The 109,815-nt window shown below is 71.2% G+C and carries 129 protein-coding genes, 1 pseudogene and 1 riboswitch (2 of these 131 running past the window's edge); of the genes and pseudogenes, 99 read left to right on the top strand and 31 right to left on the bottom strand.

Features of this window, described 5'->3' with window-relative positions; all coding sequences use genetic code 11:
* Window positions 1-847: the start of a trypsin-like serine peptidase gene (locus OG589_RS15320; protein ID WP_405149638.1), read on the bottom strand. The gene continues 1,133 nt to the left of window position 1, outside the view; the window shows 847 of its 1,980 coding nt (coding positions 1-847); it begins with the start codon at window positions 845-847; its stop codon lies beyond the left edge, outside the window.
* A gap of 180 nt (window positions 848-1,027) precedes the next feature.
* Between OG589_RS15320 and OG589_RS15315 the strand changes: the two genes are divergently transcribed.
* The 3 genes from OG589_RS15315 (at window position 1,028) to OG589_RS15305 (ending at window position 4,287) form a co-directional block, all read left to right on the top strand.
* On the top strand, window positions 1,028-2,689 hold the full coding sequence (locus tag OG589_RS15315; protein ID WP_405145096.1) for an IS1182 family transposase: 1,662 nt from the start codon (window positions 1,028-1,030) through the stop codon (window positions 2,687-2,689).
* A gap of 80 nt (window positions 2,690-2,769) precedes the next feature.
* Window positions 2,770-3,702: a Ppx/GppA family phosphatase gene (locus OG589_RS15310; RefSeq protein ID WP_405149637.1), complete on the top strand. Its 933-nt coding sequence runs from the start codon at window positions 2,770-2,772 to the stop codon at window positions 3,700-3,702.
* Window positions 3,703-3,858: 156 nt separating this feature from the next.
* Window positions 3,859-4,287, top strand: coding sequence for a hypothetical protein (locus OG589_RS15305; protein WP_405149636.1), 429 nt, complete (start codon window positions 3,859-3,861; stop codon window positions 4,285-4,287).
* 67 nt (window positions 4,288-4,354) lie between these two features.
* On the opposite strand, the gene OG589_RS15300 is transcribed toward OG589_RS15305, so the two are convergent.
* From OG589_RS15300 to OG589_RS15280, 5 genes are all read right to left on the bottom strand, one after another.
* On the bottom strand, window positions 4,355-5,665 hold the full coding sequence (locus OG589_RS15300; RefSeq protein WP_405149635.1) for an AAA family ATPase: 1,311 nt from the start codon (window positions 5,663-5,665) through the stop codon (window positions 4,355-4,357).
* A gap of 55 nt (window positions 5,666-5,720) precedes the next feature.
* Window positions 5,721-7,187: a hypothetical protein gene (locus tag OG589_RS15295; protein ID WP_405149634.1), complete on the bottom strand. Its 1,467-nt coding sequence runs from the start codon at window positions 7,185-7,187 to the stop codon at window positions 5,721-5,723.
* 40 nt (window positions 7,188-7,227) lie between these two features.
* Window positions 7,228-8,337 (bottom strand): hypothetical protein, encoded by a 1,110-nt coding sequence (locus OG589_RS15290; protein WP_405149632.1) that lies wholly within the window; start codon window positions 8,335-8,337, stop codon window positions 7,228-7,230.
* Between the two features lies 1 nt (window position 8,338).
* A complete protein-coding gene (locus OG589_RS15285) occupies window positions 8,339-9,133 on the bottom strand; it encodes a hypothetical protein (RefSeq protein WP_405149630.1) in 795 nt (264 codons plus the stop codon).
* A gap of 77 nt (window positions 9,134-9,210) precedes the next feature.
* Window positions 9,211-10,410, bottom strand: a complete 1,200-nt coding sequence (locus OG589_RS15280; protein WP_405149629.1) for an ROK family protein — start codon at window positions 10,408-10,410, stop codon at window positions 9,211-9,213.
* Between the two features lie 176 nt (window positions 10,411-10,586).
* On the opposite strand from OG589_RS15280, the gene OG589_RS15275 reads away from it, so the two are divergent.
* The 9 genes from OG589_RS15275 (at window position 10,587) to OG589_RS15235 (ending at window position 22,717) form a co-directional block, all read left to right on the top strand.
* A complete protein-coding gene (locus tag OG589_RS15275) occupies window positions 10,587-11,966 on the top strand; it encodes a glycoside hydrolase family 36 protein (RefSeq protein ID WP_405149627.1) in 1,380 nt (459 codons plus the stop codon).
* Window positions 11,963-12,913, top strand: a complete 951-nt coding sequence (locus tag OG589_RS15270; protein ID WP_405149625.1) for a carbohydrate ABC transporter permease — start codon at window positions 11,963-11,965, stop codon at window positions 12,911-12,913. Before OG589_RS15275 ends, OG589_RS15270 begins: the two co-directional genes overlap by 4 nt.
* Before the next feature lie 11 nt (window positions 12,914-12,924).
* Window positions 12,925-13,734 (top strand): carbohydrate ABC transporter permease, encoded by an 810-nt coding sequence (locus OG589_RS15265; RefSeq protein WP_405149623.1) that lies wholly within the window; start codon window positions 12,925-12,927, stop codon window positions 13,732-13,734.
* Window positions 13,735-13,809: 75 nt separating this feature from the next.
* Window positions 13,810-15,138 (top strand): ABC transporter substrate-binding protein, encoded by a 1,329-nt coding sequence (locus OG589_RS15260; protein WP_405149622.1) that lies wholly within the window; start codon window positions 13,810-13,812, stop codon window positions 15,136-15,138.
* A gap of 160 nt (window positions 15,139-15,298) precedes the next feature.
* Window positions 15,299-16,870, top strand: coding sequence for an alkaline phosphatase D family protein (locus OG589_RS15255; protein WP_405149620.1), 1,572 nt, complete (start codon window positions 15,299-15,301; stop codon window positions 16,868-16,870).
* A gap of 15 nt (window positions 16,871-16,885) precedes the next feature.
* Window positions 16,886-18,895, top strand: coding sequence for an NPCBM/NEW2 domain-containing protein (locus OG589_RS15250; protein WP_405149619.1), 2,010 nt, complete (start codon window positions 16,886-16,888; stop codon window positions 18,893-18,895).
* Window positions 18,896-18,901: 6 nt separating this feature from the next.
* Window positions 18,902-20,527, top strand: a complete 1,626-nt coding sequence (locus tag OG589_RS15245) for a beta-N-acetylhexosaminidase (RefSeq protein ID WP_405149618.1) — start codon at window positions 18,902-18,904, stop codon at window positions 20,525-20,527.
* Window positions 20,524-21,291, top strand: coding sequence for a tyrosine-protein phosphatase (locus OG589_RS15240; RefSeq protein WP_405149617.1), 768 nt, complete (start codon window positions 20,524-20,526; stop codon window positions 21,289-21,291). The genes OG589_RS15245 and OG589_RS15240 overlap by 4 nt, the downstream gene beginning before the upstream one ends.
* A 49-nt stretch (window positions 21,292-21,340) precedes the next feature.
* On the top strand, window positions 21,341-22,717 hold the full coding sequence (locus OG589_RS15235) for a hypothetical protein (RefSeq protein WP_405149615.1): 1,377 nt from the start codon (window positions 21,341-21,343) through the stop codon (window positions 22,715-22,717).
* A gap of 45 nt (window positions 22,718-22,762) precedes the next feature.
* On the opposite strand, the gene OG589_RS15230 is transcribed toward OG589_RS15235, so the two are convergent.
* Window positions 22,763-24,460 carry a protein kinase domain-containing protein gene (locus OG589_RS15230; RefSeq protein ID WP_405149613.1) on the bottom strand — a complete coding sequence of 566 codons (1,698 nt, stop codon included), beginning with the start codon at window positions 24,458-24,460 and terminating at the stop codon, window positions 22,763-22,765.
* A gap of 165 nt (window positions 24,461-24,625) precedes the next feature.
* On the opposite strand from OG589_RS15230, the gene OG589_RS15225 reads away from it, so the two are divergent.
* Complete coding sequence (locus OG589_RS15225; protein ID WP_405149612.1) at window positions 24,626-25,237, top strand: TetR family transcriptional regulator; 612 nt, start codon at window positions 24,626-24,628, stop codon at window positions 25,235-25,237.
* Between the two features lie 54 nt (window positions 25,238-25,291).
* Window positions 25,292-26,281 carry an ABC transporter substrate-binding protein gene (locus OG589_RS15220; protein ID WP_405149610.1) on the top strand — a complete coding sequence of 330 codons (990 nt, stop codon included), beginning with the start codon at window positions 25,292-25,294 and terminating at the stop codon, window positions 26,279-26,281.
* Between the two features lie 56 nt (window positions 26,282-26,337).
* Here OG589_RS15220 and mctP read toward each other — a convergent pair whose 3' ends face one another.
* The 3 genes from mctP to OG589_RS15205 form a co-directional block, all read right to left on the bottom strand.
* Window positions 26,338-27,945: a monocarboxylate uptake permease MctP gene (gene mctP / locus OG589_RS15215; protein WP_405149608.1), complete on the bottom strand. Its 1,608-nt coding sequence runs from the start codon at window positions 27,943-27,945 to the stop codon at window positions 26,338-26,340.
* Window positions 27,942-28,175, bottom strand: coding sequence for a DUF3311 domain-containing protein (locus tag OG589_RS15210; protein ID WP_405149606.1), 234 nt, complete (start codon window positions 28,173-28,175; stop codon window positions 27,942-27,944). Before OG589_RS15210 ends, mctP begins: the two co-directional genes overlap by 4 nt.
* A gap of 341 nt (window positions 28,176-28,516) precedes the next feature.
* On the bottom strand, window positions 28,517-30,112 hold the full coding sequence (locus OG589_RS15205) for a CocE/NonD family hydrolase (RefSeq protein ID WP_405149605.1): 1,596 nt from the start codon (window positions 30,110-30,112) through the stop codon (window positions 28,517-28,519).
* Window positions 30,113-30,442: 330 nt separating this feature from the next.
* Here OG589_RS15205 and OG589_RS15200 point away from each other — a divergent pair, with 330 nt between their 5' ends.
* The 5 genes from OG589_RS15200 (at window position 30,443) to thyX (ending at window position 36,408) form a co-directional block, all read left to right on the top strand.
* Window positions 30,443-32,596 (top strand): anthranilate synthase component I, encoded by a 2,154-nt coding sequence (locus OG589_RS15200; protein WP_405149603.1) that lies wholly within the window; start codon window positions 30,443-30,445, stop codon window positions 32,594-32,596.
* 96 nt (window positions 32,597-32,692) lie between these two features.
* Entirely contained in the window at window positions 32,693-33,853 is a 1,161-nt protein-coding gene (locus OG589_RS15195; protein WP_405149601.1) for an amidohydrolase family protein, read from the top strand.
* An 80-nt stretch (window positions 33,854-33,933) separates the two neighbouring features.
* Window positions 33,934-34,896: an ABC transporter ATP-binding protein gene (locus tag OG589_RS15190; RefSeq protein WP_405149599.1), complete on the top strand. Its 963-nt coding sequence runs from the start codon at window positions 33,934-33,936 to the stop codon at window positions 34,894-34,896.
* Window positions 34,893-35,645 carry an ABC transporter permease gene (locus tag OG589_RS15185; protein ID WP_405149597.1) on the top strand — a complete coding sequence of 251 codons (753 nt, stop codon included), beginning with the start codon at window positions 34,893-34,895 and terminating at the stop codon, window positions 35,643-35,645. Before OG589_RS15190 ends, OG589_RS15185 begins: the two co-directional genes overlap by 4 nt.
* Window positions 35,646-35,697: 52 nt before the next feature.
* On the top strand, window positions 35,698-36,408 hold the full coding sequence (gene thyX / locus OG589_RS15180; protein WP_405149596.1) for an FAD-dependent thymidylate synthase: 711 nt from the start codon (window positions 35,698-35,700) through the stop codon (window positions 36,406-36,408).
* A 59-nt stretch (window positions 36,409-36,467) separates the two neighbouring features.
* On the opposite strand, the gene OG589_RS15175 is transcribed toward thyX, so the two are convergent.
* Together OG589_RS15175 and OG589_RS15170 are read right to left on the bottom strand one after the other, a co-directional pair.
* Window positions 36,468-36,773: a hypothetical protein gene (locus tag OG589_RS15175; protein WP_363918065.1), complete on the bottom strand. Its 306-nt coding sequence runs from the start codon at window positions 36,771-36,773 to the stop codon at window positions 36,468-36,470.
* 191 nt (window positions 36,774-36,964) lie between these two features.
* Window positions 36,965-38,134, bottom strand: coding sequence for a globin domain-containing protein (locus tag OG589_RS15170; protein ID WP_405149593.1), 1,170 nt, complete (start codon window positions 38,132-38,134; stop codon window positions 36,965-36,967).
* A gap of 600 nt (window positions 38,135-38,734) precedes the next feature.
* Here OG589_RS15170 and OG589_RS15165 point away from each other — a divergent pair.
* Window positions 38,735-39,421: a gamma-glutamyl-gamma-aminobutyrate hydrolase family protein gene (locus tag OG589_RS15165; protein WP_405149591.1), complete on the top strand. Its 687-nt coding sequence runs from the start codon at window positions 38,735-38,737 to the stop codon at window positions 39,419-39,421.
* Window positions 39,422-39,440: 19 nt separating this feature from the next.
* Here the strand turns inward: OG589_RS15165 and OG589_RS15160 are convergent, their stop codons facing one another.
* Both OG589_RS15160 and OG589_RS15155 read right to left on the bottom strand, forming a co-directional pair.
* Window positions 39,441-40,622, bottom strand: a complete 1,182-nt coding sequence (locus OG589_RS15160; RefSeq protein WP_405149590.1) for an acyl-CoA dehydrogenase family protein — start codon at window positions 40,620-40,622, stop codon at window positions 39,441-39,443.
* Between the two features lie 61 nt (window positions 40,623-40,683).
* Entirely contained in the window at window positions 40,684-41,274 is a 591-nt protein-coding gene (locus OG589_RS15155; RefSeq protein ID WP_405149589.1) for a class I SAM-dependent methyltransferase, read from the bottom strand.
* Between the two features lie 171 nt (window positions 41,275-41,445).
* Here OG589_RS15155 and OG589_RS15150 point away from each other — a divergent pair, with 171 nt between their 5' ends.
* The 8 genes from OG589_RS15150 to OG589_RS15115 all read left to right on the top strand — a co-directional run bounded on the left by OG589_RS15150 (window position 41,446) and on the right by OG589_RS15115 (window position 51,880).
* A complete protein-coding gene (locus tag OG589_RS15150; RefSeq protein ID WP_405149588.1) occupies window positions 41,446-42,105 on the top strand; it encodes a CDP-alcohol phosphatidyltransferase family protein in 660 nt (219 codons plus the stop codon).
* 96 nt (window positions 42,106-42,201) lie between these two features.
* Window positions 42,202-44,703, top strand: a complete 2,502-nt coding sequence (locus OG589_RS15145; RefSeq protein WP_405149586.1) for a sugar phosphate nucleotidyltransferase — start codon at window positions 42,202-42,204, stop codon at window positions 44,701-44,703.
* Between the two features lie 363 nt (window positions 44,704-45,066).
* The gene (locus OG589_RS15140; protein WP_358553703.1) at window positions 45,067-45,570 is read left to right on the top strand and encodes an FHA domain-containing protein; all 504 of its coding nucleotides are present in this window, start codon (window positions 45,067-45,069) and stop codon (window positions 45,568-45,570) included.
* A 12-nt stretch (window positions 45,571-45,582) separates the two neighbouring features.
* Window positions 45,583-46,251 (top strand): MerR family transcriptional regulator, encoded by a 669-nt coding sequence (locus OG589_RS15135; protein WP_405149585.1) that lies wholly within the window; start codon window positions 45,583-45,585, stop codon window positions 46,249-46,251.
* Between the two features lie 131 nt (window positions 46,252-46,382).
* Window positions 46,383-46,853, top strand: a complete 471-nt coding sequence (locus OG589_RS15130; protein WP_248958545.1) for a bifunctional nuclease family protein — start codon at window positions 46,383-46,385, stop codon at window positions 46,851-46,853.
* A gap of 146 nt (window positions 46,854-46,999) precedes the next feature.
* Complete coding sequence (locus tag OG589_RS15125) at window positions 47,000-47,623, top strand: MerR family transcriptional regulator (protein ID WP_405149583.1); 624 nt, start codon at window positions 47,000-47,002, stop codon at window positions 47,621-47,623.
* A 168-nt stretch (window positions 47,624-47,791) separates the two neighbouring features.
* A riboswitch (glycine riboswitch) is annotated at window positions 47,792-47,917 on the top strand.
* 171 nt (window positions 47,918-48,088) lie between these two features.
* Complete coding sequence (gene gcvP, locus OG589_RS15120) at window positions 48,089-50,947, top strand: aminomethyl-transferring glycine dehydrogenase (protein ID WP_405149581.1); 2,859 nt, start codon at window positions 48,089-48,091, stop codon at window positions 50,945-50,947.
* 105 nt (window positions 50,948-51,052) lie between these two features.
* Window positions 51,053-51,880, top strand: coding sequence for a tetratricopeptide repeat protein (locus OG589_RS15115; protein WP_405149580.1), 828 nt, complete (start codon window positions 51,053-51,055; stop codon window positions 51,878-51,880).
* Here OG589_RS15115 and OG589_RS15110 read toward each other — a convergent pair.
* Both OG589_RS15110 and OG589_RS15105 read right to left on the bottom strand, forming a co-directional pair.
* Window positions 51,877-52,023 carry a hypothetical protein gene (locus tag OG589_RS15110; protein WP_405149579.1) on the bottom strand — a complete coding sequence of 49 codons (147 nt, stop codon included), beginning with the start codon at window positions 52,021-52,023 and terminating at the stop codon, window positions 51,877-51,879. The genes OG589_RS15115 and OG589_RS15110 overlap by 4 nt on opposite strands.
* Window positions 52,024-52,066: 43 nt before the next feature.
* Window positions 52,067-52,459 carry a hypothetical protein gene (locus OG589_RS15105; RefSeq protein ID WP_405149577.1) on the bottom strand — a complete coding sequence of 131 codons (393 nt, stop codon included), beginning with the start codon at window positions 52,457-52,459 and terminating at the stop codon, window positions 52,067-52,069.
* A gap of 80 nt (window positions 52,460-52,539) precedes the next feature.
* Here OG589_RS15105 and OG589_RS15100 point away from each other — a divergent pair, with 80 nt between their 5' ends.
* Entirely contained in the window at window positions 52,540-53,133 is a 594-nt protein-coding gene (locus OG589_RS15100) for an alpha/beta family hydrolase (protein ID WP_405149576.1), read from the top strand.
* A 2-nt stretch (window positions 53,134-53,135) separates the two neighbouring features.
* Here OG589_RS15100 and OG589_RS15095 read toward each other — a convergent pair whose 3' ends face one another.
* Both OG589_RS15095 and OG589_RS15090 read right to left on the bottom strand, forming a co-directional pair.
* Window positions 53,136-53,336 carry a DUF5999 family protein gene (locus OG589_RS15095; RefSeq protein ID WP_358523442.1) on the bottom strand — a complete coding sequence of 67 codons (201 nt, stop codon included), beginning with the start codon at window positions 53,334-53,336 and terminating at the stop codon, window positions 53,136-53,138.
* 324 nt (window positions 53,337-53,660) lie between these two features.
* Complete coding sequence (locus tag OG589_RS15090; RefSeq protein ID WP_405149574.1) at window positions 53,661-54,266, bottom strand: TetR/AcrR family transcriptional regulator C-terminal domain-containing protein; 606 nt, start codon at window positions 54,264-54,266, stop codon at window positions 53,661-53,663.
* Window positions 54,267-54,405: 139 nt separating this feature from the next.
* Between OG589_RS15090 and OG589_RS15085 the strand changes: the two genes are divergently transcribed.
* Window positions 54,406-54,804: a hypothetical protein gene (locus OG589_RS15085; protein ID WP_405149573.1), complete on the top strand. Its 399-nt coding sequence runs from the start codon at window positions 54,406-54,408 to the stop codon at window positions 54,802-54,804.
* Between the two features lie 62 nt (window positions 54,805-54,866).
* Here the strand turns inward: OG589_RS15085 and OG589_RS15080 are convergent, their stop codons facing one another.
* From OG589_RS15080 to OG589_RS15070, 3 genes are all read right to left on the bottom strand, one after another.
* Complete coding sequence (locus OG589_RS15080; protein ID WP_405149571.1) at window positions 54,867-56,300, bottom strand: RNA polymerase sigma factor; 1,434 nt, start codon at window positions 56,298-56,300, stop codon at window positions 54,867-54,869.
* A gap of 281 nt (window positions 56,301-56,581) precedes the next feature.
* Window positions 56,582-56,935 (bottom strand): hypothetical protein, encoded by a 354-nt coding sequence (locus OG589_RS15075; RefSeq protein ID WP_405149569.1) that lies wholly within the window; start codon window positions 56,933-56,935, stop codon window positions 56,582-56,584.
* A gap of 78 nt (window positions 56,936-57,013) precedes the next feature.
* Window positions 57,014-58,147, bottom strand: a complete 1,134-nt coding sequence (locus tag OG589_RS15070; RefSeq protein WP_405152047.1) for an AMP-binding protein — start codon at window positions 58,145-58,147, stop codon at window positions 57,014-57,016.
* Between the two features lie 138 nt (window positions 58,148-58,285).
* Between OG589_RS15070 and OG589_RS15065 the strand changes: the two genes are divergently transcribed.
* Genes OG589_RS15065 through OG589_RS15055 form a run of 3 tightly spaced genes read left to right on the top strand, consistent with a single transcriptional unit; the run spans window position 58,286 to window position 60,896 of the window.
* Complete coding sequence (locus OG589_RS15065; protein ID WP_405149568.1) at window positions 58,286-58,483, top strand: hypothetical protein; 198 nt, start codon at window positions 58,286-58,288, stop codon at window positions 58,481-58,483.
* 47 nt (window positions 58,484-58,530) lie between these two features.
* Entirely contained in the window at window positions 58,531-60,183 is a 1,653-nt protein-coding gene (gene menD, locus OG589_RS15060) for a 2-succinyl-5-enolpyruvyl-6-hydroxy-3-cyclohexene-1-carboxylic-acid synthase (protein WP_405149566.1), read from the top strand.
* Window positions 60,184-60,236: 53 nt separating this feature from the next.
* On the top strand, window positions 60,237-60,896 hold the full coding sequence (locus OG589_RS15055) for a DedA family protein (RefSeq protein ID WP_405149564.1): 660 nt from the start codon (window positions 60,237-60,239) through the stop codon (window positions 60,894-60,896).
* Here OG589_RS15055 and OG589_RS15050 read toward each other — a convergent pair.
* Window positions 60,863-61,603 (bottom strand): GntR family transcriptional regulator, encoded by a 741-nt coding sequence (locus OG589_RS15050; protein ID WP_405149563.1) that lies wholly within the window; start codon window positions 61,601-61,603, stop codon window positions 60,863-60,865. The two genes, OG589_RS15055 and OG589_RS15050, sit on opposite strands and share 34 nt — an antisense overlap.
* 224 nt (window positions 61,604-61,827) lie before the next feature.
* Between OG589_RS15050 and OG589_RS15045 the strand changes: the two genes are divergently transcribed.
* The 4 genes from OG589_RS15045 (at window position 61,828) to OG589_RS15030 (ending at window position 65,473) form a co-directional block, all read left to right on the top strand.
* Window positions 61,828-62,349 (top strand): hypothetical protein, encoded by a 522-nt coding sequence (locus tag OG589_RS15045; protein ID WP_405149562.1) that lies wholly within the window; start codon window positions 61,828-61,830, stop codon window positions 62,347-62,349.
* Between the two features lie 228 nt (window positions 62,350-62,577).
* On the top strand, window positions 62,578-63,564 hold the full coding sequence (locus OG589_RS15040) for a sugar ABC transporter substrate-binding protein (protein WP_405149561.1): 987 nt from the start codon (window positions 62,578-62,580) through the stop codon (window positions 63,562-63,564).
* Entirely contained in the window at window positions 63,561-64,595 is a 1,035-nt protein-coding gene (locus OG589_RS15035; protein ID WP_405149559.1) for an ABC transporter permease, read from the top strand. The genes OG589_RS15040 and OG589_RS15035 overlap by 4 nt, the downstream gene beginning before the upstream one ends.
* On the top strand, window positions 64,592-65,473 hold the full coding sequence (locus OG589_RS15030) for an ATP-binding cassette domain-containing protein (protein WP_405149557.1): 882 nt from the start codon (window positions 64,592-64,594) through the stop codon (window positions 65,471-65,473). Before OG589_RS15035 ends, OG589_RS15030 begins: the two co-directional genes overlap by 4 nt.
* 8 nt (window positions 65,474-65,481) lie before the next feature.
* Here the strand turns inward: OG589_RS15030 and OG589_RS15025 are convergent, their stop codons facing one another.
* Window positions 65,482-66,711, bottom strand: coding sequence for an isochorismate synthase MenF (locus tag OG589_RS15025; RefSeq protein WP_405149555.1), 1,230 nt, complete (start codon window positions 66,709-66,711; stop codon window positions 65,482-65,484).
* A 244-nt stretch (window positions 66,712-66,955) separates the two neighbouring features.
* Between OG589_RS15025 and OG589_RS15020 the strand changes: the two genes are divergently transcribed.
* Entirely contained in the window at window positions 66,956-67,810 is an 855-nt protein-coding gene (locus tag OG589_RS15020) for an SGNH/GDSL hydrolase family protein (protein WP_405149554.1), read from the top strand.
* A 10-nt stretch (window positions 67,811-67,820) separates the two neighbouring features.
* On the opposite strand, the pseudogene OG589_RS15015 reads toward OG589_RS15020, so the two are convergent.
* Window positions 67,821-68,069: pseudogene (locus OG589_RS15015) on the bottom strand (response regulator transcription factor); the annotation flags it as partial.
* Between the two features lie 59 nt (window positions 68,070-68,128).
* On the opposite strand from OG589_RS15015, the gene OG589_RS15010 reads away from it, so the two are divergent.
* On the top strand, window positions 68,129-68,302 hold the full coding sequence (locus tag OG589_RS15010; RefSeq protein ID WP_405149552.1) for a hypothetical protein: 174 nt from the start codon (window positions 68,129-68,131) through the stop codon (window positions 68,300-68,302).
* Between the two features lie 82 nt (window positions 68,303-68,384).
* On the opposite strand, the gene OG589_RS15005 is transcribed toward OG589_RS15010, so the two are convergent.
* Complete coding sequence (locus OG589_RS15005; protein WP_405149550.1) at window positions 68,385-69,122, bottom strand: alpha/beta fold hydrolase; 738 nt, start codon at window positions 69,120-69,122, stop codon at window positions 68,385-68,387.
* Window positions 69,123-69,208: 86 nt separating this feature from the next.
* Between OG589_RS15005 and OG589_RS15000 the strand changes: the two genes are divergently transcribed.
* Window positions 69,209-70,183, top strand: a complete 975-nt coding sequence (locus OG589_RS15000; protein WP_405149548.1) for a helix-turn-helix transcriptional regulator — start codon at window positions 69,209-69,211, stop codon at window positions 70,181-70,183.
* A 9-nt stretch (window positions 70,184-70,192) separates the two neighbouring features.
* Here OG589_RS15000 and OG589_RS14995 read toward each other — a convergent pair whose 3' ends face one another.
* From OG589_RS14995 to OG589_RS14985, 3 genes are all read right to left on the bottom strand, one after another.
* Complete coding sequence (locus tag OG589_RS14995) at window positions 70,193-73,555, bottom strand: PDZ domain-containing protein (protein ID WP_405149547.1); 3,363 nt, start codon at window positions 73,553-73,555, stop codon at window positions 70,193-70,195.
* Between the two features lie 431 nt (window positions 73,556-73,986).
* On the bottom strand, window positions 73,987-74,124 hold the full coding sequence (locus OG589_RS14990; protein WP_405149545.1) for a hypothetical protein: 138 nt from the start codon (window positions 74,122-74,124) through the stop codon (window positions 73,987-73,989).
* 114 nt (window positions 74,125-74,238) lie between these two features.
* The gene (locus OG589_RS14985) at window positions 74,239-75,273 is read right to left on the bottom strand and encodes an Rv2578c family radical SAM protein (protein ID WP_405149543.1); all 1,035 of its coding nucleotides are present in this window, start codon (window positions 75,271-75,273) and stop codon (window positions 74,239-74,241) included.
* A 134-nt stretch (window positions 75,274-75,407) separates the two neighbouring features.
* Here OG589_RS14985 and OG589_RS14980 point away from each other — a divergent pair, with 134 nt between their 5' ends.
* On the top strand, window positions 75,408-75,689 hold the full coding sequence (locus OG589_RS14980; RefSeq protein ID WP_405149541.1) for a DUF3040 domain-containing protein: 282 nt from the start codon (window positions 75,408-75,410) through the stop codon (window positions 75,687-75,689).
* A 250-nt stretch (window positions 75,690-75,939) separates the two neighbouring features.
* Here the strand turns inward: OG589_RS14980 and OG589_RS14975 are convergent, their stop codons facing one another.
* The gene (locus OG589_RS14975) at window positions 75,940-77,571 is read right to left on the bottom strand and encodes a penicillin-binding transpeptidase domain-containing protein (protein ID WP_405149539.1); all 1,632 of its coding nucleotides are present in this window, start codon (window positions 77,569-77,571) and stop codon (window positions 75,940-75,942) included.
* An 86-nt stretch (window positions 77,572-77,657) separates the two neighbouring features.
* Complete coding sequence (locus OG589_RS14970; protein WP_405149537.1) at window positions 77,658-78,320, bottom strand: lysophospholipid acyltransferase family protein; 663 nt, start codon at window positions 78,318-78,320, stop codon at window positions 77,658-77,660.
* A 285-nt stretch (window positions 78,321-78,605) separates the two neighbouring features.
* Between OG589_RS14970 and OG589_RS14965 the strand changes: the two genes are divergently transcribed.
* The 3 genes from OG589_RS14965 to OG589_RS14955 all read left to right on the top strand — a co-directional run bounded on the left by OG589_RS14965 (window position 78,606) and on the right by OG589_RS14955 (window position 81,519).
* Window positions 78,606-80,153: a recombinase family protein gene (locus OG589_RS14965; protein ID WP_405149536.1), complete on the top strand. Its 1,548-nt coding sequence runs from the start codon at window positions 78,606-78,608 to the stop codon at window positions 80,151-80,153.
* 79 nt (window positions 80,154-80,232) lie between these two features.
* Window positions 80,233-80,628, top strand: coding sequence for a GntR family transcriptional regulator (locus tag OG589_RS14960; RefSeq protein WP_405149534.1), 396 nt, complete (start codon window positions 80,233-80,235; stop codon window positions 80,626-80,628).
* A gap of 600 nt (window positions 80,629-81,228) precedes the next feature.
* Entirely contained in the window at window positions 81,229-81,519 is a 291-nt protein-coding gene (locus tag OG589_RS14955) for a hypothetical protein (RefSeq protein WP_405149532.1), read from the top strand.
* Between the two features lie 26 nt (window positions 81,520-81,545).
* On the opposite strand, the gene OG589_RS14950 is transcribed toward OG589_RS14955, so the two are convergent.
* On the bottom strand, window positions 81,546-82,031 hold the full coding sequence (locus OG589_RS14950; protein WP_405149530.1) for a hypothetical protein: 486 nt from the start codon (window positions 82,029-82,031) through the stop codon (window positions 81,546-81,548).
* Window positions 82,032-82,203: 172 nt separating this feature from the next.
* Between OG589_RS14950 and OG589_RS14945 the strand changes: the two genes are divergently transcribed.
* From OG589_RS14945 to OG589_RS14675, 55 genes are all read left to right on the top strand, one after another.
* Window positions 82,204-82,461: a helix-turn-helix domain-containing protein gene (locus OG589_RS14945; protein ID WP_405149528.1), complete on the top strand. Its 258-nt coding sequence runs from the start codon at window positions 82,204-82,206 to the stop codon at window positions 82,459-82,461.
* The gene (locus tag OG589_RS14940) at window positions 82,461-82,712 is read left to right on the top strand and encodes a hypothetical protein (protein WP_405149526.1); all 252 of its coding nucleotides are present in this window, start codon (window positions 82,461-82,463) and stop codon (window positions 82,710-82,712) included. The genes OG589_RS14945 and OG589_RS14940 overlap by 1 nt, the downstream gene beginning before the upstream one ends.
* 189 nt (window positions 82,713-82,901) lie before the next feature.
* Window positions 82,902-83,243, top strand: a complete 342-nt coding sequence (locus tag OG589_RS14935) for a hypothetical protein (protein WP_405149524.1) — start codon at window positions 82,902-82,904, stop codon at window positions 83,241-83,243.
* Complete coding sequence (locus OG589_RS14930) at window positions 83,240-83,572, top strand: hypothetical protein (protein WP_405149522.1); 333 nt, start codon at window positions 83,240-83,242, stop codon at window positions 83,570-83,572. Before OG589_RS14935 ends, OG589_RS14930 begins: the two co-directional genes overlap by 4 nt.
* Window positions 83,569-83,982 (top strand): hypothetical protein, encoded by a 414-nt coding sequence (locus OG589_RS14925; protein ID WP_405149520.1) that lies wholly within the window; start codon window positions 83,569-83,571, stop codon window positions 83,980-83,982. Before OG589_RS14930 ends, OG589_RS14925 begins: the two co-directional genes overlap by 4 nt.
* Window positions 83,979-84,251, top strand: a complete 273-nt coding sequence (locus OG589_RS14920) for a hypothetical protein (protein WP_405149518.1) — start codon at window positions 83,979-83,981, stop codon at window positions 84,249-84,251. Before OG589_RS14925 ends, OG589_RS14920 begins: the two co-directional genes overlap by 4 nt.
* On the top strand, window positions 84,248-84,598 hold the full coding sequence (locus OG589_RS14915; protein ID WP_405149516.1) for a hypothetical protein: 351 nt from the start codon (window positions 84,248-84,250) through the stop codon (window positions 84,596-84,598). The genes OG589_RS14920 and OG589_RS14915 overlap by 4 nt, the downstream gene beginning before the upstream one ends.
* Window positions 84,595-85,449: an ERF family protein gene (locus OG589_RS14910; protein ID WP_405149514.1), complete on the top strand. Its 855-nt coding sequence runs from the start codon at window positions 84,595-84,597 to the stop codon at window positions 85,447-85,449. The genes OG589_RS14915 and OG589_RS14910 overlap by 4 nt, the downstream gene beginning before the upstream one ends.
* Entirely contained in the window at window positions 85,446-85,808 is a 363-nt protein-coding gene (locus OG589_RS14905) for a hypothetical protein (protein WP_405149512.1), read from the top strand. The genes OG589_RS14910 and OG589_RS14905 overlap by 4 nt, the downstream gene beginning before the upstream one ends.
* Window positions 85,809-85,900: 92 nt before the next feature.
* On the top strand, window positions 85,901-86,233 hold the full coding sequence (locus OG589_RS14900) for a hypothetical protein (RefSeq protein WP_405149510.1): 333 nt from the start codon (window positions 85,901-85,903) through the stop codon (window positions 86,231-86,233).
* 177 nt (window positions 86,234-86,410) lie between these two features.
* Window positions 86,411-86,809: a hypothetical protein gene (locus tag OG589_RS14895; protein WP_405149508.1), complete on the top strand. Its 399-nt coding sequence runs from the start codon at window positions 86,411-86,413 to the stop codon at window positions 86,807-86,809.
* Complete coding sequence (locus OG589_RS14890) at window positions 86,806-86,973, top strand: hypothetical protein (RefSeq protein WP_405149506.1); 168 nt, start codon at window positions 86,806-86,808, stop codon at window positions 86,971-86,973. The genes OG589_RS14895 and OG589_RS14890 overlap by 4 nt, the downstream gene beginning before the upstream one ends.
* On the top strand, window positions 86,970-87,377 hold the full coding sequence (locus tag OG589_RS14885) for a hypothetical protein (protein WP_405149505.1): 408 nt from the start codon (window positions 86,970-86,972) through the stop codon (window positions 87,375-87,377). The genes OG589_RS14890 and OG589_RS14885 overlap by 4 nt, the downstream gene beginning before the upstream one ends.
* Complete coding sequence (locus OG589_RS14880; protein WP_405149504.1) at window positions 87,374-87,538, top strand: hypothetical protein; 165 nt, start codon at window positions 87,374-87,376, stop codon at window positions 87,536-87,538. Before OG589_RS14885 ends, OG589_RS14880 begins: the two co-directional genes overlap by 4 nt.
* Window positions 87,535-88,014 carry a hypothetical protein gene (locus OG589_RS14875; RefSeq protein ID WP_405149503.1) on the top strand — a complete coding sequence of 160 codons (480 nt, stop codon included), beginning with the start codon at window positions 87,535-87,537 and terminating at the stop codon, window positions 88,012-88,014. The genes OG589_RS14880 and OG589_RS14875 overlap by 4 nt, the downstream gene beginning before the upstream one ends.
* Complete coding sequence (locus OG589_RS14870; RefSeq protein ID WP_405149502.1) at window positions 88,011-88,277, top strand: hypothetical protein; 267 nt, start codon at window positions 88,011-88,013, stop codon at window positions 88,275-88,277. The genes OG589_RS14875 and OG589_RS14870 overlap by 4 nt, the downstream gene beginning before the upstream one ends.
* Window positions 88,277-88,438 (top strand): hypothetical protein, encoded by a 162-nt coding sequence (locus OG589_RS14865; protein ID WP_405149501.1) that lies wholly within the window; start codon window positions 88,277-88,279, stop codon window positions 88,436-88,438. The genes OG589_RS14870 and OG589_RS14865 overlap by 1 nt, the downstream gene beginning before the upstream one ends.
* On the top strand, window positions 88,435-88,686 hold the full coding sequence (locus tag OG589_RS14860; protein ID WP_405149500.1) for a hypothetical protein: 252 nt from the start codon (window positions 88,435-88,437) through the stop codon (window positions 88,684-88,686). Before OG589_RS14865 ends, OG589_RS14860 begins: the two co-directional genes overlap by 4 nt.
* Window positions 88,683-89,009: a hypothetical protein gene (locus OG589_RS14855; protein ID WP_405149499.1), complete on the top strand. Its 327-nt coding sequence runs from the start codon at window positions 88,683-88,685 to the stop codon at window positions 89,007-89,009. Before OG589_RS14860 ends, OG589_RS14855 begins: the two co-directional genes overlap by 4 nt.
* Window positions 89,006-89,677 carry a hypothetical protein gene (locus OG589_RS14850; protein WP_405149498.1) on the top strand — a complete coding sequence of 224 codons (672 nt, stop codon included), beginning with the start codon at window positions 89,006-89,008 and terminating at the stop codon, window positions 89,675-89,677. The genes OG589_RS14855 and OG589_RS14850 overlap by 4 nt, the downstream gene beginning before the upstream one ends.
* A complete protein-coding gene (locus OG589_RS14845) occupies window positions 89,677-90,114 on the top strand; it encodes a hypothetical protein (protein WP_405149497.1) in 438 nt (145 codons plus the stop codon). Before OG589_RS14850 ends, OG589_RS14845 begins: the two co-directional genes overlap by 1 nt.
* Before the next feature lie 46 nt (window positions 90,115-90,160).
* Complete coding sequence (locus OG589_RS14840) at window positions 90,161-90,421, top strand: hypothetical protein (RefSeq protein WP_405149495.1); 261 nt, start codon at window positions 90,161-90,163, stop codon at window positions 90,419-90,421.
* Complete coding sequence (gene dnaN, locus OG589_RS14835) at window positions 90,418-91,518, top strand: DNA polymerase III subunit beta (protein WP_405149494.1); 1,101 nt, start codon at window positions 90,418-90,420, stop codon at window positions 91,516-91,518. Before OG589_RS14840 ends, dnaN begins: the two co-directional genes overlap by 4 nt.
* Before the next feature lie 9 nt (window positions 91,519-91,527).
* The gene (locus OG589_RS14830) at window positions 91,528-92,097 is read left to right on the top strand and encodes a hypothetical protein (protein ID WP_405149492.1); all 570 of its coding nucleotides are present in this window, start codon (window positions 91,528-91,530) and stop codon (window positions 92,095-92,097) included.
* Window positions 92,090-92,401 (top strand): hypothetical protein, encoded by a 312-nt coding sequence (locus tag OG589_RS14825; protein WP_405149490.1) that lies wholly within the window; start codon window positions 92,090-92,092, stop codon window positions 92,399-92,401. The genes OG589_RS14830 and OG589_RS14825 overlap by 8 nt, the downstream gene beginning before the upstream one ends.
* Window positions 92,394-92,693 (top strand): hypothetical protein, encoded by a 300-nt coding sequence (locus OG589_RS14820; RefSeq protein WP_405149489.1) that lies wholly within the window; start codon window positions 92,394-92,396, stop codon window positions 92,691-92,693. Before OG589_RS14825 ends, OG589_RS14820 begins: the two co-directional genes overlap by 8 nt.
* Window positions 92,690-92,932: a hypothetical protein gene (locus OG589_RS14815; RefSeq protein ID WP_405149487.1), complete on the top strand. Its 243-nt coding sequence runs from the start codon at window positions 92,690-92,692 to the stop codon at window positions 92,930-92,932. Before OG589_RS14820 ends, OG589_RS14815 begins: the two co-directional genes overlap by 4 nt.
* A gap of 233 nt (window positions 92,933-93,165) precedes the next feature.
* Entirely contained in the window at window positions 93,166-94,152 is a 987-nt protein-coding gene (locus OG589_RS14810; RefSeq protein ID WP_405149486.1) for a helix-turn-helix domain-containing protein, read from the top strand.
* A complete protein-coding gene (locus OG589_RS14805; protein WP_405149485.1) occupies window positions 94,152-94,721 on the top strand; it encodes an ATP-binding protein in 570 nt (189 codons plus the stop codon). The genes OG589_RS14810 and OG589_RS14805 overlap by 1 nt, the downstream gene beginning before the upstream one ends.
* Window positions 94,718-96,079 (top strand): replicative DNA helicase, encoded by a 1,362-nt coding sequence (locus OG589_RS14800; protein ID WP_405149483.1) that lies wholly within the window; start codon window positions 94,718-94,720, stop codon window positions 96,077-96,079. The genes OG589_RS14805 and OG589_RS14800 overlap by 4 nt, the downstream gene beginning before the upstream one ends.
* Window positions 96,079-96,312, top strand: a complete 234-nt coding sequence (locus OG589_RS14795) for a hypothetical protein (protein ID WP_405149482.1) — start codon at window positions 96,079-96,081, stop codon at window positions 96,310-96,312. The genes OG589_RS14800 and OG589_RS14795 overlap by 1 nt, the downstream gene beginning before the upstream one ends.
* 69 nt (window positions 96,313-96,381) lie before the next feature.
* Window positions 96,382-96,567 (top strand): hypothetical protein, encoded by a 186-nt coding sequence (locus tag OG589_RS14790; protein WP_405149480.1) that lies wholly within the window; start codon window positions 96,382-96,384, stop codon window positions 96,565-96,567.
* Window positions 96,560-96,940, top strand: a complete 381-nt coding sequence (locus tag OG589_RS14785; RefSeq protein ID WP_405149479.1) for a hypothetical protein — start codon at window positions 96,560-96,562, stop codon at window positions 96,938-96,940. Before OG589_RS14790 ends, OG589_RS14785 begins: the two co-directional genes overlap by 8 nt.
* 44 nt (window positions 96,941-96,984) lie before the next feature.
* Window positions 96,985-97,461 (top strand): endonuclease VII domain-containing protein, encoded by a 477-nt coding sequence (locus OG589_RS14780; protein ID WP_405149477.1) that lies wholly within the window; start codon window positions 96,985-96,987, stop codon window positions 97,459-97,461.
* 127 nt (window positions 97,462-97,588) lie between these two features.
* Window positions 97,589-98,194, top strand: coding sequence for a hypothetical protein (locus tag OG589_RS14775; protein WP_405149476.1), 606 nt, complete (start codon window positions 97,589-97,591; stop codon window positions 98,192-98,194).
* Window positions 98,187-98,471 (top strand): hypothetical protein, encoded by a 285-nt coding sequence (locus OG589_RS14770; protein WP_405149475.1) that lies wholly within the window; start codon window positions 98,187-98,189, stop codon window positions 98,469-98,471. Before OG589_RS14775 ends, OG589_RS14770 begins: the two co-directional genes overlap by 8 nt.
* On the top strand, window positions 98,464-98,880 hold the full coding sequence (locus tag OG589_RS14765; RefSeq protein ID WP_405149473.1) for a hypothetical protein: 417 nt from the start codon (window positions 98,464-98,466) through the stop codon (window positions 98,878-98,880). The genes OG589_RS14770 and OG589_RS14765 overlap by 8 nt, the downstream gene beginning before the upstream one ends.
* Window positions 98,873-99,664 carry a hypothetical protein gene (locus OG589_RS14760; protein WP_405149472.1) on the top strand — a complete coding sequence of 264 codons (792 nt, stop codon included), beginning with the start codon at window positions 98,873-98,875 and terminating at the stop codon, window positions 99,662-99,664. Before OG589_RS14765 ends, OG589_RS14760 begins: the two co-directional genes overlap by 8 nt.
* Window positions 99,665-99,713: 49 nt before the next feature.
* On the top strand, window positions 99,714-100,037 hold the full coding sequence (locus tag OG589_RS14755; protein ID WP_405149471.1) for a hypothetical protein: 324 nt from the start codon (window positions 99,714-99,716) through the stop codon (window positions 100,035-100,037).
* A 117-nt stretch (window positions 100,038-100,154) separates the two neighbouring features.
* Window positions 100,155-101,018, top strand: a complete 864-nt coding sequence (locus tag OG589_RS14750; RefSeq protein WP_405149469.1) for a hypothetical protein — start codon at window positions 100,155-100,157, stop codon at window positions 101,016-101,018.
* Between the two features lie 11 nt (window positions 101,019-101,029).
* Entirely contained in the window at window positions 101,030-101,359 is a 330-nt protein-coding gene (locus OG589_RS14745) for a hypothetical protein (protein ID WP_405149467.1), read from the top strand.
* A 7-nt stretch (window positions 101,360-101,366) separates the two neighbouring features.
* Entirely contained in the window at window positions 101,367-101,639 is a 273-nt protein-coding gene (locus OG589_RS14740) for a hypothetical protein (protein WP_405149465.1), read from the top strand.
* Window positions 101,632-102,054, top strand: a complete 423-nt coding sequence (locus tag OG589_RS14735; protein ID WP_405149464.1) for a DUF6221 family protein — start codon at window positions 101,632-101,634, stop codon at window positions 102,052-102,054. The genes OG589_RS14740 and OG589_RS14735 overlap by 8 nt, the downstream gene beginning before the upstream one ends.
* Window positions 102,055-102,172: 118 nt before the next feature.
* Entirely contained in the window at window positions 102,173-102,322 is a 150-nt protein-coding gene (locus OG589_RS14730) for a hypothetical protein (RefSeq protein WP_405149462.1), read from the top strand.
* A 109-nt stretch (window positions 102,323-102,431) separates the two neighbouring features.
* Window positions 102,432-102,689 carry a hypothetical protein gene (locus tag OG589_RS14725; protein ID WP_405149460.1) on the top strand — a complete coding sequence of 86 codons (258 nt, stop codon included), beginning with the start codon at window positions 102,432-102,434 and terminating at the stop codon, window positions 102,687-102,689.
* 22 nt (window positions 102,690-102,711) lie between these two features.
* Window positions 102,712-103,230 (top strand): hypothetical protein, encoded by a 519-nt coding sequence (locus tag OG589_RS14720; RefSeq protein ID WP_405149459.1) that lies wholly within the window; start codon window positions 102,712-102,714, stop codon window positions 103,228-103,230.
* Window positions 103,230-103,361 carry a hypothetical protein gene (locus OG589_RS14715; RefSeq protein ID WP_405149458.1) on the top strand — a complete coding sequence of 44 codons (132 nt, stop codon included), beginning with the start codon at window positions 103,230-103,232 and terminating at the stop codon, window positions 103,359-103,361. The genes OG589_RS14720 and OG589_RS14715 overlap by 1 nt, the downstream gene beginning before the upstream one ends.
* A 307-nt stretch (window positions 103,362-103,668) precedes the next feature.
* Complete coding sequence (locus tag OG589_RS14710; protein ID WP_405149456.1) at window positions 103,669-104,175, top strand: AAA family ATPase; 507 nt, start codon at window positions 103,669-103,671, stop codon at window positions 104,173-104,175.
* 355 nt (window positions 104,176-104,530) lie between these two features.
* Window positions 104,531-105,172, top strand: a complete 642-nt coding sequence (locus OG589_RS14705; protein WP_405149455.1) for an HNH endonuclease — start codon at window positions 104,531-104,533, stop codon at window positions 105,170-105,172.
* Between the two features lie 11 nt (window positions 105,173-105,183).
* Complete coding sequence (locus tag OG589_RS14700; protein ID WP_405149454.1) at window positions 105,184-105,459, top strand: hypothetical protein; 276 nt, start codon at window positions 105,184-105,186, stop codon at window positions 105,457-105,459.
* Complete coding sequence (locus tag OG589_RS14695; RefSeq protein ID WP_405149452.1) at window positions 105,456-106,961, top strand: hypothetical protein; 1,506 nt, start codon at window positions 105,456-105,458, stop codon at window positions 106,959-106,961. Before OG589_RS14700 ends, OG589_RS14695 begins: the two co-directional genes overlap by 4 nt.
* Window positions 106,962-106,970: 9 nt before the next feature.
* Window positions 106,971-107,225, top strand: a complete 255-nt coding sequence (locus OG589_RS14690) for a hypothetical protein (RefSeq protein ID WP_405149451.1) — start codon at window positions 106,971-106,973, stop codon at window positions 107,223-107,225.
* Window positions 107,218-107,454: a hypothetical protein gene (locus OG589_RS14685; protein ID WP_405149450.1), complete on the top strand. Its 237-nt coding sequence runs from the start codon at window positions 107,218-107,220 to the stop codon at window positions 107,452-107,454. The genes OG589_RS14690 and OG589_RS14685 overlap by 8 nt, the downstream gene beginning before the upstream one ends.
* Window positions 107,454-108,839 carry a phage portal protein gene (locus OG589_RS14680; protein ID WP_405149449.1) on the top strand — a complete coding sequence of 462 codons (1,386 nt, stop codon included), beginning with the start codon at window positions 107,454-107,456 and terminating at the stop codon, window positions 108,837-108,839. Before OG589_RS14685 ends, OG589_RS14680 begins: the two co-directional genes overlap by 1 nt.
* Window positions 108,840-109,815, top strand: the 5' portion of a protein-coding gene (locus tag OG589_RS14675) for an HK97 family phage prohead protease (protein ID WP_405149448.1). The gene runs 137 nt beyond the window's last position; 976 of the gene's 1,113 nt are visible here — the first part of the coding sequence; the start codon lies at window positions 108,840-108,842; the stop codon falls past the right edge of the window.

The following is a 109,815-nucleotide window of genomic DNA, read 5'->3' as shown; positions in this document are numbered from 1 at the left end:
GGCGGGGGATGCCGGAATGGTGGAGGGCGACGACCTCCCACTGGTCGTTGAAGACGGGGGAGCCGGAGCTGCCCGGCTCGGTGTCGTTGGTGTAGTGCAGGAAGTCGTCCAGTTGCAGGGACAGCTCGTTGTGCCGGATGGAGATCTCCTTCAGCCGCCCGCTGGGATGCCCGACGATGTTGACGGGCTCGCCGATGACCACCTTCCCCTGCTGGGCGACGAGGCGGTTCCAGCCGAACACCTCTCCCGCGCGCCTGCCGTCCGCGCCAGGTCTCAGCGCGACCAGCGTGAAGTCCAGATGCTGGTCGGTGAGGAAGCACGCCTCCGGTTCGAGCCGGAACCGCACCGGGATGTCCGGCTCGTTGTCGAGGTTGACCTCGGCCCCGAACTCCACGACGAGGTCACGCGCGCTCTCCTGGTTCGCCAGCACGTGGTTGTTGGTCATCAGCAGCGCCGGGCCCACCAGGAAGCCCGTTCCCTGGGGAAGGAGCCGGCCGCCGTCGTTCAGCGAGATCCTGGCCACGGTCGCGGCGGCGCGCGTGCCGCGGGCCAGGAAGTTGACCGCCTGGAGCTCGCTGGACTCGCCGATGATCTGTTCGAGCAGGCGCGGGCCGGAGGGCACGCCCTCGGCGACCACGCGGGCCACCGCGGCGACGGGCAGGTCGCCCCGGCGCAGGAGGCGCTGCGCGCGGGCGGCGAGCTGGTGCTCCCCGTCGAGGATCGTGAGGCCCTCCGCCCGCCGCTGCCGCAGGTTGGCCTCGCGCGGGCCCGTGGTCTCCTCGTACCGCCGCGTGGCGGCGTCCGTCTGCCTGGCCTTGGCCGTGCCGGGATGGTGGATCGTGCTCATGGGCCGCCGCCGGTGGTGAACGCGTGAAGGGTGGACCCGTTCAGGTTCCCGGTCCACGGCGGCGGGCGCATGAGTAGTCCCCTACTCAAGGACTTTGTTGCCCGATTCGGTTGATGATCGTTGATTGCTGACGCAGTCTGGGGTTACTTGGGCCGCGGAGAAGGTGGAGGAAGATCTGCCATGTCTCTGCGCCCCCAACCTGCCCGTCCGGTACCCGAGGCAACCGCCCAGGTCGCGCGCGCCGCGTTCCCCAAGGGATGCCTGGCGATGCGGGTCCGTGATGAGCTGGGCTCGCTGTTCGACGACGCGCAGTTCGCCGAGGCGTTCTCCGTGCGCGGTGGACCCGGGCTGTCGCCGGGCATGCTGGCGCTGGTCTCGGTCCTGGCGTTCGCCGAGAACCTGACCGACCGGCAGGCTGCTGACGCGGTGCGGGACAAGATCTCGTGGAAGTACGCTCTGGCTCTGGAGTTGACCGACCCGGGCTTCGACTTCTCGGTGCTGTCGCAGTTCCGCGACCGGCTGATCGAGCATGGGCAAGGGCAGCGCCTGCTGGATGAACTGCTGGCCCGCTGCCAGGAGGCGGGACTGCTGAGCGCCGGGGGCCGTCAGCGGACCGATTCCACCCACGTCATCGCCTCGGCGCGGATGCTGAACCGGATGGAGTTCGTCGGGGAGAGCCTGCGAGCTGCGCTGGAGGCGCTGGCCGCCGCTGCGCCGGACTGGCTGGCGGGGGTGGTGGCGCCGGAGTGGATCGAACGCTACGGAGCGCGGATAGATGGCTACCGCTTCCCCAAAGGCGCCGATGCCCGCACCCGCTGGGCCCTCACCGTCGGGACCGACGGATTCGCCCTGCTGGAGGCGGTTCACGCCGCCGGCGCCCCGGTCTGGCTGCGCCGTATCCCGGCGGTGAACATCCTGCGCCTGGCCTGGATCCAGCAGTATCACCGCGACGAGAAGGGGGTGCGCTGGCGGGAGGGCAAAGACCTCCCGCCAGGGAAAATCCGCCTGGCCACGCCGTATGACACCGATGCCCGCTACGGCGAGAAACGCGGCTCGGGCTGGGTCGGCTACAAGGTCCATCTGAGCGAAACCTGCGACCCCGACGCCCCGCACCTGATCACTGGCGTGCTCACCACAGACGCAGCGAGCGGCGATGCGGAGATGACCGAAGAGATCCACCAAGCGTTGGACGCTCGCGGGCTCCGGCCCCGTGAGCATGTGGTCGATGCCGGATATATCAGCATCGCCCTGCTGGTCAACGCCCGTGACCGCGATGGCATCGACCTGGTGGGGCCGGTCGGGGCCGACACCAGTTGGCAGGCTGCCACCGGGCTGGGCCAGGACGCCTTCACCATCGACTGGACCGCAAAGATCGCGATCTGCCCGCGCGGTGCCACCAGCATCAGCTGGTCCGACCAGCACAAACCCAGCGGCACCCCGATCACCCAGGTCCACTTCGACGCCCGCGACTGCGGCCCGTGCCCGGTCCGCGAACAGTGCACACGCGCGAGGGGGCATCGCTACGGACGCAGCCTGACCCTGCTGTCCCAGCCGTCGCAACAAGCCCTGGACCAGCAACGAGCCGAACAACAGACCGACGCCTGGAAGCAGCGCTACAACATCCGCGCCGGAGTAGAGGGCACCATCTCCCAGGCCATCCGCACCGGACGGATCCGCACCACCCGCTACCGGGGCCTGACCAAGACCCGGCTCGCCCACGTTCTCACCGCCTCCGCCCTCAACCTCATCCGCCTGGACGCCTGGTGGACCGACACCCCCATCCGCGGCACCCGAGCCTCTCACCTGGCACGACTTGGCGCTGATCTCGGGTTGGCAGCGTGAACCGAATCGGGCAACAAAGTCCTCAAGCTATGGGGGAGGGATCTTTCTGGGCGAATCCGCGCGGGTAGTAGCGTCTGCTCATGCGACTTGGTGTCCTGGACATTGGTTCCAACACGGTGCACCTCCTGGTGGTGGACGCCCACAGGGGGGCGCAGCCGCTGCCGGCGTACTCGCACAAGGTCGAGCTGCGGCTCGCCGAGCACCTCCACGAGGGGGACAAGCTGTCGCCCGGGGGCGAGCGCGAGCTGCTGCGCTTCGTCGAGGACTCGCTGCGCATCGCCGAGGACAAGGGCGTGGAGGACATCATGGCCTTCGCCACCTCGGCCGTGCGGGAGGCGATCAACGGCGAGGACGTCCTGACCCGCCTGCGGTCCGCGACCGGCGTGGACGTCCAGGTGCTGTCCGGGCAGGACGAGGCGCGGCTGACCTTCCTCGCCGTGCGGCGCTGGTTCGGCTGGTCGTCCGGGCGGCTGCTGGTGCTGGACATCGGCGGCGGGTCCCTGGAGATCGCCTCGGGCATCGAGGAGGCGCCCGACGTGGCGGTCTCGCTCCCCCTCGGCGCGGGGCGGATGACGCGCCGGTGGTTCAGCGCAGACCCGCCTCCCCCCGAGGAGGTGCGCAGCATGCGCAGGCAGGTGCGCGCCGAGATCGGCAGGATCGTCGGCGACGTGGTGAAGTACGGCCGCGCGGACCACGCGGTGGCCACGTCCAAGACCTTCAAGCAGCTCGCCCGCATCGCCGGGGCCGCTCCGTCGGGCGAGGGCTCCTACGTCAAGCGGGTGCTGGGCCGCGACGACCTGTCGCGGTGGACCGAGCGCCTCGCCACGATGAGCAACGCCCGGCGCGCCGCGCTGCCCGGGGTCTCGGCGGGGCGCGCGCCCCAGCTGCTCGCGGGCGCGGTCGTGGCCGAGGCCACGATGGACCTGTTCGACACACGCGAGCTGGAGATCTGCCCGTGGGCGCTGCGCGAGGGCGTGATCCTGCGCCGCCTGGACGGCATGCCGGGGGCGTGACGGCGCCCCGTCACCGTCGCCACGCCGGTCCCGCCGGGTGTGCCGAGCATCGTTCGTATGCAGGAGAATCAGTTCTTTCACCTGCGTAGAAGGAAGTGTGAGCGCGCTCATCGAGGGCACGTGTCCCACCGCGACAACACACGAGGAGGATGGGCGATGATGGCGCTCATCGGCACGGCCTACACCATGCTGGCCGTTCTGATGCTCACGGGACTCGCCCTCATACTGATCGCGGTGATGACGCTGATCTGCCTGGCGTTGATGGCCTCGACCACGAGTCCCGAGCCGGAGTTCGGCGCGGCCGACCGGCAGGAAGGCCCGGCGACCGCCGAGGGCCGGCGAGAAGCGGCCGCCGACCGGCGAGAAGGTCCCGCGGCCGCGGCGGGCCGCGTGCGGGGCGTCCCGGCCGAGAGCCCTCCGGCCCAGCGGGAAGCTCTCCCGGCCCGGCGTGACGGTCGCCCGGCGGGCGAGCGCGAGGCCGCGGCCCGTCCCGTCCAGGGCCGGCGTGAGGGCCGCCCGGTGGTGGGCCAGTGGGACGGCCGTGCGGCGGTCGTCAGGGGCGGGGGGCAGCCGGGGGTGTGGTGACGCTCCTACGCGCTGCTGGAGGCCCGCGCCGGCTTCGCGGCCGGCGCCCTGCCCGCCGAGCGGGTATTCACCGGAGCGGTGCCGCCTCCACGCGGTGCTTGGACAGGTGGGCGAGCACCGCCTGGTTGGCCTCCCAGCCGTCGGGGAACTTCACAGGGACGTTCAGCTGCACCGTCTCGGACGACGGATGGGCGTCGAGCAGCTCGGGGATGCCCGCGCGGGCCACCACGACGCACGCGTGGCGGTGCCGCGAGGTGAGCACGCACAGCCGTCCGGACTCCAGGTGGAAGGCCGTCGCGTCCCTGCGCCCCGACAGCGGATGCAGCACGATCGTCACGTCGTACTCCCGGCCCTGGAGGCGGTTGGCGGTGTCCACGGTCACGCCGGCGGGCAGTCCGGCGGCCTGGATCGCGGCCACCTGGTCGCGGTGCGCCGCGCCGATCGCGATGCGGTCGGGCGTGACCGGCCGCTCGCCCCGCTCGGAGAGCGTGACGGGCGCGCGCTGCAGCAGCCGCGCGGCCAGCACGGCCACGGCCTGGACGGCCTCGGCGTCGGTGCGCACCGTGTGGCGGCTCGGCAGCTCGTACAGCGCCCAGCCGGACGCCGCCGCCTCCTCCAGCGCGGCGTCGTACGCCGTGCGCATGCCGCCCACCGCGAACGACAGGCTCCGCTCGCCGGGCCGGGTGCCGGCCTTGAACCCGGTGTAGGGGTAGAAGGCCTCCGACACGACGGGCGCGGCCGAGGCGGGCAGCCTCCAGGACACCGGCAGCCGGTGCACGGGAAGGTCGGGGTTGTGCCGCAGGAGCACGGCCACCGCGCTCTGCAGCGGATCCCACGACAGGCCCGCCCAGCGGTCACCGTCCACGATCGAGAACGGGTCGAGCTGGCCGGGGTCGCCGACGAACAGCGCCCGCTCGAACAGCCCCGCGATGCGCAGCAGCTTGTCCGAGCGCATCTGGTAGGCCTCGTCCACGATCGCCCACGGCCACTTGCGGTCGCCGATCCATGCCCACTTGTCGGCGGTGGCGACCACCACCGCCGGGTCGCCGAGATCGGGCAGCTTGGTGCCCACGCTCGCCTTGCCCACGACCCTCTGCGGCACGGCGTAGTCGGCGGCGGAGAGCCGGCCGATCGGCAGGGTGGGATGCTCGGCCGCCAGCCGGACGATCAGGTCGTCCACCTGCTCGTTCGTCTGGGCGATGATCATCAGGGGCTCGCCGGTGGCGGCCAGGTGCCCGGCGGCCCTGACCACCAGCGTGGACTTGCCCGCGCCCGGAGGCGAGTCGACGACCACGCCGCGGTGCCTGGGCAGGTCGGCGAGCACGGCGTCGACGACGGTGGCCGCCTCCACCGCCGGGGAGACGTCCTCGCCCGTCATGGGCGCCGCCGGGTGCGGCGCGGTCCGCGCGCGTCCGTACCGGCTCCTCGTGATCTCATGACCACTCCTCCTCCGGCTCCTCCGCCGGTACGTGCTCGGGCGGGGGACCGCCGTGCGTCCACGGGGTGTCCTCGGGCGCGGGCAGGCTCGGCGGGGGCTGGAACTCGTCGGTGAGGGCCGCGTAGCAGACCCGCTCGCCGACCTCCGGCACGGCGCCCGGCGCCGCCGCCTTGCCGCGGCCCATCCCCTTGACGATCTTCAACGTGACGTGCTCGCCGGCGATCTCGACGACCTCCGCCTGCTGGCCGCGCCGCTCGGGCGTGCCGAGCCGGGCGCCGGGCGCGAGCCGTACCGGATCGCTCGTGCGCACGGTGAGCAGCGGCCTGAGCTTGCGCCCCCGGCCCTCGCCCTCGGTGTGGTCGGGATCGGTGGCGAGCACCGTGCCGGCGAAGGCCTCGCCGGTCAGGCGGTACGCGGCCATGACCAGGGGATCGTCGTAGGCCCGCTGGGCGTCGTAGGAGGCCCGCGCGCGTTCCATGCGGGCCAGCCGCGACGCGGCGCCGACCGCGCTGTCCCGCTTCGGCTGGGGAGGGCCTCCCTCGGCGAGTTGGGCGGCGAAGTTGGTGAAGGACGCCCGGTCCGCCTCCCACCGCGCCGCGGCGCCCGGCCCGGCGGGCAGCGTGCCGAGCAGCTCGACGGCCCGCCACATCAGCCGCCAGGTGGGTTCGAGCTGGGAGCGCACCGCCTCGCCGACCCGGGCCGCCGCTCGCTCGCCGCGCGTCTCCTCGTACGCCCGGATGGCGGGCGCGAGCACCTCGGTGTCGAAGCCGGGGTCGGTGGCGGGCCCGGCGGGCGGCCAGAGCAGGGGGTCCTCCGCCTCCCTGGCGGCGCTCGCGCCGCTCATGCCCGGGGCCGGGTCGATCCAGCACACCAGGGATGCGAGGTTCGCGTCCTCCAGCGCGCTCTGCCCGGTCGCCCAGTGCAGGGAGAGCGCCTCGGTGGCCGCGAGCAGCAGGGACGAGCCGGGGTACTGAGCCCGCTGGGCCAGGAAGGTCAGCCACCGGCCGAGCACCGGCACCGACGGGTGCACGGCGTACGGCCCCTCGGCGCGGCGGAAGCGGGTCGAGCGCCCGAGCATGTGGACGAAGGCGACGGCGCCGCGGTTGGGCACGATCAGCTGCGGGGCGTCCACGCAGCGCTCGTACGGCTCCGCGCCGCGCCGCTCGACCGTCTCCGTGGCCTTCTGCAGGCCCTCGACGTACGGCAGGAGGATCTCGGCCAGCTCGGCGGTGAAGGCGAACCGCAGGTCGCGGTCGCGCGGCTGGGGCACCACGAGCAGCCGGGGATGGGCGGGATCGGTGCCCGCCATCGCGGCCAGCGGCGCCGCCGCCTCACCCGCCAGCCGGAGCGGGATGAACACCATGGGCCGCTCGGACAGGTGGCAGTGGCGCACGGTCGCGAGCCTACGCGCCGTGCCGGTCTGGACGGCGCGCAGGCGGGCGAGCGCGGCGAGCGTGCTCACGACACCCCCGTGAGTCTCGGATCTTCATGGACGGGCGTGCTCACGAGACCTCCGCGTAGATGCGGTCGGCGAGGCGGAGCAGGCGGGCGATCTCCTCCTGGCCCTCGCCGGGGGTGAGCGAGCCGTCGGCGAGGCCCAGCGCCTCGGTCACGGTCGCCACCCCGCCGAGCGCGTCGCGGACCTGGCGTCCCAGCAGGTCGGTGGAGCCCCCGGCCGCGGCCTCGTCCCTGCAGAAGAAGCACAGGTCGCAGGTCGACAGGCAGTCGGGCGCGTACCGGGCGTCGACGCCGCGCACCGCGTCACGCAGCTCGGCCACCGGGCGGGTCGGCACTCCCTCGGAGTCGCGCGCCAGGTCGAAGGTCAGCCCGGGCTCCAGCGCGTCCACGATCGCGCCGACCCGGGTCATGCGGGCGAGCTGCCTCCTGAGCACGGCGAGCTCCCTGCGCACGTCCACCAGCGTGGCGGCCGGGCGGTTCGCGAAGTTCTCCGGGCACACCAGCACGACGTCGTGGGACACCCGCTCCGGGTCGTGGCCGAGCTCCGCGAGGAGGTTCCTCAGCGCCAGCACGTACACGGCGGCCTGGCGGGCCGCCGCCGCGACCTTGTCCGGCTCGGCCTGCCCGTCGACGACGGCGAACGACTTGATCTCCACGATGTGGAACCGGCCGCCCAGCCGGAACGTCACGACGTCCGGCTCCAGGTAGGAGCTGTGGCCCGCGATGTCCAGCCGCAGCAGCGGGTGGTCGTAGAGCGTGCCCGCGTCGTCGCCGTCACGGGCCGCGGCGTCGATGAGCCTGCGGGTGTGGGAGTGGCGCAGGTGCGCGGACGGGTTGCCGCCGATGTCGCCGAGGTCGGTGTACGCCGCGAGCGGGATCGGCAGGCCGAGGAGCTCGCGCAGCAGCCTCAGCAGCTCGGCGCAGCCGCTCTCCTTGACCAGCGCCTCGAAGACGTTGCCCCGGCTGATGGCGAAGGGCGACTGGCCGAACGGGGCGGGAAAGCCCAGATGGGTGGCCGTGGCGTCCTTGTCGATGCCGGCGGCGTCCAGCACGGCGCGGCGGGCGCACCCGGGGTTGGCCGCCAGGGCGGCGATGGCCCGGGCGTCGTGGGGGCGCGGCGGCACCGGGCCGCGCAGCCGGTCGAGTCGGTCCACCTCACGCCTCTCTCTGGGCCAGTGCCAGCACGGTGCCGCCGAACAGGCGCTCGGCGTCGCGCAGCCGGTCGCGCGCGCGGCCGGCGATCTCGGCGCGGGCCGCCGCGTCGGCGGCGGCGTGCACCTCCAGCTCCGCGCGGGCCGCCTTGACCACGAGCGCGGGGTCGGGCTCGGCGCCCGGGACGTTCTGCGCCAGCCGCGACAGCAGCCGCTGCGCGCTCGGCGGGGTCGGCTCACCGGTCTCCGCCAGCCGCATGATGTGCCCGGCCACGCGGATCGCGGTGGTCAGGAAGTCGACGCGGGGGCTCAGCGGCCCGACGACCCGCTGCTCCAGCGGCCAGGTGCTGACGGCCAGCAGCCCCCGGGAGGCGGAGAGCCGGTCGGTCAGCGCGGCGCACAGGTAGTACGGCCGGGCGAACGGCGAGGTGCGGAAGGACCGCTCCTCGTCCCTGCGCAGGGAGGTGAGCTGGGTGCCCTTGAGCGAGCCCGCGCGCAGGGCGCCGTGCACCGCCACGATCATCTTGGCGGCGGCGGGCACGCCGAGCAGGGTGAGCGCCTGGTGGACCTGCTCGCGGACGGGGAGCAGCGAGCCGGGCGGCGGCTCGTCCTCCTCCTCGCGCGCGGGATCGTGGGCGGGCTCGTGGGCGGCGAGCGCAAGGTCCCACGCCCGCTCGGCCCTTCGCAGCTCGGCGCGCAGCGACCTGGCGAGGGCGCTCTCGCGGGCCCGCATGGCCTGCCGGATCTCACCGCGCAGCGCGTTGATGCGCTCCTCGAGATCGTCCAGCGATTCACTCACGCCCGGAGCGTACCAACAGTTCCCTTGAGTTCCAGTGATTTCCAGTCGATCACCCGGCGCGTCGCACCGATCCCGGGTCAGTGCGACGCGATCGAGGTCACCTTCGCGTCGGCGTGCTGGGGGAGCGAGGTGGCCGAACCGCCCTCGGCTCCGAAGAGCTGGCTGTCCAGGTGGTCGATGGCGTAACCGATGCCGCCGAGCACCACGCACTCGTCGCCCAGGGTGGAGGTGCGCAGCTCGGGCGTGCGCATGCACACCTCCGCCAGGCGGCGGCGCAGCGGCGGCAGCAGCACGTCGGCGGCCCGGGAGAAGCTCCCGCCCAGGATGACCAGCTCGGGGTCGACGGTCAGCACCATCATGGCCGCACCGAGCGCGAGCACCTCGACGTAGCGCTCGACCGACTCCATCGCCGCCGCGTTCCCGTCACGCGCAGCCGACAGGACATACCTCGCCGCGTCCTGCGGCGGCGTCCCCGCCGGGACCACGGGGCTGTCGTCGAGGGGCGCAGAGCCCGCTGCCCACTGCGAGAGGGGGAGCAGGCTGATCTCGCCCGCCGACCCGGCGAACCCGCGGTGCAGCCTCCCGCCCACGATCAGCCCCGCGCCCGTACGCCGTCCCGCGTGCAGGAACAGCACATCCCTCGCCCCGTGGGCCACGCCGCGCTGCCACTCCGCGAGCGCGGCCAGCTTGCTGTCGTTCTCCACCAGCACCCGGCACGGGAACATCTCGGCGAGCCGGCCGGCGAGGTCGAGCCCGGACCAGTTGCGGATGGCCGTCGACAGCGCGATGCGGCCCTCGGGGTCGACCAGGCCAGTGGTGCCCGCGGTGAGCGCCCACAGGTCCTCCCTGGCCAGGCCGGCGAGGGCCAGGCAGCCGGAGACGGCCTTGTCGATGGCGTCGAGCCGCACCTCTGTCGGGGTGTCGGGGTCGACGGTGTGGCGGGTCTCGGCGAGGACGTTGCCGTCGAGGTCGGCGAGCGCCGCCAGCACCTTGTGGGCTCCTATGTCGACCCCCACCACGTGGCCGCCGTCGGCCCGGAAGCGGTAGCGCCGGGCAGGGCGCCCCATCGTCCCGCTGACCGGGTGGACCTCCTCGACCCAGCCCAGCCCGACGAGCTCGTCCATGACGTCCTTAGTGGACGGGCGCGACAGGCCGGTCCGCTCGGCGAGCACCGACAGCGTGAGCGGCTCGGCGCCGCGCAGGGCCCTGATCGCCGCCAGGGAGTTGAGCCGCCGTAGCCGTGACAGGTCGCCGCCGCTCGGCGGAGGGTTGGACATGGACGGTCCCTAATGTAGGTCTCCTCGATAAGTCTCGATTATGCCAGCGGTAACGAGGAGTGGAAGACCGCGAAAACCCCGGATTTACCGAAAAAACCCATCGTTGACCCTCCGGTGGCGCGATGCTACTAATGATGGACTCCTTCGTAACTAGGCCTAAGTGAGAGGACGAGCTGATGTCGCGAGCGGATTTCACGGACGTCGGCGAGATCGCGTGCGACGCACGGCACGCCCTGGTCTTCGAGCACGGATGGCAGTCGTGGAGCCCGTCGGGCACCTACCGGCTCGATGAGACGCCGCCCCGGGCGGCCGACGCCAACATCCAGGTACTGGCCTACCGGCCGGAGAGCCCGGTGCCGCAGGGCGTGTTCCAGGGCGAGGGCCTGCTCGCCGTCGACCCCGGCGACGGGGGACCGGTGCACGTCTGGTCCTCCCCCGGCCACCTCGCCGTGCCCTCCATCAGGGCGCGGCGGGCGGGCGGCACCCTCGTCATCTCGGCCGACGGCCCCGTGCGGCACTGGCGGGTCGAGGGCCCCCTGGACTCCGTGCTCGCCGGATGGGCCGACACGATGGCCTGGCCCCTCGCCCCCGCGATCTCGGCCGTCCCGCCGCTCTGGTGCACCTGGTACGGCTACTGGGACAAAATCACCGAGGCCGACGTGACCGAGAACCTCGCCCTCGCCGACCGCCACGGCATCGACGTCGACCTCTTCCTCATCGACGACGGCTACGAGACCGGCATCGGCGACTGGCTCGACGTCCGGCCCACGTTCGGCTCCCTGGAGCGGGCCGTGGGCACCATCGCGGACAGCGGCAGGCGCACCGGGATCTGGGTGGCCCCCTACCTCGTGGGAAGGAACAGCCGCCTGTTCGAGGAGCATCCGGACTGGACGGTCCCCGGCGTCAGCGCCGGGCACATGTGGGACCAGGACCTCGCCGTGCTCGACGTCACCCACCCGGCCGCCGCCGAGCACCTGGCCACCGTCTTCCGCGAGCTCACCGCCCTAGGGATCACGCACTTCAAGCTCGACTACTGCTACGCGGGGGCCATGCGCGGCCGCCGGCACGACGACGTCGACCCGATCACGGCCTACCGGCGCGGCCTGGAGCTGATCAGGGAGGCGACCGGCCCCGAGGCCGTGATCCACGGATGCGGGGCGCCCCTGCTGCCGAGCCTCGGGCTCGTCGACATCATGCGGGTGAGCCCCGACACCGCGCCAAGGCGGCTGCCCCGCGCCGGAGACATCAGTCAGCCCAGCCAGCTGGGCGCCCGGCTCACCGGCGAGGCCCGCGAGTTCCTGCACGCCCGATGGTGGGTGAACGACCCCGACTGCCTCATCGTGCGGCCCGAGGTCGAGACCCGCGAGGAATGGGCCGCGCACGTCGAGTCCAGCGGGGGCCTGCGGGGCGCGAGCGACCCCATCGCCGCCCTCGACGAGTGGGGCCTCGCGACCACCCGGCGGCTGATGACCGCCACCCGGCCTGGACCGTCCGGGCCCGCGCGCCTCGCGGCCCCGTGGGGTACGGGACCCGGCGCCGGGCCGGAGACGTCGTGAGCGCGGCACAGGTCGAGGCGGCCCGGCACGAGGCGCCGCCCGGCAGGACGGCGGCCCCGCCCGCGCCGCGCCGCCGCCGGCTCACGGGCTGGTACCCCTACCTGTTCGTCGCGCCCAGCCTGTTCGGCGTGGTGGCGTTCCTGCTGCTCCCCGTGCTGATCGTGGCGGGGCTCAGCTTCTTCGATTGGCAGTTGCTGTCCGACCCGGCGTTCACGGGCCTCGACAACTACCGCAAGCTCATCGCCGACCCCTCGGTGAGCCACTCGCTCGGCGTCACCGTGCTGTACGTGCTGCTCTGCGTGCCCCTGCAGACCGTGCTGGCGCTCGGCCTCGCGGTCCTCCTGAACCAGCGCGTGAAGGGCCTGAAGGTCTTCCGCGCCCTGTTCGTGGTGCCCTGGATCGCCACGCCGATCGTGATGGGCCTCATCTGGGACTGGATCTTCGACCCGGTCAACGGGGCCATCAACAGCGCGCTGGCGTTGGCCGGGGTCCAGGGCCCCGACTGGCTCTCCGACGGCGCGTGGGCGCTGCCCGCCGTCGCGCTCGTCAATATCTGGCAGCACACCGGCTACAACATGCTGTTCTTCCTCGCGGGACTGCAGGGGATCCCGAAGGAGCTGCACGACGCGGCCTCGACGGACGGCGCCACGTCCTGGCAGCGGTTCTTCACGATCACCCTGCCGCTGCTGAACCCCGCGATGTTCTTCGTGCTGGTCACGAACATGATCGGAGCCTTCCAGGTATTCGACACCGTCTTCGTGATGACCGACGGGGGGCCGAGCCACAGCACCGAGGTCATCAACTTCAAGATCTTCGCGACCGCGTTCAGGGAGTTCGACTTCGGCTACGCCTCGGCCCTGGCGATGGTCCTCTTCCTGATCATCCTGGTGGTCACGCTGGCGCAGGTCCGCTACTTCAACCGCCGCACGACCTACGACATGAGCTGACAGGGGCACCGGTGTTCAAGAAGTTCGGAATCTACGCGGTCCTCCTCGCCGGAGCCTTCGTGTCGGTCTTCCCGTACCTGCTCGTGGTCCTCACCGCCTTCAAGTCGCGCGGGCAGCTCAACGTGACCAAGCCCTGGCTGCCGGCCTTCCCGCCGTCGCTCGGCAACATCGAGCGGCTGCTCGGCACGGGGTTCCCGCACTTCCTCGGCAACACGCTGGTGATGACCGCCGCGCTGACCGCCGGCCAGCTGATCTTCACGACCTTCGCGGCCTACGCCTTCGCCCGCATGCGGTTCCGCGGCAGGGAGACGCTGTTCTGGCTGTTCATGGCGACGCTCATGGTGCCGGCCGCGGTGACGGTCATCCCGCTGTTCCTCATCATGCGCCAGCTCGGCCTGGTCAACACCTGGTACGGCCTGCTCGTTCCGTACGTCCTCGGCACGCCGTACGGGATCTTCCTGATGCGGCAGTTCTTCCGGGGCATCCCGGCGGGGCTTGAGGACGCGGCGCGCATCGACGGGGCGGGGCCGCTCACGACCCTGTGGCGGATCATCCTGCCGCTCAGCCGCCCCGCGCTCGGCACGCTGTCGATCATCACGGTGATCTCCTCGTGGAACAACTTCATGTGGCCGATGATCATCACCAGTGGTGACGACACCAGGGTCATCACGGTCGCGCTCGCCGGGCTGAAGGGAGCCGTCGGCGTGGACGACACCCTGATGATGGCCGGCAGCCTGATCGCCCTCATCCCCATGGTCGCGATCTTCATCTTCTTCCAGCGCTACATCGTGCGGTCGGTGGTTCTCACCGGCCTCAAATGACCTGAGGCGTTTCTCCCGGCCTCGGCGGCCATGAGCCGTGATCAGGCAAGACAAGAAAGAAAGGTGTCAGCGAATATGACATCCCCCCGAATTCGCTGGGCCGGCGCCGCTCTCGGCGCGCTTCTGCTCGCTGCCACCGCGGCCTGCGGCGGCTCGGGCGACTCCGGCACCTCCGGCTCCGGCGACAAGGTCACGCTGACCTACCGGCTCTGGGACGACCAGCAGAAGGTCGGCTTCGAGAAGGTGGCGGCCGCCTTCAAGAAGGGCCATCCGAACATCGACGTCACCATCGAACTGCTGCCGTACGACCAGTACTGGACCAAGATGACGGCCGACGCCGTGGCGGGCACCGCGCCCGACGTGTTCTGGATGACGGCCTCGCAGTTCCCCGAGTTCGTCACCAAGGGCATCCTGGCCGACCTCAGCACCCTGAAGCTGGACACGAGCGTCTACAACAAGAACGTCGTCGAGTCCTACACCTACGAGGGCAAGCTGTACGGCGTGCCCAAGGACTGGGGCATCGTAGGCCTGCTGTACAACAAGGACGCCTTCAAGAAGGCGGGCGTGGAGATGCCAGACAAGCTGACCTGGGCACCCGACGGCTCGGGGAGCTTCCTCGAACTGGCACGCAAGCTCACCGTCGACGCGAACGGCAAGCACCCGGACGAGAGCGGCTTCGACGTCGCCAAGGTGAAGCAGTGGGGCTTCGCGTCCTGGAACCACTACCAGACCCAGTGGATGAACTGGGTGAACTCCAACGGCGGCAAGCTGGTCGACAAGCCGTTCGGCAAGTACGTCTTCAACGACGACGCCTCGGTGCAGGCGCTGCAGTGGGGCGTCGACCTGGTGAACAAGTACCACGTGTCGCCGCCCGCCACCCAGACCAACCCGCCGACCGGCAAGGTCACCCCGATGTTCGAGCGCGGCGAGATCGCGATGTTCCCCGCGAACAACGCGCTGCTGCCGTTCGTAACCCCGGAGTCCAACTTCGAGGTGGGGGCCGCCGCCATGCCCGAGGGGCCGTCCGGCCGTTCGGTCAACATCAACGGCCTGTCCGAGGCCGTCTACTCCAAGTCCCAGCACCCGAAGGAGGCGCAGGAGCTCGCGGCCTTCCTCGCCTCTCCCGAAGCCCAGAAGATCATGGGCGACGAGGGGTACGTCTTCCCGGCCATCTCCAGCCTCGACCAGGGCTACGTCGACTACTGGAAGAACGCCAAGAAGCTCGACGTGTCGCCCTTCCTCGAGGAGGCGCAGGGCCAGACCTACAACCTGCCGGTGGTGACCGGCTTCACCGGCTTCGAGCCGAAGCTGAACCAGATCTTCAACGACATGTACCTCGGCAAGATCACCCCGAAGGCCGCAGCCGACCAGGCCGTCCAGGAGGGCAACGCCTCCATCAAGTGACGCCCCTCCGGCGGCGCGGACGACCGCCGCGCCGCCGGAGCACCCGCCCGCCGTCCCTCCCCGCTCCGCCGTTTGCCGGAGCGTCCCTCGTCATCCCCCCGCTCCGCCCTGGCGCGGTGCGCTCTCCCGGTGATCTCTGCGCAAGGAGAACAGCCCCCCCATGTCCGCATCCAAGGGAATCTCCCGACGTTCCCTCATGGCCGGCGGTGCGGGTCTCGGCCTCGCCGCCGCGCTCGGCTCCCCCGGGCAGGCGGCGGCCGGCCCGGCCCGCGCCCGCCTCACCCCTCTGTCCGATGTGTTCCAGCTCGGCGTGGCCTCCGGCGAGCCGGACGCGAGCGGCGTGGTCCTGTGGACGCGCCTGGCGATGGATCCGGTCGCCCCCGACGGCCTCGGCGGCATGCCGGACCGGCACGTGCCGGTCCAGTGGCAGGTGGCCAAGGACGAGAGGTTCAAGAAGGTCGTGCGGCACGGCGTCGAGGTGGCCCGGCCCGAGGAGGCGCACAGCGTCCACGTCGAGCTGGACGGCCTGGACGCGGACGCCGAGTACTTCTACCGGTTCAGGGTCGGCGGCGAGCTTTCTCCCGCCGGCCGCACGCTCACCACCCCGCCGCCCGGCACCCGCAAGCGGGACCTCCACCTGTCGTTCACCTCGTGCGCGGACTACCAGAAGGGGTGGTTCACCCCCTACCGCCGGATGGCGGAGGAGCACCCCGACCTCATCGCCTTCCTCGGCGACTACATCTACGAGTACGGCGACTACAAGTACCCGGTGCGCGACCAGGCGGGAGGAGAGTGCTTCGACCTGGCCGGCTACCGGCTCCGGCACGCCCAGCACAAGGCCGACCCCGACCTGCAGCTCGCCCACGCCGCAGCACCCTGGACCGTCGTGTTCGACGACCACGACATCGAGAACGGCTGGGCCGGCGACGTGCCCGAGCAGCCCGACCCGCCGTTCCTGCCGCGCAGGGCGGCGGCCTTCCAGGCGTTCTGGGAGAACATGCCGCTGCGCCGGTCGCAGAGGCCGGACGGCTCGCGGATGAAGCTGTACCACACGCTGCGCTGGGGCGCGGTGGCCAACATGCACATGCTGGACACCCGCCAGTACCGCGACCTGTACGCCTGCACCGGCAAGTCCGGCAACGTCGGAGACGACTGCGCCGACCGGTTCGCCGAGAACCGCACGATCCTCGGCGCCGAGCAGGAGGCCTGGCTGGCCGGACGGCTGCGCACGTCGCGGGCCGTGTGGGACCTGCTCGGCCAGCAGGTGTTCCTCATGCAGATGGACTGGGGCAACGGGCCCGCGCACCAGTACTCCAACGAGGGCTGGGACGGCTACGTCGCGAGCCGCAACCGCGTGGCCGCCGCCATCGCCGACAACAAGCGCAACGGCGTCGTGCTCACCGGCGACGTCCACTCCCACTGGGCGGGCGAGGTGAAGCGCGACTACGCCGACCCCGAGTCGCCGTCCGTGGCCGTCGAGCTGGTCTCCACCTCCGTCACCTCCGAGGGCGACGGCATGGACGAGTACCCCAACACCCAGATCCTGCTCTCGGAGAACCCGCATGTGAAGTTCTTCAACGGCCGGCGCGGCTACGTGCGGACCGTCCTGTCGGAGCGGGAGATGAAGGTCGACTTCCGCTCCCTCGGCTACGTCTCCGAGCCGTTCGCCCCCGCGTACACCTCCGGCTCATTCGTCGTCGAGCCCGGCCACCCCACCCTGAACCCGGTCTGACGGGAGCCCCCCACCATGTACCGAAGAACGGCCGCCGCCACGGCGGTCCTGCTCGGCGCGCTCGCCGTCCCGGTGGCCTCCGCCGCCCAGACCGCGACCGCGCCCCCGCACATCGCGGCTCCGCCGATGGGCTGGAACAGCCGCACCCTCGCCTGCGCCGTCTCCGAGGCGGCGGTCAGGGCCGCGGCCGACGCGCTGGCCGGCGACGGCCTCGCCGCCGCGGGCTACAAGTACGTCATCGTCGACGGCTGCTGGCTCGCCAAGCAGCGGGACGCGCAGGGCGGTCTGGCCGCCGACGCCACCCGCTTCCCCGGCGGGATCAAGGCGCTCGCCGACTACGTCCACGGCAAGGGCCTCAAGCTGGGCCTGGGCCACTCGGCCGGCACCGCCGCCTGCTCGGGCGGCGGCCCGGGCGCCTACCGGCACGAGTCCGCCGACGGCGTACAGATCGCGAGCTGGGGCGTCGACTACCTGAAGTACGACTGGTGCTCGATCCCGGCCGCCGACTTCCCCGGCAAGAACGTCCAGCAGATCGCCCAGACGCTCTACCCGGCGATGCGCGACGCGCTCGGCGACTCGGTCGCGTTCGCCATGAACAACGAGGACGGCAGCACGGTCCCGTGGCTGTGGGGCCGGCAGGTCGCCACCTCCTGGCGTACGAACCTCGTGACCAAGCCGCTGACCGACGCCTACGCGCACATGGTCGACGTCTGGGAGACCAACATGCTGCGCGGCGAGTACGCCGGGCCGGGCGGCTGGAACGACCCCGACCTGCTCCAGGCCGGCCGGGGCGGCATGACCCCCAGGGAGTACCAGACCCAGTTCAGCCTGTGGGCCGTCATGGCCGCGCCGCTCATCGCCCAGGCCGACGTGGCCAGGCTGGGCGGCGACGTCCTCGGCAACACCAAGGTGATCGCCGTCGACCAGGACCCGCTCGGCGTCCAGGGCCACTACACCAGCACCAACGGCTGGTACCACGTCATCGACAAGCCCCTCGCGAACGGCGACCACGCGGTCGTGCTGTTCAACGAGAGCAACCGGCACGCCACCATCACCGCGACCGCCGCCCGGCTGAGGCTGCCCGAGGCCGCGACGTACCGGGTCGAGGACCTGTGGACCGGCGACGTCACCCTCACCAAGGGGGACGTCGGTGCGGCCGTACCCCCGCACGGCGTGGTGATGTACCGCGTTGGCGCGGGACGGGCGGGCGCGCCGCCCTCGGTGACGTTCGAGGTCGACCCCTCGCCGTTCGTTGGGAACAACCGGCCCACGGTGCTCGAACCCGGCAAGGCCGGACGGATCATCACCAGGGTCGCCAACACCGGCGGCACCGAGAAGCTCAGGAGGGCCACGGTCTCCCTGACCGTGCCGCAGGGCTGGAAGGCGGTCCCCGCCACCGCCGCCACCTCGCCGAGGCCCCTCGCCGCCGGCGACGCCTTCGAGACGGCGTGGGACATCACCCCGCCCGCGGACGCGGAGCTCACCGGCTACGAGATCGGCGGCGGGGTCACCTGGGACGGCGGACCGCGGGTCACCTCGGGCGCCGACGTCCGGCTCGCCAGGGCGCCGGGGACCGGCACGACGTACCTGAGCGACCTGCCGTGGACGGCCATGACCAACCATCTGGGCCCCGTCGAGCGGGACCGCGCCAACGGCGACGGCGGCGAGGCCGACGGACGTCCCCTCACGGTCGAGGGCACCACGTACGCCAAGGGCCTCGGCGCCCACGCCCCCGCCGACATCGAGTTCTACCTCGGCGGCCGGTGCTCGGCGGTCGAGTTCCTGGGCGGCGTCGACGACGAGGTCGACGAGCCGGCGGCCAAGCACGGATCGGTGGAGTTCCAGGTCTGGGCGGACGGCGAGCGCACCGCCCGCTCCGGCGTGGTCACCGGCGACCAGCCCGCCAAGAAGGTCACCGCCTCGGTGAAGGGGGCGGCCTACGTCCGCCTCGTGGCCACCAACGGCGTCGACAACGCCTATTGGGACCACGCCGACTTCGCCGACGCCAAGATCACCTGCGACTGAAAGGACATGATGATCATTCCGAGGCCCGAACGACGGGAATCCCACCCGGGCTCATTCACCATCGACGAGGACACCGCGATCGCGGCGCATCCTGCGCTGGCGGGTGTGGCGGCCTGGTTACGCGGCGAGCTGGGCGCGGCCACCGGCTACGACCTCCCGCCGGGCGCCCCGGGCCTCGGAACGATAGGCCTGGCCCTCCCGGACCACGGTGATCTCGGGCCGGAGGACTACCGGCTCACCGTGGACGCGGAGAACGTCCTCATCGAGGCGGGGGGACCGGCGGGCGCGTTCTACGGCGCGCAGACGCTCCGCCAGCTGCTTCCCGCCGAGACCTTCCGGAGGGCACCGCTCCACGCGGGGCCCCGTGTCCTGCCCGCCGTGCGCATCGAGGACGGCCCCCGATTCGCCTGGCGCGGCTGCCTGCTCGACGTGGCCCGCCACTTCCTCCCCAAGGCCGACGTGCTGCGCTTCATCGACCTGCTGGCCCTGCACAAGCTCAACGTGCTCCACCTCCACCTGACCGACGACCAGGGCTGGCGCCTGGAGATCAAGCGGTACCCCCGCCTGACCGAGGTGGGCGCCTGGCGCGAGGAGAGTCAGACCGGGTGGCGCGGGCCGAAGGACGGCAGCCCCCACGGAGGCTTCTACACGCAGGAGGACATCAGGGAGATCGTGGCCTACGCGGCCGTCCGGCACGTCACCGTGGTCCCCGAGATCGACATCCCCGGCCACACGCAGGCCGCCATCGCCGCCCACCCGGAGCTCGGCAACCGCGACACCCCGCTGGAGGTGGCCACGGCCTGGGGCATCTCCGTCAACGTCCTCAACGTCGAGGAGAGCACCGTCGAGTTCTTCCAGAACGTGTTCGACGAGGTCCTCGAGCTGTTCCCGAGCCCGTACATCTGCGTCGGCGGCGACGAGTGCCGCAAGGACCAGTGGCGGGCGAGCCCCGCGGCGCAGCGGCGGATCGCCGAGCTCGGGCTGCGCGGCGAGGACGAGCTGCAGAGCTGGTTCATCGGGCGGTTCGACGCCTACCTCGCGGCGCGGGGCAGGCGCCTGGTCGGCTGGGACGAGATCCTCGAAGGGGGGCTCGCCCCCGGCGCGGTGGTGGCGTCCTGGCGCAACGTCGACGGCGCGGTCTCGGGAGCACGCGCCGGGCACGACGTGATCAACTGCGTGAACACCTCGGTGTACCTCGACTACCGGCAGTCCGAGAGCCCCGAGGAGCCGGTGCCCTTCGGCACCGTGCTCACGCTCGCCGGGGTGTACGGCTTCGAGCCGGTGCCGGCGGGGCTCACCGCCGACGAGGCCCGCCATGTCGTCGGCTCGTCCTGCTGCCTGTGGACCGAGCTGATCGACTCGGCCCGCCGGCTCGACTACATGGCCTTCCCCCGGCTGTCCGCCTTCGCCGAGGCCGTGTGGTGCCGTGGCGAGCGGGACTTCGAGGACTTCCGGGTACGGCTCTCCGCCCACCTGGAGCGGCTGGACGCGATCGGGGTCGAGTACCGGCGCGCCGAGGGCCCGCTGCCCTGGCAGACCCGGCCCGGCGTGCCCGGCCGTCCGGAGGACCTCGATCACTGGCTCGACCGCATGGCCGTCGAGACCAGCAACATCCGCGGCGGCCGTACGTGACGGGGAGCCCCCTGCCCATCCTTGCCCGGGAGCTGTCGTGGCCGGGCTGCGACAACGCCCGCGACCTCGGCCATCTCCCGCTCGAAGGCGGCGGCGTCGTCCGCCCGGGCGCGCTGCTGCGCTCGGACGGGCACCAGAGGCTCACTCCGCAGGGCGTCGCCGCCGTCCGGAGGGCGGGGCTGTCGCTCATCGCCGACCTGCGCCTGCCCGCCGAGTGCGACGCGCTGCCCAGCCCGTTCGCGGGCACACCGATCTACCGCAACCTCTCCGTCCTTGACCCAGGCGACGAGAACGACGCGGTCCTCGAGCTGATCGGCGAGTCCCTCCCGGAGATCTACCGCCGGATCCTCGACCGGCGCGGGCCCCGCCTGGCCGCCGTGCTCACGGCAATCGCTCGCGCCCCCGGTGAGGGCGGCGTGCTCGTGCACTGCCACTCGGGCAAGGACCGCACCGGGCTGGTCATCGCGCTGGCCCTGGCCGTGGCAGGCGTCCCCGCACGGGAGATCGCCGCCGACTACGCCCTGACCGCCGAGCGGCTCCGCCCCGGCTACGAGGACCACCTCGCCTCGATCGGCGACCCGGCACGGCGCGACCGCGGCAGGAGGCTGTTCGCCGGCGTCGTCCCGCGGACCATGCTCGCCACCCTGGCCCACGTCCGGGAGCGGCATGGCGGCGCCGAGACCTACCTGCGCCGGGCCGGCATGTCCCCGTCCGCGCTCGCGGCCCTCCGCTTCCGCCTCACCCTCCCTTCCCCGACCCCTTGACCGCACCCGATCCCTGCCCCTCCGCGCCATCCTCCCCAAGGAGCCCCACATGGACGCAGGACGACTACCCCGCCTCGCCGTCGCCGTCATGCTCGTACTGGCAAGCGTGCTGGCCTGGCAGGCACCCGCGAGCGCCGCCACCGGCGGCGTCATCACCGCCCAGGAGCTCGGCGGCGTGCGCCCGCTCACCGACGAGGGCAGCTTCACCACCATCTCCGGCTACCGGGACGCCGTGGAGGCGTCCTCCCGGCCGCTCACCGTCACCGACCTCGGAGACGTCGTCTCCGGCGGCTACCAGACCCAGGGCATCTGCCACGCCACCGACGTCCACGTCTCGGCCTCGGTCAGGGGCTTCTGCTGGGCGGGCGCCGACGACTCCACCAACGTCTGGTACCCGCAGGGCCTGACCGGCAGCGGCGACGGGATGAACGGCTCGGTGCTGTACAGCCCCTGCGCAGGATGCCCGGCGAAGAAGATCGTCGCGGTGAGCTGGCACAGCAGCTACCACCACGAGGCCGGCGAGAACAAGCTCGCCCGCGTCAGCTTCGTCGACGTCACCGCCGGGGTCGCCGGCGCGAACTACCGGCACGTGCTGCTGGTCGAGCCGGACGGCACCTCCGCCGGATACCACGCGATCCAGAGCCACGCCGACGGCATCATGTGGTACGGCAACAAGCTGTTCATGGTGACCGGCGGTGATCCGGCCGCCGGCGGGGGTGACCGGGTCGTCCGCGTCTTCGACCTGCGCCACATCTGGAAGATGACCTCGACCTCGTCGGTGTCGGTCGGCTGCACGAGCACATCGTGCTCGGCCGCCTACCACATCTACGCCCTGCCCGAGATCGGCTACTACCGCTTCTCCGGCGGAGGCGTCTGCGTCTCGCTGGACCTCGCGAGGCCGTGCATGAACGGCGTCTCCCTGGACAGGTCCGGCACGGACGCCATGGTGACCACCGAGTTCAAGAGCGGCGCCTCCGGCGGGAAGGTCCTGCGCTGGCCGCTCGACTCCAGCACCGCGCTGCTGAAGAAGAGCTCCGACGGCATGGTCCACCCCACCGCGGGCTGGCGGTCGCCCGCATGGGACGTGCAGGGCGGGGTCCTCACCGGAAGCCACGGCGTGCTCGTGGGCCGGTGCCCCAACGGCACGCCCGTCGTGAGCTACATGCCGCCGACGACCGACGGCGCGACGACCGACCCCGCCACGGGCAACAGCTACACCAAGTCGTGCCTGCACAAGACCACGCTGGCGGTGGACGGCACGCTCGACGTCCACTACTGGACCACCACGCCCGCCAACGCCCAGAACGCAAGCTACTGGCCGGCCAGTCACGAGCTATGGCTGGCGAGCGAGTACCGGGGGGATGGCCGCTATCCCGGCGACCGGCTGGTGCTGGTGTTCGACTGCGCGGACCTCACCTGCTCGTGACCCCCTGACAGGACTCGCGGGATCCACGACGGCCGGGCACGTGCGTCAGCTCAGGGGCCTGAAGTGCGTGCCCGGCCGGTCCTCGCCGATCACGGTGCCCACGCACCGGTAGATCCGGACGCCCTCCTTGAAGGCCTCCGGGGTCGGTGGCAGCACCAAGATCCTCCACTTGGCCGGAGCGATCGCCTTGGCGTCCCCGTACCTCGACTGGATGAGGACCGGCATCGAACAGAGCTTCTTGACCGTCGGATGGCCTTGGAGGTCGTTCATGTCGTAGGTGATCGTGTCCACGGGCAGCGGGGCCACGGCGAAGGTCTCCCACGAGTGGGCCTCCTCGCAGCCGCGCCTCTTGACCGACACCGACCCCATGGTCACGACGATGCCGCCCCAGCACTCGGCCTCCTGCCCGCACGCGGCGTTCGCGCCCGCGATGGACGCGGCCGGGCAGTTCTGCACGGTGGTCTTGACCGCGCCCACGTCCGAGGCGAGGTCGGACGGGGTCGACGGCACGGGGCCGCTCCCGCTCGGGGCGGTCGTCACGGCGACGGTCCCGGGAACCTGGCCCTCGTGGAGCATGATCGCGGTGCCGATCACCAGCAGCAGCGCGAACACGCCCGCGACCACGACGTACATCCCCGCCTGTGAGGAGGGCCTCGGCGGCTCGGGAGGCCGCGTGGCGGACACCGCCCGCAGGGCCCGCCCGTCCGGGCCGGTCGCGGCGGCCCGCCCGCCGTGCGTCGGCTGCCCTCCCGGCCCGTCGAGCCGCCCGCCCGGCCCGTTGGGAGGCGACGGCCTGGACGGCCCGGACGGCCGCGAGGCGGGACGCGACGGAGCGGAATGCCCGGCGGGCACGGCGCGGGACGGCCCGGCGTGCGCCCCTGGCACCGATGGCACGGCCCCGGAGGGCGGGACGGGGAGCGCGGACGCCGGAAGGGACGACAGCGCGTCCCTCAGGGCGGCGGCCGAGGGGATGCGGTCGCGGGGATCGGTGGACATCCCCGCCCGCAGGACGGCGGTCAGCGCCGCGGGCACCCCGGGGATCTCCGGGATCGGCCGGCGGTGCAGCGCCATGATCATCGCGATGTTCACCACCCCGCTCTCGGGGAAGCGCGGCGGCCGCCCGTTGAGCAGGGCGTACAGCGTCGCCGACAGCGAGTACACATCTCCGGCCGGGCTCGGCTCGGCCAGCTCGAACGCCTCGGGCGGCCCGAAGGCCGGGGTGAGCGACTCGCGCGTGACCGACATGTCGCCCTCGGCGTGCGCGCTGGTGGCCAGCCCGAAGTCCGACAGCGCCACCATGCCGTACCCGTTGACCAGGATGTTGGCCGGCTTCACGTCGCGGTGCAGCACGCCCGCCGCGTGCGCCGCCGCCAGCGCGTCGGCGACGCGCACGCCGATGTCGCGCACCTCGCCCGGGCTCAGCGGGCCCTCCTCGCGCAGCCTGTCGGCCAGCGACCCGCCGGGGCACAGCTCCAGCACCATGTACGGGCGGCCGTCGCCGAGCACGCCCGCGTCGTACACGTCGGCCACATGGGGATGACCGGACAGGGCCCCGGCCGAGGTGACCTCCCGCATGAACCGCCGCCGGTCACGCTCGGACACCAGCACGCGGTTGTCGACCTTGAGGGCGACCTCGCGGCGCACGGCGAGCTGCCGGGCGCGGTAGACCACGCCGAAACCGCCCTGCCCGAGGATCCCGAGCACCTCGTAGCCCGGCACCTCCGGCGCTCCAGGCTCGGTCACCCTTCCACCTCCATCGCGGCACGCGAGCGGCACACTACCGGAACGGTCCGCCGGTATATCGGCATAGATCACACTTTCGCGTTGATGGGGTGGTGATCAGGGAAAGAAGCCACCTGATCCGGCGACAGCGGTACGTGACCGTGAAGTACCCCTATGCTGTCCTGCATGGCGACCGTGGGGGAGAACGGCGGGCGAGATCCTGGCCGGCGCCGGGCGCTGCTCGACGCGGCCGACCGGGTCATCCGGCGCGAGGGCCCGCAGGCGTCCATGGCGGCCATCGCCGCCGAGGCGGGCATCACCAAGCCCATCCTCTACCGGCACTTCGGCGACAAGAGCGGCCTCTACCAGGCGCTGGCCGACAGGCACATCCGCACGGTGATCAAGCAGCTGCGGCGCGAGTTCGCCAGGGCCCGCACCGACCTGCGCACGCGTGCCCGGGCCACCATCGAGACCTACCTCGACATGATCTCGGCCAACCTCAACCTCTACCGCTTCCTGTTCCACCGCGCCGGCGCCGAGGACAGGCGCACCCACTCCCACATGGCCGGCATCGTGCGCAGCCTGGGGGAGGAGCTCGGCGCGGTCATCGCCGCCGACGGCACCGTGTCCGACCCCGTGCGCGCGCAGATCCTCGGCCACGCCTTCGTCGGCATGGTGCAGACCACGGGCGACTGGTGGCTGGAGCACCACGAGGTCGACCGGCGGCAGGTGGTCGAGAGCCTCGTCGAGGTCGTCGTCGCCGCGATGGAGGGAACCTTCGCGGCCCACCCCTCCTGACCGCCGGGAGATGGTGGAATCAAGATCCGCGGAACTCTCGAACGAGGAGCCTTGATGTCCGAACTCCCCCTGTCGTTCGCCTGCTGGGACTACGACCGCGTCAAGGCGCTGAGGGAGGGCCGGGTGCGGCCCGAGGGCATCGACCTCAACTGCCTCGCCCTCCCGGTGGAGGAGACCTTCTACCGCCAGCTGCGCTACCGGGAGTTCGACGTCAGCGAGATGAGCCTGTCGTCCTACCTGCTCACGCTCAACGAGCCCGATCCTCCGTTCGTCGCGCTGCCGGTGTTCCCCTCAAGGGCCTTCCGCCACCAGTCGATCTACGTCAACGCCCGGAGCGGCATCGAGAAGCCCGGCGACCTCGCGGGCAAGCGGGTCGGCACGCCGGAGTACCAGATGACCGCCGGGGTGTGGCAGCGCGGCATCCTCGCCGAGGAGTACGGCGTGCCGGTCGACTCCGTGAGCTACCTGACCGGCGGCATGGAGCAGAGCGGGCGCACCGAGAAGATCGCGCTCGACCTCCCCGAACGCATCCGGGTCAGCCCGATCCCCGCGGGACGAACCCTGTCGGAGATGCTCGCGACCGGTGAGCTGGACGCGGTCTACAGCGCGGGACAGCCCTCGTGCCTCGGGCGCGAGCCGCACGTCAGGCACCTGTTCGAGGACTTCAAGCAGGTGGAGCGGGACTACTTCCTGCGCACCCGGATCTTTCCCATCATGCACACCGTCGTGATCAGGCGGTCGATCCACGAACGGCACCCGTGGGTCGCCCGGTCGCTGTGCAAGGCGTTCGAGGAGTCGCTGCGCCTGGCCTACGAGGATCTGCTGCACCGCAACGCCCTGAAGGTCATGCTGCCGTGGCTGCACGACCACGTGCGCGAGACCCTCGACGTGCTCGGCGAGGGCTTCTGGGACTACGGGCTGGAGCGCAACCGGCACGTGCTCGAACGGTTCGCGCGCTACTCCCACGAGCAGGGGCTGGCCCGGCGGGTGTGGGCGCCGGAGGAGATCGTCCTGGCCTCGGCGTCCGACGGCTTCCGGCTCTAGCCTGCCCGTCGTACGCGCCCGGCGGCCTCGCCGGGCGCGTACGCGTGGCGGCCCGGTCAGCGGGAGCCGGACAGCTCGATCTCGTGGACGCGGGGGTCGCCCTCGTCGGCCACGTAGTCCGACGGGCGGGTGGCGTCGTCCCCGTCGGCGAGCTTGCCGGCCCGCGCGATCAGCGTCCCGGCGACCGCGACCACGAGGTTGACGGCCAGGGCCAGGAAACCGGCGTAGATCGTCATCTTGGTGTCCAGGCCCAGCTTCGAGAGCTGGAACGCCGAGCCGCCGAAGTGGGCGTGGTCGGTCGCGGGGTTGGCGACGTTGTAGAGCATCAGCATGCCGGACGTCATGCCGGCGACCCAGCCGGCGATCAGCCCGCCCCGGTGGAACCAGCGCGTGTACAGGCCGAGGCCGACCGAGGGCAGGGTCTGCAGGATGATCACGCCGCCGATGAGCTGCAGGTCGATGGAGAACTGCGGGTCGATCAGCAGGATGACCAGCACCGCGCCGATCTTCACCACCAGCGAGGCGATCTTGCTGACCGCCGCCTCCTGGGCGCTGGTGGCGTCCCGCTTGATGTACTCCTTGTAGATGTTGCGCGTGAACAGGTTCGCGGCGGCGATGGACATGATGGCGGCGGGCACCAGCGCGCCGATGCCGACGGCGGCGTAGGCCACCCCGGCGAACCAGTCGGGGAACATCTTGTCGAACAGCAGCGGCACCACCGTGTTGGCGTCCGCCTTGCCGCCCGCGGTGATCGGCTTGATCCCGGCGGCGATCGCCATGTACCCCAGCAGCGCGATCAGGCCGAGCAGGAGGCTGTAGGCGGGCAGAGCCGACATGTTCCGCTTGATCACCCCGCGGTTGCGCGCCGCCAGGACGCCGGTGACGCTGTGCGGGTACAGGAACAGCGCCATGGCCGACCCGAGGGCCAGCGTGACGTACTGCAGCTGGTTGTTCGGGTTGAGCAGGATGCCGTCACCCGGCGCGGGAGTGGCGTCGAACTTCGCGCGGGCCGCGTCGAAGATCGACCCCCAGCCGCCGAGCCTGCTCGGGATGTAGATGATCGCCACCAGGATGACCAGGTAGATCAGGCCGTCCTTGACGAACGCGATCAGCGCCGGCGCGCGCAGCCCCGACTGGTAGGTGTAGGCCGCGAGGATCGCGAAGGCGATGATGAGCGGCAGGTCGCCGGTGACGCCCATGGTCTTCAGCACGGCCTCGATGCCGACCAGCTGCAGCGCGATGTACGGCATGGTGGCCACCAGGCCGGTGATCGCGATCAGCAGGGCCAGGGTGGGGGAGCCGAAGCGGGCGCGGACGAAGTCGGCCGGGGTGACCATGCCGTGCACGTGGGCGACCGACCAGAGCCGGATCAGCAGGAGGAACACCAGCGGGTAGGTCACGATCGTGTACGGCAGCGCGAAGAAGCCGGTCGCCCCGGCGCCGAACAGCAGCGCGGGCACGGCCACGAACGTGTAGGCGGTGTACAGGTCGCCGCCCACGAGGAACCACGTGATCCACGAGCCGAACTTCCGGCCGCCGAGGCCCCACTCGTCCAGTGTCGCCAGGTCGTCGGGACGGCGCCAGCGGGCCGCGACGAACCCCATGGCGCTGACCAGCACGAACAGGATCGCGAAGACGACCAGCTCGGTGACGTGGCCGCTCATCGCCCGCTCCGCTTCTTGCCCACCTGGTACACGATGGTGGTGGCGCCGACGCCGAGGATGATGAAGGCGAGCTGCAGCCAGTAGAACAGCGGGAACCCGAACAGGCGCGGCTCGTCGGCGTTGTACAGGGCGGGGATCAAGGGGATGACGACCGGCACGAGCAGCAGCCAGTTCCACGGGCTGCGATCGCTTCGGGCCGGGCGTTGATCGCTGGATGGCGTGGTCAACACACTCTCCTAGGGAGAAGAGAGGCGTAACTAGCCTGATGAGGCTAGTTATCCGGTCGTGCGGAAGCGTAATTTCGCGACGGCGTCGCGCGCCTCACCAATCGCCGAACGGACCTGTTGGCGCGCCGAGCGGCGGCGCCGTCGCCACCCGTACGGGCGTGGGGGCGTCGGCCCAGCTCATCGGTGGTGTCGCGGGTGCCCTGCGCCTCCGGGACGGGCACTTCGGCGACGGTATCGGCCCGGTCGCCGAACGCGGGGCGCAGCGCCTTGACAACGTCGCCCGCGTCTCGTAAAGGCACGTGAAAGGTCACGCGGTGGTGGAGGCCCCGCCCGGATCGGCCCCGTCAGGACGCGGCGTGGGGCAGGATGATCGCCGAGGGGCGGTCCGGATCGTGGAAGATCTCCTGGTCGGCCGCGACCGCCAGGTGGCCGGTGCCGAGGGGCTCGCCGGTGCCGAGGTTGCGGGCCAGCCGGGGGTAGGCGCCGCTCGCCACGTGCACCCGCACGCGGTGGCCCCGCTTGAAGCGGTGGGCGATCGGCCACAGCTCCACCTCGACGCGCCGCACGCCCTCGTCGTCCTCCGGCGGCGTGCCGGGCGACAGGCGCCGCACGCCCTCGCACACGTTGAGCGAGGTGCCGTCCGGGTGCACGTCGCACACCCGGACGACCAGGTCGGTGTGCCGGGTGCTGGACCGCAGGAACACGTCCGCGGTGACCGGGCCGATCAGGTCGAGGTCCTCGCCGAGCGTCTCGCCGGTGTAGACGAGCACGTCGGGGCGCGACTCCAGGCGCCGGTTGTCGCGGGGCGCGGAGTTGCCGAGCAGCGTGGGCCCGCCGGACACGGGCGTCGGCCGCCCCGGGTTGTAGCGGTACCGGTCGGGATAGGACTCCGCCGGGTTGGCCCGCGCCAGGCCGAACCCCGGCTGCAGGTGCCAGCGCCGTTCCCTGGTGCCCGGCGGGGGCCAGTCGTCGTAGTCGCGCCACTCGTCCGCGCCGGTGACGTACAGCCGGACGGGGCTGGCGCGTAGCCCGGAGGTGTCGCCGAGCAGGTGGGCGCGGAACCAGGCGATCGCGTCGAGGTTGGCGAGGCGCCCGTGCCGCACGTCGGCGTGGTGCCAGGGCCCGACCGTGAGGTACGGCCGGCGCCCGGCGGCCCGCATGGCCGCGTAGTCCTTGAGCTGCCAGGGCAGGAAGACGTCGTACCAGCCGCCGGTCATGGTCACGGCCGCGTCGACCTCGCCCACGGTCGCGGAGAAGTCCCTCTTCTTCCAGAACGGCACGGCCGGGTCGGCGTGGTGGGTGAGCACCTCCTGGAAGAACGGCAGCCGGCGGCCGGCCGCCAGCACGTCCAGCTCGCCTATCGGCCGTCCGGACAGCACGGCCCGCTGGGTGCGGCGCGGGGCGAAGAACACCGCCGCCCCGCTGAGCGGCCCGGACATCAGGGCGGTGAGCGTGCTCCAGCTCAGCGTGGACTCAAGGGCGAACGAACCGCCGACGTAGGCGGCGTCACGGAACTGCGACGCGGTGACCTGGGTGGCCATGGCCTTCAGGTCGGGGCCCGCGTACGGCGCGATCGCCCACTGCGCGTAGCCGAGGTAGCTGGGGCCGTGCATGGCGAAGCTCCCGCCGTACCACGGCTGGGCCCGCATCCACTCGACCGTCGCGAGGCCGTCGTCCTGCTCGTCGAGGGGGGTGAGCTCGCCGCCCGAGCCGAACCCGCCCCGGCAGCTCTGCAGGATCACCTGGAAGCCCTGCCGCGCGAAGGCCCTGCCATAGGCCAGCCCGAACAGGCCGCGTCTGCCGTACGGCGAGCGGATCAGGATGGTGGGGGGGCTGCTCACGCCGATCGGGATGTAGCGGTCGGCCAGCAGGAGGACACCATCCGGCATGGGGACCTGCATGTCCCTGTGGACGACGACCCTGTACTGAACCCGAGCCATGAGCGCTCCTCGCTGTAAGCGGAGTCATACCCCGGTTGATGTAAGCAGCGCTTTACTCACTGGTAACATGCTAGTGCTATCGGCCGCCGAGCGCTGTGACGTATGTCACTGATCCACCGCTCCGGCCCAGCCCAGGCTCTTGCCCGAAGAAGTGGCGGCGGGCCCGCAGGGCCGCTACCATTTGGCCATGCGAACGATTGCACCTGCTCAGTGGTGGCGCCGCTCCTAGGCGGCGCGTGTTTCGCATTCATTTCGGACGGCCGCCCCGGGAGGCGGCTTTTTTTCATGCCCGCCCGGGGCCAAACGAAGATCCAGAAGGGCGAGGCAAGGGTGGACACGAGCGGATATACCACCGCGGGCGGCATCGAAGTCGAGGTGACGACCGCCGACGTTCCGGAGTCCGTGCTCGAGGAGGTCGTCTCCTCGCTCGGGGAGCGGCGCGGCGGCGTGCTGTCCTCGGGCATGGAGTACCCCGGCCGATACAGCCGATGGCACCTCGCCTACATCGACCCCGTCCTGGAGATCGTGGCCCGCGGCCGCGCGATCTCCGCGCGGGCGCTCAACGAGCGCGGCAGGGTCGTGCTGCCCGCCGTCACCTCCTGCCTGCTCGCCGCGGGCAAGACCACCACGGAGCCGACCCAGGACCACGTCGAGGTCCACGTCGCCGAGTCAGAGGACATCCTGCCCGAGGAGATGCGCAGCCGCCGTCCCACGGTCTTCACCGCGATCCGCGAGGTGATCGCCGCCTTCTCCGGCGACGACGAGCACCTCGGGCTGTACGGGGCGTTCGGCTACGACCTGGCCTTCCAGTTCGAGCCGATCAGGCAGGCGCTCGACCGCGCGGACGGCCAGCGCGACCTGGTCCTCCACCTGCCCGACCGGGTCATGGTGATCGACCGCAAGCGCGAGACCAGCCGGGAGTACCTCTACGAGTTCACCGTCGACGGCGTGTCGACCCGCGGCCTCCCGCGTGCCGGCGAGTCCGTCCCGCTTCCCCCCACCCCCGCCCAGATCCCGAAAAATCCTGAGCCGGGGGAGTACGCCGAGGTCGTCGAGGCCGCCAAGGCGAAGTTCCGGCGCGGCGACCTGTTCGAGGTGGTCCCTGGACAGGTCTTCCACGCCCCCTGCGACGACCCCTCCGGCTTCTACCGGGGCCTGCGCAAGATCAACCCCGCCCCGTACGAGTTCCTCTTCAACCTCGGCGAGGGCGAGCACCTGGTCGGCGCCTCCCCCGAGATGTACGTCCGCGTCCAGGGCGACCGGGTCGAGACCTGCCCGATCTCCGGCACCATCGCCCGCGGCGCCAACCCCGTGGAGGACGCCGAGGCCATCCGCACGCTGCTCAGCTCGGTGAAGGAGGAGTCCGAGCTGACCATGTGCACCGACGTCGACCGCAACGACAAGTCGCGCATCTGCGTCCCCGGCACCGTCCAGGTCATCGGCCGCCGCCAGATCGAGATGTACTCCCGCCTCATCCACACCGTCGACCACATCGAGGGCCGCCTGCGCCCCGGGTTCGACGCCCTCGACGCCTTCCTCACCCACATGTGGGCCGTCACCGTCACCGGGGCGCCCAAGACCTGGGCGATGCAGTTCATCGAGGACCACGAGGCGACCGCCCGGCGCTGGTACGGCGGTGCCGTCGGCTACCTCGGCTTCGACGGGTCCATGAACACCGGCCTGACCCTGCGCACCGCGCAGATCCGCGACGGCGTGGCGACCGTCCGCGCCGGCGCGACCCTGCTGTTCGACTCCGACCCCGCCGCCGAGGAGCGCGAGACCGAGCTCAAGGCCAGCGCCCTGCTCGGAGCCCTCGCCGCCGTGGGCGCCCCGCCCGAGCAGGCTTCGGCGCGAGAGGAGGCCGAGCGTCCGGGCGAGGGGGTGAAGGTCCTGCTCGTCGACCACGAGGACTCCTTCGTCAACACCCTGGCCGACTACTTCCGCCAGCACGGCGCCGACGTCCTCACCCTGCGCCACGGCTTCCCGCTCGCCATGCTCGACGAGGTCGCGCCGCACATGGTCGTGCTCTCGCCCGGCCCAGGGTGGCCCTCCGACTTCGGCTGCTCAGACCTCGTCGGCGCCCTTTACGAAAGGGAGCTGCCCGTCTTCGGCGTCTGCCTCGGCCTGCAGGCGATGGTCGAGCAGGCGGGCGGCACCCTCTCGCTGCTGCCGCACCCCGAGCACGGCAAGAGGGGGCAGGTCGGCAGGGTGGGCGAGAGCGCGCTGCTCGACGGGCTGCCGGCGGAGTTCACCGCCGCCCGCTACCACTCGCTGCACGCCAAGCGGCAGGGGGTGAAGGGCTTCGCGGTCACCGCGCTGACCCCGGACGGGGCGGTCATGGCCATCGAGGACACCGCCAACCGCCGCTTCGGCGTCCAGTTCCACCCCGAGTCCATCCTCACCGCCGAGGGCGGCGCCGGATCCCGGATCGTCGCCAACGTGTTGAGGCTGTGCCGGGGTTCGGTAAAGGCGGGGACGAAGTAGCGGCCGGAGCCGGGGCGCGCCCTTAGAGTCCACAGGCCGGGCGGCGGCGTGCGGGCCGGGCGCGATCCGGGGCAGACGAGCGGGGTGAGGTGGCCGATGGAGCTTGAGGACATACTGCAGGCCCCGGTCCCCGGCCCGGTGCGGGCGGCGCTGCTCGCCCCGCTCGTCGACCACCACTGCCACGGGGTACGCCGCGACGAGCTCACCCGCTCGCAGTTCGAGATGCTGATCACCGAGGCCGGCACCCCCGCGCCTCCGGGCACCACACACTTCGACACGCCGGTGGGCACGGCGATCAGGCGCTGGTGCGCCCCCGTCCTCGGGCTCGGCCCGCACGTGCCCCCCGCGGTCTACCTGGCGCGCAGGGCCGAACTCGGCCCGGACGAGGCCAACAAGCGGCTGCTGCGCGCGGCCGGGGTCGTGGCGTTCCTGGTCGACTGCGGCGGGGGCGGCCGAGAGCTGCTCTCGGCGGCCGAGATGGGACGCCTCGGCGGCGCCGCCGCCGACGACATCGTGCGGCTGGAGCACGTCGAGGAGGAGGTCGCCCAGGAGGGCCCGACCGCCGCCGGGTACGTGCACGCCCTCGCCGAGCGGCTCGCCGCCCGGGCCTCCCGCGCCGTCGGGCTGAAGTCGATCGTCGCCTACCGCCACGGCCTGCACTTCGACCCGGCGCGGCCGAGCCGGGGCACGGTCATCGCCGCCGCGGGCAGGCGGCTCACCGAGCCCAAGGAGCCGCTGACCGATCCGGTGCTGCTGCGCCACCTGCTCTGGACGGCCGTCGACATCGCCCGCGACCGTGGGCTGCCCCTGCAGTTCCACACCGGGTACGGCGACCCCGGCATCGACCTGCACCGGTCCGACCCCACCCTGATGACGGGTTTCATCAGGGCGACGCGGCCGGTCGGGGTGCCGGTTATCCTGCTCCACTGCTACCCGTTCCACCGGCAGGCCGCCTACCTGGCGAGCGTGTTCCCGCACGTGTACGCCGACGTTGGCCTCGCGCTGACCTACACCGCGGCGGGCTCCGCCACGATCATCGGCGAGCTGCTGGAGCTGGTCCCCTTCCACAAGCTGATGTTCAGCTCCGACTGCTCCGGCGTCGCCGAGATGTGCCACCTCGGCGCGCTGTACTTCCGCCGGGGGCTGGCCCGCGCGCTCGCCGCCCGCATGCAGGAGGGGGAGTGGAGCGCCGGCGACGCGGCCAGGGTCGCCCACATGATCGGCTCAGGCAACGCCCGCCGCGTGTACCGCCTGTAGGCGGACACTATGTCGCTAAATGGTCTACATCCGCCCTGGACGCTAGGCGCGGCGATCGAAACGGCCAATAATCGCCGGTGATGACTGCGATCGAGATCCATAACCTTTCCAAGTCCTTCGGGGCGGTGCGTGCCGTGGACGACGTGTCCTTCACCGTCGAGGCGGGCACCGTCACCGGATATCTCGGCCCGAACGGGGCCGGTAAGACCACGACGCTGCGGTGCCTGCTCGGCCTGGTCGCGCCCGACTCCGGGCAGGCCCTCGTCAACGGCCGGCGGTACGCCGGTCTGGCCACCCCGCTGTCCCAGGTCGGCGCGGTGCTGGAGGCCACGAGCTTCCACCCCGGCCGTACGGCCCGCGACCACCTCAGGGTGGTGTGCGCGGCCGCGGGCCTGCCAGGCGCCCGCGCGGACGAGGCGCTCGGCCAGGTCGGCCTTGCCGACGTCGCGGGCAAGCGGGTGGCCGGCTTCTCCCTCGGCATGCGCCAGCGCCTCGCCCTGGCGACCGCGCTGCTCGGCCGGCCCGCGGTCCTCATCCTCGACGAGCCCGCCAACGGCCTGGACCCGGCGGGCATCCAGTGGCTGCGCGGCTTCCTGAGGTTCCTCGCCGACGACCAGGGCTGCGCCGTGCTGGTCTCCAGCCACGTCCTGGCCGAAGTCGAGCAGACGGTCGACGACATCGTCATCATCGCCAGGGGCCGCATGGTCCGGCAGGGCACGCTGGCCGAGCTGACCTCGGGCGGCGACCGGGGCGTACGGGTCGCCGGGGCGGGCGTCGAGCGGTTGCGGCCCCGGCTGGAGGGGGCCGGCGGCGTGATCGAGTCCCCGGAGAGCGGCGTGCTACTGATTCACGGCGTCCAGCCGGAGGCGGTCGGCCAGGCGGCGCTCGACGAGCACGTGGTGCTGTCGGAACTGGTCAGGCTGCGCTCCGATCTCGAACGGGTGTTCCTCGAACTCACCGGGGAGCCGCCCGCCCCGCCCTCGACATCGCCCTCGTCATCGTCACCGGCCGCAGTGGACGCCGTCCCGGGGAGCGCGTCATGATCCGGCTGGTCAGGGCGGAGCTGCTGAAGGTCTTCACCACCCGCATGGTCTGGGGCATGCTCGCCCTCTCGCTGTGCTTCACCGCCATCGGGCTGGTCGCGCTGAGCGTCCTGTCGGGAGGCCCGGGCGCGCCCGCCCTCACCGAACCCGACGGCGTGCGGAACCTCTTCAGCCAGGCGGGCTCCGGGCTGGTCTTCGCCTTCGTCATCGGCACCCTCATGATCACGGGGGAGTACCGCTTCCAGACGATCACCTACACCTTCCTGGTGACGCCGCGCCGGGAGCGGGTGATCGCCGCCAAGCTCATGACCTGCGCGGTCGTGGGCCTGCTGTTCGGCCTCGCCGGGATCGCCCTGGCATTCGCCGTCGGGATCCCGGCGCTTCTGATCAAGGGCGCGAGCCTGTCGCTGATCGGGGGCGACGTCGCGCGGGTCTGCGCCGGCGTGGCGGCCGCGATGGCCCTCTACACGATCCTCGGCCTCGCCCTGGGCTCCCTGCTACGCAATCAGGTGGCCGCCATCGTCGTCGGCGTCGCCTGGGTCTATGTCCTTGAGAGCCTGCTGGTCGCGTTGCTGCCGAGCGTCGGGAAGTGGCTGCCCGGCGGGGCGGCCCAGGCGGTGTACGGGGTCTCCTCGCCGCTCGGCGGCGACTACCTGCCGGCCTGGGCGGGCGCCGCGCTGCTCGTGGGGTACGCCGCGGCCTTCGCGATCGTGGCGTCGGCCACCACGATCCGCCGCGACATCACCTGAGCGAACCCGCTCCGTTACGATGTGGGCGGCCTAGACGAGGGGGAGCCGAGGCGTGGAATTCCTGAGTGATGTGACGGTGGAGCTGGTCAGGCACAGCGCGGCCGACTCCGACGTGGTGTTCGCCGCCCGGGTGTCCACCGCCGGGGAGCAGTCCCTGGAGGCGGTCCACCAGGATCCCGAGCGCTCCAAGGGCCTGATCAACTTCCTCATGCGCGACCGGCACGGCAGCCCGTTCGAGCACAACTCGATGACCTTCTTCATCAACGCCCCCATCCTGGTCTTCCGCGAATTCCATCGCCACAGAGTGGGATGGTCGTACAACGAGGAGAGCGGGAGGTATCGCGAGCTTCAGCCGGTCTTCTACGTGCCCGGGCGGGAGCGGAAGCTCGTGCAGGAGGGGAAGCCGGGGCGCTACCGGTTCGTCGAGGGCGACGAGGAGCAGCACAAGCTGGTGACCGGCGCCATGGAGCGGTCGTACCGGCAGTCGTACGAGTCCTACCAGGAGATGCTGGCGGCGGGGGTGGCCCGCGAGGTCGCCCGCGCGGTGCTGCCCGTCGGCCTGTTCTCCTCGATGTACGCCACGTGCAACGCCCGCTCGCTGATGCACTTCCTGTCCCTGCGCACCAAGGACGAGCGCGCGAGCGTGCCGTCGTTCCCGCAGCGCGAGATCGAGATGGTGGCCGAGAAGATGGAGGCGTTCTGGGCCGGGCTGATGCCGCTCACCCACGCCGCCTTCAACGCCGCGGGCCGCGTCGCCCCCTAGGCGCGGCCGGCCGCCCGCCGGGCTTCCACCCCCGGCGGCGGGCGGTCGTCGGGGGCTCTCTAGAGGGCGGGAAGCACGTAGACCTCCGCGCCCGGGGGTAAGGCGCAGGCGAGGCCGCCGAGGCGGCGGGCGTTCTCTCCGCACACGAACATGCTGATGTGGCGGCGGATCCCGCCGTACTCGTCGCAGAGGCGCTTCTCCAGCATGGGGTGGGTGCGGCGCAGGGTGTGGAGGGCCGCGCCGAGTGTGGGGCGGCTCTCGTCGGAGTCCGCGACGGCGAAGACCCGCACCTCGGTGGCCCCGCTGCCCCAGTGCCCGAGCGCGCTGGGCAGCACGAATGTCACGAGCGTGACCGGTTTGGCCATGGGAGTCAGAGCGCCGCCTGGACGGCGGCGTAGGCCCGTGCGACGGGGGGAGATGATCGCCTCGTGCCGGCGGCGAGCAGCGTGCCCTGCATGATCGCCCTTCCTTTCGCGGTGTCGGGGCCGCATCGCCTGTCCCCCCGGCTCGGCGTGGTCGCCCGATCGACATGTCGGCCGCTGCGCGCGGATCGGCATCATCGTGTCACGTTGCCAGGACACCCGCCGGACTCCGCGTGATTTGGGTGATCGGTTCGCCCGGATAGTCCTTGGATATCTGGTTGCTCGCGGGAACCGGGCCACTGCTCCCCCTGGATCGGGTCGCAGTGGATGCGCGCGGGGGGCACGCCGTCGTTCTGCAGCCGCCGCACGGTCTCGTTGACCATGGCGGGGGGACCGCAGACGTACACGTCGTGGTCGGCCCAGGAGTGGAAGCGCTGCACGACGTCCGGGAGCGAGCCGCGCATGCCGTCGTAGGCGGGCTGGCCGGACACCACGGGCAGGACCCGCAGCCACGGGAACTCGGCCTCCATGCGGATCAGGTCGCCGAGGTCGTACAGCTCGCCGGCGGTGCGGGCGCCGAACAGCAGGTGGATGTTGGGCCGGCGGCCCGAGGCGATGACGTGCTCGACGATCGCCTTGATCGGGGCGAGGCCGGTGCCCCCGGCGACGCAGATGATGTCGCGCATGGGCTCGCCCTCCGGGGGCCCCAGGGTGCCGATCGGGGGGCCGAGGAGCACGGTGTCGCCGATCCTCGTGTGCGAGACCAGGGCCGTGCTGACCCACCCGCCGCTCACGGCGCGCACGTGCAGCCTGATGGTGTTGTCGGGCCGGGGCGCGTTGGCGATGGAGTACGTGCGCCAGACGCGCGGCCAGCGGGCGACCTGCACGTTGACGTACTGCCCGGGGACGTGGTCCATCTGGGTGCCGGGCCGCAGGGTGATGACGGCGATGCCGGGCGCGCGCATCTCGTGGTCCACGACCTCCGCCAGCCACCAGGCGGGGGAGACGCCGGCGTCGGCCTCCGCGGACTCGATCATGAGGTTGGCCGCCACGGTGTAGGCCGCGACCCACGCGGCCTCGACCTCGCTGGTCCAGGTGTCGCCCGCGAAGCGCTTGATGGTCGCGAGCAGCGCGTTGCCCACGGCGGTGTAGTGCTCGGCCAGCACGCCGTACTTGCGGTGGTCCCTGCCGAGCTGGCCCAGGTAGGAGCCGAGGCTGTCGGGGCTGTCCAGGCTCCAGACGATGCGGGTCAGCGCGCTGAAGAGACGGTCCCGCTGGACGTCCATGGCGGGGGGGAACATGCTCCGCAGGTGTGGGCCCTCAGCGAACAGCCGCCCGTAGAAGTACGCGACGGCCTTGCCCATGACGGGCTGGATGGCTGAGAAGCTTTCCTTTACGAGACGCGGATTCAACGACATATATCGACGCCACCCTAATCGACCGGATTCGACATCCGATCTTGTTGTTCCACCTCCCTGACGGTCCGGGTAACGAGCGTCCGGCGGCCCCGGCTCAACCGATCGCTCGAATTGGAGTCTTCCATTCCCGCATGAGCCTCACAACCGTTTCACCACAAGGTGCCGGGAAAGCGAACTCTTAGTAATTGGTGGGTGATTCTCCGTAATGGATGCTCGGGATGCCGGGGAATCTAGATGAAAGAGAATCACATTCGCCTTTTACCGCAATCGCAATTCGGGACCGCCGCCCCGGCGGCGACCCGGACCTGCGTAACCACCCTGTCGTGGCGGACCGTTCCAGCGCGGTGCCCGGCGGGCCGGAGGAGTACCCGCCGCCGCCGGGAAGAGGGGGGCTTGTGGGACAGATGTTGCGGAAGTGACGTGACTGATACCCCGGATACGTGACATACCCGAAATGTTGTGCGCCATGATGGGCTTGCCACTGCTGATGGGCTGGGTGCCGCCGTGACATGGCGGTACGACCTTGCGCGAGCCCCTGGAGACCGTATGTCCCGACCGTTGATCGGTATCACCACCTACTTCGACGCCGCCCGCTGGGGCACGTGGGTCCGCGAGGCCGTGCTCTCGCCGCCCGCCTACGCGAAGGCGGTGGACAAGGCCGGGGGCTCCCCCGTGCTGATCCCCCCGCTGAGCCTGGGAGCGATCGACGGCTACATCCGAGGCCTGTCGGGGCTCATCCTGGCCGGCGGCGTGGAGGTCGACCCCGGCGCCTACGGCGAGGAGCGGGACGAGAGGCTCGAGGAGCCCCAGCCGCAGCGCGACAGGTTCGAGCTCGGGCTCGCCAGGGCCGCGGTCCAGGCCGGCGTACCCGTGCTCGGCGTGGCGCGCGGCATGCACATCCTGAACGTCGCGCTGGGCGGCACCCTGATCCGGTGGCTGCCCGAGGCGGTCCACCATGAGCGGCACGCCGCAAGCACGCCGCACGTCATCCAGGTGAGCGTCTCCAGCAAGGTCGGCAAGGCCGTCGGCGACCGCATCGAGGTCGCCGTGCCCCACCACCAGGCGCTCAAGCGGCTCGGCGAGGGCCTGCTCGCCGTGGCGTGGGCCGACGACCAGATCGTCGAGGGCGTGGAGCTCCAGGGCCACCGGTTCTGCGTGGGCGTCCAGTGGCACCCCGAGCGCGGCGAGGACAACCGCCTGGTGGACGCCCTGGTCGAGGCCGCCATGCCGTGAGGCGCGGCGGCCCCGCGGCTCAGAAGCTCCGGGGCAGGCCGAGCACCTGGGTCGCCAGGTAGTTGAGCAGGAGCTCCTCGGTGACGGGCGCCACCTTGCCGATGCGGGCGTCCGCGAGCAGGCGGGCGACGGGGTACTCCAGCGAGTACGCCATCCCGCCGTGCGTCTGGAAGGCGTGGTCGGCCGCCTCCCAGGCCACCTGCGAGGCGGTCAGCTTGGCGATGTTGGCCTCCGTGCCGCAGGGCAGGCGCCGGTCGAACAGCCAGGCCGCCTTGTAGAGCATCAGCCTCGCCAGCTCGATCTTCGCCTTGACCTGCGCGAGCGGGAAGGCGATGGCCTGGTTGGCCCCGATCGGGCGGCCGAACACCTCCCGCTCCTTTGCGTAGGAGACCGCGACCCGCAGCGCCACCTCCGCGCCGCCGAGGGCGCTGGCGCCCAGCAGGATGCGCTCGGGGTTGAGGATGTCCCACAGCACGGCCGCTCCCTGGTCCACCTCGCCGAGCACGCTGGTGGCGGGCACCCTCAGGTCGTCGAAGAACACCATGTTCGACGGGGTGGTGTTGGCGCCCATCTTCGGGATCGGCCGGTAGGACAGCCGTCCCGCCGCCACCGCCTCCGGCACGTTCACCAGGAAGACGGTGAGGCCGTTGGTGCGCGGCCTGGCCTCGGCCGCCGGGATGGTGCGGGTGACCAGCAGCATCCAGGTGGCCCGCTGGACGCCGGTGATCCAGATCTTCTGCCCGTTGATGACGTACTCGCCTCCGTCGCGGCGGGCGGAGGTGGAGATGGCCAGGGAGTTGGACCCGGCGTCGGGCTCGGTGAGCGCGAAGCAGGTCTCGATCTCGCCGGCGGCGAGCCGGGGGAGCAGCGCAGCCTTCTGCTCGGCCGAGCCGTGGCGGGCGATGGTCAGCGCGCCGAAGCCGGGCGTCAGCACGTACGTGAACGCGGACCCGCCGGCCGAGCCCGAGGCCGACAGGGTCTCGGTCGCCACGGTCAGCTCCAGCAGGCCCTGGCCGCCCCCGCCGTACTCCTCGGGCACCGCGAGGCCGAGCCAGCCGCCCTTGGCCAGCTCGGCCCACACCTCATCGGGCCAGCGCTTCTCCGCCTCGCACCGCTGCCAGTAGTCCATGTCGTAGCGCGAGCAGATGTCCGCGACGCCGCGCTGTACGTCGCGGGCGCTCTCCGGAAGCGTGAAGTCCACCGTGATCACTCCATTCCCGTTGCCGCGCAATGGTAGAACGAAGTTCGGTGGCCGTGCGAGATCAGTGACGCGGGCGCCTGGCGTGGTAGACGAAGGCCGGAGGCACGTTGCCCCAGATGGTTCTGCTCGGCACGACCTCCTCGAACGCCTCCATCAGGCGGCGGCGGAAGCGCATGGCGGGCGGCAGCGTGCGGGCGTGCACGTAGGCGAAGGTGGTGAGGGTGCCCTGGGGCGTGAGCGTCTCGCGGATCGCCCCGAGCAGCCTGTCCTGGAGCCCGGCGGGGAAGGCCGCCCAGGGCAGCCCGCTGACCACCACGTCGGCCCGCTCGAGCCCATGGTGGGCCAGGAGCTGGGGCAGGTTCACGGCGTCGCCGACGATGATCTTGGCGCCGGGGTGCCGGTCGGCCAGCCCCGCGGCGAGACGGGGGTTGATCTCGATGGCCAGATGGTGCCCTCGCCCGCCGAGACGCCGCTGGATCTCCTTGGTGAACACGCCCGTCCCCGGGCCGAGTTCGACGATGACGGGGTCCCCGCGCTCGGGCACCGGCGAGGCGACCACCCTCGCCAGGCGCTGGGAGCTGGGCGCGACCGCCCCGGTGGTGCCGGGCGAGCGCATGAACTGCCCGAAGAAGAGGGCTGCGTCATTGGCCATGGCACCGACCTTAAAGAACAAAAGGGTCTGCTCGCTTCCACCGTTCGGCCGATCTCGTGCGCCTCTGGAAGACATCTTCTCCATCTTGAGGAGGATGCCGTCTACGCCGCGGAATTCGAGTCATGGGCCGCGTGGGCGGGCACGGAGGTTCGTCCTTTCACGATACGGCCCGTGGCGAGACTCGCCCCCACCGCCGCCCGGCGCTTCGCACCGGCTAGGGTCGGCACCAGGTTCACGAGGGGAGAGTCACGGGTGAGATCGGCGGAGGACCGGATCTGGACGGTTCCGAACATGCTGAGTCTGCTGCGGTTGCTCGGCGTGCCGGTGTTCCTGTGGCTGGTGCTGGGGCCCAAGGCCGACGGGTGGGCGCTCATCCTGCTCATGGCGGCGGGGTTCTCCGACTGGCTCGACGGCAAGCTCGCCCGGGCCTGGAACCAGACCAGCAAGCTCGGCAGGCTGCTCGACCCGCTCGCCGACCGGCTCTACATCCTGGCCACGCTGATCGGGCTGACGTTGCGCGGGGTCATCCCCTGGTGGCTGACCGCCGTGATCGTCGGTAGGGACGTCCTGCTGCTCCTCGGCGTTCCGGTCCTCCGCAGGCACGGTTTCGGCCCGGCGCTGCCGGTCCACTTCCTCGGCAAGGCGGCGACCGCCAACCTGCTCTACGCCTTCCCGCTGCTTTTCCTGGCGTCCCACGACGGTTGGTACGCCGACATAGCCCGGATCTTGGGATGGGCCTTTGCCATCTGGGGAACAGGTCTGTATTGGTGGGCGGGGGCGCTGTACGTGGTTCAGGGGCGCCGGCTCATCGGAGGGGCGAGCCGGGCATGAGCGATCGTGGGGGCCCGTCCCGGCGAGTCCCCGCGGCTACTGCCCGCGCGAGCGTGGCCGTGTGCCCACCGTGATGAGACAGACGGAGGGTGATCTGTGAAGGCCGTCGTGATGGCGGGCGGGGAGGGGACTCGGCTGCGGCCGATGACCGCGAACCAGCCCAAACCCCTACTTCCCGTAGTCAATCGGCCGATCATGGAGCACGTGCTCCGCCTGCTGAAGCGGCACGGCTTCACCGAGACCGTCGTCACCGTCCAGTTCCTGGCCGCCCTGGTGCGCAACTACTTCGGCGACGGCGACGAGCTCGGCATGAGCCTCCACTACGCCACGGAGGAGATCCCGCTCGGCACGGCGGGCAGTGTGAAGAACGCCGCCGACAAGCTGCGCGACGAGCGCTTCCTGGTGATCTCCGGCGACGCGCTGACCGACATCGACCTGACCGACCTGATCCGGTTCCACGAGGAGAACGGCGCCCTCGTCACCATCGGCCTCAAGCGCGTCCCGAACCCCCTGGAGTTCGGCATCATCATCGTCGACGAGCAGGGCAGGGTGCAGCGCTTCCTGGAGAAGCCCACCTGGGGGCAGGTCTTCTCCGACACCGTCAACACCGGCGTGTACGTGATGGAGCCGGAGGTCCTCGACGAGGTCGCCCCCGGGGTGCCCGTCGACTGGTCGGCCGACGTGTTCCCCAAGCTGCTGGCCCAGGGCGCCCCGCTGTACGGCTACATCACCGGCGGCTACTGGGAGGACGTCGGCACCCACGAGAGCTACCTCAAGGCGCAGGCCGACGCCCTGTCTGGCCGGGTGAGGCTCGACGCCGACGGCTTCGAGCTCTCCCCGGGGGTGTGGGTCGCCGAGGGCGCCTCCGTCGACCCCGACGCCATCTTGAAGGGCCCGCTGTACATCGGCGGCTACGCCAAGGTCGAGGCGGGCGCCGAGCTGCGGGAGTACACCGTCATCGGCGACAACGTCGTGGTGAAGGAGGGCGCTTTCCTGCACCGCGCCGTGGTCCACGACAACGTCTATATCGGGCCGAGCGCCAACCTGCGCGGCTGCGTCGTCGGCAAGAACACCGACGTGATGACCGGCGCGCGCATCGAGGAGAACGCCGTCGTCGGCGACGAGTGCGTGATCGAGTCCGAGGCCTACGTCTCCTCCGGGGTCAAGATCTACCCGTTCAAGACGATCGAGGCGGGCGCGGTCGTCAACACCAGCGTGATCTGGGAGTCGCGCGGCCAGCGCAGCCTGTTCGGGCCGCGCGGGGTCTCCGGCCTGGTCAACGTCGAGATCACCCCCGAGCTGTGCGTCCGCCTCGCCAGCGCGTACGCCACCACGCTGAAGAAGGGCGCCTCGGTCATCACCTCGCGCGACTCCTCCCGCGCGGCCCGCGCCCTCAAGCGGGCGGTCATCAGCGCGCTCACCGCGAGCGCGATCAACGTGCTCGACCTGGAGGCCACCCCGCTGCCCGTCGCGCGCTTCCACACCTCCAACGAGACCGCCTCGGGCGGCATCGCGCTGCGCACCACCCCGGGCGACCCCCAGAGCGTCGACATCGTCTTCATGGACGAGAACGGCGCCGACCTCTCCCAGGGCGCGCAGCGCAAGCTGGAGCGCGTCTTCTCCCGGCAGGAGTTCCGCCGCGCCTTCCCCGGGGAGATCGCCGAGCTGAGCTTCCCCGCCCGTGCCGTCGAGGACTACACCCGCGAGCTGCTGCGCTGGGTCGACATGTCCGGCGTGCGGGACGCCGAGATGAAGGTCGTCATCGACTGCGCGGGCGGCACCTCCTCCCTGGTGCTCCCGAGCCTGCTCGGGCGGGTGGGGGTGGACGTGCTCACCGTCAACAACCGCCTGGACGACGCCTCGCCGACCGAGACGCTCGCCGAGCGCCGCAGGGACCTCCAGCGCCTGGCGGAGCTCGTGGGGTCCTCCAGGGCCGCTTTCGGCGTACGTTTCGACCCGGTCGGGGAGCGCGTCTCCCTGGTCGACGAGATGGGCCAGCTGATCAGCGAGGAGCGGGCGCAGCTCGTCGTCCTCGACCTGGTGGCGGCCGAGCGCCGCGGCGGCCGGGTCGCCCTGCCCGTGACCACCACCCGCGTGGCCGAGCAGGTGTGCCGGTTCCACGGGGCCCAGGTGCAGTGGACCTCCACGGCCCTGGACGCCCTCACCTCCGCGGCGGCCGACCCCGAGCTGATCTTCGCGGCGGACGGGCGCGGCGGCTTCATCGTCCCCGAGTTCGCGCCCACGGTCGACGGGCTGGCCGCCTTCCTGCGCATCCTCGGCCTGGTGGCCCGCACCCGGCTGTCGCTCAGCCAGATCGACGCCCGCATCCCGCAGGCCAAGATGCTCAAACGCACCGTGCCGACCCCGTGGGCCGCCAAGGGCGCGGTCATGCGGTCGGTCGTCGAGGCGGCCGATGGGTACCACCTGGACACCACCGACGGCGTGCGCGTGGTCGAGGAGGACGGAGGCTGGGCCCTGATCCTTCCCGACCCCTCGGAGGCCGTCACCCATATCTGGGCGGAGGGTGACGACCTGGACGTCGCCCAGGGCCTCCTGGAGCGCTGGGCCCGGGTGGTGGAGCACGCCGTGGGCACCTGAGCACCCGCCCCTGGAACGGGTACGTTCTGCCCCGAACCACCCGTTTCCAGTCACATTTGAACGGCGCGCCGCATGGACCGGAGGGCGGCGCGGGCGGTAGCTTTGGACCGGCGTGGCGAGCCGAGTCGGAAGCAACGAGGGGCGAGCGCCGTCAGGAGATACGCGAGCCCCCGTAAGCGAGGACCGAGCGAGCCCCACCAGCAGCATGTCCGAACCCGCGAGCCTGCCCTCATCTTGACCTTTGCGACTCATCAGCGTAAGTTGCGGCATTCGCAGTCTGAGCAACTATGAGAAGCGAAGAACCGAGGCACGCCGCCCAGAGCACCGTCGCCGCGACTTCGCGGTAGGAGGCCGAGCCGATCGATGCCGAGCGTCTACTGCACGCAGTGCGGTCATGCCAACCCTGACGACGCCCGTTTCTGCTCACGGTGCGGGTCGCCGCTGAGTCGTGTCGAAAACACGCCGGGGGACACCACCTCCACGATCTCACTCAGTGGGATCGAGGCGATGGACGGCGACGCGACGGGACAGACGCTCATCCCCGATCGGGCTTCGGTCGAGCAGCTGCCGGCCGGCACGGCCCTGCTGGTCGTGATGCGCGGGCCCAACGCCGGGAGCCGGTTCCTCCTCGACAGCGATCTGACCACGGCCGGCCGCCACCCCGAGAGCGACATCTTCCTGGACGACGTGACCGTGTCGCGCAGGCACGCGGAGTTCTACCGGCGGGGCGACTACTTCACCGCCAGGGACGTCGGCAGCCTCAACGGCACCTACGTCAACCGGGAGCGCATCGAGGAGCTACCGCTCTCCGGCGGCGACGAAGTCCAGATCGGCAAGTTCCGGCTGGTGTTCCTCACGCGTGGGTGAGGAGGAGCGGTGATGGGCGCGCAGGCGGCCAGGGCGTTCATGAGCATCGGGGAAGTCCTCGAGATCCTGCGGGGCGACTTCCCCGACGTCACCGTCTCCAAGATCCGCTTTCTCGAGGGCGAGGGGCTCATCGAGCCCCAGCGCTCCCCCTCGGGATACCGCAAGTTCACCCACGCCGACGTCGAGCGCCTGCGCTACATCCTCACCGCCCAGCGTGACCGCTACCTTCCGCTGCGCGTGATCAAGGACCATCTGGACACCGCCGAGCGCGACGGCGTCACCCGGCCCCGCGCCGTCGGGGCCGAGTCGCCGGAGATCCGGCTGAGCCGCGCCGAGCTGCTGGAGGCCGCGGCGCTCGACGAGGAGACCCTCGTGGAGCTGGAGGACTACGGCCTGCTGACCCCGGTCGCCCGGTGGTACGACGCCGAGGCCCTCACCGTCGCCAGGGCCTCGGGGGCGCTCGGAAGGTTCGGGCTGCACCCCCGCCATCTGCGGGTGCTCAGGGCCGCCGCGGAGCGCGAGGCGGGGCTCGTGGAGCAGGCCGTGGCGCCGCTGCTGCGCCGCCGGGCCCCCGGCGCCGTCGACCAGGCCGAGGAGACCGCCCGCGAGCTCTCCGTCCTGCTCCAGGAGCTGCACGCCGCCCTGGTGCGGGGCGGTCTACGGGGCATTCTGGGCCGCTGACGGAGCCGCCCGGACATTTCGGGGTGCGGGGATGTTACGTTGAATTTTGCGGCGATGGTCACGCCGCGAGCCGAGAGCCGCAAGGGAACAGGCCCGGAGCGGGCCGGCGACCCAATGAGACGGAGCAGCCTGTGTTGCAGATGGAGGTCGTGGGGGTCCGCGTCGAGATGCCCTCCAACCAGCCCATCGTCCTGCTCAAGGAGGCGAAGGGTGAGCGTTATCTGCCGATCTGGATTGGGATGACCGAGGCCACGGCCATCGCTCTGGCACAGGCAGAGGAGCCGCCTCCCCGGCCGCTCACCCACGACTTGTTCAAGGACGTCATCGAAGCTCTCGGCGTGCGGTTGCAGACGGTCAACATCGTGGCGCTGCGCGACGGGATCTTCTTCGCTGACCTGGTGTTCTCCAACGGTGTCGAGGTGAGCGCACGCCCATCCGACTCGATCGCGTTGGCTCTTCGCACCGGTGCCAGCATCTTCGCCAGCGAGGATGTCGTGCGCGAGGCCGGCGTCATCATCCCCGACGATCAGGAGGACGAGGTCGAGAAGTTCCGCGAGTTCCTGGACACGATCACGCCCGAGGACTTCGGTCGTGCGGGTTAGCCATATCGGGCATTTACGCTTCACGACGCGCCGGGCGGGATCGTTGACTGAGGATCGCGCCAGTCCTACGGTGCAAGGGAAACCACGGTTGTAATTCACGAACCCCCAGATCAGACCGTGGGATGAGAGAAAGCCGGAGGTCCGCAGTGGCGGTCAGCAGCGGCGAGGGAAAGACGGCCGGCCAGCATGATCCGGCCCAGCGCCAGTCGGCGCGGGAGCGCGCGGGTGAGCAGGGCCTGTTGTTCGACGAGCGGCCTGCGTCGCTGCCCGCCGACGTGGGATACCGCGGCCCGACGGCGTGCTCGGCGGCCGGCATCACCTACCGCCAGCTCGACTACTGGGCGCGAACCCAGCTGGTCGAGCCGTCGGTACGGGCGGCGCAGGGCTCGGGGTCGCAACGGCTCTACAGCTTCCGCGACATCCTCGTTCTCAAGGTGGTCAAGCGCCTGCTCGACACCGGGGTGTCGCTCCAGCAGATACGCACGGCGGTGCAGCATCTGCGGGAGCGCGGGGTCAACGACCTCGCGCAGATCACCCTGATGAGCGACGGCGTGAGCGTCTACGAGTGCACCTCGGCCGACGAGGTGATCGATCTGCTGGAAGGCGGCCAGGGCGTGTTCGGCATCGCCTTGGGCGGGGTCTGGCGCGAGGTCGAGGGATCCCTGGCGGAGCTGCCGGGGGAACGCGCGGAGCCGGCCGACCGGGACTCCACGGAGGAGCACCCGGGTGACGAGCTGGCTCGGCGCAGGAAGGCCCGCAAGACCGGGTGACCCAGGTCACCTGCTGCGGCGCGGGGTGGTGGCCCGCGTGAGCGGAGATCCCGTGGGGACGGGGCTGGATCTTCGCAAACCCGCAGGTCAGGGGTAAAGTCCGGCAAACCCGGGCGATAGGGGTAGCCCCTAACTCGGGGTGGGACGGTACGATTGGCGCAAGGCTTACGACCCTGTGCGGGAGAGTCCCTGGCACGGGCCGGTTCCGCGCTCCACGCGGTGCCGGTGCGTGACCCGGGCGCCGAAGGAGCAACCTCCCCGGAATCTCTCAGGCCCACGTACCGCACGGGTGAGGCGACTCTGGAAAGTAGACGTGCCCGCCAGGCGTGTCTCACCGACGGTGCAAATCCGCATTTATGCGGATGAAGCTCTCAGGTCGCGATGAGGATGTCGCGATGACAGAGGGGGAGACCCGGCATACGCGCGCGCTCCAGCGCCGGTCTCCACCACCCTCAGGAGGGCCTCATGACCGATCGGTCACCGCTTCGCGACCTGTCCGCACCGCCCTTCGCCACCCGGCACATCGGCCCGGCGGACGCCGACCAGGCGCGCATGCTGGAGGCCGTGGGCTACGAGTCCGTCGCCGACCTCATCGCCCTGGCCGTCCCCGGGGCGATCCGCGCGGAGGGTCCGCTCGACCTGCCCGAGGCGGCGAGCGAGACCGAGGCCATCGCCGAGCTGCGGGCGCTCGCCTCCCGCAACCAGGTGCTGACCTCGATGATCGGGCTCGGCTACCACGACACGATCACCCCGGCGGTCATCCGGCGCAACCTGCTGGAGAACCCCGGCTGGTACACCGCCTACACGCCCTACCAGCCCGAGATCTCGCAGGGACGCCTCGAGGCCCTCCTGAACTTCCAGACCGTGATCAGCGACCTGGCCGGGCTGGACGTCGCCGGCGCCTCGCTGCTCGACGAGGCCACGGCCGCTGCGGAGGCCATGACGCTGGCCCGCCGCGCCGGCCGCGCGAAGTCCCCGGTGTTCGTCGTGGACGCCGACGCGCTCCCGCAGACCAAGGCCGTGCTGGCCACCCGCGCGGAGCCGCTCGGCATCGAGCTGGTCGAGGCCGACCTCGGCCGGGGCCTGCCCGACGGCGAGCTGTTCGGCGTGCTCGTCCAGTACCCGGGCGCCAGCGGAGAGGTCAAGGACTTCCGCGCCGTCGCCGACCAGGCCCACGCCCGCGGCGCCCTGGTGGTCGCCGCCGCCGACCTCCTCGCGCTGACCCTGATGGAGGCCCCCGGCTCCATGGGCGCCGACATCGCCGTCGGCTCCTCCCAGCGCTTCGGCGTCCCCTTCGGGTTCGGCGGCCCGCACGCCGCCTACATGGCGGTGCGCGAGGGGCTCCAGCGGCAGATGCCCGGGCGCCTGGTCGGGGTCTCGCAGGACGCCGACGGCCGCCCGGCGTACCGGCTCGCCCTGCAGACCCGCGAGCAGCACATCCGCCGCGAGAAGGCCACCAGCAACATCTGCACGGCGCAGGTGCTGCTCGCCGTGATCGCCGGCATGTACGCCGTCTACCACGGCCCCGAGGGGCTCAGGCGCATCGCCCAGCGCACCCACCGGCACGCCGCAGTGCTCGCGGCCGGTCTGCGCGGCGCGGGCGTCGAGGTCGTGCACGACGACTTCTTCGACACCGTGCTCGCCCGCGTCCCCGGCAGGGCCGCCGAGATCGTCGCGGCGGCCAGGGACAGGGGGGTCAACCTCCGCCTGGCCGACGCCGACCACGTGGGCGTCTCCTGCGACGAGAAGACCACCGCCGCCGACCTGCGGGCGGTCTGGGAGGCGTTCGGCCTCACCGGCATCGTGCTGGACGACCTGGACACCGCCACCTCCGACGCGCTGCCCGCCGGGCTGCTGCGCACCACGGACTTCCTCACCCACCCGGTGTTCCACTCCCACCGCTCCGAGACCGCGATGCTCCGCTACCTGCGCAAGCTTCAGGACAAGGACATCGCGCTCGACCGGTCGATGATCCCGCTGGGCTCCTGCACGATGAAGCTCAACGCCACGACCGAGATGGAGCCGATCAGCTGGCCCGAGCTCGCCGACATCCACCCCTACGCCCCCGCCGACCAGGTGGAGGGCTACGTGCGCCTCATCAAGGACCTGGAGGGCTGGCTGGCCGAGGTCACCGGGTACGACGCCGTCTCGCTGCAGCCCAACGCGGGCTCCCAGGGCGAGTTCGCCGGCCTGCTCGCGATCCGCGCCTACCACCGGGCCAACGGCGACACCGAGCGCGACGTCTGCCTCATCCCGTCGTCGGCCCACGGCACCAACGCCGCCAGCGCCGTCATGGCGGGCATGCGGGTCGTCGTGGTCGCCTGCGACGACGAGGGCAACGTCGACGTCCCCGACCTCAACGCCAAGATCGACAAGCACCGCGACCGGCTGGCGGCGATCATGGTGACCTACCCCTCCACGCACGGCGTGTTCGAGGAGACGATCACCGAGGTCTGCGAGCGGGTCCACCAGGCCGGCGGCCAGGTCTACGTCGACGGCGCCAACCTCAACGCCCTGGTCGGGCTGGCCAAGCCCGGGTCGTTCGGCGCGGACGTCTCCCACCTGAACCTCCACAAGACGTTCTGCATCCCGCACGGCGGCGGCGGTCCGGGCGTCGGCCCGGTGGCGGTCCGCTCCCACCTCGCCCCCTACCTGCCCGGCCACCCGCTGGAGGACGGCCCGGTGGGCCCGGTCTCGGCCGCCCCCTTCGGGTCGGCCGGCATCCTGCCGATCTCGTGGGCCTACGTCAGGATGATGGGTGCCGACGGGCTCAAGGCGGCCACCGAGCAGGCGATCCTGTCGGCCAACTACCTCGCGCGGCGGCTCGCCCCGCACTACCCGGTGCTCTACACCGGCCGTGAGGGCCTGGTGGCGCACGAGTGCATCGTCGACCTGCGCCAGATCACCAAGGAGACCGGCGTCACCGTCGACGACGTCGCCAAGCGGCTGGTCGACTACGGCTTCCACGCGCCCACCATGTCGTTCCCCGTGGCGGGCACCCTGATGATCGAGCCGACCGAGAGCGAGGACCTCGCCGAGCTCGACCGGTTCTGCGACGCCATGATCGCGATCAGGGAGGAGATCGCCAAGGTCGCCTCCGGGGCCTACGACCGGGCCGACAACCCGCTGCGCAACGCCCCGCACACGGCCGACAGCGTGGTGGCCGACGACTGGGCCCACCCCTACACCCGCACCGAGGCGGCCTACCCCGTGCCGGCCCTCCGCGAGGCGAAGTACTGGTCGCCGGTGCGCCGCATCGACCAGGCGTACGGCGACCGCAACCTCGTGTGCTCCTGCCCCCCGCTGGAGGCATACGAAGACTAGGCGACCAGCCTCGGGCGCCCGTCCGCATCGGCATAATATGTCGCGCGCGACGGCGCGCCCGCGTCGCGAGGCCCGGGGAACCCCCTATCCGGAGAAGAGGTCCCGATGGCGGCGCACGAGGTGCAGTCCGGCCGGCGTATCGACGACGCGCGGCGGCTGGCCGAGAGCGGTGAGCTCGACGCGGCGGCCGAGATCTTCGCCGAGCTGGCCGCCGACGAGCAGGAGGCCGACCGCGCCCAGGCGGCCGTCGGACTCGCCGTCGTGCTGGAGCAGCGCGGCGACGTGGCCGGGGCCAGGGCCGCGGCGCGCACGGCCCTTGCCACCGGCCATCCGGAGTACGCCGCCCAGGCGGCCTGCCACCTGGCACGCGGGTTCGAGAGGGACGACATGGCCGACCAGGCGCGTGCCGCCTGGCAGGCCGTGATCGGCGTGGGCACCCCGGCCTACCTGCCCGCGGCGCACATGGCGCTGGCGCGCATCGCCGTGCGCCAGGGGGACGATCGGGAGGCCGAGGCGTCGCTGCGCGCCGCGCTCGCCACCCGCGACCCCGCCACCGGCTCCCTGGCCGCCCAGCGGCTCGCCGAGTACCTCCTCGCCGAGGGGGAGCCGGGGGAGGCCGCCGACGTGCTGATCGAGGCGCTCGACGTGCCGGGCGTCGCCGACTCCGGCCGGCTGCGCGTGCTGCTCGGCATCGCCCACCTCGACATGGCCTGCGGGGAGTTCGCCGCCGCGGCCGAGGGCGGCGAGGACACCGACAGCGCGGCGCTCGCCATCGAGCTCCTCGCCCGCACCCTCCCGCTGCGCGGGCGCGACGCGGACGCCGAGACGGTGTGGACGTACGGCCTGGAGCACCCCGACGAGGGGGTGGCCGAGCAGGTGCGCCTGCGCCTGCACCGCGACGAGGAGCCCGCCGAGGGCGAGGAAGGCGACTAGGCGGGAGCGGGGGAGACGGGCCGCAGCGACAGGAAGGTGCCGGTCGGCAGCATCCTGGCCATCGCGGCGGCCAGGGCCTCCGGCGTCATGCAGGTTCCGGCACCGCTGGAGTACGAGCGTGCCACCAGCGTCGACCACGCCATCGGGCTGCTTGAGCGGCTGCGGGCTCAGCGGGGGGAGGGGGCCTCAGCGGCGGCGGCGGCCGAACGCCGCGGCGACGTTGACCAGGATGATGCCGGTCCAGGCGAGGAACAGCCCGGCGGGGCCCGCCTGCGTGGCCGCGATCGCCGTCAGCGGGACGCCGATGCCGAGCGACCCGAGGGCGATGGGGATCGTGCCGTCCCCCTGCTTGTGCTGCTTGGCCTGGCCCGGAGGGGCGCCGGGAGCGTAGCCCTGCGGGCCGGGATGGCCCTGGTAGCCGTTCTGGGCCGCGACCTCGGCCCGCACCCGCGCGTCGATCGTGGAGTCGATCTTCTCCAGGAAGGACTCGATCAGCGCGTGCTCGTAGTCGGGGCCGAGGTCACGACGGGCCTCGACCGTGGCGCGAAGCTCGTCGCGGGGGAGTGAGTTGTCGGGCACCCTCCTAATCTGGCACAGACACGCCGCCTGGGCATCCCCCCGGAGAAGGAGAGAGGTCGTCCGCGGGTACCGTGTCGGCCATGCGCATCGTGACGCCCGCCGGCCCGGCGATCGTGGAGGTCGACGAGGTGCCCCGCCCGAGGTTCCTGTTCGTGCTCACGCACGGGTCGGCCGGGGGGGTCGAGGCGCCCGACCTGCTGGCGGTGCGCGACGCGGTGTCCGCGATCGGAGGCACGGTCGCGCGGGTGCTGCAGCCCTTCAGGGTCGCGGGCGCCCGGGCGCCGGGGTCGCCGGCCAGGCAGGACGAGGCGTGGACCACGCTGGTTGGCGCGGTGCGCGAGCGGTTTCCCGGCCTCGCCCTCGTGCAGGGCGGGCGGAGCAACGGGGCGCGGGTGGCCTGCCGCACGGCCCGCGCGGCCGGAGCCGAGGCGGTCGTCGCGCTGGCCTTCCCCCTGCACCCGCCGGGTAGGCCCGAGCGCTCGCGAGCGGGTGAGCTGCGCGAGGCGGGCGTCGACGTGCTGGCGGTCAGCGGTGACCGCGACCGTTTCGGCGTGCCGGAAGAGGCGGATACGACACGCCTGATCGTGCTCGCCGGTGAGGGACACGACCTCAGCAAAAACCCCGCCCAGGTGGGCGAGGTCGTGGCGAACTGGCTCTGCCCCCGGTTCTGCTGATCTCAGGCGGCGCTGATGGCGAGGTCGGTGGGGCGGTGCGGGGCGATGACCGCGCCGTCGGGCAGGAGCTCCCCGGTGTCCTCGAAAAGCACGATGCCGTTGCACAGCAGGCTCCACCCCTGCTCGGGGTGTGCCGCTATCGTGCGGGCGGCTTCGCGGTCCGGCGCGGTGGTGCTCGGACAGGACGGCTCATGCGGGCACATCGGCGTGCCTCCGGTTTTCTCTCTCGATCTGGTGCTCGGCCGGGGGAATCCGCGCCGGTGTCTGTCTCCGGACGGTTACCCCCACCCCCGTTGGACGGGGACGAGCGCTGTGTGGTTGACGTGTGCGGTGCCGCACACCTACAGAGTAAGTGTGCTGCGGGTCACACGCGGGCGACATAGCCCGTTGGGACGGTTTCGAACCTTCGAATAGGGGGTCCGGGGGGGTCCATCGGGCTGGTTCGGCGCTGTGACCTGCGACACAAGCGTGCCCCACCGAAGATAACGGTCCAAGCACGACTCGCCGCCGAACCGATAAACGAAGGGTTACGTCTGCGCGATGCCCCTGAGCAGGGCGTCCAGGCCGCGCTCGAACGCGGCCACCGCCTCCTCGTCCGACTCCGGCCGGGAGGCCTGGCCGGGCGGGGCGCCGGGCTCCTCGCCGTCGCCGGCCGGGCCGATCGCCCAGCCCGACCGCTGGATCTCCACGGCGACGCTTCCCATCACGTACGCCCGCAGGGTGCGCACCGCCCGCGCCGAGTCGCCGAGGCCCGAGGCGGCCAGCTGCTCGGCCTGCTCCCGGATCGCCATGAGCGCGGTGCCCTGCGGCGGCTTGGTGAGCGCGAGCGCGAGCACACCTGGGTGTTCCAGCAGCGCGGCCCGTGCCGCGCGGGCCCAGGCGCGGGCGATGTCCTGCCAGCCGGCGGGGCCGGAGTCCGGGACGGTGACCGTGGTGACGTGCTCGGCGAGCGCGTCCATCAGGGCCTCCTTGCCCCGGGGCAGGTGGTGGTAGATCGCCATCGCCTCCACCTGCAGGGAGTCGCCGAGCCGCCGCATCGTCAGCCGCCGCAGGCCCTGGCCGTCGGCGATGTGGAGGGCGGCGTCGATGATGCGCTCGCGGGACAGGGGGACGGGAGGTCGCTTCGCTGGCATACGAGGCATGATCCGCATGATGGCTTACTTTGTAAAGGGCGCCACGCCGTACCGGCGCCCGACCTGTCTCGCGGGCCGCGTACGCTATGGCAAGCAACCCACGCCGGATCACCGGCGATGTGCCGAGAAAGGGCGAGCGATGGCGTTTTTCCGTCCCGGTGTGAGCCGGGAGGCGGAGGTCAGGCACCACGCCGACCAGGAGGTCGGGAAGAGCTTCGGCGAGCTGCTGGAGAAGGCCCGCGGGGCGGAGCACGAGCTTCGCCGCACGCAGGCCTCCCGGGCCGGCGCCGCGGAGCTGCGGGCGGCGGGGCTGGCCTTCGACCGCGCGCTGACCGACGCCCTGCGGGCGGCGGAGGCGGCTCAGCGGGCGGCCTTCGGAGTCAAGGCGTACGACGACCGCATCAGGCGGCGCAAGGGCGTCGCCACCCCCGAGGGTGCCAGGTGGACCGCCGAGGTCAACAAGCTGCGCACGCTGCGCGAGGAGAACCGGCTGACGGGCATCGCCAGGGTGCCGCGCCCCTTCGCGCCCGCGCGCTGACCCTCCGCGCCGGGGAGAGTGAAACGGCTTCCGCCCGGGAGGGCGGAAGCCGTTCGTGACCCTCAGCTGGCCCAGTCGAGCAGCGGGCGGGTGTTGCTCGGGTGCCGCAGCTTGGAGAGCGACTCCTTCTCCAGCTGGCGGATCCGCTCGCGGGTCAGCCCGAGGTGCTTGCCGATCTCGTCGAGCGTGTGCGGCTTGCCGTCGATCAGCCCGAAGCGCAGTGCCATGATCTTGGCCTCGCGCGGGGTCAGGTTGCCCAGCACGCCCCGCAGCTCCGCGCCGAGCAGCTGCCGGTCGACGACCTCCGAGGCCTCGGGGGCGTCGACGTCCTCGATCAGGTCGCCGATGGTCGTCTCGCCGTCCTCGCCGATGGTGGCGTTGAGGCTGATCGGCTGGCGGCTGGTGCGCAGCAGCTCCTCGATCTGGTCGGGCGTCTTGTCGAGCTCCACCGCCAGCTCCTCAGGGGTGGGCTCGCGGCCGAACCGCTGGTGCATGTCGCGCTCGATGCGCGAGAGCTTCGACAGCAGCTCCAGCACGTGCACGGGAAGCCGGATCGTACGGGCCGAGTCGGCGAAGCCCCGCTGGATCGCCTGCCGGATCCACCACATGGCGTACGTCGAGAACTTGTAGCCCTTGGAGTAGTCGAACTTCTCCACGGCGCGGATCAGCCCGAGGTTGCCCTCCTGGACCACGTCGAGCAGCGCCATGCCGCGGTCGGTGTACTTCTTCGCCACCGAGACGACCAGCCGGAGGTTGGCCTCCAGCATGTGGTCCTTGGCGCGCCTGCCGTCCTCGGCGATCCACTCGAGGTCGGCGCGCCGGGAGGCGCTCAGCGTCTCGGTCTCCAGCTTGTGCTCGGCGTACAGGCCGGCCTCGATGCGCTTGGCCAGCTCGACCTCCTCCGCCGCGGTCAGCAGGGTGCGCCGGCCGATCGACTTCAGGTAGGTGTGCACCGAGTCGCCCATGACCGAGGACTGGTCGTCCAGGTCGAACGTCTCGCTCTGGAGCTCGCTCTCGTCCGGCTCGTTCCAGCCGTCCCCGGGCTCGGCGGGGGCCTCGTCCTTGGCGGGCGACGCCTGCGGCACGGTGGCGGCGGGAGCCGCCTCGGCCGTCTTGCGCGTGGTCCGGCGGGCGGTGCGCCGGGGGCGGGTCTCGACGGTCCCCTCGGGGGATTCGGCGGTCTCCTCGGTGGTGATCGTGGTGCTTGTCATTGCGCTCTTCGCGGTAGTCTTCATCGTGGTGCTCTTACGGGTCTTTCTCGCCGGGCTACCGGTCCCCAAGGGGGGCTCGTTCTCCGCGGCCAGGCTCACGCCGGCCTCGCTGAGATCGCGCAGGATCGAGCGGCCCTTGGCGGGGCTGATCCGCGCCGTCGAGAACGCCTCGCGAAGCTCCGCGAGGGAAAGGTGACCTTGCGCTCGCCCACGGTCGAGGACCTGAGCGAGATTCGTCGGGGTCGCCTCGCGCTCAGTCGAGGTCGCCACGGCAGTTCGGGGCATGAGCACACCTCCTCCGTCACGGAGTCGTCTTTTAGGTCGCTGGGATGGCGCGGCGTCCGGCGATCGGCGCACCAGTATCAATAACGTCAGACGCCGTGGTTTGTTCCCGCCGGGCGCGTGGCCGTCGCTGATCGCCTCCTGATCGTCGCACTCGTCGTCGCTGGTAGTTCCCCCCTCTGCCCGAGATCGGGGACTCGACACGGGATCGGGGAAACCGGGGCCCGGCACGAGGAGAGGCGGGCCGCCTCCCGGCGACCCGCCTCCTCCACGAGCCCGCGCCGTTACTTCGGCTTCTTCTCGGGGGTGATGACCGGGATCGGGAGCGGCTCGGCGCTCTCCATGCGCTTTTCGGTCCAGAACTCCGCGACCTTCTTCGGGTCGGGGTTGACGTCGTCGTTGGTGACGACGAACTCCTCAGACGACCTGGTCGGCTCGGCGTTCTGGGGGACATCGGGGCCGGGGATCTGGCCCGGCGCCTCGCCCGGGCCGTAGGGCGCGGAGCCTTCGCTCTCCTGGCTGACCTTGGCGGTCTTGTCGACCCCTCCCGAGGCGGCGGCCGCCGCGACGGAGATACCCCCGGCGAGGACCACGCCCACCACTCCGGCGGAGATCCACATCTTGCGGGTTGGGTTCATCAAGGCGTCCTTCCTAGATCCGGCTGCCTGTAAGACGCGCCGGACGCGACTTCCGGTTCCCTTGACGGGACATTGTGGTCAAGAAGCATCCCTTATGCCAACAAAGCCGGAAATTTCACGGCGTACGGCCACAAGATCGTGCTTGCCGTTCGGCAGCAGCGGGAGCCGGGTCCGCAGCGCCAGCGCGCGCGGGGCGGCGTGGCCCGGCAACCGGCCCTTCACCAGGGCGCGCAGCTCGTCGAGGGCCGGGGGAGCGGCCGGGTCGGCGGCGACGACCACCGCGACGACCTCCTCGCCCCACTCCGGATCGGGCCGGCCGACGACCACCGCCTCGCGGACACCGGGATGGCCCGCCAGGATTTCGGCCACCACTCCGGCCACGACCTTCTCGCCCCCGGTGTTGATCACATCGTCCGCGCGGCCCAGCACCCGCAGCCGTCCCTCGCCGAGCACGCCGACATCGGAGGTGAGGTACCAGCCGCCGTCCAGGGCCGCCTCGGTGAGATCGGGACGCAGCCGGTAACCGGAGAACAGCACCGGCCCCGCCAGGCGGACCCGCCCGTCCGCCCCGACCTTCACCTCCACCCCGTCCAGCGGGACGCCGTCGTAGACGCACCCGCCGCACGTCTCGCTCATGCCGTACGTCGTGACGACCCGCGCCCCGCGCTCCCTGGCCTCGGCCAGCAGGCGGGGCGGCGCGGCGGCGCCGCCGAGCAGGATCGTACGGAACCGCGACAGATCGGCGCCGGCGTCGATCATGCGCCTGAGCTGGGTGGGGACCAGCGACACGTGCTCGGCGCCGCTGCCGGCCACCGCGCCGGGGGAGAAGCGCTCGTGGATCAGCGGCGCAGACCCGCTCAACAACGCCCGGACCAGCACCTGCAGGCCCGAGACGTGGGAGGGGGGCAGGCAGCACAGCCAGCGCTCGCCAGGCCGGGCCGAGAGCCGCCGGAGCGAGGCCGACGCCGACGCCCGCAGGGCGGAAGCCGCCAGCTCCACCCCCTTGGGAGTGCCCGTGGAGCCGCTGGTCGCGATGATCACGGCCGTGTCGCCGGTCGCCGGGACCCCGCCAGGCCGTGGCCGAGTGCCCTCGGCGGTCACCACGTGGGTCGGGCGCAGCTCCTCCAGCGTCGCCCGCAGGACCGGATCGGGCAGATCGGGCGCGAGGGGAAGCACCGCGGGACCGTCGCCGGAAAGCGCCTCGCGAACCATGCCGAACAGGGCGGGACCGGGAGGTAGAACCACCGCGTGCACAGGACGCTCACTCACGGTCGTAAGGTTAGTCCCGTCGACAGGCGCCCCCGGCCTGTGGCCTCGACCGGGCGACGCGCAGGTGAGTGAGGAGTGAGTGTGACCGTGAGCACTCTCGACTGGAAGCGGTCGGGTGACTACGAGACCGCCGACGGCATGGTGAAGATCACGATCAACCGCCCCGGGCGGCGCGGCGGCTCCCGCCCCACCACGCATTCGCGCGACGCCCGTGACAGTGCTCTCACGGTCGAGGCCTTCGAAGAGCTGCGCCTCCCCGGCCTCTCCCGCCGCCCCTAGATGAAGCCTCTTCACGTTCAGACCAGCGCGCGCGCCCGGGAGGGCAGGTGAACCCCGCCACCGCGCTCTCCGGCGTGCTCGTGGACGAGTTGGTGCGCTGCGGCCTCACCGACGTGGTGCTGGCCCCCGGCTCGCGCTCGGCCCCGCTGGCCATCGCCGTCCACGGCGACTCGCGGCTCCGCCTGCACGTGCGGGTCGACGAGCGCTCGGCGTCCTTCCTCGCGCTCGGCCTCGCACGCAGGTCCGAGCGCCCGGTCGCGCTGGTGTGCACCTCCGGCACCGCCGCCGCCAACTTCCACCCCGCGGTGATCGAGGCCCACGAGTCCGGCGTGCCGCTGCTGGTCCTGACCGCCGACCGGCCGCCCGAGCTGCGCGCCACAGGGGCCAGCCAGACCATCGACCAGATCAAGCTGTACGGCTCGTCGGTCCGCTGGTTCGCCGAGGTCGGCACGCCCGAGGAGCGTCCCGGCCAGGTCGCCTACTGGCGCTCGCTCGCCGCCCGCGCCTACCAGCGTGCCCTCGGCCCCGGCGACCCCGGCCCCGTCCACCTGAACCTCGCCTTCCGCGAGCCGCTCATCCCCGACGGCGACACCTCCTGGTGCGAGTCCCTCGACGGGGACGCCGGCGGCCCCTGGGTGCGGGCCCGGGTGGCCCCGCCCTCGGCCGGCCTGCACGTCGCCCCCACCCGGCGCGGTGTGCTGGTCGTCGGCGACGGCGCGGTCAACGTGCGGCGGTACGTCGCCGCCGCCGGCATGGCGGGCTGGCCGGTTCTCTCCGAGCCCACCGGCGGCGCCAGGTACGGCGACCACGCCGTCTCGGCGTACCACTTCCTGCTCGGCACCCCCGAGTTCGCCGACGCCCACCGCCCCGACGTCGTGGTCACCCTGGGCCGTCCGAGCCTCTCCCGGCCGCTGCTGTCGTGGCTCAAGCGGGCCGGCGAGCACATCGTCGTCACCCCCGACCTGTCCCGCTGGCCCGACCCCACCCGGTCGGCCACCCAGGTCGCCGAGGCCGTCGAGATCGCCGTCGCGGCAGGGGACGACACCTGGCTGCGGTCCTGGCGCGCGGCCGACTCCGCGGCGCGCGAGGCCGTCGACGCCGTCCTGGACGACTCGGGCATGAGCGAGCCGCGCCTGGCCAGGGACCTCACCGAGGTCCTGCCCAACAACACCCTGTTGTTCTGCGGCTCCTCCATGCCCATCAGGGACCTCGACCAGGCCATGCGGCCACGGCGCGGCCTGCGCCTGCTCGCCAACCGGGGCGCCTCCGGCATCGACGGGCTGGTGTCCACCGCCATCGGCGCCGCGCTCGCCCACAACGGTCCCTCCTACGCCCTGCTCGGCGACCTGACCCTGCTGCACGACCAGAACGGGCTCATACTCGGCCCGCGCGAGCCCAGGCCCGACCTGTGCCTGGTCGTGATCAACAACGACGGCGGCGGCATCTTCTCCCTGCTCCCGCAGGCCGGGCTGCCCGAGTCCTTCGAGCGGGTCTTCGGCACCCCGCACGGGGTGGACCTTTCGTACGTCGCCGCCGCCACGGGCACTCCGCACACCCTGCTGTCCTCGATCGACGACCTGCCCAAGGCGATCAGGGGCGAGGGTGTGCGCATCGTGGAGGCCCGCACCGACCGCGAGGAGAACGCCCGCGTGCACGTGGCCATGCGTGAAGCCGCCCAGGAAGCGGTCCGCTCTCTCTAGAGGCATCCCGGCTTGCGTAAACCGAAGGCCATGCCACGACATAGGGTGTGGCCATGCATGTCGAGGAATGGCTCCAGGCGATCCCCCCTGTCTGGATCTGCGTGATCGTGGGCGTGGTCATCGGCCTGGAGAGCCTCGGAATCCCGCTTCCGGGTGAGGTCGTCCTTGTCAGCGCCGCGCTGCTGTCGGCACAGCACGTGGTGAGCCCGCTGTGGGTGGGGGTCTGCGCGAGCGCGGGCGCCATCGTCGGCGACTCGATCGGCTACCTCATCGGCCGCAAGGGCGGGCAGCCGATGTTCGACCGCCTCGGCAGGCGCTTCCCCAAGCACTTCGGCCCCGCCCACATCGCCAAGGCCAAGAACGTCTTCGACCGATGGGGCATGTGGGCCGTCTTCTTCGGCCGGTTCATCGCCCTGCTGCGCATCCTCGCCGGGCCGCTGGCCGGCGCCCTGCACATGCCGTACTGGCGGTTCCTGGTCGCCAACGTGCTCGGCGGCATCGCCTGGGCGGGCGGCACCACCGCCGTGATCTACTACCTCGGCATCGTGGCGGACAAGTGGCTCAAGGGGTTCTCCTGGGTGGGCCTCGCCGCCGCGGTGCTGTTCGGCATCGGCACCACGCTGTGGATCAAGAGCCGCGCCTCGAAGATCGAGGAGCCCGAGACGGGTGAGGCGGCGGGTCAGCGCTCGATGAGCGTGACCTCCAGCGAGTAGTGCGAGGCCCGGTAGACATGGGAGCCGTGCTCCACGGCCCTGCCCTGGTCGTCGTAGGTCGTGCGCACCATCGTGAGCAGCGGCGCGCCCCTGCGCTCGTCCAGCAGCCGCGCCTCGGCCGGGGTGGCCGACCTCGCGCCGATGCGCTGGTTCGCCACGCGCATCCGCACGCCGGCGGCCCTCAGCAGCTCATACAGGCCGCGCTCCGCGAGGGACTCCGGCGTCAGCGCCCCGAGCCCGGCCGGCAGCCAGTTGTGCAGGAGGGCCAGGGGCTCGCCGGCGGCGTAGCGCACCCGTTCGACGTGCAGCACCTCCGTGCCCGCCGCGACGCCGAGCACCGCGGCGATCTCCTCGTCGGCGCTCACGGGCCGCAGGGACAGCACCCGGGTGGTGGGCTCCTGGCCCGCGCGGCGCAGGTCGTCGTACAGGCTGGTCAGTTCGACCGAGCGCTTGACCTGGCCGTGCACCACCTGGGTGCCGACGCCGCGCTTGCGCACCAGCAGGCCCTTGTCCACGAGGTACTGGATGGCCTGGCGGATCGTGGGGCGCGACAGCCCGAGCCGGTCGGCGAGCAGGATCTCGTTGTCCAGCCTGGCGCCGGGCGCGAGGTCGCCCCTGCGGATCGCCTCGGAGATCTGCTCGGCCACCTGGAAGTAGAGGGGCACGGGGCTGGAGCGATCGAGGTCGATGTCGAGTCGAGTGCCCAATGCCTTCTCCCGGCTCAGTTCTGATCGCTAAGCGCCCAGGGTAGCGGACATTAATATGTCCGTACAAAGCGCACGGCCACCTCGGGCCCTCGCGGCGGAGGCGCGCCGCCCGCCAGATGAAACGGTTTCACGTATCGTATTGAAGGCGGCACTCAGCGTCACCATGGGCAGTACTCTTTCTCCAGGAGGTAATGGTGATGCCAACAACTGACGTTGAAGGACGTATGACCGAGCTCGAGAACCGGCTCGGCGTGCTGCGGGACCAGACCATCGCGGCGACCTACGTGGCCGGCGAAGCAAAGAAGGAGTCCGAGACGGGGAAGCGGTTCTACCAGTACGCGCTCGATGACCTCAAGAGCATCCGCGCGCAGCAGGACGTGCACACGACGATCCTGAGCGACCATTCCCGACTCCTGGGTGGTCTCACGACGAAGCTGGATGGTCTGGAGACGAAGTTCGGGGATCTTGCGGTCACGGTCGAGGGGCAGACGGCGAAGCTGGATGGTCTGGAGACGAAGTTCGGGGATCTTGCGGTCACCGTCGAGGGGCAGACGGCGAAGCTGGATGGTCTGGAGACGAAGTTCGGGGATCTTGCGGTCACCGTCGAAGGGCACACGGCGACGCTGGAGCAGCATACGAGGATACTGGGCGAGCACTCGAAGAAGTTCGACGAGCACACCGGCATCCTGAACGGTCACACGGTCGCGTTGGACGAGATCCTGCGGATCGTGCGCAAGCTGAACTAGTCCCTGACGTCCCCCCGAGCCCGGTGAGCGATCTCTTGCCGGGCTTTTCGCGGTGTGCGGCCGCAGGTCAGGGCCTGCCCGGCCGCCTGCAAGGTGCCCTGACAAATCCGGGAGTGAAGTGGCCTGTACATCAGAATGTCACGACAAACAATTGACAGGGAGGTTACCTGAGGTTACAAACCTGGCATGCGGCCGATCTCGTCCCTCGGGACGGTACGGGAGGTATCCATGAGGCGAGTCACACGGTTGGTCACGGCGACGGTGCTGGCAGCGCTGGTGCTGAGCGGATGTTCCGGTGGAGACGGCACGACCTCCCCGGCGGGCACGTCCGCGGCACCGGCGGCCGGGGGCCGGGACGGCGGCACCTTCGCCGTCATCACGCACGGCGCGCCGGGGGACTCCTTCTGGGACGTCGTCAAGAACGGCGCGGAGGCGGCCGGCAAGCGGTACGGCGCCAAGGTGACCTACCAGGGCGACGGGGACCCCGCCAAGCAGGCCCAGCTCATCGACCAGGCGGTCAGCGAGAAGGTCGACGGCGTGGTCGTCTCGATGGCCAATCCCGACGCGCTGAAGGAGTCGGTCACCAAGGCAGCGGCGGCCGGCATCCCGGTCGTCACCATCAACTCCGGCGGCGACAAGTCCAAGGAGTTCGGGGCCATCACCCACGTCGGCCAGTCCGAGGAGGTGGCCGGGCGCGGCGCGGGGGAGAAGCTCAAGGCCGCGGGCGTCACCAAGCTGCTCTGCGTCATCCACGAGGCGGGCAACGTCGGCCTGGACCAGCGGTGCGGCGGCGCCACGGCGACCCTCGGCGGCACGGTGGAACGGCTGCAGGTGGACGTCAGCAACCTCGCCGACGCGACCTCCAAGATCAAGGCGAAGCTCCAGACGGACGGCTCGGTCAACGGCGTGCTCACCCTGAACCCCGCGGTCGCCGTCGCGGCCCGCGACGCGATCGCCGACGGAGGCTCCAAGGCCAAGCTCGCCACCTTCGACCTGTCGGCCGACGTCGTCGACGCGATCGAGGCGGGGGAGATCCTGTTCGCGGTCGACCAGCAGCAGTACCTCCAGGGATGGCTGCCCATCACCTTCCTCTACCTTTACAAGGCCAACCTCAACACCGTCGGCGGCGGCCTGCCGGTCAACACCGGCCCGGGGTTCGTGACCAAGGAGAACGCGGCGCAGGTCGCCAAGCTCGCGCAGGGCGGCACCCGGTGACCAGCGTCGCCGCCGACGAGCGCGTCGCGGGCGCCGGGTGGCTGCGGCGCCTGCTGATCCGCCCCGAGCTCGGCTCGGTGGTCGGCGCCGTCGCGGTCTTCGCGTTCTTCTCCTCGCAGTCGGAGGTCTTCCGGTCGGCGGACGGCGTGGCCAACTGGCTCGACCCGGCCTCCACGCTCGGCATCATGGCCGTCGCCATCGCCCTGCTCATGATCGGCGGCGAGTTCGACCTGTCCGCCGGCGTGCTCACGGGCACCACGGGCCTGGTGATGGTCACCCTCGCCACCAAGTACGGCTGGAACGTGTGGGCCGCCATGCTCGCCGGGCTCGTCCTGGCCCTGGCGATCGGCTTCGCCAACGGCCTGCTGGTGGTGCGCACCAAGCTGCCGAGCTTCATCGTCACCCTCGGCACGTTCCTCATGCTGCAGGGACTCAACCTCGGCGTCACCAAGGCGCTGACCGGCACCGTGCAGGTCAGCGGCCTGAGGAGGGCCGAGGGATACGAGGGCGCGCGGGCGGTGCTGGCCGGCTCGGTCACGGCCGGCGGGGTGGACTTCCGCGTGGCGATCTTCTGGTGGCTCGGGGTCACGGCCCTGGCCACCTGGGTCCTGATGCGGTCGAGGGCCGGCAACTGGATCTTCGCGGTCGGCGGGAACGAGCAGGCGGCACGCGCGGTCGGCGTGCCCGCCGCCCGTACGAAGATCGCGCTGTTCATGACCACGGCCACCGCCGCCTGGCTGGTCGGCTCCATCATGGCGCTGCGCTTCACCTCGGTCCAGGCCAACTCCGGCATCGGGCAGGAGTTCATCTACATCATCGCCGCCGTGATCGGCGGCTGCCTGCTCACCGGCGGGTACGGCTCGGCCATCGGCGCGTCCATCGGTGCGGTGATCTTCGGGATGGCCGACAAGGGCATCGTGTTCGCCGGATGGGACGCCGACTGGTTCAAGTTCTTCCTCGGCGCGATGCTCCTGCTGGCCACCCTCGCCAACCGCCTGGTCCGCCGCTACGCCGAGGAGGTGCGGCGATGACCCCGCCGCTTCTGGAAGCCCGCGACGTGGGCAAGGTCTTCGGCAGCGTGATCGCCCTGCGGGGCGTCTCGATGCTCGTGCGCGAGGGCGAGGTCGCCTGCGTGCTCGGCGACAACGGTGCCGGCAAGTCGACCCTCATCAAGATCCTCGCGGGGGTGCACGTCCAGGACAGCGGCGAGTACCTTCTCGACGGCGTCCCGGTGCGGCTCGGCGGCCCGCGCGAGGCCCTCGACCGGGGGATCGCCACCGTGTACCAGGACCTCGCGATGATCCCCCTGATGTCGGTCTGGCGGAACTTCTTCCTCGGGTCGGAGCCGGTCACCGGGCCGCTGCGCCGCTTCGACGTGGCCAGGGCCAAGCGGGTCGCGCGCGAGGAGCTGCGCGCCATGGGCATCGACATCCGCGACGTGGACCAGCCGGTCGGCACGCTGTCGGGTGGCGAGCGCCAGTCGGTGGCCATCGCCCGCGCCGTGTACTTCGGCGCCCGGGTGCTCATCCTGGACGAGCCGACCTCCGCGCTCGGCGTCAGGCAGGCGGGCGTGGTGCTGCGCTACATCGCAAGGGCGCGCGACCGGGGTCTCGGGGTGGTCTTCATCACTCACACCCCCCATCACGCGTTCCCGGTCGGCGACCGGTTCCTGCTGCTCAACCGGGGCGCCAGCCTCGGGCAGTTCGACAAGGCCGACATCACCCGCGACGAGCTGACGTCCCTGATGGCCGGCGGCGCGGAGCTCGACCAACTGGCCCACGAGCTCGGCCGGGAGATCCCGACGGGGATCCCGGCCGAGTCGCATGCCGACGGCCCGGCCGGAGCCGGCCGCGAGAGCGGTCCTCCGGCTGGGATCGGGCCGGGGACGCCCGCGCCCGGGAAGGGCTGACCGGCGGGTCAGCCCTCCAGGGCGTACCTCATGACGCGGAACTTCGCCTGGGCCTCTGCCAGCTCGGACGCCGGGTCGGAGCCGCCCATGATGCCGCACCCGGCGAACAGCCGGGCCCGCCGCCCCTCGACGTGGGCGCAGCGCAGCGCGATGCCCCACTCGCCGTCGCCCCGCGCGTCGATCCAGCCGACCGGGCCGGCGTAGCCGCCGCGGTCCATGCCCTCGAGCTCGCGGATCACCTCGAGCGCGACCCCGGTGGGCGTGCCGCCGACGGCCGCGGTGGGATGCATGGCCGCGACCACGTCGAGCACCGACGCGCCGTCGGCCAGCCGCCCCCGCACCCGGCTGGCGAGATGCTGGACGTTCGGCAGCACCAGCAGCTCGGGCTCGCCGGGCACCGAGAGCGAGGCGCACAGCGGCGTGAGCGCCTCGCGCACCGAGGCCACCGCGCAGGCGTGCTCGTGGCGGTCCTTGGCCGAGGCGAACAGGGCCGCGGCCTTGGCCTTGTCGTCGGCCGGGCTCGCCCCCCGGTAGGTGGTGCCTGCCAGCACCAGCGACTCGATGGCGGCGCCGGTGTGGCGCACCAGCAGCTCGGGCGTGGCCCCGACCAGGCCCGCGCAGGAGAAGGTGTAGCAGTCGGGGTAGGCGCGGGCCAGGCGGTCGAGCAGGACCCGCACGTCGATGTCGCGCTCGGCCGTGGCGACCAGGTCGCGTGCGAGCACGACCTTCTCCAGCCGCCCCGACCTGATCTCGCCCACGGCGCGCGCCACCGCGTGCTGCCACTCGGGCGCGGTCAGCGAGCCGTCGCCGTACACGATGCGGCCGGGGGAGGCGGCGGGCGCCATCAGCTCGATGGGCGCCTCGCCCACCGTGGTCAGCCACGCGCGGCCGTTCCTGCGGCCGAGCAGCACCCGGGGGACCACCAGCACCGAGCCGTGCGCGTCGGGGTCGAAGGTGAACGAGCCGAACGCCACCGGGCCCGAGCCCGGCACGTGCACGTCGTCGTCGATGTGAGCCTCGCCGAACACGGTGGCCAGCCACCGCCTGGCCCACTCGAAGCGACCCGGCCCCGGAGGGACCGCCACCCGCGCGGCCTCACCCCAGGCCACCAGGCCCTCGCCCTGGTGGACCCAGGCGTAGGGCGGGCCCTGCGGCAGTCGCGCGATCAGGTCTTCTGGGTGATGGACGGGGATGCTGCGAACCAGCGGGGGGCGGGTTATCCCGAGCGCGACACTCACTCTGCCCACCTTATGCGGAAACTGAACGCGTTCGACATCGGGTGGCCTTATCACAACACAGCCCGCTCAGGGTGATCCGCTGTCATGGGCGCTTACACACGCTCCGTGCCCTGTCAAGCCGCGATAGGAACTTGGTCAACGGTAGCAACGCCTCGCCCGGAGGTAATAGAGCCCACCCTTCCCGATCTCTACCTTGGGTTCTCGATCTCCAACCCGGGATCGATCGTCCCAGGTGGGGGTGACCATGGTCAGGAAGATCGCGCTCGTTCTCGCGGCCTCGGCGGTGTGCGTGCCAGGCACGGCCGTCGCGGCGGCGGCCGAGCCGGTGCCCGCGGTGATGGCGGCGCTCGGCGACTCGATCAGCGCGGGCTTCAACGCCTGCGGCTGGTACGTCTCCTGCACCTCCCGGTCGTGGTCGGCGGGTGACTCCGCGGACGTCGACAGCCACTACCTCCGCCTGCTGGCCGTCGGCCAGGCCGTCAAGGGGCACAACCTCAACTTCGCCGTGCCGGGGTCCACCAGCGCCGACCTGGCCGCCCAGGCCGAGAAGGCCGTGGCCGCCAAGGCCTCCTACGTCACGGTCCTGATCGGCGCGCAGGACGCCTGCGTCGCCAGCGAGTCGCGCATGACGCCGGTCGCGACCTACCGCTCGCGCATCGACCGGGCCTTCGCCGTGCTCGCCTCGGCCGGCGTGAAGATCTTCGCCGCCAGCATCCCCGACCTCAAGCGGCTATGGCGCATCGGCAGGGAGAGCGTGGTGGCCAAGTCGTTCTGGACGATCGGCGGCATCTGCCCGACCATGCTGGCCGACGCCGCCTCCGACGCCAAGAAGGACCAGGCACGCAGGGACCGCGTCAGGGAGCGCGTGCAGGACTACAACGCCGAGATGGCGCAGGCGTGCGCGGCGTACGGGCCGGCGTGCCGCTCCGACGGCGGCGCGGTCTTCTCCTACCCCTACACCCTCGACCACATCAGCAAGTGGGATTTCTTCCATCCCAACGCCGACGGCCAGCGGGCGCTGGCCAAGGTGACGTTCAGGATGGGCTTCCGCTGGGAACCGCAGCCCCTGGTGCCGGAGCCCCTCGCCGCCGACCAGTGACGGCGGCGGGTCACAGCCACCCGTTGTGGCGGGCGAGGGTGGCCGCCTCGATGCGGTTGCGGGTGCCGGTCTTGCCGATGGCCGCCGACAGGTAGTTGCGCACGGTGCTCTCCGACAGGTGCAGCAGGGCGGAGATGTCGGCGATCGTCGAGCCGTCGGCCGCGGCGGCCAGCACGTAGCGCTCGCGGCCGGTCAGCGGGCTCGGCCCGGCGCTAAGCGCGGCCGCCGCCAGCGCCGGGTCGATCACCCGCTCCCCGGCGACAGCACCGTGCCATCGTCCCCGATGCCGCGATCTATCCGGCAGGCGCGCGCGCCGCTGTGGCGCACCAGGTTGGTGACCCCCTCGCGTACGGCCCAGCCGTACGCGAGGGGGTCTCCGGGGGCAGCTCGACGACGGGGGTGCGCGTGGTGAGCGTCACGCCGGCGTCGCCGAGCACGGTGCGGGCGGACTCCAGCTCGGCGGTGAGCCCCCGGCCCTCCGGTATCCGGTGACGGCGGCGCGCACCTCCATGCTTCTGATCTACAAAGTAAAGGTGGCGGCTCGGCTTCACCCCCTGTCGTGCGAAACCGCTCCCTACAGCGAACCCAGCAGCCGCGCGGTGTCCCCTGGGCGGGAGAACATCGGCCAGTGGCCGGTCGGCAGCTCGTGCAGCTCCCACTCGGGGCCGCTCAGCCCGGCGAAGTACGGATGGCCCTGTTCGATCAGCTCCCTGACCTGGGCGAGCGGGAACGAGCAACTGACCAGGGCCTTGGGAAGCTTGTCCGCGCCGCCCTCTCCGGTGAGCCGAAGGGGCTGGGTGAGGGTCCCGTACGGCTGGGGCGTCATCCGCGCCATGATCTCCGCCTTGTCCGCCTCGCCGAGACCGGCCGTGCTCGCCCCGAGCCTCTCCTGCCGCTCCCACGCCGGGGGCTCGTACCGCCAGCCGCCGGTCAGGTGCTCCTGGATCGACTCCAGCCTCTCCGGCGGGTACTGGTCGAGCTGCGACATCCCGTCGGCGAGCGGGCCGCTGTCCAGGTACACGATCTTGCCGATCCGCTCGGGGATGCGGTCGGCCGCACCGGTGACCGGGGCACCGCCGCCGCTGTGGGCGACCAGCACGACCTCCCGCAGGTCCTCGTGCACCAGCGTGTTGACGATGTCGTCGATGTGGGTGTCCAGCCCGGTGCCCGGGCCGCCGAGGTGGACGCGGTCGGCGAGCCCGGTCAGGGTCAGCGGGTGGACCGTGTGGCCGGCCGCCCGGAGCGGCTCGGTGACGCCCTGCCAGGCCCACGCGCCGAGCCAGTGACCCGGGACCAGTACGAAGGTGCTCATATTCATCTCCCTGGAGATCCTTTGCCGTTGGCCTCACCGTAGGATCGAATCCGGGCAGAACCAGTCCGGATAAAAAGGGAAATTTCATGCCACATCCGGTGACGCGGGTGCTGACCTTGCTGGAGCTGCTCCAGGCGCGCCCCGGGCTGACCGGCGCCGAACTGGCGCGGCGGCTGGAGGTCGACGAGCGCACCGTGCGGCGGTACGCGCTGCGCCTGGCCGAGCTCGGCGTGCCGGTCCAGGCCGAACGCGGCCGCCACGGCGGCTACCGCCTGCTGCCCGGATACAAGCTGCCGCCGCTCATGCTCACCGAGGACGAGGCCGCCGCCGTCGTCCTCGGCCTGCTCGCCGGCCGCCGCACCGGCCTCGCGGTGGGGGAGAGCGCCACCGAGAGCGCCCTGGCCAAGATCCAGCGGGTGCTCCCCACGGAGCTGCGCGAGCGGGTCGAGGCCGTGACCGACACCCTCGGGCACACCTCCCGGGCCGCCGAGACGCCGCGCCCGGCCGCCGACACCCTGCTGACCCTGGCCGCCGCCGCCCGCCGCAGGAGGCGGGTGCGCCTTCGCTACCGCTCGTGGCGGGGCGAGGAGACCGATCGCGAGCTGGACCCCTACGGCCTGGTCTTCCACTCGGGCCGGTGGTACGTCACCGGCATGGACCGGCTCAGGCGGCAGATGCGCACCTTCCGCCTGGACCGCGTCGCCTCCGCCGAAACCCTCGCGGACGGCTTCCCCGGCCCGCGGGAGTTCGACCCGGTGGCGCACGTGATGGCCTCGCTGTCCTCGGTGCCGTACCGGTACGAGGTGCGCGTGCTGCTGGAGACCACCCGCGCCGAGGCCCTGCGCCGGCTGCCGCCCTCGGTCGCCCGGCTGACCGAGACCGAGGACGGCGTGCTCATGGTGGCCCGCACGGAGCGGCTGGACGGCATGGCCGCGCTGCTGGCCGGCCTCGGCCGGCCGTTCACCGTGATCGAGCCCGGCGAACTGCGGGAGGAGGTCACGGCCCTGGCGGCGCGGCTGCGCGCGTACGCCGCCCGCGACCCCGCCCGCCCGGACGGCTGACCTGGGCGGTCACCGGCGCGGAGGGAGCAGCGGGGCGCCCAGCCGGGGACGGTCGGCAGGATTCGGCGTGTGCGCGGGATACTGCGCCAGCCGCTCCAGCGCCACGTCGATCGCCCGCTCCAGCTGGGTGTCGACGCCCCGCGCGTAGTCCTGCGGGGTGATGTCGACTTCGATGTCCGGATCGGTGCCGTAGTTCTCCACCCGCCATCCCACGTCGTCGAAGGTGAAGGAGAACTCCGGCTGGGTGGTCACCGTGCCGTCGGCCAGCCGGTGGCGCGGCCAGATGCCGATCACCCCGCCCCACGTGCGCTTGCCGATGAGCGGGCCGAGCCCGAGCAGCTTGAAGGTGTGGCTGAAGATGTCGCCGTCGGAACCGGCCCACTCGTTGGTGATCGCCACCAGCGCGCCGCGCGGCGACTCGGCGGGGTAGGGCTCGGGCACCCCCCAACGCGGGAAGTCGTAGCCGATGCGCCGCCGGGCGAGCTTCTGCAGCAGCAGCCCGGAGACGTGGCCGCCGCCGTTGAAGCGGACGTCCACCACCAGCCCCTCCCGGTCGTACTCGGCGAGGAACCCCCGGTGGAACTCGGCGTAGCCGTCCGGGCCCATGTCGGGGATGTGAATGTAGCCGATCCTGCCGCCGGTGCGCTCGTGGGTGCGCGCGCGGTTGGCCTCCACCCAGTCGCGGTAGCGGCCGGGCTCCTCGTCCGACAGCGCCTTTACCGTCACCGTCCTCGCGGGGCCGTCTCCGCGCCTGACGGTCAGCTCGACCTCCTGGCCCGCCTGGTTGACCAGGAGCCTGGCCGGCCCGGCCACCGCCCCCGCCGGCTGGCCGTTGATCGCCACCACCGCGTCGCCCGGCCGTACGTCGAGCCCCGGGCGGTTGAGCGGGGAGGTGGCGTCCGGGTCCCAGGGGTCGCCGGCGACGATGCGCGAGATCGTGTGGACGCCGCCGGCGTAGGACCAGTCGACGCCGAGCTTGCCCTGCCGGTAGTGGGGCCTGGTGCGGTACTCGCCGCCGCTCTCGTAGGCGTGGGAGGTGCCGAGCTCGCCCAGCAGCTCCCACAGCAGGTCGGAGAACTCGCCGCGGGTGCCCACCCGGTCGACCAGGGGCAGGTAGCGCTCGTAGACGCCGTCCCAGTCGATGCCGGCCATGTCCTGCACCCAGAAGTTCTCCCGCTGGAGCCGCCACGCCTCGCGGAACATCTGCCGCCACTCGGCCGCCGGGCACACCGACACCTTCACCCGGTCGAGGTCGATCCACCCCCCGGCCCTGCCGGGGGAGTCGTCCTCGGAGGGCGGCTCGCCCGCCCTGATCACCCGCAGCCGCTGCCCGGAGCGGTAGAGCAGCGTCGTGGCGTCCCTGCCCAGGTGGAAGTCGGTGACGTCGGAGACCAGGGTCTCGGACTTCTGCTTGACGAAGTCGTAGGCGAGCAGGGTGCCGGAGGTGGACTCGGCGAACTCGTCGCCGCGGCTGCCCTCGACCGGGAACGAGGTGAACAGCACCTTGTCCCTCATGCCGGCGACGCGCTCATAGCGGCCCTCGGGCACCGGGAAAGCGACGACGCGGCGCTCGATGCCCTCGAAGTGGATCTCCAGGCCCTCGCCGGTCGCCTCGTCATCCGCGCCCTCGGGGTGCTCGCCGGTGGCGGGCTCGCCGGGTGTGGCGCCGCCGGCGGTGGGGGTCTCGCCGTCCGCCGCGCCCGGGCCGGTGCCGCTGGTGACGCCCTGGCCGCCGGGGCCGTTGCCGCCGTGGGAGTCCTTGGCCGGGGGGTCGTCGCCGGACAGCGGCCTCGGCTCGGGCACGAACGGCGAGCCGACGTCGTTCCGCAGCGCGACGGCGTACGGCCGGGTGCCGAGCGGGAACCCCAGGTCGAACTGCAGCGAGTCGTAGACCGGGTTGAACACGCGCTGCCCGATGAAGTACAGGTATCTGCCCTCGGGGTCGAAGGCGGGCCTGCTGTCGCGCAGCACCGGGCGGGTGACCAGGTGGGTCTCCCCGGTGGCGACCTCGAGGAGCTTGATGGCCGTGGTCTGCGCGGTGTCGGGGAAGGTGTAGGCGAGCCAGTCGCCCCCGGGGGACCAGACTGCGTCCTCGACGCGGCCGAACCTGCTGCTGTCGGCCACCGTCAGCGTCGCCTCACCCCCACCCCCACCCTCATCGGCGCCTTCCCCGGCGCCCGGGCCGGGCAGGGTGACGATGAGCAGTTCGTTGCGGTGGTTGGTCACCGCGAGGCGGTCGGCGCCCGGTGAGACCGTCAGGGCGATCGCCCGCCCGGTGTCCAGGCCGGGCAGGCGCACCGGGGCGGCGCTGCCGTCGGCGGTCAGCACGACCAGGACCTCTCGGTCGCCGTCGTCGCTGGCCGCCGCCACCAGCCGCTCGCCGTCCTTGAGCCAGGTCAGCAGGCGGTAGCGCACGCCGTCCGGCTCGCCGTGCTGGCGCACCGGGCCCTCCCAGCTGCCGAAGGAGTACGCCTTGCCGCGCGTGGTGATCGCCAGGCCGCTGCCGTCGGGGGTGAGGGTGGCGCTGTCCAGGTAGTGCGCGGCCGGGACGAACCGGCGGTTGCGCTGGGTGTGCGAGCTTCCCAGGCGCACCTCGACCGCGCGCGCCTCGCCCTCGGCCGGGTCGAGCACGTACAGCTCGGCCGCCGCGTGGTAGACCAGCCGCCTGCCGTCGCTCGCGAGGTTGCGGGCGTAGTAGTCGTCGTGGTCGGTGTGCCGCTGGAGGTCCTCGCCGGAGGGCGTGCAGGAGTAGACGTTGCCGATGCCCTCGTGGTCGGACAGGAAGTAGATGCGCTCGCCCACCCAGCAGGGCGAGGCGAGGTTCCCCGCCAGGGAGATCAGCCGCGCGAACTCGCCCCTGCCCTCCCGGTCGACCCACAGGTCGCCGACGGTGCCGCCCCGGTAGCGCTTCCAGCGCGCCGGGTCTGCGGTGTTGCGGCCGAGCACGATCGCCCCGCCGGGACCGTAGGAGATGGAGTTGGCCGGCCCGTGGGGCAGGCGCTGGGAGATCCCCTCGGCGTCGACGCGGTGCAGCCATCTGCGGCGGCCGAAGGGCTGGCCCTCGTCGCTGGCGTAGACCACCGCGCCGTCCGGGTCCCATCCGGTGACCGTGCACAGGGCGCCGTCGTAGGTCATCCGCGTGCCGGCGCCGCCTTCGGCGGGCATGATGTAGACCTCCTCTGGCCCCTCCTCCCGGCCGACGAAGGCGATCTTGGTGCCGTCGGGGGAGAAGCGGGGGTACCCGGCCTCCGCGACCCCGGCGGTCAGCCGGAAGGCCCTGCCGCCGCCGGCGGAGACCATCCACAGGTCGTCCTCGGCGGCGAAGACGACGACCTCACCGAAGATCGTGGGGAAGCGGAGATAAGCGGGCATCGATCCTCGCGTTCGGGCCGGGGGTTTCCATGATCAGGCACCCGGGCCTCCGCGTCGAGACCGTGCACGCCCCGTCTTCGGCGCCGGGAGGGCCGCACGACCGCCGAGCCGGCCGCAGGGCACGACCGCCGTGCGGACGGCGGCGGAGCGCGACCGCCGAGCGGGCGGCGGCGGGGCATGGCCGTCGTGCGGGCGGTGACGGGGCATGGCCGTCGTGAGTGACGGGCCGGAGCCGCCCGCTCCGGGCGGTGACGGGGCATGGCCGTCGTGAGTGACGGGCCGGAACCGCCCGCTCCGGGCGGTGGCCGGGGGGAGAGTGGCTGATCATGCGTTTACCGCAGAAACCCCATTCAGGGGCTATACGGGTCCGGTCGCACGGCTGTACGGGCCCGGTCGCACGGGTCGCCGGGGTCGCCGCGCGATGACCGGCGTCACCGCGCCTCTTCGCGCTCCACGGGCCGCTTGTCGTCGTCTTCGCGTTTGGTCTGCTTGGTCTCGCGCGTAGCCTTTATGGCTGCTTTCTTGGCCTTTCCTGTGGCCTTGGTGGATTTCTTTCGTGTTCCCGCCATGATTCCCCCTGTTCTCATGGGCCGACCATTGGATGACAATGCGCCATATTCCGCGCATCACTCGCGTTAAATACCCAACAGCGGAGTCAATCACCCATATGTGTCTTTCCGGGGTTACAGCAGCGTGAGCTGCTCGGGACCGCCAGCGCCTGGCGGCGGGACGGGCGGCCGGACGCGGCGGGCGGCGGCCGGGGAGGACCTGCCCACCCCACTGCGGGCGGCCAGCTCCTGGACCTGCCGGGTGACGCGCGCCTGGTAGGCCTTCGGCGCGTAGGCCCCGCGCCCGTACAGCTCCTGGTAGCGCGGGACCAGGCGGGGATGCTCGCGGCCCAGCCAGCCGAGGAACCACTCGCGCGCCCCCGGCCGCAGGTGCAGCACGATGGGGACCACGTGGGTGGCGCCGGCCTCGGCGATCAGCGCGACCGTGCGCGCCAGCGCCCGCGGCGAGTCGGTGAGGTAGGGCAGGATCGGCGCCATCAGCACCGAGCACGGCAGCCCGTGCCCGGTGAGGGTGGCGCAGACCTCCAGCCGCCTGCCGGGCCTCGGGGTGCCGGGCTCGACCGAACGCCACAGCTCGTCGTCGGCGAAGCCGATGGACAGCGAGGTGCCGACGTCGGTCACCTCGGCGGCCTCGGTCAGCAGGTCGAGGTCGCGCAGGATGAGCGAGCCCTTGGTGAGGATGGAGAAGGGGTTCCTGGCGTCTCTGAGAGCGGACAGGATGCCCCGCATCAGCCGGTAGCGGCCCTCGGCCCGCTGGTAGCAGTCGACGTTGGTGCCCATGGCGATGTGGTGGCCGCCCCAGCGCGGCGCGGCGAGCTCCTTGCGGGCCAGCTCGGGGGCGTTGACCTTGACGACGATCTTGGAGTCGAAGTCGTGGCCGGCATCGAGGTCGAGGTATTCGTGGGTCTTGCGCGCGAAGCAATATGTGCACGAATGCGTGCACCCCCGGTAGGGGTTGATCGTCCATTGGAACGGGACGTGGCTGGCCGCCGGAACGCGGTTGACGATCGTGCGGGCGTGGATCTCGTAGAAGATCATGCCCCGGAACTCCGGGGTGTCGAACGTCGTGGTCACCGCGCCACGGGCGAACAGCGGCACGGCTCGGGTGCCCTGGCCGGTGTCGGTCAGGCGCAGGTTGTCCCAGCGCATGGCTTGATTAGAACAGAGGTTCGATAAAGATCGCAACTTCGAAACTGGCGGTAAAAAGGACGGCATGGTATGGCTAAAGATCTTGGGGGTGGGCAGAACGTCGGCACACCGCTTGCGTTGCCGGGAGGTGCGGCGTGCCTTGGTCGCAGGACGAGGAGCGAATGCTTGCCCAGATCGAGAGTTATCTCACCGATGCCGATCCACGACTCGCCGCCCGGCTTGAGTCGTTCAACGAGCGCGTGCAGCGCAAGGCGACCGGAGAACAGAAGCGCGCCGCCCGTGAAGCCCGCGGCCGGCGGCGTCTGAGCAGGTCGTCGATCATCATCCTGGTGAGCTGGCTGCTGATCGCCACTTTGGTGGCGACCCTGCTGATCATGGTGTTCCATCACGACGCGGCGGCGGCGCTGCCGATGTGAGGCGGGGCCTCGTGCCCCCGCCGGAGTCCCGCGCCGTCTGAGCGGCGGGTCCCCCGCGAACGGCCCGGCCCCGCCGTGTAGGCGTCCGGGTTCGTGAACGGCCCGGCCCCGCCGTGCCGGCGTCCGGTCCCGTGAACGGTCCGGCTTCGCTGTGCGGGCTTCCGGGCCGGGGACGGGTCACGTTCGAACCGCCACGCGCCCTGGCCGGAGCATGGTCAGGCGTGTGGATTCCGGCGTGCCGGGAGGCCGGTCAGCCCAGGGCGCGCAGGAAGTCGGCGGCGACCGGGGCGGCGACCGCGCCGCCCATGCCTCCGGCCTCCACGACCACGGCGAACGCCACCTCGCCGCGGAAGCCGATGAACCACGCGTGTGAGTCGAGCTTCGGGCCGGTGCCGAACTCCGCGGTGCCCGTCTTGCCCGCCGTGCCCTTGGGCAGCCCCGCCCCCTTGGCGGTGCCCTTGCTGACCACGGCGGCCATCATGGTGCGGAGGTTGCGCGCGACCTCCTCCGGGAGCTGCTGCGGCTGGGCCTTCTGCTTGAGGGCGGGCACCAGGGTCGGCGGGCGCCAGGTGCCGTCGGCCACCGCGGCGGCTACCGAGGCCATCACCAGCGGGCTGGCGGTGATGCGGCCCTGGCCGAAGGACTCGGCCGCCAGGTCGGCCTCGCTGGTGGGCTTCGGCATGCTGCCCTTGGTGGCGGGGACGCCGATGTTCAGGGCCTGGTTGAAGCCCAGCTTGGAGGCGATGTCGTACAGCTTGCCGCCGCTGAGGTGCTGGGCGGCCAGCGGCGCGAAGGTCGTGTTGCAGGAGTGGGCGTAGGAGTCAAGGAACGACAGCGAGCCGAACGCCTCGTGGTCGGAGTTGCGGATCGGCAGCCCGCCGATGGTGGCCTTGGCGGGGCAGCTGACCTTCTGCTCGGGGGTGAGCCCCTCGGCGAGCAGCCCGGCGGCGGTGACGGTCTTGAACGTCGACCCGGGAGGATAGCGGCCGTCCAGCGCGCGGTTGAACCCGCCGCGGTTGTTGACCACGGCGAGGATCTCGCCGGTGACCGGGCGGATCGCCACCAGGGAGGTGGGCTTGTCCAGGGTGCGCACCGCTTCGACCGCGGCCTTCTGCACCAGGGGGTCCAGGCTGGTGCGCACGGCCGTGCCGGGGGACCCCTCGATGGTCTTCAACGTCTTGACGGCCTTCTTGGAGCCGTCGACGACCATGATCTGGGTGGCGGGCACGCCGGCCAGATCCTTCTGGAAGGTCTCCTGCAGCCCGCCCCTGCCGACGGCGTCACCCGGCTTGTAGGACGAGCCCAGCTTGGCGACGTCCTTGGCGGTCGCCTTGTCGAGGTACCCGACGAGCTGCTGCACCGACCCGCCCACGTCGCCCTGGTCGATGCGGCCACCCGAGGAGTCCTCCACGGCGGCCCGCTGCGGCCAGGTGGCCTTAAGGGCCAGGTGGGTGGAGCCGTTCAGCGAGGGGTGGGCCGCCGCCGGAGTCCAGGCGACCTTCCAGTAGTGGTCCTTGACGACCAGGTCGAAGGAGCCGGTGTAGGTCCACTGGCCGATGTTCTTCAGCGTAAGGGTGGCGGTGTAGGCGGCCTTGGCCCGGTCGTCGCCCGCCGGGCTGACCGCGCCCAGCTTGACCGAGGTCTTCTGGGCGCCGAGGTTCTCGGCCAGCTCGGCGTAGGCGGCGTCGAACCCGGCCACCGGGGAGGCGAGGTCGGACCGCATGGCGGCCAGGTCGCCCCGGCTCCAGGCGCCGGCGAAGTGGCCCGCGGTCTGCGCCGCGCTGCCCCTGGTGTGCAGGACGTAGTAGGCGCCACCGGCGGCGGCCCCCGCCACCAGCACGGTCGCGACAGACGTGATCGCGATGATACGGCCGCGCGGCACGCGTTACCCCCGGGTGTCTCGACGTCGCCACGAGCCTAGCGCGGGGAAAACCGTGCCGCTCGCCGCTTTGCCGCCGCGCGATCGGCTCAGGCGGCCTCCTTGGCCCGCTCCTTCTGGCTCGAGGCGTACGCCGGGACGTACTCCTGGCCCGACAGGCGCTGGATGGCCCGCATCACCTCGTCGGTGACCGCGCGCCGGTCCCTGGCCCGGCCGGCGTCGCCGGTGAAGCTCATCGGCTCGCCGATGCGGACGCCGATCTTGGCGATGCGCGGGACCGAGGCGCCGGGCGGCAGCACGCGCTCGGTGTTGACCATCGCGACCGGGATCACCGGCACGCCCGCCGTCAGCGCCAGCCAGGCGACGCCGATCTTGCCGCGGTAGAGCCGCCCGTCGGGGGAGCGGGTGCCCTCGGGGTAGATGCCGAACAGCTCGCCGCCCTTGAGCACCTGCAGGGCCGAGTCGAGCATCTCCTGCGCGGCCGAGGCGCTCTCCCTGTCGATCGCGACCTGGCCGGTGCCGCGCATGAACATGGCCATCAGCCGGTTGCCCGTGAAGTACTCCGACTTGGCCACGAAGGTCACCTGCCTCGGGAGCATCAGCGGCAGGAACACCGAGTCCAGGATGGACAGGTGGTTGGAGGCCAGGATCGCCGCTCCCGTCCTTGGAACGTTGCGTGCCCCGGTCACCTCGGGGCGCCACAGCAGTCGCAGCACAGGACTGCTGATGATCTTCGTGATGCGATACAGCACGGACTCTCCCGGTGTGCGGACGGCCAATGCCAACCATACGGCGCTGAGTGGAAACCTTGTGTTACGGCAGCCCACAAAGTGTTACATCGTCGTACAACGAAGCGCCCCGCAAGCGGACTTGCGGGGCGCTCCGTTTAGGCCGATGTGGCGGTCGCCTCCTCGGCGAGAGGCACAACACGGCTCCAGCCGAACGGTATTCCGTGAAGGCGGTAATTGCGGCCCGGGGGACACAAACCACATCGGCTATCTACAGTTAAGCATACCGACGTTACCGAGGTGACCCGGATGACCGTCCCTGCCCCCCAGCCCCCTCTACGTGCAGCAATATACGACCGTGCCAGCAAGGACCGCTCCGCGCGGGCCAAGTCCGTCGGCGAGCAGCGCGTCGGCAACCAGGCCGCGTGCGCCGACAACGGGTGGGCGATCGCCGAGACCTACACCGACAACCACCGTAGCGCGTCACGGTTCGCCAGAACCGACCGGCCGGACTGGGACCGGTTCCTCGCCGACCTTGACGCCCGCAGCTTCGACGTGGTGGTGATGTGGGAGTCCTCCCGCGGGGACCGTAAGGCCTCCCAGTGGATCGCGTTCCTGGACTCCTGTCGCGAGCTCGGCGTGCTCATCCATGTCACCTCGCACCGGCGGACGTACGACATGCGGGTGGCGCGGGATTGGCGGGTGCTGGCCGAGGACGGCGTGGACAACGCGTATGAGACAGAGAAGCTCTCGGAGAGGATCCGGCGGGGGCTGCGGGGGAACGCGGTCGAGGGGCGGCCGCACGGCAAGGTGCTGTACGGCTACGTGCGCCAGTACAACCCGCGCACCGGGGACCTGGTGGGCCAAGAGGCCGACGAACGTAAGCGCGTGGCGCTCATCCCGGCGTGCGTGACCGCCCGCCCGGTCGTGGGCGTCGGCGAGGTCTACACCCGGGCCGGGGTGGTGCGGGAGGTCGCCTCGAGGTTCGCCGGCGGCGCCACCCAGCGCGCCCTGGTGGTCGACCTCAACAGGAGGGGCATCCCGGCGCCGGAAGGCGGTATCTGGCGGACCCCGCAGCTGCGGTCGATCCTGCTCAACCCGGCCTACATCGGCTACCGCCGCCACCAGGGGGAGGTCGTGCCGAGCCCTGTATGGTTCCCGCCGATCCTGGCCCCTGACGTTCACTACGCGTGCACGTCGCGGATGGGCGACCCGCAGCGTCGCGGCGCCCGCGACTCCAGCGTCAAGCACCTGCTCAGCGGTTTGGCGACATGCGGCCTGTGCGGCGGGTGGATGCGGGTGCTGGTCGAGCACGGCCGCGGCGGCGCCCGGTACGTGTGCCAGCCGACAACCCCGGATCGCACGGCGGGCCGGCATGCGGTGCGCGGGCAGGCCCGGGTGGAGGAGTACGTCGAGGGGTTGGCGATCGCGTGGATGGCGCAACCTGAGCCGGTCGCCGTGCTCACCCAGGATGCGTCGGGCGGGGACGGCGAACATCAGCGGGTCCTCGGGCAGATTGGTGAACTGCGGGCCCGGTTGGACGGCCTGTACGACCAGGCTGCGACCGGTGGGTTGTCGGCCACCGGGTTGGCGAGGGTGGAGCGGCGGATCCTGGCGGACATCGCGGAATTGGAGGCGGCGTCGCGCCGGTTGCGCGGCCGGTTGGTGTTGGCGCCGGCGCGGGTGGGCAGCGTCGAGGGGGCGCGGTCACGGTGGGACGGCTGGGATGTCGCGGCGCGGCGTGAGTTCCTGCGGGGGCTGTTCTCGGCGGTCGAGATCATGCCGCTGGGGGACGGGCGCAGGGGTTACAGCGACCAGGAGTCGGTGCGGGTCACGTGGCACGAGGCGGCGTTGTAGCACCTCAGTAGCACGTATGGCCCTAGGGCCATATGGCCGAAGGGGGAGGGGGCCCTAGGGCCCCTTATCTTCCAAGATCGTGACCGTGTACGAGCCGGTGTACCGCCGGGTGGCCCGCCTCATCCGAGAGGCGATCGCGAGCGGGAAGTACCCGCCCGGCGAGCTGCTGCCCTCCGAGGGGCGCTTGGCGCAGATCCACGAGGTCGGCAAGGACACGGTGAGGGATGCCTTGGCCCTCTTGCGATCAACCGGCGAGGTGGTCACTGTCAGGGGCGTGGGAACGCGCGTACGCGAAGAGCATGAGGTCGACGAAGAACCGGTGACCAAGGGCGCCCGTATCGCAGCCCGCATGCCGACCGAGCAGGAGATGCACGCCATGGGGCTGACGCCCGGCGTGCCGGTCCTGGTGGTGGAGCGGGCTGGCGGTCAGGTGGTGGTGTTGCCGGCCGACCGCAAGGCGCTGGTCGTCGAATGAGCCCGGCGTGGACGAAGGCGAGGGAACGTGTCCCGGCTTGGTCCTGCCGTCGGGGTGGGCGACCCCGGCAATATCTCTGCCGGGGTCGCCTCCCTTTCGGACACACACGATCATCTGGTGCCCGGGGGGATGGGCTGTGATCGTGTGCCCGTCCAGCCCTCGCCTGCAGCGACCGCTACAAGTCGGATCGTAGGCGCTCAAACGCTAGCTGTCACGGGTGAAGTCGGACACTCGGTGACACGCTTCCCGGCGAACGGGTGAGGGGCTGTCTCGACGGACAGGTTTCTGTCACCTGGACCGGTCCCGACATATGGCACCAATGCGGATGTCCTACGCATCATAGGCCGTCAACCTGCACGAACCGTAACCACGGATTCGCGCTGCGCAAAAATCTCTCGACCTGGGGCATGGCATCGCAAGATTGTTCGCATGCTGGACTTTTGGCACAACTAGTTGAGGCGTAAAGTACCCAGAACTTATCGCCCGGGGGGACTGGGCTGCACGAACAAGGGGCCACGCCGCGGCATGGCCCGGGAAAGGTCGTACTTCATGGGGCGATATGCAATCCGGTTCCTCATCGCTATCACCGCACTCGCATGGGTGGCACTCGTCGTCGAGGGCGTAACGGACACTCTCAACGCAAAAGGCTTCGCGGTCTTGTGCGTGGTCGCTGCGCTCACCCCGGTCCTCGCGGCGATACGGGCGCACTCCGAACGCATGGAGCACGCGCTGCAGCGCCACGCCGAACTCGTCGCCAAGCACGAGACGTGGTTCAACAACATGAGCGACCTCATCTCCCGGGCGATCGCGCGGGCCCGAATCGACGGCGCCGACTCACCGTCAAACGTGAACACGGGACCGTTTCCCATCTTCGACAGAAGAATTGGGTAGCTAGACGCGCAAAGAGGCCGCGGGGTTTACCCCCGCGGCCTTTTTGCTTCGTTTCGGGCGGCTTCGAAAATTTCGCGCCGCATGTGCGCGTACACCCGCAGGAACCGGTTCCGCGCCTCCTCGGACAGTTCGTCCATCTCGACGATCTCCCATGCGACGGGGTCGTTGAGAATGTTGTCGGCGGCCGTCAGTTCCTCCGGCCGGGCCAGGCCGCGTTCGAGCAGCAGGTCGCCGAGCGTCTTGTTGGGGTCCCGGTGTGGGCTGTCGGCGGTGGGTGTCGGCCCGCCGCCTTGGAGAACCGCCTCGATGGAGCCGCGTTCCCACTGGAGCGCGTCCTCGAGGGCGGCCTCGACCAGGGAGCTGATGCCGGCGTCGCCGCGGCGGAACTTCCTCAGGTGCGTGGTGGAGATGCGCGCCTTCTCGGCGATGTGCTCCCATCGCACCCCGAGCATGACACGCCGCTGTTCCATCTCAGCTGCCAGGCGGGTGCGCTCGTCCGTGTTTGGCGCCATGGACTGGCCCTCCGTGGGTCCCTCGCCGTGTTGCGTTTGTGAGCGCACCATACCGCAACATTCCTGCTCAGCGATGACGGTACTTCCTGTCTCGCGGCCAAGTAAGGGGGGAGGGGGAACGAGAGAGTTGCGGTCTGTTGCGGTCTTGCTCCTGTTGCGGTAAGTTGCGGTCATGGCCACTGAAAGCCCTCCCTGCATCTCATTCAACGAACGCTTGCGACGTGCCCGGCTGGCGCAGGACCTGACTTTGCGGGACCTGATGAAGCGGTGCGAGCAGGCCGGAGAGCGCATCAACCACGTCACCCTCAGCCGGTACGAGAAGGGCGAGTTCCGCCCTAAGCGGCGCCGACGGAGGATCCTCGCGGTCGCTCTCAACATCCCGTTTGACGACCTTGACTCGCTCGACGAAAACAGGCAGGAGTCTGCCTGATGGACGCACGAAAGATCAACCCGGATGGCGGCCAGGTAAGCACTCCCTACCCCCGGGGAACGTCCCGCCGCAGGTCGACCAAACCCACGCCCGAGCAGCGGCAGGCCGCCCGCCAGGCCGAACTGCAGCGGGCCATCGCCGAAACCTTGGCCACGGCCCCGCCGCCGTCGGAGGCGCAGTTGGCCCTGCTGGCCCGCCTGCACGCGGCGCACCCCCTGCCTGGCGCCGCCGCGCAGCGGAGGTCGGCGTGAAGCCCCGCCCGTGGCTGCCGCCGATGACCGGCTCCACCTACGTGTGCGAGCAGGGCCGCCCGCACCTGATCGGCCACACCTGCGGCTGCAAGCCCCGCTGACCCCCCGCATGACTGCGGGCCGACCGTTTGCCCCGGCCGACCCGCTGACCCACCGAGTGATCCGTTTCAACGAAAGGACTGGTGAGCCGTGACCACGGTAACCCAGCAGACCCCCCGCACCATCGACGTCGACCCGGAGCCCGCCCGCACCGAACCCGCCTACGTGCTGCCGTCCGTCGGCGTGGTCTTCGAGACCCTGGCCGCCGCCGCCGACTTGGGGCTGTCCCTGAACACCGCCCTGCTCGCCGGTCTGCTGGCCGCCCACCACAACGTGTCGCCCGCCGAGGCCGTGGATCTCGCCAGGTACGACGCGTTCGATGAGCGGGTCCGTGACGCCGGGGGTGTCCGCAACGTGTTGCTGACCCAGGCGCAGGCCGTTCGGCTGATGGCCGAGTACGCCGACGACGACGCCGTGGCAGGTGTCCGATGAGCACCGTCGAGGAACTGCGCGCCGCAGCCGCCAAGGTGCGCGCGAAGGCCGAGAACGCCGAGAGCGCTTCGACCGGCGACCTTCCGTGGGTGCCCACCGGGACCGGGGACGTGATCACCGATGAGCAGTCCCTGACCGTGGTCCAGGACGCGGGCGTGTTCGACGCCGAGTGGATCGCGCTCGTTCACCCGGGCCTGGCCGAGCCGCTCGCGTTGTGGTTGGAGGCCGAGGCGCACATGTGCGAGGTGCGACCCGGCAACAGCGCTGAGGGCCACACGTTCCATGCGCTGAAGGTCGCTCGGGTCATCAACGGTGGTGACGTCCGATGACCGCCCCGGAGAACATCCAGGTCCCCACGAGCCCCCTCGACGTCGCCCCGCACGTCGACCTGCCCGGCCTTGACTCCATCGCCTCCGCCCGCGCGGTCTGGCGGCACGCCCTGCGCGGCCTGCCGCTCGGTGCGTACGACCAGGAGATGGTCGCGTGGGCTGAGAGCGTGATGGACCAGCCGACGCTGATCGTGTTCGCCTCCCTGATCGAGCGGGCCCGGGGTGCCGCTGTCCCGCAGGACGGTGACGCGACCGACCGCTGGTTGACCGCGTGGATCGAGGAGCTCAAGGGCAACATCGCCACCGGCAACGCCGTCAGGGCCATGCGCGACGACTACCGGGCGCACGCCCGCCACGGGGTGCCCATCGACCAGGACATCCCCGCGCCGCCCGCCGGGGGTGCCCAGTGACCGCCGACCTGCGCGCCGCCGCCACGGGCGAGCTTCTGACCACCGAGAACTACGCCAGAACCGTCAGAGCGCTCGACCGGGACGGCGTGTTCACGAAGAACTACACCCGGTACGTCGGCGACAAGCTGACCGTCGTCGGTCTGCGAATCGGCCAGAAGCCGAACCATGTGGTCGCGTTCTTCGGCGACACGATCGTCCGCCGCCAGGACGGTACCTACACCGTGGCCCGCGCCGACCGGGCCGACGACCTCCGGGACGGTGCCCTGTGACCGTCCAGGAGATCGCCGACGCGATCCACGCCCCCATCGACCCGGCCTGCGCCGCCGTCGTGCTGGAGAACACCGCCGTCGCATGGAAGAGCGGCGAGATCGACCAGGACACGGCCGCCACCATCGCCCACGCCTGGGTGCACGACGACAGTCGCGCCGGCTTCTGGCCCCTGTTCGAGGAGTACGCCGCCCTGGTCGAACTCCGCGACGGCGTCAACGACGGCCGCGTCGACTGGCGCGAGGTGGACCCGGAGATCACCGGGTGGGACCCCTCGACCACTGCTTACGAGGTCGCCTGCCAGATGGCAGGCGACGCCGCCCGCGCGCTGCTCGGGGGGCAGCGATGACCGAGCCGTTGAACATCTACCAGGCGCTCGCCCAGGTCATGAAGAAGGTCCGCAGCGTCGCCAAGCGAGACAAGAACACCTCGCCCTACAGCGGCGGCTACAACTTCCGTGGCGTGGACGCCGTGGTCAACGCGGTCGGCCCGAAGCTACGCGAGGTCGGCGTGATCGTCGTCCCCATCGTCGAGGAAAGCTCGTACGGCACGGTCGAGGTCGGGGCCAAGCGCACCCTCATGGGCCACGCCCAGGTGACCGTCACCTACCGGTTCTACGGGCCGGACGGCACATCCCTGGACTGCCGGGTGCCGGGCGAGGCCATGGACTCCGGCGACAAGGCCATGACCAAGGCGATGTCGGTGGCGTTCCGCACGGCGCTGATCCAGGCGCTGTGCCTGCCCACTGATGAGCCCGACCCGGACGCCGCCAGCTACGAGCGGTCCGCGCCGGCCACCCCGGAGGACTACCGGGACCGGGCGCTGAACCTGAACGCCACCAAGGATGACCTCCGCCGCCTGTACGCCGAGGTGATGCGCGTGGGGCACGGCGCTACCGCCGTCGTCGACGAGCACGGCGATCGCGTCACCCTCAGCACCCTGATCCACCGTCGCGGCCAGGAAGCCCCGGACGGGCTGCCGCGCAACAAGGACGGTTCGATCTCCCGCTCCAAGGCAACCGATGAGGAACTGGCCAAGGCCGGGACGATGACCAAGGCCCAGATGCGGGAGCACAACAAGCTGGTCAAGGAAGCACAGGCAACCGCCCCCGCCGATCGGACCAAGGACGCTGATCTGTTCGATCCCTGGGCCAATGCTCCGGCCGGACCCCCGAACGGCACGACGGGCGGTGGGTCGTGACACAGCAGGCGTGGACCCCGAACGAGATCGCGCTGCGGCTGGCCCGGCTCTCCCGGGACCTGGACAAGCTCGCAGGCGAACTCGAGGGGCTGGACAGGGACGCCGTCACCAAACGCCATGCCTACGAGCTGGCGTTCGCCCGCGCGTTCCTTGGCCAGGAGGCCGGCTCGGTGGACGCCCGCAAGCAAACCGCGGTGCTGGCGACCGCCGCCGAGAAGCTGGCCGCCGAAACCGCTGAGGCGGTGCTGCGCGCCGCGCGGGTCCGGATCGGGACGTTGAAGACGCAGATCGAGACGGGCCGGTCCCTGAACGCGCTGATGCGCTCGGAGATGGCGCTGGCCGGGATGGGGACGACGTGAAGAGGTCCCCGATCCGCCGCGGCAAGCCCCTGGAGCGGCACAAGCCCCTCGAGGGCGGCCAGCCGCCAGCGCGTAGGACTCGGATCCGCCAGGTGTCGGCGAAGCGCCGCCAGGAGAACCGCGAGCGCCGCGCGATGGCCAACGAGCGGTTCCCGGACGGCCGGCCGATGTGCGTCGTGCCGTGGTGCGGTCTCTTCGCTGACGACCTGCACGAGCCGCTCACCCGGGCGCGCGGCGGGTCCATCGTCCGCGAGGACAACACCGAACCGGTGTGCCGGGACCACAACGGCGAGATGACGCTGGAGCCCGCCTGGGCGTATGAGCTGTCGCTGCTCATCCACTCCTGGGACTCGCGGACGCCCGCTCAGATCGCCGCTGACCGCCGTGCCGCGCTCGCGGCCTGGGCTACCCGGGAGGCGGCGTGAACGCCGTCGAGGACATGCGCTTCTGCCCGTGGGAGGGCCAGACACTCCCGGTCGACCACGACTGCATCGCGGCGGCCGACGACGACCACGACCAGCCCAACGACGACGCCCCTTGATGCACGACGCCCCGCGCCATGCCGGGCGCGGGGCGGCAACAACCGAACGGAGAGAGACCGAATGAACACCCAGCTTATCGACGTCGCGGCCGCCCCGGTGACTACGGCGTCGGCCAAGTACGTCCGGTACCGGCTCGACAGGGTCGAGGACGACATCGCGGACCTGGACAACGAGATCGCGGCGATGCTCGCGGTCCGCGACGACCTGCAGGCGGTGGCCGCCCGGTACCGAGCGCGTCTCGGCCACGCGGTGTCGTTGCTGCCGCCGCTGGTCGAGGTGGCCGACGGCCCCGGCGAGGAGCTCCCGTTGGAGGCGGAGGCGCACGCCGCTCTGGCGCAGGATCCGCGCGGCCAGCACCCGTACGGCCCGTCGACCATGCCGGACCTGCCGCAGGTGAACGGCCACGTGCAGGTGCCGGGCGAGTTCGCGTCGTCGCAGGTGAACGGGGCCCAGCGATGAGCACGGGAACCGACAAGGGCCACCCCGGCGTGTGGGGGCCCGGCATGGAACCGGAGTCCGTTCGTAAGGCGTACGACGCGACGGGGGACACGGTTCCGGCGCAGCGTCGCCCGATCTGCCGGGCCAAGGACATGGTCGCCGCCAACACCAGGAGCGCGGCATGACGCTCCCCACCTGCGAACAGGCGCTCGCCAGCGCCCGCGAAGGATCGCCGTTCAGCAACGGCACCGAGGGCTACGCCTGGATGGAGAACAACTGCGAGCGGTGCGTCCACGACGCGGCGACCAGGCGGGACGACTGGGCCAACGGGTGCCCGCTGATCCTCGTCGCGCTGCTCGGCAAGACCCCGGCCGAGTGGCTGAGGAAAGACCACGCGCACATGGGCGACCAGTACACGTGCATCTACTTCCGCGACGAGGACGACGGCGGTCCTGGTGAGCCGACGCCGATCCCTGACCCTCCTGGACAGGAGGGCTTGTTCCCTCGCGACGAGTTCGAGCGTCCCTGCCTGATGTTCGCGGACACCGCTCCCCGGCTAGCCGAGCGCGAGACGGCAGGTGCCCTGTGAAGCACCCCGGCCCCGGCGTCCACGCCGTCGGCATCGCCCTCGCGGTCGCCGTCGCCCTGTGCCTGCTCTACGGGGCTGTGACGGGTGCCACCTCCCGCACGGTCCCGTCACCCCGCCCCGGGCCCGTGGTGGCCCCTGTCGTGCACGGAGGAACCCGATGAGCGCCGAGCAGAAGGTCATGTGCGGCAACGAGGACCACGCCCGCCCTGTGCCTGCGGTCGCCCGCATGTCATGGCCGGACGGCCGCTTCCGGCCCACCACCGCCTGCGCCATTGACCTGCGCGTGCACACCCGCAGCTCAATCGAGGACGGCCACCCCGTGCTCGTCGAGCCGGTCGAGGGATCCAAGGAGCCCGTCATCGCCGCCTTCCAGGAGGTGGTCAAGCTGCACCGCCGCGCCTACTCCGAGCCGGTCAAGGCGATTCTCCTCGAAGCGCCGGACCACCCCCACTACGAGGAGCTGCCCGAGACGCTGGAGGAGCGACGGAAGCTCCCGGCCCGGTTCCACATCCCCGTCTGGGACGGCGATGGCGAGCCGAACGCGTGGCTGTGCGCGGTGTGCTGGGAAGAGGGCGTCGTCTACTCGTGGCCGTGCAAGGTCGCAACGGAGCATGGCGGCGAGGTGTTCGCCCGATGAACGCCCCGATCGGATCCCCGGCAGACAACCTGCTGGGAACGGTCCGCCGTAAGCCCAACGGCCGTGTCCTCGCCGTGCTGTGGCCGTCCCCGCCGTCCCCGAACAGGTGGATGGTCACCGACCAGTGGGGTTCGTGCGGCTACGAGACCGACGAGAAGGTCGCGGACTGGCCTGTGGTCGGTGCCGTGCCGTTCTCCCCGGCTGCAGGCGTCCCGCTCGCGCCTCTCGCTGGCCAGGCTGAGACCCCGACGGGCGGTGCGTGATGCCCGACTTCCTCGCCGCGCTGGCGTTCCTCACCGACCCGGCCAACACCCGCCCCATCGCCGGGCTGGCCCTCACCCTCGGCCTCCTGCTCATCCTCGGGGTCACCGTGTACGTCGTCGCCGCGCTCACCCCGCGCAAGCGCAACCGGAGGCCCCGATGAAGTGGGTCATCAACGGGTTCGCCCTCATCGGCTTCCTCACGGTGCTCGGGTTCGGGGTGCTCGCCATGATCGCCGTCGCCCACCACCGCGCCGACCGGGCCCGCACCCGCCGCTCCCGCGACGCCCAGATCGCCCAGTACCACCGCGAGAACAACCTGGTGGCCCTGGCCGGTGACGGGCCCGCCTGGGACCGGTACATGGAACGCCAGGGCCTGGACCTCAGGGCGCCGAGAGGGTGGGGCCGATGAGCCGGAGCACGGCCACCATCGCCTGCGTGTGCTGCGGGAAACCCGGCCAGCACAACGCCCGAGGCCTGCGGACTTCCTGCTACGACCGGCACCGCGCCAAGGGGACCCTCGACCGGTACCCGCGCAGACCCCCAGCCGCCCCGAGACCGCCCAAGGAGCCGCACGGCAAACGGATGCTCGCCCGGTACGCCGAACTCGTCAGCAGGCGTCTCAGCCCCGCGCGGATCGCGTGGGAGCTGGGGGTGGGGGAGCGCACCGTGCAGCGGTACGCGGCGGCGTACGCGCTCCAGCGGGCCGAGCAGGCGCAGGGGAGGGCGGCATGAAGCCCCGGATGCTCGACCTGTACTGCTGCCAGGGCGGCGCCACCCGCGGCTACCAGCTCGCCGGGTTCCACGTCACGGGCGTGGACATCGACCCCCAGCCGCGTTACTGCGGCGAGCAGTTCATCCAGGCGGACGCGATCGACTTCCTTCGCACCCGCCGGGACTGGATCCGCGAAACCTTCACCATGGCCGGAGCGTCCCCGCCCTGCCAGCGCTACACGCGCGCCTGGAAGATCCAGCAGCGCGAGCACCCCGACCTGATCGGTCCGACCCGCGAGGCGCTGGAAGACGTCGGCCTGCCGTACGTCATCGAGAACGTCGAGGAAGCCCGCTCCGAACTGCGTAACCCGATCATGTTGTGCGGCGCCATGCCCGAGTTCGGGCTGCGCACCTACCGGCACCGCCTGTTCGAGGCCGGCGGCGGGCTGGTGCTCGCCCAGCCGGATCACCCCGTGCACACCGCCCCGCTCACAAAGATGGGGCGCCCGCGCAAGCCGGGGGAGATGGCCCACTACGTCGGCAACTTCTCCGGCGTTCAGGAAGCCCGCGACGACATGGGCATGCCGTGGGCCAACCGCGACGGGCTGCGCGAGTGCATCCCGCCGGTCTACGCCGAGTACGTCGGCCTCGCCGCCATGGCGCAACTGCGTGAGACGGCGGTGGCCTGATGTACGCCACCGCCCGCCACCCCCTGCCCCCCGCCGGCGCCGTCCTGGAACTGCTCCAAACCCAGCGCACCGTCGCCCAAGTCGAGCGGCTCACCGGCTGGCCCGCACACGGCATCCGCCGACTGGTCGCCCGCCAGCCCGGCTGGCTCATCGGCACCGACGGGCGGGTCTGCATCCCCGCCGAAGAGGCCGCACCCGAACCGGCGCACCTGGTCGACATCGTCGTCGCCCACCCGCGCCCCGCCGACGTGCTACTCAGCGAGCTGCTCGCCCAGAAGCGAGAGCTCGGCATGCCGTGGCGGGACGTACTCGACCAGCTGCAGATCAGCCCCAGCAGCCTGGACTGTCTACGACGCGGCACCGCGTCGCTGCGGACCCGTCAGCGCATCGAGGCGTGGCTGGTCCACACCGCTCGTCAGCGGGAGGCGGCTGCATGATGCCCGCCACCGCACCCCACACGCACCCACGAACGGAGGACACCCCGTGAGCACCACTGCCACCGCGCCGAGCGCGAGCGCCATCGCCGACTGGATCCGCCCCTGGTACCCCGCCGGTGTCGACGTCCACACCGGCCAGATCTTCGGCCACCTGTTCCCCGACTGCGAGGAACTCCTCCGCGTCGAGGTGGAGCCCCGCGAGGGCTCGGGCTGGCTCGACCCGCGAGCCGGCGCGGTCTGCGAGGACTGCCTGGAGCGGCATGACCCGAAGCTCGCCACCGAGATCCTGAGGGAGTACAGCGCATGAAGACCACCGTCGACTCCAAGACCTTCGCCGACACCCTTGCCTGGATCGTCCGGGCCATCAACCCCCGGCCGCACCTGCCCACCCTGAGCGGCGTGCTGCTCGACGCCGCCGACGGCGAGCTGAGCCTGGCCACCTTCGACTACGACGTCACCTGCCGGACTCAGATCCCCGCCCAGGTGGACGAGCCGGGGCGCGTCCTGCTCCCCGGCGTCGTGCTCGCGAAGGTGGCCTCCACGCTGCCCGGCGAGCCGGTCGAGCTCGCGCTCTCGGGGACCGAGGTCACCATCACCTGCGGCACCGTCGAGGCCGCGCTGCCCACCATGCCGCACGAGAACTTCCCGACCCTTCCCGCGACCCCGGAGGCGATCGGCACGATCGCCGGCAACGCGCTCAAGGCCGCCGCCGCACAGGTGGTCCCGGCCGCCGACCGGGACAGTGCCGAGCCCGCGCTGCGCTGCGTGAAGCTGGAGACCTACGGCGACGGCCTGGCCGTGGCGGGGGCCGACACCCCACGGGTCGCCGCGCGCGTCATGGACTGGGACGCCGCGCGCCCCGGCACCGAGCACGCCGCGCTGCTGCTCGCGAACATCTTCCACGACGTGGCCCGCGGGGTCGGGCCATGGCCGGTGACCATCGGGCTCGGCGACGGGATCGTGAGCTTCGAGGCGGCCGGACGGACCACGACGGCCCGGCTGGTCGATGCCCGTTTCCCCGCCTATCGGCGCTTCTTCGACATGGAGTTCGCCTCCTGGGCGCGCGTCGACACGGCCGCGCTGCTCGAGGCGGTCCGGCGGGTCGCGCTGTTCGCCCAGAAGGAGGCGCCCGCCGTCCGGCTGGACTTCGTGCAGGGCGCGGTGACCGTCCGCTCCGGCGGGGACGTCGGGCGCGGATCGCAGACCGTCGCCGCGCAGCTCGACGGCCCGGAAGTGGAGCTGGACTTCCTGGCGGGCTTCCTGATCGACGCCCTGACAGCCATTGCCGCCGACCACGAGACCGTGCGCATCGGCATGGACGGCCCCCGACGTCCCGCCCTGTTCGAGGGCGACACCGAGACCCCCGCCTGTCGGTGCGCCGTCATGGCGCTGAGGGCGAGCTGAGGAGACGACATGGCCAAGAAGACCACTGCCCCCGCCACTGACTCCCTGTTCAGCTCCAGCGAGCTGTCCGAGCTCGACCAGGCCCGTGAAGACATCAAGGGATTGAGCGGCGAGCTGACCCGCCTCAACGACCGGTACATGCTCCTGCTCAAGGAGCGCGGCGCCTGGGAGCGGTCCGTCCGTAGCGCCGCCGGCCGGGCCGCTTGGGATCGGGTCGCCTTCAGCTACAGCTACTACCTGGTCGGCAAGGTCAAGGAGCCGTTCGGACTGCTCTGCGGGCGCATTGAGATGCTGCCCGAGCGGCCCAAGCCAGACCAGATCGAGCGGCTGAAGTGGGCCGCCGCGGACCTGCGCAAAGAGCTGAGCAAGCACGACAACGACACCTCGGGCCTGGTGGCCGAGGTGACCCGGCTTCGCGACATCGTCCAGACCCAGGCCAAGAACCTGCACGAACGGTTCGGCAACGACCGCGCCCCCCTGGCTCCCGGTGGACAGTGCGAGTGCCCCGGTTGCGAGCTGGTGCGCAGTCTCGATGACGAGGTCGTCTCCGAAGCCGAGAGCGAGCACGCCCATGGATGACCCGACGCGCCGCATCCGCCTCTGGATGGAAGCGCTCAGCACCCGCACCATCCCGGCCATCACCGGGCCTTGGTGGGAGCAGTCCGCCCGCACCGCCGAAGAGTCCAACGGGGTCGCCTGGGACCGCGTGCGCCCGGACGGCACCCTCCACATGCCGTGGGCGGAGATTCACGCCACACCGTGCCCTGGGGCGCCATGGACGACCACGCCTGACCGGTGGAACGGGTCGTTGAACTGCGGACTCAAGCACTGGCACACCCGCGAATCGCTCGGCCGATCCGCACCGGGGACACCTGATGCCTAACGCCCGCCTCACTCCCGAAGACGCCATCGCGAGCGCCCTGCTGCGCTGGAACGGGGGCGTCGACCAGCACGCCCGCCCCATCGCCCGAGCCGCCCTCGAGGCGCTGGCCGGCCACGGCTACATGCTCATCCACGTCGGTACGTCCAACGACCAGAAGCGCGTGGCCGCCAGGCTGCACGGTGCTGAACGCTTCCTCAAGACGTGCGCCGAGTCGCTGGAAGCGATGAGCGCTCTGAATGTCGCCCGACCTGCCGATCTCCAGCCCTCTCTCGAAGAGGGGATGGCGTCGTGAAGACCGAGACCTATCGGGGCGTGCGACTCAAGGTCAAGAAGGGTCGCGAGTGGGGAACCCTCGCTCACTTCGTCAACGGCGAGCCGTGGGGCGAGTGGTACGGCACCGAGGAAGACAAGGCCCTGACCTCGATGCACGGCTACGTCGACTCGGCGATCGAGAACCCCGACTCCTGGCCCGAGTACTGGCAGCCCGGCTACCGCAAGCCGCGCTCGCCGAAGGCGGCCAGTGATGTCTGACCGCCCCGACACCACCACCCCGGCCGCCACCCGCGGCCGGGCCCCGGCGCCCCTCACCGAGTCCCTGTTCGACATGGACGTGCCCGATGCCTGACAGCCCCGAGAGCGCGACGGCGTGCAAGGCGGATCTTGAAGCGGATCGGCCGCGCACGACCGCCCCGCGGGTCGAGCGAAGACAGGCCCCGCCCTCGCCCTGACCCGCATGAGACCACGACGTCCAGGAGATCCGGCCGGTGAACGACGACACGCTCGAGGACACCACCAAGACGGCTGCATCAGCGGCCGGCGGGGTGCGCCTTGTGCCCCTGGATCGCTGGACTGTTGAGCGGGCCATCAAGGCGTCAAGCCTGACCCCTCCGTCGCGGCTCCTGATGCACACGCTGCTGACCCACGTGAGCAACGGAACGCTGGTGATCCCGGCCAAGTACGCGCCCTCCCTGACCACGTTGGCGAAGGAGACCGGCCTCAGCCGTTCGACGGTCGCCGACCACCTGAACATCTTGGAAAGCGACGGGTGGGTTGACCGCTCTCGGCCGACCACGAAAGAGGCACTCGCCGAGAAGGCGCGCACCGCTTATCGGCTCCAGGTTCCGGCAGGGGTGCTTTCCGAGCCGCCCCCCGAACCAGTCCGGGAGGCGGACCAGTCCGGGAGCTGGACTAGTCCGGGAGGCGGACCAGTGGAACAGGAAGGCCTGTTCAGCACTGGTCCGGGAGCTGGACTAGTCCGGGAGGCGGACACCACTAGTCCGGGAGCCGGACTCAATCCAATGTCTTCTCCAACGTGTTCTTCTCCTACGGAGAAGAACACCAAGGGGGGTGCAGGGGGGAAACGCGCCGGATCGAAGACCGAGGAGCACCCCCGCTTCGCCGAGTGGTACGCCGCCTACCCGCTCCGCAAGGAACGCGCCGCCGCCGTCGCCGCCTTCAACAGGGCCGTGGCGAAGGTTGATGACGTCGAGATCCTCTTCTCCGCCGCGAAGGACTACCGCGAAAACGACCCGTACGTTCTCCGCGGCTACATCAAGAACCCCGCCACCTGGCTCAACAAGGGGTGCTGGCTCGACGAGATCGAACCCGCTCAGCAGCCACACGAAGGCGCCCAGGTGCACCAGTTGCGACCGACCGGCAGCCGACCCGGCAACGGGTCAGGGCCGAGCAAAGGCCACGGCGAATCCGGGCCCTTCCTGCCGAAACAGGACTACTCCAAAGCGAGGATCTGATGTTCGACGACATGGACGACGCCGAGTCCGAGCGCCAGCACCGCCTGGCCGCCGAACGGCTGGCCCGCTGGACGGCCGACACCCCGCCCGTGTTCGCCCGGGAAGGCCACGTGCACCCAGACGTCGCCGAATGGCTGGACGGCCTCACACGGGGCCGCGCCACCAACCTGACGCTGGTCGGCGAACCCGGGACCACGAAGACCTGGCACTGCTACCGGCTGGTCCGCGAAGCGCTCGCCGCCGGCTGGCAGGGCTCGGCGCGACTGCTGACCTCCCAGCAGTGGAAACGCGCCGTCACCCCGCCCCTGGATTACGCGGACCTTGACCGGCTCGCCGGGCTGAGCCTGCTCATCCTGGACGACCTCGGCGCGACGCGGATCAGCGACTGGGACGCCGAGAACCTGCTCGGCGTGCTGGACGAACGCTGGAAGTTCCGCCGGCCGACAGTGGTGACCAGCAACGTGGCCGACGTGCGCTCCATGGTGGGGGAGCGGATCGCGTCCCGCCTGGCCGACGACCAGCTCATGGTCACCCTCGACGGCCCGGACATGCGGCGGGAGGGCCGATGAGCACCGACACGATCGGCGTCCCCGGTTGGACACCCGGAGCCGACGTCCTCGCCGCCGAGCAGGCCGTCGTCGGCGCCGTCATCCAATCCCGCGGCATGTGCGACACCGCCGGGGACGTGGTCCGCCCCCAGGACTTCCACGTCCCCGCCCACCGGGTCATTTACGCCGCCGCCCTCGACCTGGCCGAGAACGGCAACCCCGTCGACCCGGCCGCCGTGATGGGCGTGCTCGCCGCCAGCGGAGACCTGCAACGCGTCGGCGGGGGGCCGAACCTGCACACCCTGATGCAGTGGGCCGTCGTCGGCCCCGCGGTCACCTACCACGCGCGGATCGTCGCCGCGGACGCCTCCCGCCGGCGGCTGCACGAGGCCGGGCAGCGGATCCAGCACCTCGCCTCGGGTGCGGGGTTCGACCCCGAGTTGGACCCCGAGTCGGCGCGGAAGATGCTCGACGACGCGCTCGCCGACGCCCGCGGCGGCGGGGAGGCGCCGTCCGCGGCGGACCTGGTGTTGCAGGTGCTCGACGACCTGGAGTCGCCAGACGCCGAGCTGGCGGGCGTGCCAACGGGGTACCGCGACCTCGACAGCATGCTCCCGGGGCTCCGGCCCGGCCAGCTCATCGTGGTGGGCGCAAGGCCGAAGGTGGGGAAATCGACCGTCGGGGTGGACATTGCCCGGCACGTCGGGGTGCGGCTGCAACAGCCCGCGTTGCTGATGTCGCTGGAGATGTCCCGCACCGAGGTGATGCACCGGCTCATCGCCGCCGAGGGGCGCGTGGACCTGCACAAACTGCAGAAGCGTGTCCTGACGGCCGACGACTGGCCGCGCATTTCCACGGCGACCAACCGGATCGCCGAATCAAAGCTGGTCATCGACGACTCTCCGGAGTGCGGGCTGGCGCACATCCGGGCCCGGCTGCGGGGGATGCGCCGCACGGGCGGCTGCGACCTGGTGGTGGTCGACTACCTGCAGCTGCTGAAGGGCGGGCGGGCGGAGAACCGGCAGCAGCAGGTCGCCGAATTGTCCAGGGGGCTGAAGCTCATGGCGCGCGAGTTCGAAGTGCCCGTGGTGGTCCTCGCCCAGCTGAACCGTGGCAGCGAGCACCGGCAGGACAGGCGGCCGGTGCCGTCGGACCTGCGCGAGTCGGGGGCCGTCGAGCAAGACGCGGATGTGGTGCTGCTGTTGCACCGCGAGGACATGAACGACCCGGACTCCAAGCGGGTCGGCGAGTTGGACCTGATCGTGGCGATGCAACGTCAAGGGCCCACCGGGACCGTGGTGCTCGGCTGGCAGGGGCATTACGGGCGGTGCACCGACCTGGCGCCCAAGCAGTGGAGCCCGACCGGGGGGCACCGGTGATGCCCGCCGCCCCGGCCCGCCCGGTGTGCGAGTGGTGCAAGACCGCGCCGGCCACCGAGCTGCTGGTCCGTGACCGGCCGACCGCGTGCGGCGGCATGGACCGGGCCTGCTCTCTGGCGTGCGGCGGGTGCGGTGACCGTCTGGCGCAGGTGATGGCCCGTGTTGAGGACGTGGTGGCCGTGTACCGGCTGGCTGTGTCCCCGCTGATCCCTGCTTCGGAGGAAGCCGCATGACCCCGCCCGCTGATCTGACCACGTGGCCGACCTCGGCCGTACACGCCATCGCCTCCGGAAGGACCACCCATGCCTGAGCCGATCAACGTGAGCGTCGTCGACCCGCTCACCGGGGACGAAGCGACCGCCGAAGTGCAGCCGGGCGACTACGCCCTGATCTGCGCCGAGCCGTGTCACCTGGAGCACACGCAGGTGGACTACGAGACCGGCACCGTGACCATCACGATCAAGGGCTACAGGGGGCGTCGTGCCTGAGATCCCGCCGCAAGCCGCCGCGCCCATCGACGTCCCCGACGCCTGGGTGCTCGCCGCCGCCGTCGACGCCTACAACGACGGCCGCCCCCACTTGGACGACTACGACGCCGACGCACGCGACTTCCTCGCCGACGCCATCGCCGCCGTGCTGCCGCTGGCCGCCGCCCACGTCGCCCGTCTGATCGAGGCCGCGTGCCCCACCCCGATGGACCCTCACCGGGACCCGTGCCCGCACATGGAGGACGCCCGTGTCGCCCGGGAAGCGTTCACGGCGGGGGAGCGGTCGGGCGCCACGACCGTGCAGACGGCCCCAGAATCCACGGAGACGGCCTCCGGACGCACTCCTGGGATCATCGGACGAGAGGACGACTGATCTTGTTAGAACGCCCTACAGGCCGCACCTGTCGTCAGTGCGGCATGAACATCGACTGGCGAGTGCTCAGCGCCCGCTTCTGTGGCGACAAATGTCTGAGCCGGTTTCACTCCAGGAACACGTACACGCCGGTCGAGAAGAAGCCTGCGGTCTGCCGCATCTGCCAGCGACCCTTCGAAAGGAAGGGGAACGCCAACACCGCAGTCTGCTCGGCGGAATGCCGGAAGCACTGGTGGAGCCTCAAGAGGCGGCTGGCCAAGTACCGCATCACGACGAAGGAGTACTTCGCGCTGCTGGCCGAGCAATGCGGCATGTGTGCCATCTGCGGATCGCCGGGCGAGCGCTACTGGCGATTCGAGCTGGCCATCGACCACTGCCACACGACCAGGAAGGTCCGGGGGCTGCTCTGTTCTCGCTGCAACGTCGGCCTTGGCAGTTTCCGGGATAACCCGGAGTTCCTGCGATCAGCAGCCGACTACCTCGAACGCTTCGAGAGCCGAGAAGGAGCCGACTGTGCCTGATCGAGTTGGGTCAAAGGATGATGGGACGTCCTTAGAAACGACTACAGCGCTTCGCGAGCCGATCGCCAACGCCATCCGCGACAGCGCCTTCCCCGGGCTCACCGTCCAAGGCGCCACCGACGCCGTCATGGCCGTGCTCCGCGCCCACGAGATCGGCCGCCGTGACCTGCACAAAGCCGCCGACCGTGCCGCCGCCTACGCCGAAGAACAGCGCCAGCGCGCCGAGCAGGCCGAAGCTGAGGTGACACGCCTGGACGCCGAACTCGGTGCTGTCCGCACCCAGCACACCGCCGCCCGAATGGCGTTGAAGGGTGCCGAGCGGGAAGCGGAAGCCCTCCGCGCCCAGTTGACAGCCGCCCGCGCCGCCACCGGGGACAGCCCGGCCATCAGCGCCTGGTCCAAGGTGTTCGACCGTGCCCAGTGCGCCGAAGCCGCCGTCGCCCGGGTCCGGGAGGCGCTCGACTTCTGTGGCCGGATCATGGCCACCAGCTCCCGAGACTGGGGCGACCAGTCGGTGGACGCACTCCTGTGGGCCGTCATCGTCGGCTGGGTCTGCGAAGAACTGCACGTCCACGACTGGGAGTGCGGCGCGGATCTGTCCCTGCTCGCGATGGCCGAACGCCACGGGTGGGACGACGCCTTGGTGGAGCGGCTGCGGCTCATGCGTGACGCAGTGCGTGCCGTCCTGGACGTCCCCGCCGACGGCGAGCAGTCGGGAGACCGGGATGTCTGAGGCGCTCAAGTGCACTCGCTGCGGCAGCAGAGTCGCGATCTGCGAGACGGTCGAAGGCTGGCTCGACTGGGGGCTCGCCGTCCTTGGCGACGACGGCGTGGTGCGCCCGGAGCGGTGCGAGCACCCGCCGCCTGTCATGGCTGACAACAGCACACCGAAGGCCACGTACGCCGTCTGCGACAACACCCGGTGCGGCCATCGCTGGAAGCTCCGCCGCCGCTTCGACTCCGCCTCGCTCCCCGCCGACGGCGAGCAGACCGGAGGCGACCGTGGCTGAGACCCGCGTCTTCCACCTCGGCGACATCCTGTCCATCACGACCGAACGGTTCGTCAGCCCGAACGGCATCGGCGCCCTCTACGAGATCCTCAACTGGATGACCGGGGACAACCTGTTCACCCACCAGATCCCCAGGGCGTCCAAGGAGTGCGCCCCCGCGCTGCTGGAGCAGCATCCCGACCTCGCGCAGGTCACAGTCCCTGAGGATTTCGGCAGCGAGGACGCGGTGTTGGCGTGGCTGAACCAGCAGGTACGCCGCTTCGGCGAGACCCGGCCCGTTGCCCAGCTCCACCCGGACGACCACACCCGCATCGACCCGATCACCGAGATCCGCATGATCCGCCCCGACATGCCGATCATCGGCGTTGAAGTCCCGCCCTCCGAGCAGACCGGAGACGGCAATGGCTGAGACGACGAAGCTCCTGCTGGACGGCCTGATCGCCCACTACGGCAAGCCTGACGGGAGCAGGCAAGAGGGCGAAGTCCTGCTCCCCGAAGTGGCCGCCCCCGGCTCCAGTCGCCGCTGCGACCTGCTCCGCGTCGGCTTATGGCCCTCACGCGGCCTCGGTATCGACGTCCACGAACTGAAGACCTCCCGCTCGGACTGGCTGCGCGAGCTGAACGACCCGGCCAAGGCCGACGCCTGGTGGAAGCACTCCTCACGGTTCTGGGTCGTCGCCCCGCCCGGCCTGATCGACCCTCGTGAGATGCCGCCCGGCTGGGGACTCATGGTGCCGCCGAGTAACGGTCGCCGCTTCAAGGTCGTCGTCAAGGCGGAGACCAGGACGCCAGAGCTGTCGCTAGCGCTCATGACCGAACTGGTGTCACGCACCGACAACATCCGGGCGCAGGAGATCCACCAGGTCAAGCAGGACCAGCGGAACGCCATCTACCGGGCGATCGAAGAGGACCGGAGAACGCGCGGTCAGGCGGCGCTGGACATCAACACCAAGCAGTCGCTCGATCTCCTCAACGACCTGGAGAAGGCGTTGGGATGTCGGATCGACTCATGGGGCTCCCGGCACGACCTGGACCGTGTGGGTGTCGAGGAACTCGCCGAGGCGCTGCGCGAGTACACCCGCGACCACGTCGCCCTCCAGCGCCGCGCCAAGCAGCTCGGGGACCTCGACGGCCGCCTGCGCCGAGCCTCTGAGCTGGCCCTGAAGTACCTGAACACCGGGGAGCTTCGATGACCACAGCCCGCCCGCCTGCCGCCCTCGACCAGCCGCAGGAGCCGACACCGTGACTGACTACCAACTCACCCCAGCCGAGCAGCAGAAGCTCGACCGCCGGATCAGCATGTGCCGGCTCGCGGCCCTGGCCATCGCCGGGGCGTCACTGATCCTGTTCGCCGTCGCGGTGTGGTTCACCGACTGGCGGTACGCGGGGCTCGCCGTGATCGCCCTGGTCCCCGCCGGGTTCCTCCTGGTGGTCGTAGCCGAGGCGGAGAAGCCGTCCGTTCAGCGAAAGGTGGCCGAGCGGCTACGCCGGAAGGATGCGGTCGACGTTTCCGCAGGTGGCCGGGATGCGACCTGCGACGGAACCGCCACCTGTACCCGCGAGTAACAAGCGAAAAGCGGCTCCCTGGTCCGCCAACCAGGAAGCCGCCCCACCCCTCGCCCCACCAGATCCACCGTCCCCAGTGGCTCCAACGCAAACGGTACCAACCCGGAGGAGCCCGGCATGCCCATAGACCCGCGCAGCTGCCCAGGCGCATGCAACGCTCGCGCCCGCCGTGAGCACCGCGTCTACGACGAGCAGCTCGCCGCCTACCAGCAAGCCCTCGACGAGTGGCGGATCCCGCTCACCCTGCCCGTCAACAACGCGGAACCGCCCCGCGTCACCCCCTGGTACGGCAACCCGGTGTGGTGCGGCACCGACCTCGCCGCACGCCGGCAAGAGCTCGCCGAACTGGACGACCTTGCCTGCCTGGTGGTGGCGGAAGCCGACGGGCACCGCGGCGCCAACGGGGAAGCACGCGTGTCCGGGTCGCCGACCCCTGGATCGCCGTCGCCGACGCTGGACGACGTCGACGAGCTGGACTCCTGGCTGCGGTCGTGGCAGGGGGCTTGGACCGGGGAGGACACGCTGGCCCGCCGCGGGCACATCGCCGACTCGGTCACCCGGGGCGTGTCGTGGCTGCTGGGCCGCGCTGACCGGATCCTTGGGCATGAGGCGGTGGGAGCCGACTTCGGCCGGGAGATCCACGCCTGGCACACCCGCTTGTCACGCGGGTCGAAGTCGGACATCCGGGTGCACCGCAAGCCGTTGCGCTGCGACAGGTGCGGGTGCCTGTCGTTGGAGTGGCCGGAAGGGTCGGACCGGGTGACGTGCGCCCGCCGGGACTGCCAGCGGATCCTCACGTTGCCCGAGTACGAGGCGCTGGTGGAGCACGTGGCGCCGGCCGCCCGGGTCGCGGTGACAGCACGCGCCGCCGCACGGCCGCGCCGCCCGCATGCCGACTGCGGGGACCTGTCGGGGCGCACCCCGGCCGGTTCCTCGCCCATCCCCATGGAGAACGCAGAACACGAGAGGATCGCTCTGTGAAGGATGAGCGCATGAGCATGAAGGTCTACGAAGGCCCCGCGACGCTGGTCGGCACGACGGGACGTGAGCTCGCCGTCACCCTGGAACTGGACGTGCGGGCTGAGCCTGTCGACGTTGGTGGACGTCTGGAGCCGCTCAGGTCCTGGGCGGGCGAAGGCTCCCTCCCTGTGGGCGAATGGGATCGCCCCGACCACGGGGAGGCCGTGCTGCGAATGCCAGATGGGCGGCAGGCGCGGGTGCTCATCACCGACGTCCGGCTGGGCGCCGACAGCAAGGACCAGCGGGTCGCTTTCCGCATCGTGGGGATGGGTGGCCCTCCGCCGATCGATGGAGCCGAGTGATGAGCGCATGAGCAGCAAGATGACCTGTCCAGCATGTGGCGCCCACAGCTCAAGCGTGCTGCGCGCATTCGAAGAGGATGCCTCGTGCCCGTACTGCGGCCTCTCCGCGACCGCCGCCGCCGAGGTCCTGAATGCTCGCCGGAGCGCCGCTGATACCGAGCTGACCCAGAAGTACGCCGAGGCTGTCATCCGTGCGGACAAGGCCGAGACCCGGGCGGCTCGACTTGCACGGGCCCTCGACAGCATTCGCAGCGTATTGGAGTCGACTGTCGATGGATGATCTGATCGCGTTCCTCCGCGCCCGCCTCGGCGAAGACGAGGAGACGGCTCGTGTCGCCGGTGAAGCCTGCATTGCGTGGCTCACCTATCGCGACGATGACGGCCAGATGCGCTACACCACCGTCGCGGCGGCGGCCACGGACGGCATATGGATCGCCGCAGGAGCAGAGGTGCCCGCCCCCACGTCGGCGCTTGTCGTGTACGACCCAGCCCGCGCACTGCGCGAGGTCGAGGCAAAGCGGCGGATCATCTCCGAGCACGCACCACACGAGGACTATTCCTGGGCGTGCCGCACCTGCTCGGCGGCGGACTCCTGCGGCTGTATGGGCGGCCCTGACCTGCCGTGTCCAACGCTCCGCCTGCTCGCCCTGCCGTACGCCGACCACCCGGACTACCGCGAGGAGTGGCGGCCATGAGGTCCCGGCCATGCGACCACCCCGTCGATCTCGAACATCAGCGCACCCACGTGGCGGGAGATCCGCGAGGAACCGCACGTCCGTAACTGTCTGCCTGGCCTGCCACAATGACCACACCATGACTTCCTCCCCTGGACTTCTCGACGTCCCCACCGTGCTCCGAGGACCGGACGGCGAACTGCGGTGGATACCCGGTTCGCTGCCCGTCCCCGTGCCCGAAGACGCCGCCACGCTCACCGTCGCCGAATGGCTCGGCATCACAACCTGATCTCGCCTAGTTGCCGTTGACCTGCGGTTCCGGCTACTCTGCACCCGGAACACTTGTGCCCTCGCAGCAGAACACCGCGCGGGGGCATTTCGCATGTCTGGGGGTCCGCGTGCTCGTCTCCGCCCACCTGTCCCCGGACGGCGAACAGTTCCTCACCCGCAAGCAGGCCGCCGAGCAGATGGGCGTCCACCCCGACACCATCACCACCTGGGTCCGCAACGGCTACCTGACCGCGTTGGACGGCTGCCCGCCACGCCGCCAGATGTACGCCCGCTCCGACGTAGAGCACGCCGAGAAGCTGGCCTACGAGGCCGCTCTCCGCACCTCGGGTAGCGGCAAACGGGTAGAACGCAACCTCGCCGCCTGACAGTCCACACCGGGAGGCGCGCGTGGCCACCACCGCCGACATCACCGTCCACGTCCAAACTGACGCACTGCTCTCGGTGCTCCTCACCGGCCGCTACCGCCTGATCGGCGACGAGAACTGCGGCGTCGGGATCGAATGCCTCGACTGTTTCGACGGCGGCCGGCCCCTCGGCTACTACGACTCAGGACTGGGCCCCTACTCAGACCCGCAGGTGGTGAACGTGGACACCATCCCCGCCCTACTGGCGGTGGCCACAGACCACGAGACCACAGCCCACGGACCGGAAGGCGACAGCGTGGACATCCCCGGCGTCCCGGACAGCATCCCCCGCGGCCGCGTCATCGAGCTCGTGCAGAGCCTCGGCCTCGACCCGCGTGAGCTCGTCAGCTTCGAGATCAAGGGGCGCAGCATCGAGGCGGTGGTCTACGCGCTGAACGAGCAGGGCGGCCGGTACTTCGAGGGCGACGGCCCGCGCGCCGAGATCGCCAAGCACCGCATCTCCATCCCGATCACGGATGCCTCGCCGAGCGAGGAGAGCTGATGCTGATTGCAGCCCTCATCCTCGCGCTGGTCGTCGGTGCGTGGGCCGCCGTCGACCGGGCCTGGCCACTGCTGCTCCTGGCCATCGCCGTCGTGCTCATCGCGCTGGCCGGCGGCAACCCCTTCGACTAGCCGCGCATGCCACGCAGCCTGGGACGTAGCGGCCGGCGGTGGCGGCGAGCACGCGCCACCCTCATGGCCGAGACCCCTGACATCTGCTGGATCTGCGGGCACGCCGGCGGCGCCAACGACGCCGACCACCACCCGCCGCTCACCACCCTCGAAGCCGAAGGGCTAGACCCTTGCGACCCCCGGTACCTGCGGCGGGCCCACGGTGTAACCGGGTGCCCAACATGCGGGCGGGCGTGCAACCAATCCAAGGGGGCCAAACTTCTACCCCCCGCCCCCAAAGCATCCCGGGCCTGGTAGGCGGTGAGGCGTGCTGTACGTGGTCACAGGCCCACCAGCAGCAGGCAAGTCGACGTGGGTTCGCGAGCACGCGAAACCTGGTGACGTGGTGGTGGACTACGACCTGATAGCGGGCGCCCTTTCGGGGCCCACCCCGGCATGTGGCGGCACCCACGACCACCGTGGTGCCGTGCGCGACGTGGCGTTCCGAGCCCGCTCCGCTGCCATCCGCGAAGCACTACGCCACGCTGCCGACATCGACGTCTACATCATCCACACGCTGCCACCCGCTGACGCCCTGGCCAAGTACGCCGAGCACCGCGCCCACCTGGTCACCATCGACCCTGGGCACGACGTGGTCATGCAGCGCATCGCCGAGCAGCGACCCAGCACCGCGCGCGCCGTGGCCAAGCGCTGGTACTCCCAAGCGGCCAAGGGGCAGCACGGGGCGACCACGGCCACCCCCTGGCAGGGACACCCCCCTGGTACCCCTCACCCCCTGCACGCCCCACCACCTACCACGTCACGCACATGGTGACGATGAGTGACACGACGATGATGACTCAGCGTGACAACGACGACGTTGCTCACACAGCGCAGCCGCCAACGGTGTTCGGTGGTGCCGACGTTTCCGCAGGTCGGAGGCGTGGGGGGTACCTCCAGCACGTGAGACCATGATCAACGGGTGATCCGCCGCCCACTCGCCCCTTTCCCTCCCCACTACAAAAAGTAATCGACTCCAAGATCGTCACAATCGGTTACCAACCTGGACGTTGCACACGGTAACCGAAATGTGGTCACCGAAAGTCAAATACGCCCGCCGCTGATCACGACGGGAAGGAAGCCCCGGTATCCCCAGGTGCCGGGGCTTCCGCATGCCTGGGAGCTGAGAGATGGCACGCATGCCAGATATCCCCTGTTCGGCCTGTGGCGCTTTGCTGTGGTCGTCAAGCACATCGCTTCCCGCAGAGTCGCGGGTCTGTCGTCCGTGTCGCGAACGTCGCCGGGCAGCAGCATGGACCACATCGTGCGCGGAATGCGGGGGAGTGCTGGCACAGCGCTACTCGCGCGAGCAGAGGTTCTGTTCGCTGACTTGCGCCTATGCGTCAAGGAAGGGCGTCGCGCCCCTGTGGGCACTCCAGGCATCGCGGCGTCCACGCCCCTGTGCGGACTGCGGCATACAGGTCGCGACGACGGGCGCTGTGGCGCTGTGCAGCCCCTGTGCGGACGTCCGGAAGCTTGAGGGGTGGCGGCGTAAGAACCGGGCCCGCAGGACAGCCTTACGGTCCGTCGCATCCGAGCCGTACACGCTCGCGGAGATCGCGGGCCGGGATGGGCACCGCTGCCAGTTGTGCCATCGCGAGGTCGACATGCAAGTGAAGGCGCCGCATTCGCTGTCGCCGTCCATCGACCACGTCGTCCCGCTCGCAAGGGGCGGCGATGACACGCGCGGCAACGTTCAGCTCGCCCATCGGGGCTGTAACTCACGCAAGGGCGCAAGTGATGGTCCACGGCAGACGGCACTTGTGGGGTGAGGGAGGCAGTGATGACCGATGACACCGAAACGTCGCTCGTGGCTGCGGTCCGCGCCGACCTGAACCGCTGGTCCATCCCCGCGGACTCGGCGATGGCCGCCAGCGCGCTGGACCTGGCCGAGCGGCTGGGTGTCGACGACATCCGCCCTGCCGCCGCCGCCATGCTGCACGCCCAACTGCGGGCGACGCTCGGCGAGTTGGCGAAGGTGGCCACGCTGGAAGAGAAGGCCGGCGATCCGGTTGATGAGATCAACGCCCAGCGCGAGAAGCGCCGGAGGGGCGCGTGAACGACGGCGCGCTGGTGCTCGGCGTGCAGACCCCGCGGATCGCCTCGATCCCGCCGTATGCCTCCTCCGCCGGCCGCGAGGCTGTCGAGCTTGCGGCATCGGCCGGGCTCACCATGGATCCCTGGCAGGAGTACTGCCTGAACCACGGACTGGGGGAGCGGGCGAACGGCCGGTGGGCCGCTTTCGAGTGCGGCATTGTCGTGAGCAGGCAGAACGGCAAGGGCGGGGTGTTCGAGGCCAGGTGCCTGGCCGGGCTGTTCCTGTTCGGCGAACGCTTGATCTTGTACTCGGCGCACGAGTTCAAGACTGCGCAGGAGATGTTCCTGCGGATGCAGATGCTGGTGGAGAACAACGACGCGTTCCGGCGGCGTGTGCGGCGCATCAGGACCTCGCACGGCGATGAGGGCATCGAGCTGCTGTCGGGGCAGCGCCTTCGGTTCGTGGCCCGCTCGACCGGCTCGGGCCGCGGCTTCTCCGGCGACGTGAACATCATGGACGAGGCGTTCAACCTGGCCGAGACTTCGGTGGACGCCCTGATGCCGACGATGTCAGCTAGGGAGAACCCGCAGCTCTGGTACGGGTCCAGCGCGGCGGACAAGACGATCGCCCCTTGCGAGCAGCTGGCCCGGGTGCGCCGGCGCGGTATCAAGGGTGACGACCCCAGCCTGTTCTACGCCGAGTGGAGTGTCGACCCGCACGGTCCGCAGTGCGCACGCGACGACCTGGGCGTTTACGCATGCACCAACCATGACGACCCGGACGACCCGGCCAGTTGGGCGAAGGCGAACCCGGCGATGGGGATCCGCATCTCGGTGGAGCATGTGGCCCGTGAGCGCGCGTCGATGGGGGACAAGGGGTTCCTGCGGGAACGCCTCGGTGTGGGCAACTGGCCGACCGAGGAGGCCGACAAGTGGTCGGTCATCTCTGAGGCGGCGTGGCGGGCCGTGGCCGACGAGCACAGCGAACCGGTCGGCCGGGTGGCGTTCGCCGTCCACGTCGCCCCTGACCGGTCGTGGGCGGCCATCGGGACCGCTGGCCGGCGTGCTGACGGGCTGACGCACGTCGAGGTCGTCGACTACCGCCCCGGTACGGGCTGGGTGACTGACCGCGTCGGTCAGCTGGTCGAACGGTGGGACCCGTGCGCGGTGGTCGTGGATGCCGGTTCGCCGGCGGGCAGCCTGATCGCCGACCTGGAGGCAGCCGGGCTGGAGGTCGTGAAGCCTGCCGCCCGGGAGGTCGCCCACGGGTTCGGCCAGTTCCTGGACGCGGTCGCCCCAGAGCATGGAGACCCGACGCTGCGGTACATGCCGCACCCGGCCCTGGACGCCGCCGTGGCGGGCGCGGTGACTCGCCGCCTGGGGGACGCGAAGGCGTGGGACTCCAAAGCCGCGAGCGTGGACATCTGCCCGCTGGTGGCGGTGACGAGCGCGGCGTGGGGGTTCGCCACCCGGGGTCATGTCGAGGAAGAGCAGCCTGTCGAGCCGTTCGCCTTCTACGGATAAGGGGGAGCCGTGGTGCTGACCATTCCCGTGGAGCAGATCCAGGGTGAGGCCCGGGCGCGGAAGGTCGACGTGCGCAAGGCACTGCTCACGGTCGGCCGCGCGCTGTTGACGGTCCTGCTGGGCGTGCCGTACGTCCTGGGTTGGGCGCTGCGGAAGGTCTGGATGGTGCTGGTGACGGTCGTGACGATCCTGGGTACGGCGGCCGCGGTCGGCTGGCGCGACGCCGCCCGTCCGCGCGCGAAGTCGGGCGGCGCAGATGAGTGAGCTGGAGCTCCCTGCGGTCGACCAGACCGTCATCGTGAGATCTGGTGACGTGCTGGTCCTGCGGCTCGGAGCCGACGTCTCGCTTGCGGCGTTTGAGATGATCCGGGAGCAGTTGATGCCGGCCTTCAAGGAGCGACTCCCGGGCGTCGAGGTTCTGTTGCTTGGCGGCGGTGTCGAGCAGATGGCCGTGTTCCGGCGCGACGAGTCGCCGCACGGTGACCCGACCTGATGGGCCTGATCGAGCGGGTCACGGCGGCGCACCGTGACCGGCGCAAGCCTGCCCGGAAGGGCTGGTCCGAGCCGGACTTCTGGGACCTGGACCGGCTGCGGTGGCCGTTCCTGGGGTCGTCGTCGCTGGCCTCCGACCGCGAACAGATCGAGCACAACTTCGAGGGCTACGTCCAGGGCATCTACAAGGCCAACGGCCCGGTGTTCGCCCTCATGCTGGTCCGCCTGGCGATCTTCTCGGAGGCCCGCTTCCAGTTCCGCCGGCTGAAGAACGGCCGACCAGGCGAGTTGTTCGGTACCGCGGATCTGGCGCTGCTCGAGCGCCCGTGGGCGAACGCCACCACAGGGGATCTGCTGGCCCGGATGATCCAAGACGTCGACCTGGCCGGGAACGCGTTCGTGGCGAAGCTGAACGGCCGCCTGCGCCGGCTCCGCCCGGACTGGGTGACCATCGTCTCCGCGTCCAAGTCCGAGCCCGAGCTGTTCGGGGCCGCTTTGGACGCGGAGGTGATCGGCTACTACTACTCGCCGCAGGCGCCCGGGTCGACGACGGACACGCTGCTGTTGCCATCACAGGTGGCGCACTTCGCGCCGATCCCAGACCCCGAGATGAACTGGCGGGGCATGTCGTGGCTGACGCCGGTGCTGCGTGAGATCTCCTCCGACCTGGCGGCCACGCTGCACAAAAGGAAGTTCTTCGAGAACGGAGCCACCCCGCAGGCCATCGTGTCGGTGGACGCGTCAGTGACCCCGGACATGCTCAAACGGTTCATCGCCATCATGAACGAGCAGCACCAGGGCGTCGAAAACGCGTACAAGACGCTCTACCTGGGCGGCGGGGCGGATGTCACCATCGCCGGCCGGGACCTGGCGCAACTGGACTTCAAAGCCACCCAGGGCGCCGGTGAGACGAGGCTCGCGGCGGCGGCCGGTGTGCCCGCGGCGATCGTCGGGTTCTCCGAGGGCCTCGCCGGTTCCTCGCTGAACGCCGGGAACTACGGGCAGGCCCGGCGGAGGTTCGCCGACGGCACGCTCAGGCCGCTGTGGCGCAACGCGGCAGGCTCGCTCGCGTCCCTGGTCACGGTGCCACCGAGTTCTGAGCTCTGGTACGACGACAGGGACATCAGTTTCCTGCGCGAGGACCGCAAGGACGCCGCCGAGATCTTCCATACCGAGGCGAGCACGGTCTCACAGCTGGTCCGGGAGGGCTTCACCTACGAGTCGGCGAAGGCCGCCACGGCGGCGCAGGACGTCGGCCTGTTGGTGCACACCGGGCTGGTGTCCGTGCAGTTGCAGCCGCCCGGGACAACGCAGACCACGCCGACGGGCCAGCCGCCCGCCGGTGGCCAGACCCCGCCGACTACCGATCCGGCAAAGGAGCAGTGAATGGATACGAAGGGCCTCCGCGTCGAGATCAAGGACGAGGCGAAGGGACTGGTCAAGGCGGTGTTCGCCACGTTCAACGTAGTGGACTCGCACGGCGATGTGACACCCCCGGGCGCGTTTACCGACGGGGAGGAAATGCCGATCAGCTCCTACGGCCACACCTCCTGGGACGGGGCGCTCCCGGTCGGCAAGGGGTCGATCCGGCAAACCGCGAAGGAAGCCATCTTCGAGGGCCAGTTCTTCCTGGACACCACCGGCGGCCGGGACACCTTCACCACGGTCAAGGAACTCGGCCCGCTGTGCCAATGGTCCTACGGCTACGACCCGGAGGACTACTCCTTCGGCGAGCAGGACGGGCAGAGGGTCCGCTTCCTGAACAAGCTGAAGGTGCACGAGGTCTCGCCGGTGCTGTTGGGCGCCGGGGTGAACACCCGGACCCTGGCCGCGAAGTCGGCGGGCGCGGGCACACCCGCTCGCCGCGGCCGTGCGCTGGATCCGCATGACAGTGAGGTGACCTCGAGGTCGTGGGACGGGGTGAAGACGCTGGCCGGCCTGGCGGATGACGCCCGGCCGTCCGAGCTGCGCACCGTGTACGCCTGGGTGGACGCCGACGGCGACCCCGAGGCCAAGGCCAGCTACAAGTTCGCCCACCACCACGGCGTGGGCGGGCCGGCGAACGTGCGGGCGTGCCTGATGGGCATCGCCCGCCTGAACGACCCATCCAAGGGCGGCATCCCCGACGCCGACCGGGACGGCGTGTACAAGCACCTCGCCTCGCACCTGCGGGACGCGGACATCGAGGCACCCGAGCTGAAGTCTCAGCCGGGCGGCTCCATGAAGTTCCACGAGGAAGGGCACGCGGTCCTAGCCGGGCTCTCCTCATATCTTGATCGCGCTTCGGAAGTCCTAGCTCTCCGCGCGCGCAAGGGCAGGACGGGGCTCACTCCCGCCGCTGTCGACCTCCTTAGCTGGGTCG

It is taken from the genome of Sphaerisporangium sp. NBC_01403, assembly GCF_045040145.1.
Taxonomy (GTDB): Bacteria; Actinomycetota; Actinomycetes; order Streptosporangiales; family Streptosporangiaceae; genus Sphaerisporangium; species Sphaerisporangium viridialbum.
This window is presented reverse-complemented; position numbering and strand designations above follow the sequence as displayed.

Bases quoted from the DNA above. Each gene is read 5' to 3' on its own strand.
- OG589_RS15315 (WP_405145096.1), top strand. From the start codon at position 1,028: ATGTCTCTGCGCCCCCAACCTGCCCGTCCGGTACCCGAGGCAACCGCC.
- OG589_RS15310 (WP_405149637.1), top strand. From the start codon at position 2,770: ATGCGACTTGGTGTCCTGGACATTGGTTCCAACACGGTGCACCTCCTG.
- OG589_RS15305 (WP_405149636.1), top strand. From the start codon at position 3,859: ATGATGGCGCTCATCGGCACGGCCTACACCATGCTGGCCGTTCTGATG.
- OG589_RS15300 (WP_405149635.1), bottom strand. From the start codon at position 5,665: ATGACGGGCGAGGACGTCTCCCCGGCGGTGGAGGCGGCCACCGTCGTC.
- OG589_RS15280 (WP_405149629.1), bottom strand. From the start codon at position 10,410: ATGTCCAACCCTCCGCCGAGCGGCGGCGACCTGTCACGGCTACGGCGG.
- OG589_RS15275 (WP_405149627.1), top strand. From the start codon at position 10,587: ATGTCGCGAGCGGATTTCACGGACGTCGGCGAGATCGCGTGCGACGCA.
- OG589_RS15260 (WP_405149622.1), top strand. From the start codon at position 13,810: ATGACATCCCCCCGAATTCGCTGGGCCGGCGCCGCTCTCGGCGCGCTT.
- OG589_RS15255 (WP_405149620.1), top strand. From the start codon at position 15,299: ATGTCCGCATCCAAGGGAATCTCCCGACGTTCCCTCATGGCCGGCGGT.
- OG589_RS15250 (WP_405149619.1), top strand. From the start codon at position 16,886: ATGTACCGAAGAACGGCCGCCGCCACGGCGGTCCTGCTCGGCGCGCTC.
- OG589_RS15245 (WP_405149618.1), top strand. From the start codon at position 18,902: ATGATGATCATTCCGAGGCCCGAACGACGGGAATCCCACCCGGGCTCA.
- OG589_RS15235 (WP_405149615.1), top strand. From the start codon at position 21,341: ATGGACGCAGGACGACTACCCCGCCTCGCCGTCGCCGTCATGCTCGTA.
- OG589_RS15225 (WP_405149612.1), top strand. From the start codon at position 24,626: ATGGCGACCGTGGGGGAGAACGGCGGGCGAGATCCTGGCCGGCGCCGG.
- OG589_RS15220 (WP_405149610.1), top strand. From the start codon at position 25,292: ATGTCCGAACTCCCCCTGTCGTTCGCCTGCTGGGACTACGACCGCGTC.
- mctP (WP_405149608.1), bottom strand. From the start codon at position 27,945: ATGAGCGGCCACGTCACCGAGCTGGTCGTCTTCGCGATCCTGTTCGTG.
- OG589_RS15205 (WP_405149605.1), bottom strand. From the start codon at position 30,112: ATGGCTCGGGTTCAGTACAGGGTCGTCGTCCACAGGGACATGCAGGTC.
- OG589_RS15195 (WP_405149601.1), top strand. From the start codon at position 32,693: ATGGAGCTTGAGGACATACTGCAGGCCCCGGTCCCCGGCCCGGTGCGG.
- OG589_RS15190 (WP_405149599.1), top strand. From the start codon at position 33,934: ATGACTGCGATCGAGATCCATAACCTTTCCAAGTCCTTCGGGGCGGTG.
- OG589_RS15185 (WP_405149597.1), top strand. From the start codon at position 34,893: ATGATCCGGCTGGTCAGGGCGGAGCTGCTGAAGGTCTTCACCACCCGC.
- OG589_RS15175 (WP_363918065.1), bottom strand. From the start codon at position 36,773: ATGGCCAAACCGGTCACGCTCGTGACATTCGTGCTGCCCAGCGCGCTC.
- OG589_RS15170 (WP_405149593.1), bottom strand. From the start codon at position 38,134: ATGGGCAAGGCCGTCGCGTACTTCTACGGGCGGCTGTTCGCTGAGGGC.
- OG589_RS15165 (WP_405149591.1), top strand. From the start codon at position 38,735: ATGTCCCGACCGTTGATCGGTATCACCACCTACTTCGACGCCGCCCGC.
- OG589_RS15155 (WP_405149589.1), bottom strand. From the start codon at position 41,274: ATGGCCAATGACGCAGCCCTCTTCTTCGGGCAGTTCATGCGCTCGCCC.
- OG589_RS15140 (WP_358553703.1), top strand. From the start codon at position 45,067: ATGCCGAGCGTCTACTGCACGCAGTGCGGTCATGCCAACCCTGACGAC.
- OG589_RS15135 (WP_405149585.1), top strand. From the start codon at position 45,583: ATGGGCGCGCAGGCGGCCAGGGCGTTCATGAGCATCGGGGAAGTCCTC.
- gcvP (WP_405149581.1), top strand. From the start codon at position 48,089: ATGACCGATCGGTCACCGCTTCGCGACCTGTCCGCACCGCCCTTCGCC.
- OG589_RS15115 (WP_405149580.1), top strand. From the start codon at position 51,053: ATGGCGGCGCACGAGGTGCAGTCCGGCCGGCGTATCGACGACGCGCGG.
- OG589_RS15110 (WP_405149579.1), bottom strand. From the start codon at position 52,023: ATGGCGTGGTCGACGCTGGTGGCACGCTCGTACTCCAGCGGTGCCGGA.
- OG589_RS15100 (WP_405149576.1), top strand. From the start codon at position 52,540: ATGCGCATCGTGACGCCCGCCGGCCCGGCGATCGTGGAGGTCGACGAG.
- OG589_RS15095 (WP_358523442.1), bottom strand. From the start codon at position 53,336: ATGTGCCCGCATGAGCCGTCCTGTCCGAGCACCACCGCGCCGGACCGC.
- OG589_RS15090 (WP_405149574.1), bottom strand. From the start codon at position 54,266: ATGCCAGCGAAGCGACCTCCCGTCCCCCTGTCCCGCGAGCGCATCATC.
- OG589_RS15085 (WP_405149573.1), top strand. From the start codon at position 54,406: ATGGCGTTTTTCCGTCCCGGTGTGAGCCGGGAGGCGGAGGTCAGGCAC.
- OG589_RS15080 (WP_405149571.1), bottom strand. From the start codon at position 56,300: ATGCCCCGAACTGCCGTGGCGACCTCGACTGAGCGCGAGGCGACCCCG.
- OG589_RS15075 (WP_405149569.1), bottom strand. From the start codon at position 56,935: ATGAACCCAACCCGCAAGATGTGGATCTCCGCCGGAGTGGTGGGCGTG.
- OG589_RS15070 (WP_405152047.1), bottom strand. From the start codon at position 58,147: ATGGTTCGCGAGGCGCTTTCCGGCGACGGTCCCGCGGTGCTTCCCCTC.
- OG589_RS15055 (WP_405149564.1), top strand. From the start codon at position 60,237: ATGCATGTCGAGGAATGGCTCCAGGCGATCCCCCCTGTCTGGATCTGC.
- OG589_RS15045 (WP_405149562.1), top strand. From the start codon at position 61,828: ATGACCGAGCTCGAGAACCGGCTCGGCGTGCTGCGGGACCAGACCATC.
- OG589_RS15040 (WP_405149561.1), top strand. From the start codon at position 62,578: ATGAGGCGAGTCACACGGTTGGTCACGGCGACGGTGCTGGCAGCGCTG.
- OG589_RS15030 (WP_405149557.1), top strand. From the start codon at position 64,592: ATGACCCCGCCGCTTCTGGAAGCCCGCGACGTGGGCAAGGTCTTCGGC.
- OG589_RS15020 (WP_405149554.1), top strand. From the start codon at position 66,956: ATGGTCAGGAAGATCGCGCTCGTTCTCGCGGCCTCGGCGGTGTGCGTG.
- OG589_RS15005 (WP_405149550.1), bottom strand. From the start codon at position 69,122: ATGAGCACCTTCGTACTGGTCCCGGGTCACTGGCTCGGCGCGTGGGCC.
- OG589_RS15000 (WP_405149548.1), top strand. From the start codon at position 69,209: ATGCCACATCCGGTGACGCGGGTGCTGACCTTGCTGGAGCTGCTCCAG.
- OG589_RS14995 (WP_405149547.1), bottom strand. From the start codon at position 73,555: ATGCCCGCTTATCTCCGCTTCCCCACGATCTTCGGTGAGGTCGTCGTC.
- OG589_RS14990 (WP_405149545.1), bottom strand. From the start codon at position 74,124: ATGGCGGGAACACGAAAGAAATCCACCAAGGCCACAGGAAAGGCCAAG.
- OG589_RS14985 (WP_405149543.1), bottom strand. From the start codon at position 75,273: ATGCGCTGGGACAACCTGCGCCTGACCGACACCGGCCAGGGCACCCGA.
- OG589_RS14965 (WP_405149536.1), top strand. From the start codon at position 78,606: ATGACCGTCCCTGCCCCCCAGCCCCCTCTACGTGCAGCAATATACGAC.
- OG589_RS14950 (WP_405149530.1), bottom strand. From the start codon at position 82,031: ATGGCGCCAAACACGGACGAGCGCACCCGCCTGGCAGCTGAGATGGAA.
- OG589_RS14945 (WP_405149528.1), top strand. From the start codon at position 82,204: ATGGCCACTGAAAGCCCTCCCTGCATCTCATTCAACGAACGCTTGCGA.
- OG589_RS14940 (WP_405149526.1), top strand. From the start codon at position 82,461: ATGGACGCACGAAAGATCAACCCGGATGGCGGCCAGGTAAGCACTCCC.
- OG589_RS14930 (WP_405149522.1), top strand. From the start codon at position 83,240: ATGAGCACCGTCGAGGAACTGCGCGCCGCAGCCGCCAAGGTGCGCGCG.
- OG589_RS14925 (WP_405149520.1), top strand. From the start codon at position 83,569: ATGACCGCCCCGGAGAACATCCAGGTCCCCACGAGCCCCCTCGACGTC.
- OG589_RS14910 (WP_405149514.1), top strand. From the start codon at position 84,595: ATGACCGAGCCGTTGAACATCTACCAGGCGCTCGCCCAGGTCATGAAG.
- OG589_RS14895 (WP_405149508.1), top strand. From the start codon at position 86,411: ATGAACACCCAGCTTATCGACGTCGCGGCCGCCCCGGTGACTACGGCG.
- OG589_RS14890 (WP_405149506.1), top strand. From the start codon at position 86,806: ATGAGCACGGGAACCGACAAGGGCCACCCCGGCGTGTGGGGGCCCGGC.
- OG589_RS14885 (WP_405149505.1), top strand. From the start codon at position 86,970: ATGACGCTCCCCACCTGCGAACAGGCGCTCGCCAGCGCCCGCGAAGGA.
- OG589_RS14875 (WP_405149503.1), top strand. From the start codon at position 87,535: ATGAGCGCCGAGCAGAAGGTCATGTGCGGCAACGAGGACCACGCCCGC.
- OG589_RS14870 (WP_405149502.1), top strand. From the start codon at position 88,011: ATGAACGCCCCGATCGGATCCCCGGCAGACAACCTGCTGGGAACGGTC.
- OG589_RS14865 (WP_405149501.1), top strand. From the start codon at position 88,277: ATGCCCGACTTCCTCGCCGCGCTGGCGTTCCTCACCGACCCGGCCAAC.
- OG589_RS14860 (WP_405149500.1), top strand. From the start codon at position 88,435: ATGAAGTGGGTCATCAACGGGTTCGCCCTCATCGGCTTCCTCACGGTG.
- OG589_RS14855 (WP_405149499.1), top strand. From the start codon at position 88,683: ATGAGCCGGAGCACGGCCACCATCGCCTGCGTGTGCTGCGGGAAACCC.
- OG589_RS14850 (WP_405149498.1), top strand. From the start codon at position 89,006: ATGAAGCCCCGGATGCTCGACCTGTACTGCTGCCAGGGCGGCGCCACC.
- OG589_RS14845 (WP_405149497.1), top strand. From the start codon at position 89,677: ATGTACGCCACCGCCCGCCACCCCCTGCCCCCCGCCGGCGCCGTCCTG.
- dnaN (WP_405149494.1), top strand. From the start codon at position 90,418: ATGAAGACCACCGTCGACTCCAAGACCTTCGCCGACACCCTTGCCTGG.
- OG589_RS14830 (WP_405149492.1), top strand. From the start codon at position 91,528: ATGGCCAAGAAGACCACTGCCCCCGCCACTGACTCCCTGTTCAGCTCC.
- OG589_RS14825 (WP_405149490.1), top strand. From the start codon at position 92,090: ATGGATGACCCGACGCGCCGCATCCGCCTCTGGATGGAAGCGCTCAGC.
- OG589_RS14820 (WP_405149489.1), top strand. From the start codon at position 92,394: ATGCCTAACGCCCGCCTCACTCCCGAAGACGCCATCGCGAGCGCCCTG.
- OG589_RS14805 (WP_405149485.1), top strand. From the start codon at position 94,152: ATGTTCGACGACATGGACGACGCCGAGTCCGAGCGCCAGCACCGCCTG.
- OG589_RS14800 (WP_405149483.1), top strand. From the start codon at position 94,718: ATGAGCACCGACACGATCGGCGTCCCCGGTTGGACACCCGGAGCCGAC.
- OG589_RS14795 (WP_405149482.1), top strand. From the start codon at position 96,079: ATGCCCGCCGCCCCGGCCCGCCCGGTGTGCGAGTGGTGCAAGACCGCG.
- OG589_RS14790 (WP_405149480.1), top strand. From the start codon at position 96,382: ATGCCTGAGCCGATCAACGTGAGCGTCGTCGACCCGCTCACCGGGGAC.
- OG589_RS14780 (WP_405149477.1), top strand. From the start codon at position 96,985: ATGAACATCGACTGGCGAGTGCTCAGCGCCCGCTTCTGTGGCGACAAA.
- OG589_RS14775 (WP_405149476.1), top strand. From the start codon at position 97,589: ATGGCCGTGCTCCGCGCCCACGAGATCGGCCGCCGTGACCTGCACAAA.
- OG589_RS14770 (WP_405149475.1), top strand. From the start codon at position 98,187: ATGTCTGAGGCGCTCAAGTGCACTCGCTGCGGCAGCAGAGTCGCGATC.
- OG589_RS14760 (WP_405149472.1), top strand. From the start codon at position 98,873: ATGGCTGAGACGACGAAGCTCCTGCTGGACGGCCTGATCGCCCACTAC.
- OG589_RS14750 (WP_405149469.1), top strand. From the start codon at position 100,155: ATGCCCATAGACCCGCGCAGCTGCCCAGGCGCATGCAACGCTCGCGCC.
- OG589_RS14745 (WP_405149467.1), top strand. From the start codon at position 101,030: ATGAGCATGAAGGTCTACGAAGGCCCCGCGACGCTGGTCGGCACGACG.
- OG589_RS14740 (WP_405149465.1), top strand. From the start codon at position 101,367: ATGAGCAGCAAGATGACCTGTCCAGCATGTGGCGCCCACAGCTCAAGC.
- OG589_RS14735 (WP_405149464.1), top strand. From the start codon at position 101,632: ATGGATGATCTGATCGCGTTCCTCCGCGCCCGCCTCGGCGAAGACGAG.
- OG589_RS14730 (WP_405149462.1), top strand. From the start codon at position 102,173: ATGACTTCCTCCCCTGGACTTCTCGACGTCCCCACCGTGCTCCGAGGA.
- OG589_RS14715 (WP_405149458.1), top strand. From the start codon at position 103,230: ATGCTGATTGCAGCCCTCATCCTCGCGCTGGTCGTCGGTGCGTGGGCC.
- OG589_RS14705 (WP_405149455.1), top strand. From the start codon at position 104,531: ATGGCACGCATGCCAGATATCCCCTGTTCGGCCTGTGGCGCTTTGCTG.
- OG589_RS14700 (WP_405149454.1), top strand. From the start codon at position 105,184: ATGACCGATGACACCGAAACGTCGCTCGTGGCTGCGGTCCGCGCCGAC.
- OG589_RS14685 (WP_405149450.1), top strand. From the start codon at position 107,218: ATGAGTGAGCTGGAGCTCCCTGCGGTCGACCAGACCGTCATCGTGAGA.
- OG589_RS14680 (WP_405149449.1), top strand. From the start codon at position 107,454: ATGGGCCTGATCGAGCGGGTCACGGCGGCGCACCGTGACCGGCGCAAG.